The sequence below is a fragment of the Rhizobium sp. TH135 genome, from assembly GCF_002855515.1.
In the GTDB taxonomy this organism is placed as follows: Bacteria; Pseudomonadota; Alphaproteobacteria; order Rhizobiales; family Rhizobiaceae; genus Allorhizobium.
In genome coordinates this window covers 392,136-491,916 of sequence record NZ_PKRP01000004.1, presented here as the reverse complement: position 1 = coordinate 491,916, position 99,781 = coordinate 392,136, and the positions used below count along the sequence as shown (strand labels likewise).

Genomic DNA, 99,781 nt, shown 5'->3' with positions numbered 1-99,781 from the left:
TTGCCGAGACCGCCGTAAAGACGGTCGTTGCCTGCTCCACCGTCCAACGTGTCTGCGCCGGTACCGCCCGTCATCATATTGGCATCGGCACTGCCGATCCCCTTGAAGGCACCCGTCCCGACATATTCAAGATTGTCGACAAAGGCAGACAGCGTGAAGCTCGACGCCGTCACCCGCACCAGGTCGACACCGCCGTTCACCGCTTCCGTGATCACATCCTTCGCCGAGTCGACAAAATAGGTATCGTCCCCCGCGCCGCCGCTCATCTGGTCGTTGCCCGTGCCACCGTCCAGGATGTCGCTCAAAGCACCCCCGATCAGACGGTCGTCGCCCGCCTCGCCGTAGAGCGCGTTCTCGCCGCCACCGCCCTGGATCGTGTTTGCGAGTGCATTACCCGTTGCGGTCCAGGACACTGCGCCGGTCTGTATGAGACCCTCGATCCAGGCGCCCAGCGTGTAGCTGGCAAGTGTGGTGCGGATCGTATCGATGCCTACTGCGGAGGTCTCGACAACCACATCGCCGATATCGTCGACCACGTAGGAATCGTTGCCGGCACCGCCCGACATTTCGTCCGCACCTTCACCGCCGTTGAGCGTGTCATCGCCATTGCCGCCGAGGAGTACGTCGTTGCCGGCAAGGCCATTGATCACATCGTTGCCGGAACCGGCCTCCAGCCGGTTCGCCAGTTCGTTCCCGCTGATCCGATCGTTCCCGGCGCCAGTGATCGCGTTTTCGATCCAAGCCCCGCGCGCGATCGAAATGTTCAGCGTCATGCTATTGCCGGAGGAGAAAGTTCCCGGAGCGAGATTGACGGTGCTGGCGGCACTCCAGCCGGACAGGTTCAGCGTGTCATTGCCATCAGCATCCCAGATGCACAGGATCGGATTGAGGTTCTTGCTGAAATTGTAGATCGACGCAGCGGCTCCGATGACGTTGGAGCCGAAGCCGTAAACCGTATCACCGGTGCGCGTCGTCGTATCGGCGCCGTATATGCTTTGGATCGCCATGATGTCGTTCATCATGGGTGTTTGAGGACTGTAGAGCTTGCCATCGGCGCCGACCCAGTCGGCCCAGGCGACCAATCCTTTACCGTTGTTCATGGACGGGCCGAAATAGGACATGATGGAATAGACCATCGAATCCTCATATGAGGACGGCGTTGGCTCGGTATTATCCGATGCGTCGTAGTTGCCCATGTGCTCAAGCCCGAGCGCGTGGCCGATTTCATGGATAAACGTGGCAAAGCCGTGGGCGCCTATCTTGGGCGTGACAAGGTCATCGGCGCCGTAGCGCGAATTATATGTGCTGTTGAACCAGACCGTCCCGACATCGGGATAATATGCATGAGCATACTCGACGCCAAACGTCGCATTGCCGAACTCGATATCACTGTCGTACCAGTAGTCGGCCGCATCCAGTTGCACAAAGTCAGGACTGATCAGTTCATCCCAAAGGGTTAGTGCAACAATCGCTTTCGCCTGCTGGCTTGCGTTCAACGACAGCGAGGGGCCATCTTCGACTTCCCAGTAGACTCCGTCCCATGTCGTTGGGAACGCGTAGGTAATGGTCGAACTTGTCCAACGGAACCCGGAGTTCAGCTGATTGAGAATCTGTTCATCGGTCCAGGAAGCAAGGGCCATAAAGGGATTGTTCCAAAATCAACTGAGATCAACGACTTCTCGCGCCGCAGCAAAGCTCAGGCGACCGCCAACAATCTCTTCAGGAACACAAAAATGCAACCCTGACGACACTAGGGATGGAAATAAGTCATTATGCTGAGGAAGAAATGGCGCACCCGAAGAGATTCGAACTCCTGACCCCCAGATTCGTAGTCTGGTGCTCTATCCAGCTGAGCTACGGGTGCGTGCCAACCGACTGTCCGTCGGCGTTGGCGATCCTCTAAAGCGGGATGATCCGGAATGCAAGCACCCTTTTCGAAAAAAGAGTCATTTTCCTGTCATGTCGCCGCCGGCCGGCGGTTAGGCGCGGGCGCGCCAATCGTCGAGAGCCACTGGCCTGTCGGGGATCTCGACGCGGAACATCGTGCCGGGACCGGGTTTTTCCACAAGCGCAATCGTGCCGCCATGGGCGATCACGAGTTCGCGGGCAATCGCGAGACCAAGACCCGTGCCGCCTGATCGGGCCGAGCCGCGGAAGGCGGTAAAGAGATTCTCGCGGGCCTTGCGCGGCATGCCGGGCCCCGTATCGTCGATGATGATCGCCACGACAGAGCCAGTGCGCTGCGCCGAGACCGTGATGCGCCGCGTGTGATCCGGCTCCTCCGGCGTGAAGCCGGACAGCGCCTGGACGGCATTGCGGCAGATGTTGTGTACCACGCGGAAGAGCTGCTCGCTGTCGGCATCCACCTCGATGTCCGTGCCGACACTGTCGACGAATTCGATCCCGGTTTCCGGGCTCAGATGCAGGAGGTCGCGGACCTCCTGGCAGAGCTCCGACAACAGGAACCGGCGACGGCGCGGTTCGGCCTCCGAGGTCTGGCCATATGAAAGGACTTCGCTCGTGTAACCGACTGCACGGTCGATGGTGCGCAATAGCTTCGGCGCAAAGCTCTTTACCAGGGGGTCATCGACATCCACCAGGCGGTCGGACATCAGCTGCGCGGAAGCCAGGATGTTGCGCATGTCGTGATTGATCTTCGACACCGCGAGCCCGAGATCGGCCAGCGTCTTCTGCTGGCGCAGGGTCTTTTGCAATTGCTCCTGCATGCGCGACAGATGGCGACCTGCCACGGCAATCTCGTCATTACCGTCCGTTGCCGGAAGCACGCGCGTCCGATCCTCCGGATTTTCGGCGAAAGACTGCATGCTGCGGGCAAGCCGCCGGACCGGCATGATCATCACGCGGTTGATCGCCAGGAACATCAGGAAGGCGGTGATGACGGAGATGATCAGGGAGACCACGAGGATGTTGCGGGCATAACCCAGCATCGCCTTGCGCAGCGGCGCCTCATCGATGACGATCTCGACGGTTACGTCGCTCGCTTCGGCAATCGGGCCATAGACCCGAAGCAGCCGGTCGCCGCCGAAGAAGAGCGTATACAAAGCGTCGCGGATCGAGCCGAATTCGGAATACTCCGCCAGGTCGAAGGCTGCGTCGACCTCGTTCGGCATTTCGGTGACGGCGAGGAGCTGCGAGGTGCCGTCCTTGCGCAGGACGATGGCCTTGGTCCCGGTTGTTGCGAGCGCACTGTCCTGCACGCCGCGCGGCAGCTCCAGCGGCTGCAGCCCGTCGATCACGACGCTTGCGGCGGCTGCCGTGTTCAATCGGTCCTGCAGCCAGCGTTGGCGCATGGTCGCGACGGAGGGTGCGAAGATGAGGATTTCGGCCAGCATCACGAAAGCGATGGTCAGCCAGAGCAGTTTGCCAGACAGGCCGCGGATGCGGGACGGCATGGCGTAACCTCCGGAGAGGTCGGACTGCAGATCGCTGTCCTGCCGGTCAAGCATCAAGTCGAGTTCCTGTCTTCCCAAGGGTAGATTTCGGGTGTGGCAGCGTCTCCAGTCTAGTGGAGCGTTGATGCCATGACCACCTGCAAGATTGCCGCAAACATTAATCTTTCGTCATGAAATCAAAACGGCCGCGACACTGCATATCGCGACCGTTTGCCGAAATGTCCAGATTGAAACCTGGCGGAGATCAGAACTCTTCCCAGTTGTCGCCCTTGGGTGCTGCTGCTGCCGCCGTTGCGCGACCGGAGCCGCCGAAGGCGCGGGCCACGCTTCCGGCCAGCTGCCTTGCCGGCGAAGCCACCGGGGCATGCTGGGCCGCGGCTGCGGGCGCCACCCGGCTGCGGCTCTGCTCGCCGAGCTTGAACTGCGCGACGATCTGGGCCAGTCCGCCCGCCTCCGAAGAGAGTTTGGCGGTGGATGCCGAGGTTTCCTCGACCATGGCCGCGTTCTGCTGGGTCACCTGATCCATCTGGTTGATGGCGCTGTTAACCTCGGCAAGACCCGTCGACTGCTCCTTGGCGGCGGCTGCGATCGAGTGGATGTGATCGTTGATCTTCAAGACGCGGCTTTCGATCTCCGACAGAGCCTCACCGGTGCGCTGCACCAGCTTCACGCCGCCCGAGACTTCCTCTCCGGACTTGGTGATAAGCGACTTGATATCCTTGGCGGCATTCGCAGAGCGTTGCGCCAATTCGCGCACTTCCTGGGCGACGACGGCAAAGCCCTTACCGGCTTCGCCCGCACGGGCTGCTTCCACGCCGGCATTCAGCGCCAGCAGATTGGTCTGGAAGGCGATCTCGTCGATGACGTTGATGATCTGCGAAATCTCGCGGGAGGCCTGCTCGATGCGACCCATGGCGTTGACCGCCTCGCCGACGACGGTCGCCGACTGGGCAGCACTGTGCTTGGCCTCGGTCACCATGTGGCTTGCCTCCTGGGCACGCTCACTGGACTGGCGAACCACGACGGTGATTTCGTCCAGAGCCGCAGAGGTCTCTTCGAGGGCTGCGGCCTGCTGTTCGGTGCGCTTGGACAGATCGTTGGTAGCCGATGTCAGCTGGTAGGTATTGTCGTTGATCAGGTCGGTGCGGCCGCGAATGTCCGACATGGTCTGGCGCAGGCTCTGCAGCGACTTGTTGACATTCGACTGGAGCTCGGCGAACACACCGCGGAACTGGCCATTCATCTCCTGCGAAAGATCATTGGCTGCGAGGCTACCGATGACCCGGTTGGTCTCCGATACGCCCGTTTCGACCGAAGCGAGGAGCGCGTTGATGTTTGAGGAGAAGCGGTTGAGGTTGGCGTCCTGATAGTCTTTGTCGATGCGGCGGGAGAAATCACCTTCTGCCGCAGAGGCGACAACGGCCGCCATGCTGGACTGCAGGTCGTCGCTCTTGGCACGCATCGCGCCTTCCTGGGCGTTCAGGCGCTGAACGGACAGACCGTTCTCCTTGAAGACCTCGACGGCTGCGGCCATTTCACCGATTTCATCCGGACGGCCGCTATAAGGGATTTCGGTGGCAAAGTTGCCGCCGGCAATGTCATTCATCGCGTGGGTCACGCGGCGGATCGGCCGGCTCAGATGGTTGACGCCGATATGGATGCCGAGGCCGGCGCCAACGGCGACCGCAAGCAGGGTCACGCCGGAGATCAGCATCAGCATGGTGCTCTGGAACGATGCCAGACTGTTGGTCATCAATTCGAGTTCGGCACGGTCGGCCTCGACGACGGCGTCGATATCGGCCTGGAAAGCCTTGCGGTTGGCACGGTTCGCGTCGGTATTGCCCTGCGCATTGGCGTCCTTCGGACCGACTTCGACACCGATGCGCGCCGTTTCGGCGCGGAACGTGCGGAACTCGGCCGATTTGGCCGCCATCGCATCGAAGGCCGCCTTCTGGGCCTCCGGCACCATAGGCTTCCACTTGGCAAACGCGGCATCCATCTTGTCGAGGCTCTTCAGGATGCCTTCGGCGAAGGGTTGCGCCTTCTCTGTGTTGGCCGCCGCGTAAATGCCACGGGCTTCCATGACAACTGCCGTCACCATGCGGTTCACCTGCTCACCGAGATAGGCACGCTGGGAGATCTGCAGCAGGGCTGCCGTCTTGGCGCCGTACTGGACCGTCACGAAGACGCCCATGGCGCCGATCACGATCGCCGCCGCCCCCAGAATGCCGACCAATGAATAAACCTTGCCGCTGACCTTCACGTCACTCACCCTAATGCCGTGCGCACCTTGCGCACTTTCCCTAATATTCGGATGTTAGGATCCAGAGTTTAATGGCTCGTTTCACCCTAAATTTAGGGGGGGGCAGCATGCTTGCCGATGCGTGCAGATCTGAGCGCAGAGCCTGCATGAACCTTGCTTTGCTATTCCGTCTGGCTGCGATTGACTCTTGGGACCCGCGACCGTATAAGCCGCGCACGTTCGGAAAGGTGCCCCGACGGGGCTTATCCGTGCGATAAAACCAACGCTTTTGCAGCAATGCAAATCCCAAGAAGGGCCGCACACCGCGGTATTAAATAAATGTCGAAGCGTACTTTCCAACCTTCCAAGCTTGTTCGCAAGCGCCGCCACGGATTCCGTGCGCGTATGGCCACCAAGGGCGGCCGCCTTGTCTTGAACGCACGCCGCGGTCGCGGTCGCGCCAAGCTCTCGGCCTAAGGGCCGGACGAGCCCGACGAGATGACGGGCCCATGACGTCCACGGACTCCAAGAAATCTGTTGGCCGGCTCAAGAGCCGGCCTCAGTTCCTCGCCGTCAGGCACGGCGAAGCGCGCAAGGGTCGTACCTTCCTTCTGGAGGTGCTTGACCACAAGAATGATGCGCCGCCCCGCGTGGGGTTTACGGTCACCAAGAAACACGGCAATGCAGTGGAGCGGAACCGCATGCGGCGCCGGCTGAAAGAAGCTGTGCGACTGAATGCGGCGTTTGCAATGCAGCCGGGACACGACTATGTCATTGTCGCCCGGCGCGAGGTGCTGGACATCCCGTTTGATCAATTGTCCCGGCAGTTGATCCACCGCATCGAAAACCGCCAGACGAACAACACCCGGTCTCACAAGACCGCTCCCAGGAAAGAGTGATGCAGAACAACCGCAACTATTTCATCGCGATTGCCTTATCGGTGGTGATCGTCCTCGCCTGGCAGTTCTTCTACATGAACCCGCGCATCGAGGCCCAGCGCCAGGCGCAGGAAGCCCAGATCGCCCAGCAGCAGGCCGAGGCCGAGCAGCAGGCAGCGACCCCGGCCGCGACCGTCGATGGCAGCCTGCCGGCCAGTGCAGCCGCCAATCCGGAAGCCAGCCGCGAAGCCGCTGTCGCGAAGACCGCCCGCGTTGCCATCGAAACCCAGGATCTGGCCGGTTCGATCAATCTGACCGGCGGCCGCCTCGACGACCTCAAGCTCCGCGCCTATCGCGAAACCGTCGATCCGACGAGCCCGATCGTTACGCTCTTCAACCCGGCTGAAACCCGGGACGCCTATTTTGCCGAACTCGGTTTCATCGCTGGCGAAAATGCCGGCTCCGTTCCGGGCCCGAACACTGTCTGGACAGCAACCGCAGGCGCAAAGCTCACAGAGAAGACGCCGGTTACGCTGACCTTCACCAATGAAGCCGGCCTCACCTTTACCCGCACGATCGCCGTTGACGAACATTACATGTTCACCATCGAAGACCAGATCGTGAATAACGGCATGGCTACCGCGAGCCTTGCGCCCTACGGCCGCATCACCCGCTACAACAAGCCCTCGACACCGTCGATCTTCGTTCTGCACGAAGGCTTCCTCGGCGTTCTCGGCGCCGAAGGCAGCCTGGTTGAGCACGACTATACGGATGTCGAGGAAGAGGCGATCGCCAATGCGAAGGCAACCGGCGGCTGGCTCGGGATCACCGACAAGTACTGGGCCGCATCGCTGATCCCACAGCAGACCCTGCCCTATGAATCGCGCTTCTCGCACTTCACCGACGGCCAGGCCCGCTTCCAGGCTGACTACAAGAACGATGCGGTCAGCATCCCGGCCGGTCAGAGTACCACGGTCAAGACCCTGCTGTTTGCCGGTGCCAAGCAGGTTCCGGTCATCGACAGCTATCAGGAAAGCCTCGGCATTCCGAAGTTCGACCTGATGATCGACTGGGGCTGGTTCTACTTCATCACCAAGCCGATGTTCCACCTGATGGACTACTTCTTCCATCTCGTCGGCAATTTCGGTGTCGCCATCCTGCTCACCACCATCGTCGTCAAGCTGCTCTTCTTCCCGCTTGCCAACAAGCAGTATGCCTCCATGGCCAACATGAAGCGCGTGCAGCCGAAGCTTGAAGAGCTGAAGACCAAGTATGCCGACGACCGCATGGGCCTGCAGCAGGCGATGATGGCGCTCTACAAGGAAGAGAAGATCAATCCGGTGGCCGGCTGCTGGCCGGTGCTGCTGCAGATCCCGGTCTTCTTCGCTCTCTACAAGGTCATCTACGTCACCATCGAAATGCGCCATGCGCCGTTCTTCGGCTGGATCCAGGACCTTTCCGCGCCGGATCCGACGACCTTCATCAACCTGTTCGGCCTTCTGCCGTTCGAAGCACCCACCTTCCTGCATCTCGGCGTCTGGCCGATCATCATGGGTGTCACCATGTGGCTCCAGATGCGCATGAACCCGACCCCGCCGGACCCGACCCAGGCGATGCTGTTCAACTGGATGCCTGTCATCTTCACCTTCATGCTGGGCACCTTCCCCGCCGGTCTCGTCATCTACTGGGCTTGGAACAACACGCTGTCGATCCTGCAGCAGGCCCTGATCATGAAGCGCCACGGCGTCGAGATCGAACTGTTCAAGAATATCGGCAATATGTTCAGGCGAAAGCCGACCGCCACCAAGTGACGATCAAAAGCCCCGGTCCAGCCGGGGCTTTCTCTTTTTGACGAGATCCGCCGATGACAGACTCTTCCGTAAATCCTCCCCGCTCCTGGCTCGGGATCGCGCTTGTCGGCGGCTCTGCGCTTGCCTGGAGCTATGGCGGCGCCATCCAGCGCTTCATCGGTGTGGAGGACGGCTGGACGATCGTGTTCTGGCGCTGTCTGTTCGCCGGTCTTTTCCTCCTCACCTTCATGCTTGTCCGTGACCGCATCGACGGCACGATCCGTCTTTTCCGTGCCATGGGCTGGCCAGGCTTCTTCATCGCCGTCGGTTTTGCGCTCGTCTCGACCTTCTTCGTGCTGGCCGTCACGATGACGCCGGTTGCCAATGTCGTGCTGTTCATGGCCTCGATCCCGCTGTTTGCGGCCCTTCTCGCGCGCGTCGTGCTCGGCGAGCCGATCACGCCGGTGACCTGGGGCGCGATCGTCGCTGTCATCCTCGGTGTCGGCATCATGGTCTCGGCTTCGATCGGCGAAGGCGGCTCGATCCTCGGCCTGACGCTGGCGGCTGCCATCCCCGCCATCTTCGCCTGCATGACGGTGCTGACCCGCCGTTATCCCGGCATCAGGATGACACCGGCCGCCTGTGGCGGCTCCTTCATCGCGTCCGCGATCGCCGCCAGCCAGGCCGGAGCCTTTGCCGTCGGCGGGCACGACCTAGTGCTTCTCTTCTGCTTCGGGGCGCTCAATCTGGGGCTCGGCATGGCGCTCTATGTCACCGGCGCCCGCATGATACCCTCGGCGCTCGCCGCCCTGATCGGGACTGCCGAGATGATCCTCGCACCGGTCTGGATGGTGATCTTCCACAACGAGGTACCCTCGGGTCGGACGATCCTTGGCGGCGCGCTCGTGATGGCCGCCCTCTTCACCTATCTCATCAGCCACGCGCGGCAGGCCTCGCGGCCCGTTCCGACCTCTGCTGCTTGACTTTCCGGGCCAAAACCCGGATCTGTCCGCCTGACGAAAGGCCTACTCTATGACCGAAACACACGACAAGCCCGATCAGCCGCTCTTTGGCCGCCCCTGGATCTTCATCCGCGGTGTGCCATCGATGGAATTCCTGCCGCCGGAAGGACCGCTCGAAGTGGCCTTTGCCGGTCGCTCGAATGTCGGCAAGTCGTCGCTGATCAATGCGCTGGTTGGCCAGAAGGGTCTCGCCCGCACGTCCAACACACCCGGACGCACCCAGGAACTGAACTACTTCGTGCCCGACGGCTTTTCCGGCCAGGCAGGCGACCTGCCGCCAATGGCGCTCGTCGACATGCCTGGCTACGGCTATGCTCAGGCCCCGAAGGAGCATGTGGATGCCTGGACGAAGCTGGTTTTCGATTATCTTCGGGGTCGCGCGACGCTGAAGCGCGTGTACGTCCTGATCGACAGCCGTCATGGCATCAAGAAGAACGACGACGAAGTGCTCTCGCTGCTCGACAAGGCCGCCGTTTCCTACCAGATCGTGCTAACCAAGACCGACAAGATCAAGGCGCCAGCCGTGCCGAAGCTGATTGCGGAGACGCAGGAAAAGATCAAGAAGCGGCCTGCCGCCTTCCCTGGCGTTCTCTCGACATCCTCTGAAAAAGGTGATGGCCTCGACCAATTGCGCGGGGCAATCAGCGAGGCCATCGGTCGGAGCATTTGACGCTCAGGCTCCGATCAGGTCGGCCCTAGCCGGCGGAGACCGGGCCGAACCGTCGTTCCTTACATTTTCGGCAGGATGACCGCGTCGACGACGTGGATCACACCGTTCGACTGCTTGACGTCTGCGATGGTGACGGTCGATACGCCGCCATTCTCGTCGGTCAGCGTGACCTTGCCGTCGGCGGCCTTCGCCTTCAGCACACAACCGCCAACGGTGGTGACGTCATGTTCGCCGCCATCATCGGAGATCATCTTGACGAGGGCTTCGGCCATCACGTCGGCTGCCACCACGTGGCAGGTCAGCACCTTGGTGAGCTGCGCCTTGTTTTCCGGCTTCAGCAGAGTGTCGACCGTGCCGGCCGGCAGCTTGGCGAAGGCGTCGTTGGTCGGAGCGAAGACGGTGAACGGACCGGCGCCCGACAGGGTTTCAACGAGACCGGCTGCCTGGACGGCGGCAACGAGCGTCGTGTGATCCTTCGAGTTGACGGCGTTTTCGACGATGTTCTTGGTTTCGAGCATTTCACCACCGCCGACCATCGGATTGGCGGCATAGGCTGCGGCAGCGCCTGCCAGGATGGCTGCGGAGAATGCGAGCGGGCGAAGAGCGGTCTTGAACATTACGGTTTCCTCTTATCCTTGGTGTTCTCGATCGTGTCCCTGCGGGTTCGGGCGGGACATCGGGGGCGTTCCTCAGCAGGAACATGACCAAAGACGGTGGGTCGTCCGAACAAGTTTCAGGCGGCTCGAGAAAATCGGCCGCCTGAAAAGACTTCATTGATTTTATGAGAGAATTTCTTCGTCAGGGACGAACTTCGCCGAGCGCCACGACAGGTCCGGTGGCTTTTCCGGTCGGCGATCCGCCGAAAGGCTCGAGGCTGACGGCCAGCACGACACCTTCCGTCAGGCGGGCACGCAGATCCTCAGGCACATCAAGCTCCCCCTGCCCGGTCTGCGGCAGCACGCCGAGCGAGATCGGCGCCTGTTCACCCTCGACGAGCCAGAGCTCAAGCGACTTCTCATCTGCACCGCCGCTTGCGACGGGGGTGACGGCGAGGCGGCCGGAGTTGCCGTCATAGCGCGCATGCAATGCGATCGCCTGGTTCTCGCCGGCCAAGTCCGCCGTCAGCGCGACTTGAGATTTCGGACGCATACGTTCGGCATAGTCGAACCCTACGATGAGGCCGAGCGCGGCAATCGATGCAAAACTCAGGCCGCGCCAGAGCACCAGCGAATTCCACAGGCTGCCCTTCACCGCGGCCACCGTGCCGGGCGATGCAAAAAGTCGATCCTCGATCTTCGAAAACAGCTGATCCGGCGCTGAGGCCTCGGCGTAATCGTCGTTGAACTGGGTGAGGTTCTCTTCCCAGCGCTTGACCATGGCGGCGAACTGTCGGTCGTGGCGCAGGCGCGCGTCTACCTTCTGGCGCTCAGTTCCGCTCAGGACACCGAGGACATATTCGCCCGCGAGAACTTCGTCTCGCGACCGGTCTCCCTTGCTTTGGTCAGGCGTGCTCATCCATGCACTCTCTCAGTTTCAAAAGGCTGCGCCGCAGCCATGTACGCATCGTGTTCAGCGGAACGGCGAAATGATCCGCCAGCTCCTGATAGGACAGTCCTTCCACATAAGCCTGGCGAACGGCGAGCGCCCTGTCAGGATCCAATGCCTCCAGGCATGTGTCAATGCGGCCACCTTCGGATCGGAGCATCGCATGCTGCTCCGGATCGGGTGCGAGATCCGCCAGATCGATCGCTGCCTCGATGTCCTCTCCCTGCGGTCGACGCGCTCTCAAGCGATCGATGCAGTGATAGCGGACGATGGCGCAGAGCCATGGATAGGCATTGTCGCCGTCGCCCGTATAGCTCCCGGCCTTATGCCAAATCTTGACGAACACATCCTGTAGCGCCTCTTCGGCCTCTCCCCTGTCTTTGAGCATACGGATGCAGATGGCGAAAAGTTTCGCCGAAATACGACCATAGAGCAAGGAAAAGGCGCTTCGGTCCCGCAGGGCCACCCGGGCCAGCAATCCGCCGATGTCGTCGCGTTCCATAGAGCCCCCTCACCCAGTGGCCTTGATATAGCACGGCATATTCCGTGGACAATGCGACGATAAGAAGAAGCATGTCACCTGCCGCTTATATTGCGGCGCCATTATTCCATCACGGCGACACATGCGCTAAAAGGCCGCGATCCACAGCGAGGTTTTCCATGTCAGCTTCCGAAAGCGAAATCCAGGCCCGCCTTCTTGTCCAGGCACTGCCCTTCATGCAGCGGTACGAGAACAAGACGATCGTGGTCAAATATGGCGGCCATGCCATGGGCAATCCCGAGCTCGGCAAGGCGTTTGCCGCCGATATCGCGCTTCTGAAGCAGTCCGGCGTCAACCCGATCGTCGTGCATGGCGGCGGTCCGCAGATCGGCGCGATGCTTGCCCGTATGGGCATCGAATCACGTTTCGAAAACGGCCTTCGCGTCACCGACCAGAAGACGGTCGAGATCGTCGAGATGGTGCTCGCCGGCTCGATCAACAAGGAAATCGTCGCGCTCATCAACCAGACCGGCGAATGGGCGATCGGTCTATGCGGCAAGGACGGCAACATGGTCTTTGCCGAAAAGGCGCAGAAGAAGGTCCGCGATCCCGACAGCAATATCGAGCGCGTGCTCGATCTCGGCTTCGTCGGTGATGTCGTCGAAGTGGACCGAACGCTTCTCGATCTGCTCGCTCGCTCCGAGATGATCCCGGTCATCGCCCCCGTGGCGCCTGGCCGCGATGGTGCTACCTACAACATCAACGCCGATACCTTTGCCGGTGCGATTGCGGGTGCCCTCAATGCCTCGCGCCTGCTCTTCCTCACCGACGTGCCCGGCGTGCTCGACAAGGACGGCAAGCTGATCAAGGAATTGTCGGTCGCCGAAGCCCATGCGCTGATCAAGGACGGCACGATCTCGGGCGGCATGATCCCGAAGGTCGAGACCTGCATCGAGGCGATCCAGGCGGGCGTGCAGGGTGTCGTCATCCTCAACGGCAAGACCGCCCATTCCGTGCTGCTCGAACTCTTCACCGAGACGGGTGCCGGCACGCTGCTCGTCCCTTAAGCCGATGATCTCGTCCGCTGCAGGTCACTCGATCGGCAGCGGACGCTCCAGCTTCTCGCTTCCCGGCGTCACGGTGCGCATGGACAGGACCGCGATCAGGACGATCGCATAGGCGACGAAGTTGTAGATGAGGCCAAGGCTCAGACCCTCGGCATAGACGGCCTTGCCGTTCAGGCCTTCTGCCGCATTGCGCGCCAGATCCGAAAAGAAGATCTCGCTAACGATGGCAATTCCGAGTGCACTTCCAACCTGCTGGATCGCCTGAAGCGCACCAGATCCACCGCCCGCATCCTGCGGTGGCACACCCGCCAGCACGAGCTGGAACATCGGCGCGATCGCGATCCCCATGCCAAGGCCGCTCAGCAGGAACCAGGGCAGAAGCGCCATACGGTCGATGCTTTCACCGACGGTCTGGATCTCCATGCGCAACAGGCCCATGCCGAAGATGACCATGACTACCCCGACCACGACGCGGACGCGCGGAGCAATACTGCCCAGACGGCCGGAGATGAGCGAGGCGATGAAGATCCCGACCGAAAACGGCACTGTGGTCAAACCCGACTGAAGCGGGGTGAGGCCGTAACCCTGCTGCAGGAACATCGCAAAGATCAGGAAGAAGCCTGGCAGGGTCGAGAAGAACGTCGCCGTCATGAGCGAGCCGATGACATAGTTGCGGTTCTTCATCAGCGCGACGGGCAGGAGTTCGGGCGCCTTGATCCGGTGTTGTCGACGCTCCCAGAGGCCGAAGGCGACCCCGAAGGGAATGGCCATGGCGAGCATGACGAAGCACCAGACGGGCCAGCCGAAGCCACGGCCCTCGATGAGCGGGAAGATGACGCAGAAGATCGTGACCGCCGCCAGCGCGATGCCGCCGAAATCGTTCTTGAGGCCGGGCTTGGGCGCCAGTGCCGGGATCAGCCGCCAGCCGAGCAGGATGGTCATGATGCCGACCGGAATATTGATGAGGAAGATTGGTCGCCAGCCAAGACCCAGCACATCGAGGCTAATCAGCCAGCCGCCGAGGATGGGGCCGGATACCGAAGCAAGCCCGGCGCTCAAACCAAATAGCGAAAAGGCCGCCGCGCGTTCCTTCGGCGGAAACATCATCTGGGCAATCGCCAGCACCTGCGGGGTCATGACCGCGGCCCCCGCCCCCTGCAGGAGACGTGCGGCCACCAACCAGCCGATATCGGGTGCCAGCCCGCACAGAAGCGAGGCAAAGGTGAAGGCCGCCACTCCGACCAGAAACACCTGCTTTTTGCCCCTGACGTCGCCGAGCCGTCCGAAGGGCAGGAGCCCGAGCGCAAAGACCAGCACGTAACCGGCCACGACCCATTCGATCTGGCTGGAGGTCGCGCCCAGCTCGGATTGCAGGCTCGGCAGCGCAACATTGACGATGGTGACATCGAGCAAATTCATGAAGTTTGCCAGCATCATCACGGCAAGCGCCGTCCAGCGCTTCGGGTATGGATGCGCGACGTCGGTGCTGATCGTTTGTGTCGCGGGTGTCTTGGTGTGCACTTTTGTCTCCCCGCCCTCGGCGCGCTTGTGCCGTCCGGTGTATCGCGCAGCGGGATGGGTCGCAACGGGGCAAAGGGTGAGCGCTGTGCCGAGGCGTGCGGGGTCCGATCTCCCCCGTGGTGGGGGAGAAAGCGATTTCGATGAATTAGGCCAGCGCAAGCGGCCTAAACATCAGAAATCGCAAGTAAGGGGGGCCGTGATGTCGTGGCAATAGAACCGTTCCCCTCACCAACAAAATCTGAGGTTTAGCCCTGATCGGGCTAAGCCCTCGATTTTGCAACCTCTCCCACAAGGGGAGAGGGGTGTCGCCCCCTTACACCAGAACTAGCAACAGCACTCCGAGCACGATCAACACGCAGCCGGCAATCTCCAGCCTGTTGATGCTTTCCTTGAAGAAAATCACCGACGACGCGAAGGTGAAGAGCATCTCAACCTGGGCCAATGCTTTCACCACTGCCACCTGCTGCAGCGTCATCGCGGTAAACCAGCCGAAGGAGGCCGTAGCGCCGACGAAGCCGACGAGGGCGCTGACCTTCCAGGCGGCCCGCACGCGGGTGAGCTCGGCCCGGTCGCGCCAGGCCATCCAGCAAAGCATCGACAGCGTCTGGATGGTGATGACGACACAGAGCGTGTAGCCCGCCTGCACCATTGCATCCGGTGTCGGCAGGCTCGGCGCCAGCGACAGCGAGGCGGTGCGGTAGGCGGTCGCGGAGATGCCGAAGAAGAAGCCGGAGGCAAGCCCGATCAGCGCGGTGCGACTGGTGACCGAGGTGACGAGGCTCAAGGGTGTGAAGGTCGTGCGGGCCACCGAGATCAGCATGACGCCGAGGATGGAGACGAGGATCGCCGCTGCGGTGCCAAGACCGATCGTCTCGCCGAAGAGGATCAGCGCCAGCAGTGCGGCCTGGGCCGGTTCAGTGCGCGAATAGGCCGTGCCGACGGCGAAGTTGCGAAAGGAGAAAAGGTGGACCAGGAGGAAGGTCGCCGTGATCTGGGCAAGCGCGCCGATGACCGCCCAGATAGCGAAGGTCGCTCCCGGCACCGGCAGCGGACGGCCGAGACCGAGATGCAGGATGGCGAGATAGAGGAAGGCGAAGGGCAGGCCGAAGCCGAAGCGGACAAAGGTCGCCCCCATCGTGCCCATACGGCCTTTGAGGTGTTTCTGTAGTGTTGAGCGCAGATTTTGCAGGAAGGCGCTGCCGACCGTGATTAGGGCCCAGAGTTCCATGGGAGAGTGTCCAGAATGGCCGCAGCGCGGGGATGTCGGCTTGCGGCAGAGATAAAAAAGAGTGGTGGATTTGGCCAGAGCACTTTGGGCTCGAGGCCGCGTGGATCACGCGGCGCGCTTACGGATGGTGCCTGAGCTCACCGGATGGAAGCGCGCAGGCAGGCGCTTGCGGTCCTGCAGGACCACGACCCGTTCCATCGCCGAAATCGCCATCTTCTTTCCCATCTTTCCGAGATAGCACTTCCCGAAGCGGCGACCAATGCTAATTAGAGGCAACGCGCCTGGTGCCATCAGGCCATTCGCACTGCCCCAAGAGGACCCGATGAACAGCCCAGCCAAGATCCCCTCGCCCGCCGATTTCGCTCACGTGCGCGACTGGGTCTTCGACCTCGACAACACGCTTTATCCGCATCACATCAATCTCTTCGCGCAGATCGACACGAACATGACCGCCTTCGTGGCAGAGATCCTGCAGATGGAGCCGGCCGAGGCGAAGCTTCTGCAGAAGCAGTACTACCATGAACACGGCACGACACTTGCCGGGCTGATGCTGCATCACAAGGTCGATCCGAACGCCTTTCTCGAGAGGGCGCATGCTATCGACTATTCGGCGCTGATCCCGGATGAGGCTCTTGGCTCGGCGATCAAGCGGCTGCCGGGGCGGAAGTTCATCTTCACCAATGGCACGGTGGCGCATGCGGAGGCTGCCGCGCGGGCGCTCGGCATTCTCGACCATTTCGACGACATCTTCGACATCGTCGCGGCCGATTACGTGCCGAAGCCGGCAGGCGCCACCTATGACAAGTTCGCGAGCCTCAACCGCATCGACACGAAACATGCCGCGATGTTCGAGGATCTGCCGCGCAATCTGATGGTGCCGAAGGCGCTCGGCATGAAGACGGTGCTGCTCGTGCCGCGCAATCTGGGCACCGCAATTCTGGAGACCTGGGAGCGGGTTGAGCATGTGGATGCCGAGACCGTCGATTATCTCACCGACGATCTCACCAGCTTCCTGCAGGCGCTGCTCGCGGATGAGGCGTGAGCGGAATCTTACGAAAGTTTCATGCAGCTTACAGAGAGTTAAGTAGGGCCTGAGCCTTGCCGCGGCTACGGTTATCCCATCGAAGCAGACACTCGAAAGGATATCCCAATGAACGGCAAGACCCTGACGCTGGCCGCCGTGGCAGCCTCCCTCCTCATCGGCACCACCGCCGGCGGCGCCTTTGCGCAGGACCGCGGCGAGCGCCGTGGCGGCCCCGGCCGTGGCGGTCCGGAAGTGATGTTCGTGCAGATGCTGCAGCAGCATGACACCAACAAGGACGGCAAGATCAGCAAGGAAGAAGCGACGGCTGCGGGCACTGCGATGTTCACCGCCATCGATGCCAACAAGGACGGCGTGCTGACTCCTGGCGAGATGCGCCAGCACCGCGAAGCCATGCGCGAAGAGAACAAGGCAGCCCGTGAAGCTATGCGGGCCGAACGCCAGGCGGAGCGCGAAGCAGCCAAGGCCGATGCACCAACCCCGCCCCCGGGTGATGCACCCCAGGAACAGGCCATGAATGACGATGGTCCGCGTGGTGAGGGCAAGGGCCCGCACGGCAAACGCCACGGCTGGCACAATGAACGTGCCGAGCGCGGCGAGGATCGCGGTGGTCGGGACGGTATGCGTAGCCAGGGCCGGATGATGCGGGTCGCTGATACCGATGAGAACGGTCAGATCAGCCCGGCGGAAGCAACTGCCATGGCCGACAAGATGTTCACCCGGATGGACCGCAACAAGGATGGCGTCATCAGCGCCGACGACATGCCGAAGCGGCCGGTCATGTTCCGCTGATCGGACGATCAGCACACCACTGGAAGACGCGGGCGGCCCCTCACGGGGCCGTTTCGTCGTTCAGGTCGTAGAAGTCGGCGATGATCTTCCAGGCTTCTTCGGCAGTCTCCGCAAACTGGAAGAGATCGAGGTCCTCGGGCGCGATGGTGCCAAAGGCGGCCAGCGCCTCGAAATTGATAATGTCCTCCCAGAAGGCGCGCGAGAACAGGATCAGCGGGATCGGCGCCATGCGCTTGGTCTGGATCAGCGTCACGGTCTCGAAGAGTTCGTCCAGCGTGCCGAAACCACCGGGGAAGATGGTGATCGCCTTGGCGCGCATCAGAAAATGCATCTTGCGGATGGCGAAGTAGTGGAAGTTGAAGCTAAGCTCCGGCGTGACATAGGGGTTCGGCGCCTGCTCGTGCGGCAGGACGATGTTGAGGCCAACCGAGGGGGCGCCGACCTCTGACGCACCGCGATTGCCCGCTTCCATCACACCCGGCCCACCGCCGGTCACCACGACATATTCGTGGTAATCCATCTTCTTGGCCTGAGCCGAGCAGAGCTGCGCGAACTTGCGGGCCTCTTCATAATAGATCGAGGCGTTTTCGAGGTTCTTCTTCTGGATATCGTTCTTCGCCGCCCAGGCCGCCTCGCCGGGGGGCGGGATGCGGGCACCGCCGAACATGACCACTGTCGACTTGATGCTGCGCTCGGTGAGGATCATCTCCGTTTTCAGGAGTTCGAGCTGCAGACGGACGGGTCGAAGCTCCTCGCGGCAGAGGAATTCATCGTCAACATAGGCGAGCGTATAGGACGAAGACGCAGACTGCGGGGTGCGCGGAATGACCTGCGCCGTCTGCTTGTCGGTCGAGCTATCCTTCAGCGGATCCCAGGATCCGTCCTTGCGCCTGTGCTTGCCGTTCTTCCACCGTGCCATGCCTCTTCCTTTCCAAAACGCAGAGCTACTGCGGCTGTTTTCTTCCAGCCCTTTATGCGCTAGAGCTTTGCGCGAATTTTCGATCAGATCCTGATCTTTCCATCCCCACGGTAGACAACGAAGTTTAAGGAATTCAGATGAGCGCCTCCGATCTCACCCAGCTCGAACACGTTATCGAAGCGGCATTCGACAACCGCGATACGGTTTCGACCACCACCACGGGCGAGATCCGCGATGCCGTCGAGACGGCGCTCAACTTCCTGGACAGCGGCAAGGTGCGCGTCGCAGCGCGCGGCGAAGACGGCACCTGGACCGTGCATCAGTGGCTGAAGAAGGCCGTGCTCCTCTCCTTCCGCCTGAACGACATGGAAGTCGTCAAGGGTGGCCCGGGCGCTTCGACCTGGTGGGACAAGGTTCCGTCGAAGTTCGAAGGTTGGGGCGAAAACCAGTTCCGCTCGGCCGGCTTCCGCGCCGTGCCCAATGCCGTTGTCCGCCGCTCGGCCTACATCTCCAAGGGCGTCGTTCTGATGCCGTCCTTCGTCAATCTCGGCGCCTATGTCGGTGAAAACTCCATGGTCGACACCTGGGCGACCGTCGGCTCCTGCGCCCAGATCGGCGCAAACGTGCACCTCTCCGGCGGTGTCGGCATCGGCGGCGTTCTGGAGCCGCTGCAGGCCGGCCCGACGATCATCGAAGACAACTGCTTCATCGGCGCGCGTTCGGAAGTCGTCGAGGGCTGCATCATCCGTGAAGGCTCGGTGCTCGGCATGGGCGTTTACATTGGCAAGTCGACCAAGATCGTCGACCGCGCCACCGGCGAAGTGATGTATGGCGAAGTGCCGCCCTATTCCGTCGTCGTTGCCGGCTCGATGCCCTCGGGCAATGCCGTTATGGCAAACGGTCTCCCGGCACCGCATCTCTACTGCGCCGTCATCGTCAAGCGCGTCGACGAAAAGACCCGCTCGAAGACGGGCATCAACGAACTGCTGCGCGACTAAGCCCTCATGGCCTTGCCGGGGCGGGAGACATCGGTCGGCTGGGCGCTCTTCCAATGGGACGGGCGCATCGGCAGGCGTGTCTTCATCCTCGGCACGCTGTTCTGGATGATGGCGAACGCGGCCGTGATCGCGTTCGTGACGGGATCGGACGACATTTCGCCCGGCTCGTTTTCGCTTTTCCTGACGACTGCGAGCCTGTCGCTCGTCTCGCTGCTGATGCTCGGCACGAAGCGGCTGCATGATATCGGCATGCCAGGCATGGCGTCCGTTCTCTTGCTACTGCCTGCCTTTTCGCTGATCCTTTTCTTCGTGCTCTGCGTCTGGCCACCGGTCCAGGACGACAACCGTTACGGGCCGGGATCGGACATGCGTTCGTCCTGAGCGGTGGGTGACAGGTTCGGGCGGATCAGCTAAGTCTGGCTCATCTTCTCAAGGCACCGACGGCCGGGCTGAACCGGACTTCGGTCAATCCCGTAAAAGTGTTCATGACCGCTACCAATCCCGTCGATGTTCTCCAGGCCCTCATTCGCTGCCCTTCCGTCACGCCTGCCGAAGGCGGTGCGCTTGGTGTGCTCGAAAACCTGCTCTCGCCTCTCGGTTTCCGCGTCGATCGCATGATCGCGAAGGACGAAGGCACGCCCGATATCGAAAACCTCTATGCGCGCGCCGGAACGGATGGCCCGCATCTGATGTTTGCCGGCCATAGCGATGTCGTGCCCGTGGGTGCCGAGACCGACTGGAGCGCTGGCCCGTTCTCCGGCGATATCAGAGACGGCATGCTTTATGGCCGTGGCGCGGTCGACATGAAGGGCGGGATCGCCTGCTTCATCGCCGCCTATGCGCGACTGGTCGAAGCCAGCAAGGTGCCGAAGGGTTCGGTCTCGCTGCTGATTACCGGCGATGAAGAAGGCCCTGCGGTAAACGGCACGGTGAAGCTGCTCGAATGGGCGGTGGAACGCGGCGAGCGCTGGGATGCCTGCCTGGTCGGCGAGCCGACCAATCCCGATAGCCTCGGCGACATGATCAAGATCGGCCGGCGCGGCTCGGTTTCGGGCACAGTGACGGTCAAGGGCGTGCAAGGTCACGCCGCCTATCCGCATCTTGCCGACAATCCGGTGCGCGGCGCGCTGTCCTTGGCAAAAAGCCTGATGTTCCCGGCCTTCGACACCGGCACGGAGAACTTCCAGCCGTCGAACCTCGAAGTCACCACCATCGATGTCGGCAATGCGGCGACGAATGTCATTCCGGCTTCGGCGCGCTTCAAGTTCAACATCCGCTTCAACGATGTCTGGACCGCCGATAGCGTCAAGGCCGAGATCATTCGCCGTCTCGATGCGGCCGCTGTTGATCCCGAGCTTCGGCCGGATCGTGCAGCGATCGGCTACGACATCACCTGGTCGGAACGGCCAAGCCATGTTTTCCTGACGCGCAACAATGCGCTGATCGCCTCGCTGTCGGGGGCAATCGAGACGGTGACCGGCAAGACGCCGAAGCTCTCGACAACAGGCGGCACGTCGGATGCGCGCTTCATCAAGGATTACTGCCCGGTGGTCGAATTCGGCCTCGTGGGGCAGACCATGCACATGGTCGACGAGCGGGTCGCTGTCTCGGATCTGGAAATGCTCACGGTCATCTACCAGACCTTCATCGAGCAGTGGTTCGCCCATGCCGACGCTTAAGGAGGTCGAGTTCTATCTCAAAGGCCTCTGGCTGCTGTTCAAGCAGGATCCCTCAGGCTTTGCCTATCTCGACCTGACCGACCGGGGCGCGATGCGCTCCTTCTGGGCGATCCTCTGGGCGCTGCCCGCGATCCTGATCTCTTTTGCCTGGTGGCGCCTGCTCTATCTCCAGGGCCTGCCGGAGGGTACTGAGACGGGCGGCCTGTTCTTCTTCCGCCTGGCGCTGGTCGAGGCGTCCAACTGGCTCTTCCCGCTGATATTGCTCGGCATTCTCTGCTGGATGGTCGGGATCGGCGAGAAATACGCATCGATGGTCGTGGCGATCAACTGGCTCGCCGTGCCGGTATCCTATTCCTACGGCCTGCTCGTGCTGTTGATGATGTTCTTGCCGGCGCTTGCCGGCGTCGTGGCGTTCCTGTGGCTCTTGCTGATGATCACGCTGATCGCTGCTCTTTTCCGCATCGTCAGGATGATTGTGGGCGACCAGTTGCTGATGGTCTCGACCATCATCATGGTGCTGCTCGTGCCGTCGATGATCATCGCGGAAGTGCTGGAACGCTATCTCGGCGTTTATCCGGGCTGAAAAAACACCTCAGCCGGTGAACGGCTCATCGCCGGGATAATCCACCCTCATGAAGAACAGCCCCTCGGGCGGCGCCACCGGTCCGCAGGCCGCACGGTCGCGGGCCTCGAGTGCTGCGCGGACATCTGAAGGTGTCATCTTGCCCTCGCCCGCGAGCTTCAGCGTACCGGCAAAGGAGCGGATCTGATTGTGCAGAAAACTCTGGGCCGTGGCGCGGATTTCGATCAGTTCACTGGTGCGCGTAACATCCAGGCGATCGAGCGTCCGCACCGGGCTCTTCGCCTGACAATGGGCGGAGCGGAAGGTGGTGAAGTCGTGGTGACCGACGAGCTGCTGGGCAGCTTCGTGCATGGCCTCGGGATCGAGCGGCTTCGGCACCCACCAGGCACGTTTGTCCTCGAGCGCGAGACGCGCCGGACGGGTGATGATGCGGTAGAGATAATGGCGGCGGAGCGCCGAGAAGCGGGCGTCGAATTCATCCGGCACAGCCTGCACATCGAGCACGGCGACCTGTTCGGACGCCATCGCCAGATGGGCGTTCAGCGCATTGCGCAGCTTATGTGGCACCCAGGCGCGGGAGAGATCGGCATGGATCACCTGGCCCATGGCGTGGACGCCGGAATCGGTGCGGCCGGCACCTCGGATGACGACGGTCTCGCTGGTGAGTGACAGGATCGCCTGTTCGAGGGCCGCCTGGATCGAATGGCCGTTTTCCTGGCGCTGCCAGCCGACATAGGCCGAGCCATCATATTCGACGGTCATCCGAAAGCGGGGCATCAGGCGATCACCGTGCCCTTGGAAAGTGGCGTGCCGCGCAGGAAATCCTCGGCGTTCAATGCCTTGCCGCCCGCCTTCTGCAGACGGACAAGGCTCACGGCGCCCGTGCCGCAGGCGATCGTCAGGTGATCGTCGAGGGCTGTGCCGGGGGCCGCGATTGCGCCCTGCCCTTCCGCGAGGCTTGAGGCGAGGAGCTTGACGCGCTCAGGCTTGCCGTTGACGTCCATCTCGGTCCAAGCACCGGGGAAAGGCGCAAGGCCGCGGATGTGATTGTGCACCTCGGTCGCCGGGCGAGTGAAGTCGACGCGGGTTTCGGCCTTGTCGATCTTGGCCGCATAAAGCACGCCCTCGTCGGCCTGTGTGACCGTTTCGAGCGTCCCGGCTTCGAGCTTCGCCATCGCCTCGACCATGGCTTCGGCGCCGACGAGGCTCAGGGCATCGTGCAGTTCGCCGGCGGTCATATCGAGGCCGATCGTCACCTTGCGGGTGAGTGCGACGGGGCCGGTGTCGAGGCCCTTGTCCATCTTCATCACCATCATGCCGGTTTCGGCATCGCCGGCCATGATGGCGCGCTGGATGGGGGCAGCCCCCCGCCAGCGCGGCAGGAGCGAGGCATGGCCGTTATAGGCGCCAAGACGTGTGCCGTTCAGGATCGCTTCGGGCAGCAGCAGGCCATAGGCGACGACGACGGCGACATCGGCCTGGAGTGCGACGAAGGCTTCCCGATCGGTGGGATCACGGAAGTTCAGGGGATGGCGGACCTCGATGCCGAGGTCTTCGGCCGCCAGATGGACCGGGGATTTCTGCAGGTCGAGGCCACGGCGACCACCGGGACGGGGCGGCTGCGAATAGGTCATGACAATCTGGTGGCCCGCCGTATGCAGCGCTTTCAGGGTCGCGACCGAAAAATCCGGCGTACCCATGAAGATGATGCGAAGTGCCATTCTGTCAGCCTTCAAGCGCGGGGTTGATCACGCCCTTGATCAGATCTTCTGACGGGCGGCCTTTGTGAACCTCTTGATCACCATCTCGCGCTTCAGGCGGGAGATATGATCGATGAAAAGCACGCCGTTCAAATGGTCGATCTCGTGCTGGAGGCAAGTGGCAAGCAGGCCGTCGGCCTCCGTCACTGTCTCCTTGCCGTCGCGGCCGATCGACTTGACCGTGATCGAGGCAGGGCGTTCAACCTCAGCGTAATAGTCCGGGATCGAGAGGCAGCCTTCTTCATAGACCGAGCGCTCGTCAGAGCTCGTCAGGATCTCCGGATTGATGAAGACCAGCGGCGCGGGCTCCTCGCCTTCCTTGGCAAGGTCAATCACCAGAAGACGGCGCGGCACGCCGACCTGGATCGCGGCCAGCCCGATGCCGGGGGCCTCGTACATGGTTTCGAGCATGTCATCGATGAACTGCTCGAGCTCGGCATCGACGCGCTCGATGGGCGCGGATACCTGACGCAGCAGGGGATCGGGCAGGATGATGAGAGGCTTGATGGTCATGGCCTCCCCTTAGCGCAACTTCCCGGCGGAGGAAACGGAAAAAACGCTTCCGTTTCTCCGATTCTGAGCCGGATCAGGCGACCCGACGTTCCATGATGCGGCGCGTTTGCGGGGCGGCGTCGGCACGGGTGCGGATCTGCGACAGCTGCTCGACGAGACCGGCGACCTCTGCCCTGAGACGGCGCGTCTCGTCCGAGGTGCGCTCAACCATGTCGCTGTTCTCATGGGTCAGCAGATCCATGTTACGGGTGGACTGGTTGACCTCGTTCAGGCCGATCGCCTGATCTTTGGCGGCGGCTGCGATATCCGAGACGAAGGTGTCGATGGCGTCGATGCGGGTGATGATGTCATTCAGCGCCTCGCCGGTGCCGGTGACGAGGCTGACGCCTTCCTTGACCTGGGTCGAGCTCTGGGAAATCAGCTGCTTGATTTCCTTGGCGGCATCGGCTGAGCGCTGGGCAAGCTGGCGGACCTCTTGCGCGACAACGGCAAAGCCCTTGCCGGCATCGCCAGCACGCGCGGCCTCGACGCCTGCATTGAGGGCCAGAAGGTTCGTCTGGAAGGCGATCTCGTCGATGACGCCGATGATCTTGGAGATCTCGGTAGAGGATTTTTCGATCGCGCCCATGGCGGAGACAGCCTGGGAGACGACGGTGCCCGAGGTCTTTGCCTGAAGCTGCGTGTCGCGCACCTCCTGAGAGGCGCGCTCGGCATTGGCGGCCGTCTGGCTGACACTGACGGAAAGCTGCTGAAGGGCGGTCGAGCTCTCCTGCACGCCGCTTGCCTGGCGCGTGGTGCGGCTGGCGAGTTCACCGGAGGCATGGGCGATCGCGTCCGTGCCGGTCAGGATGCCTTCCGAAGCGCGGCGGATCGCGGCAAAGGAGGTGTTCAGACGATCGACCGTTTCGTTGTAGTGGCCGGCCATTTCCTTGAAATTGTCAGGCAGGTCCGTCGTCATGCGGGCTTCGAAATCGCCCTGAGCCAGCGCTTCCAGACCGCGACGCAGATGCTCCATGGCAATCGCCTGGTCGGCGGCAAAGCGGGCGCGCTCTTCTTCGAGGGCCTGGCGCTTGCTTTCCAGCTCTTCGAGATAGACGGAAATCGAATAGTCCATATCGAGCATGGCAGCCTTCACGACTGCCCGAAGTTTCTCGCCCAGCGAAATCGCATGCTGCTTGCCAAAGGGGAAAGGCCAATGCTTGACGAGGACGCCAGAGAGGAGCTCGCCGACCAGCATCGAATAACCGCCGATATACCAGCGCGGCTCGAGACCGATGCGGGCATGGGCCTTGCCGACGGCGGTGACGCCCTTGACGTAGTTCTCGTCGAAATTGCCACCTGCGACCTTGTCCCAATGACCAATCTGGGCACTCTTTGCACCGTTCATATGGGCGCCGTCGCGGAAATGGCCGGCGATCTTTCCGGTCTTCGTCACCTTGGCGTAGAACTTATCGAGCGCACCACCCAGAACCTCCTTGATCGACGGGCGAAGCTCGGCCAGCGTGCTGCGCGTCTTCTGATCGATCTCGAGGAACTCCAGGCGTTCGGACAGGTCGTTCTGGGCTTTGATGCTCATGATGCGATGCGGACTCTCGGGTTGATTGGTATCAAGTAGAACTGTCACGGTTTGTTGAACAGATCCTAAACGCATGGCGACAAATCATGCCGCCATGCGTGGCCATGATCGGGTATCAACCCGCCATGCGGTAGGCGTTCTGGCTCGTACTTTGCGACCTGCTGCCAGAGGTCTTGAAGCCCTGCAGGGCGTGGACCAGGCGACCGGCTTCTTCGCGAAGAGTCGCCGTCTGGGCCGAACTTTCCTCGACCATGGCGGCATTGCGCTGGGTGATCTGATCCATCGAGGCCACCGAAGTGTTGACCTCCCGCAGGCCGCCGGACTGGTCGGCTGCGGCAAGCGCGATCTTGCCGACGATATCGTTGATCTCGCCGATGCGGACGATGATCTTGCCGAGCGCGTCGCCGGCATTGTTGACAAGGCCGACCCCGGCCTCGACCTGGGTGGAGCTCTGGGAGATCAGGTTCTTGATCTCGCGGGCAGCATTGGCGCAGCGCTGGGCGAGTTCGCGGACCTCCTGGGCGACGACAGCAAAACCACGGCCGGCTTCACCCGCACGGGCTGCCTCGACCCCGGCGTTGAGTGCCAGGAGGTTGGTCTGGAAGGCGATCTCGTCGATCACGCCGATGATCTTGGAAATCTCGTCGGACGACTTCTCGATCGCGCCCATGGCATCGACGGCGCGGGAGACGACTTCTTCGGAAACGCGCGCCTCGGTGAGGGCGACGCCGACGACCACCGAGGCTTCCTTTGCACCATCGGCCGTCAGCGTGACGTTCTGGGTGAGCTCATGCAGGGCTGCCGTGCTTTCCTCCAGACCCGCAGCCTGCTGTTCGGTGCGTTGGGCCAGATCGTCGGTGGCATCGGAGATGGCGGCCGTCGACTTGAAGATCTCGTCAGCCGAGTGACGCACGGTGACAATGGTCGCGCGGAGCGCTTCGACAGAGGCGTTGTAGTCGCTTGCCATCTGCACGAAATTGGCGGGCAAATCATCCGGCAGACGGGCATCGAGATCGCCGGCGGAAAGCTTGGCGAGCACTGCACGGAGAGCCGCAAGCGCAGTTGCCTGCTCCTGTTCGGCCTTGATCCGGGCATCCTCTGCCGCCTGGCGCTGTTCCGCGAGGATCGCGAGATAGACCGAGATGGAATAGTCCATATCGAGCAGGGCAGCCTTGACCACGACCGAGATTTCCTCGGCCAGGCGTTCCGACTTCTGCCGGCCAAATCGGCTTGGCCAGCGCTCGCGGGTGACGGCATGCACCAGCTGCTCCAGCACGAGCGCGTAGCCGCCGATATACCAGCGCGGCTCGAGACCGATGCGGGCATGAGCCTTGCCGACCTTGGTTACACCTTCGACGTAGCTTTCATTGTATTCGGCCGTTCCGACGATGCCCCAATGCTCTTCCTGGCGCTTCTTGGCGCTTTTCATGTGATCATCGTTGCGGAAGAAGGCAGCCGTCTCGGGGACCTTGCGGATCTTGTCGTAGAAGATTGCGAGCGCATCGCCGATGTTGTTGTGGATCAGAGGCCCCAGACGACGCAGGATTTCTCGGCCTCGGTCATCAAGCCCCAGAAAGCGCAGACGGTTTTTCAGATCGGAGTTCTCGTTTTGCGACACCATGACCGGCACTCACTTTCCTGGACTAAAAACATCAGCGAATGCTGATAAATATGATTGAGGAAATTCTAAAATGGTAAAAGTTGTGTTGCCTGCCGAGAGCACCTTTTAGCGTCCTGAGACGGGGGCCAGGCCGCGCGGACGAAAATCATTACTGTTTCCGGCATCGCTTTTGACGTTTGTCATCTTGCGATGCGGCGAAAGAAATATGACGGCTCAACCTGAGGGGGCCGCAGGCGGACGGCGTTCACTCTTTGATCTGTTCTCGGTGTCCGAATCAGCTATCATCGATCCATGACAATTCTGGACATTCCGGCGGTGACCATCGGCTCAGTCACTCTTTCACCCGCGTTCCTGCTTGGGCTTGCGGCAGCGGTTCTGCTGCTCCCGATCCTCACCGTCGTGATCGTGGCGCTGAGGGCGGCACGCGCGCGCGCCGAGATGCGGGAAGACGCTCTGCGGCGCGACGAGGCGGCGGAAGCAAGGCTCGCGGAACTCCTCAAGGCTCAGGCCGAGATGCAGGGACGGCTCGCTACCATGGCCGAAGTCTTCGGCAGCCGGCAGGCGGAGCTCAACCAGTCGATCAGCCAGAGGCTCGACGGCATGACTCACCGGCTGGGGACCACAATCACCGAGCAGACTAAGTCGACGCATGACAACCTGCGCACGCTGCAGGAACGGCTGGCGGTGATCGATGCGGCACAGAACAACATCCAGTCCCTGGCGAAGGATGTCGTCGGCCTTCAGGCGATCCTGTCCAACAAGCAGACGCGCGGCGCCTTCGGGCAATCGCGAATGGAAACGATCGTCGCCGACGGGTTGCCGATGGGCGCCTATGCGTTCCAGACGACGCTGTCGAATGGGTCGCGTCCCGACTGCACCATCCGGATGCCGAACAATTCGCCGCCGCTGGTGGTGGATGCAAAGTTCCCGCTCGAAGCCTGGAACGTGATCCGCGAGACGGAAAACCCCGAGCAGAAGAAGATGGCCTCCCAGCAGTTCAAGAGGGACATGGAGGTTCATATCCGCGACATCTCGGAGAAATACCTGATCGCAGGCGAGACCCAGGATATGGCCTTCCTGTTCGTGCCGTCGGAATCGATCTTCGCCGAGATCCATGAGAACTTTGAGGGCGTCGTGCAAAAGGCGCATCGGCAGAAGGTGGTGATCGTCTCGCCTTCGCTTCTGATGCTCTCCATCCAGGTGATCCAGGCCGTCCTGAAAGATCAGCGCATGCGCGAGCAGGCGCATCTGATCCAGGGCGAGGTGATCCGGCTGATGGAGGACTTGAGCCGCCTCGACGACCGCACGCGCAAACTGCAGAGCCATTTCATCGCGGCGCAGAAGGATGTCGAGATGATCATCACCTCCTCGGACAAGCTTGCCAAGCGCGGCGCCAAGATCGAAGCCATGGAGTTTGAGACGCCGGGCGGGCGCGAGGATGGCGAGGAGATCCCGTCGCGCGCGGTGGAGAGCCGGACCGGCATGCTCAAGCTCAGGGTTGTTGACGAGGACTAAGGCGCTGGTCCAAAAGAGCGAAGAACCCAGGGAGGCCTCTCGCTCATGATCACCGTCTTCGGCTCCATCAACATGGACCTCGTTGCCACCACGCCGCGCCTTCCGAAGCCAGGTGAGACGGTTCCGGGAACAGGCTTTGCGACGGCAGCCGGTGGCAAGGGCGCAAACCAGGCGCTGGCTGCGCGGCGCGCCGGTGCATCCGTACGCATGGTGGGCGCTGTGGGACGCGACGAGTTCGCCGCCCCTGCCCTCGACCTTCTCGACAAGGCGGGTACCGATCTTTCCAGCGTCGCGCGCGTGGATGGACCGACCGGGACGGCGCTCATTCTGGTGGGCGGCGACGGGGAAAACATGATCGCCGTTGTGCCGGGCGCCAATGGGACCATCAGCCCCGACCAAGCGGCTGAGGCGGTTTCGAGCAGCCAGCCGGGCGACATCCTGATGCTGCAGCTCGAAGTCCCGGCCGCATCCGTGAAGGCTGCACTGCAGGCAGCCAAGGCGCAGGGCGTGCGCACCGTGCTCAACACGGCGCCGCTGACTGCCGAGGCGGCCGAGCTCGCGACGCTCGCCGACATCGTCATCGCGAACGAGACGGAATTTGAACTGTTGGTGGGGCGCGAGGCGCTGACATCCGAAGAGCGCGAAGAGATGCTTCTTGAGATGCACAAGGACACCGAGCAGATCCTGATCATCACGCTCGGGGCCGGAGGTGTCGTGGCGGCTGAAGGCGGGAGCTTGCACCGGACCAAGGGGCTGAAGATCGAACCCGTCGATACCGTGGGTGCGGGCGACACGTTCTGCGGCTATCTGGCCGCGAGCCTCGACGCGGGACTTGAGCTTGGTGAAGCCCTTCGCCGCGCCGCCGTTGCCGGATCGCTGGCCTGCCTCAAGGCCGGCGCTCAGCCGTCGATCCCTGACGCTGGCGAGGTTGCCGCCGCTCTTTGACGCAAACCCGGGCACAAGTCTGATTTATTGCCCGTTAAGCAATGGAACATAGCATCTGGTGTGATTGGGGTGCGCGAAAGCGCGCCCGGCCACGCCATGAGGGTGTGGAACGAATGTCCCTGCGTCCTGATCCTCAGTATTCGAGGCTCCTATGTTCGCTTTTTTTACCCGTTCGATCGCAGCCAAGCTCCTCGTCGTGACCGGCATCGCCATCGGTCTGGTGCTCTTCCTTTCGAATCTGGTCCTGATTTCGCAGACCCGTGATCGGGTTCATTCCCTCACCATGGAACAGGCCGACGCCGAGGCAAAATCCATCGCCCGTGAAATCGCAGGCGATATCGGCGAACTGGCGAGTGCCGCACGCACCATGTCCGGCGTCATCGGCCGCGGCCACGAAGGCAAGTCCTTCGACCGGCAAGGCATCACCAACGTCCTCAAGGCCAATCTCGAACAGAACCCGTTTGCCTTCGGCAGCTGGATGGCGGAAGAACCGCGTGCGATCGACGGCCAGAAGGACGAGATCAAGGGTAAACTCGAACTTTCAGCCAATGACGATGGCGATTTCACGCCCTACTGGTCGAAGAACAAGAACGGCGAGATCCAGTTCTCCACCTTCCGCGCCGACTATGCGGCCGAATGGTATGCGCTGGCAGCCAAGAGCGGCAAGGGCGCCATTACCGCCCCCTATCTCGCCGAGGGCACCGACGTTCCGACGACGATGAGCTCGATCGCCTATCCGGTTGTCTCCGGCGGGAAGATGATCGGCGTCACCGGTGTCGACATCTCGCTTTTGTCTCTGTCTGAGAAGCTGAAGGCACTGAAGCCGTTCGAGACGGGCCGTGTTCTGCTCGTTGCACAGGGTGCTCAGTGGTTGGTAGCCCCGAAGGACGACCTGCTGATGAAGCCTTACGAGGTGGAAGGCACCGATGCCCTGAAGACCGCGCTTTCGAGCGGCAAGGGCAGCGTCGTGACCGATCTGTCCAACGAGGTTGGCGAAGGCTTCGACCGGCTGCTCTATCCCTTTGCCGTCCCCGGCGTGAACGCCACCTGGGCCGTTATCATCGATATCCCGCATGCGGCGATCAATGCGCCGGTCGAGGCGCAGACGATGATGATGATCGTCGGTGGCCTGATCGTGCTTGCCGCCGTGATGCTGGCACTGTTCCTTGCAGTGCGCTCCCTGGCACAGCGCCCACTCCATGGTCTCGTCGGAGACGTCGAGCGCATGACGAAGGGCGACTATGCAAGCGACGTCTCGAACCAGCATCGTGAGGACGAAATCGGCCTCGTCGCCAAGGCGCTTGACGGTTTCCGGCACAAACTGGCCGAGAGCCACACGCTGGCGGCAGAGGCCGACGCCCAGCGCAAATCGGCCGAAGGTGAACGCCGTCGCAACGAGGAAGAGCGCAATGCCTCAGCCTCCGTGCAGCAGCATGTGGTAACGGCGCTCGGTAGCGGACTTTCGCAGCTGTCGCAGGGCAATCTCACCTATCGCATCGCGGATGATTTCCCGGGCGAATACGGCGCGCTGAAGCGCGACTTCAATGATGCCGTGGCAAGCCTCGAACAGGCGATCGCCTCGGTGAACGGAAGCGTCGTCAACATCGCCGCCGGCACCAGCGAAATCTCGGAAAGTGCAGCCGATCTTTCCAAGCGCACCGAGCAGCAGGCAGCAAGCCTGGAGGAAACGGCGGCGGCACTCAACGAACTGACCGAGCAGGTCAATTCGAGCGCCGACAATGCCGGAACCGCTGCCAATACCGTTTCGGTTGCCGTGAAGGATGCCGAGAAGTCGGGAGAGGTCGTGCAAAAGGCGGTCGCCTCGATGCATGGCATCGAGCAGTCGTCGCAGGAGATCTCACGCATCATCGGGGTCATCGACGAGATCGCTTTCCAGACCAACCTTCTTGCCCTCAATGCCGGCGTAGAAGCGGCCCGCGCCGGGGAAGCCGGCAAGGGCTTTGCCGTCGTTGCACAGGAAGTGCGTGAGCTTGCCCAGCGTTCCGCCACGGCTGCGAAGGAGATCAAGGCGCTGATCAACGCCTCGGCAGCCCAGGTCAAGGACGGGGTGGAACTCGTCGGCGAAGCAGGGCAGACGCTGGAGAAGATCTCCCAGCAGGTCATGCAGATCAACGGTCTGATCCGGCAGATCTCGGCATCAGCCAGCGAGCAGGCATCCGGCCTCAAGGAGGTCAATGCAGCCGTCAACCAGATGGACCAGGTAACGCAGCAGAACGCAGCGATGGTGGAAGAGACGACGGCAGCCAGCATGGCGCTGCGCAGCGAATCCGACACGCTACGTGGGCTCGTCGCCAAGTTCCAGGTGAACGGTGCCTCCGCGCCAGGATCGGCACTGCGGGCGGCCGCAGCAACCATGCGGACGGCTGCGGCCCAACCGAGCGCAAGCCTCAAGGCGCCTTCCTACAGCCCGGCACCACGCAAGGTGGCGGCAGCAGGCGGCGCGTCCGCCAGCGCTGACAATTGGGAAGAGTTCTAAGCTTGTGAAGCTTGAAAAAAGAAAAGGGGCGCTGCCTATGCAGCGCCCTTTTTTCGTTCCGCTCAGATCCGGGCGAAACGCTCGATCAGGAGATCGAAGAAGCCGTCGGCATCGACGTTGCGCATGACGGTGGCGTTCGGCGTGCGACCGGAGACGCCCCACCAATCGACGACGGTCATGCCGACCGTCAGCTCCGACTGCAGTTCGATCTCGACATTGCAATGACGACCGCTGAACAGCTCCGGCTTCAGGAGATAGGCGACAACTGTCGGATCATGCAGCGGACCGCCGTCGGAGCCGTATTTCTCTTCATCGAAGCGCTCGAAGAATTCGAGCCATTCCACCATGGTTTTCGCGGGCTTCGTGCCGATAGCGGCCATGCGGGCGACGCGGGCCTTGGTGGTCATCAACTGATGCGTGACATCGAGCGGCATCATGGTGACCGGGATGCCCGATGCGAAGACGGCTGCGGCAGCATGGGGATCGACATAGATGTTGAATTCGGCAGCCGGGGTGATGTTTCCACCCTCGAAGAAGCCGCCGCCCATCATCACCAGTTCCTTGACGCGCGGAGCAATATCGGGGGCCTTTTGCAGGGCAAGGCCGATATTGGTGAGCGGGCCGAGGGTGCAGAGCGTCACGGTGCCGGCGGGCTCGTTGCGCAGGGTCTCGATGATGAAATCAACCGCGTGCTGGCCCTCGACCTTCATTGTCGGTTCGGGAAGGACAGCGCCGTCTAGGCCGGTCTTGCCGTGCACGTGTTCGGCCGTCACCAGCGGGCGCACCATGGGGCGATCCGCGCCCTCGAAGATGCGCCGACCGGTTTCGCCGCAGAGTTCGCAGACGATGCGCGCGTTGCGGCTCGTGTAGGAGAGAGGCACATTGCCGGCCACTGTCGTGATGCCGAGAAGGTAAAGTTCATCGGGGCTTGCAAAGGCGAGCATAAGGGCGGCGGCATCGTCCTGACCGGGGTCGGTGTCAATGATGATCTTGCGGGGTTCTGTCATGGGGCATCCTAAAGTCTGAGGCCATGAGGCTTGGAACGCGAGTTCACGTTTGTCAAGCAAGAGAGCGCTTGTCGGGTGCCGTGGGATTTCCCATATTCCTGATGACTGAGGGACAGCCCATGGCGGGCCGCACAAGGGACTGCAATGACGCGCACCAGACTACCGACCGAAGCCTTTCTCATCACATTCGATACCGGAGACGGCAGTGCGCTCAGGCGGCCTCGGGGCAGCGATGGCTATCCGCCCTATGATATCGAACGCCTGCCCCCGCAGAAGGGGGTGGAACGGCTGCGCGTGACGCTGGCCGTCGCGGGTTTCGATGAAAACGAGCTGGATGTCAGCGTCGAGGCAAACCAGTTGGTCATCCGCGGCAAGCAAGCCGAACGGGAAGAGGCAAACTATCTGTTTCGCGGCATTGCCTCGCGCCAGTTCCAACGGGTCTTTGCAATCGAGGACGGCATGGAAGTGATGGGGGCCTCGCTCAGAAACGGGCTGCTCGCAATCGAGATCATCCGGCACGATCCCGTGCATCTGGTAAGGAAAATTAACATCTCCACCGCAGAATGAGACTTGCGGCAATGTTCGGCCGCCTCTCCCTCATTCGCGGAGGATCGGAATGTTACTGAAAGAAGCCTCGTCCCGCCTGACCAAATCAGAGCTTGCGCATCTCGGTGCCGGCGAAGTGGGCTATATCCGGAAAATGAAGTCGGACGAAGTGTCCCGCTGCTTCCCGGAAGCACCGGAAATAGATCCGACGCTGGACCTCTGGGCACTGTTTGCCGCCGATGGCACACCGATTCTCCTTACGGACAATCGCTCCAGCACCTTCTTCAAGGCAGCGGAAGACGACCTGAAGACCGTATCGCTGCACTGAATAGTGCAGCAGACCCCTCGCCGCCGAAGACGGTGGCGAATCAGCGCTTGCGGAATGTCAGATAGGCCGAGGAGCGGCCTTCACGACGGGCCTTGGCCTCGTAGCGCGTACCCGGCCAGCCGTCATAGGGCGTGAGCCAGTCGGCCGCATTGCGGGCCGTCCATTCGAAACCACCATGATCGCGGCAGTGCTGCAGCGTCCAGTTGACATAGGTGTCGATGTCGGAGGCGAAGCAGAAGATGCCTTCCGGCTTCAGGACCTTGTGGAAGCGGTCGAGATTGACCTGCGAGACAAAGCGGCGCTTCCAGTGGCGCTTTTTCGGCCAGGGATCGGCATAGAGAAGATCGATCTGGTCAATCTGGCCTTCCGGCAACCAATCAAGCAATTGCGTCGCGTCGTCATCATAGACGCGAATGTTCTGCAATCCCTCGGCCTCGACGACCGCGAGCAGCTTTGCCATAGAATTGATGAAGGGTTCGACGCCGATGAAGCCGGTGGTCGGATTGGTGCGGGCGCGGTGAACGAGATGCTCCCCGCCCCCAAAGCCGATTTCGAGACGGATCTTGTCGACAGGCAGAGGAAACAGCGACTTGAGGTCGGCCGGCACCGGTGATGCCAGGTCGACCTTCAGCTCCGGCAGGATGGTTTCCATCCGCCCGACCTGCTGGTCGCGCAATGGCTTTCCCTTGCGTCGACCGAAGAAGGCTTCGGTCGACCTCGTCCTGCGTTCCTGTTCCGTCATTCAGATCAAGCCTTGATCGCATCCTTGAGCGGCTTGACCAGGTCCAGCTTCTCCCAGGAGAAGGAACCGTCGCGGCCAGCCTTGCGGCCGAAATGGCCGTAGGCCGACGTCTTAGCATAGATCGGCTTGTTCAGGTCAAGATGGCGGCGGATGCCCGATGGGGACAAGTCCATGACCTTGCGGATGCCGGCTTCGACCTCGTCCTCGGTCACCTTGCCGGTGCCATGCAGGTCGACATAGATCGACAGCGGCTGGGCAATGCCAATGGCGTAGGAGATCTGGATCGTGCAACGGTCTGCGAGACCGGCGGCAACGACGTTCTTGGCGAGGTAACGGGCTGCATAGGCTGCCGAACGGTCGACCTTGGTCGTGTCCTTGCCAGAGAAGGCGCCGCCGCCGTGGGGTGCTGCACCGCCATAGGTGTCGACGATGATCTTGCGGCCGGTAAGGCCGGCGTCACCATCCGGACCGCCGATGACGAACTTGCCGGTCGGGTTGATGTACCAGGCGCAATCGTCGGCGATCTTCAGTTCGCCCAGGGCTTCGCGGATATAGGGCTCGACGACCTGGCGAACCTTCTTGGAATCCCAGGTCTCGTCGAGATGCTGGGTGGACAGAACGATCGAGGTGGCTTCAGCCGGCTTGCCGTCGACGTAACGGACTGTGACTTGGCTCTTGGCGTCCGGGCCAAGCTTGCCGACGTCGCCTTCCCCCTTCTTGCGGGCGGTCGACAGCGTCTGCAGGATCTTGTGCGAATAGTAGATCGGTGCCGGCATGAGGTCCGGCGTTTCTTTGCAGGCGTAACCGAACATGATGCCCTGGTCGCCAGCGCCTTCGCTGTTGGTGCTATCAGCAGCCTTGTCGACGCCCTGAGCAATGTGGGCGGACTGGAAGTGCAGGAGCACGTCGATTTTGGCCGTCTTCCAGTGGAAGCCGTCCTGCTCGTAGCCGATGTCACGGATCGCCTTGCGGGCTGCGGACTTGAACTTGGCCGGGTTGATGACCTCGTTGCCGTTCTTGTCGGTCTTCATCAGGCTCGGCGGAAGACGAACTTCACCGGCGATGACAACGCGGTTGGTTGTGGCGAGGGTTTCGCAGGCGATGCGCACGGTCCAGGGATCCACCCCGGTCTTGGCCGCTTCACGATAAACGAGATCGACGATTTCGTCGGAAATTCGGTCACAAACCTTGTCCGGGTGACCTTCGGAAACGGATTCGCTGGTGAAGAGGTAGTTTGCGCGCATCGGGATTCCCCTCAAAGTATGGATTTCGGCATCGTTACCCAGTTCAAGCGACGATGACAAGGACACAACCACATAAATATATCTTTATGTGAGTAAACATTTCCTTCCATGCGCATAAAAAAAGCGGCCCTGCGGCCGCTCTCTTTGTCAGGGATAATTCAGCTCACTCGCTGTCGGCTTCGGCCGCCAATGCCTTGACGAGATCGACGATCTTGCGGCGAACCTTGGCGTCGCCAATCTTGACGAAAGCGCGATTGAGCTGGAGCCCTTCCGAGGAGGACAGGAAGTCGACCACGTAGTTGGAGCTCGATGCTTCTGCCATGCCGGTCGCGTTGGACGGCTGGTCGCCAGGCGCATCCTCGAAGAAGAAGGAAACCGGTACAGTCAGAATGTTGGAGATGTTCTGAAGGCGGCTCGCGCCGACGCGGTTGGTACCCTTTTCGTATTTCTGGATCTGCTGGAAGGTGATCCCGAGGCTTTCACCAAGCTTTTCCTGGCTCATGCCAAGCATCGTACGACGAAGGCGAATCCGGCTCCCGACGTGGATGTCAATCGGGTTCGGCTTCTTCTTGTTCTCGATCATTAATGTCGTCCTGACAAATTGTTGGCGTTGCGACCCTAACCCGATGCCCGCCTAACGATAACGAGACGTTGTGCTCGCCGTAGATGATCTTTCAGCATACTTGCAGATTACCGGTCTAAGCCACTATGCAATTTTAGGGGTTTTTGGTCAATTCGTGCGCCTAATAAAACCCAGACTAGAAAAGGCGGCTATCAAAGTCATCGCGCCGACGACCAACCAAAGGTTTAAAGCGTGATTATAGCCGGCTCGAATTGGAACAGAATTGACACTGAGAGTTGCATCAACAGCTCCAACGGTGTTCAAAGAAAGTCCCTGAACGATACGCCCGAGCGGATCGATAACTGCCGAAATACCGTTGTTCGCCACCCGAATCAGCGGCACGCCTGATTCAACGGCCCTGAGCCGGGACTGCAGGAAGTGCTGGTAAGGGCCAGGCGTCGCCCCGAACCAGGCGTCGTTCGTGACGTTCAAAATGGCACTCGCACCGGCGAGATCCGATGCAACCTCACCCGGAAAAATCGCCTCATAGCAGATCAGCGGATAGAACCCGATGCCGGAGGGAAGCTTCAAGGGCGTGCGGCTCGAGGCTGCGGTGAAGCCACCCGGAAGGCTGATCAGTTCCTCGATGCCAAACTGTCGGAGCAGGTCTTCGAAGGGGACATATTCGCCGAACGGCGTCAGGTGAACCTTGTCGCTCGCGCCAAGGATCTGCCCCTTGTCATCGATCATGTAGACCGAATTGTAATAGAGCGGCGGCTGACCTGCACCTCGCTCCTCGGCACGGACCGCTCCCGTGAGCAGGATCTGGCCATCCTGCAGAACATCGCCGATGCGCACCAGAGCATCCGGGTTCTCGGTCAGGATGAAGGGCACGGAGGTTTCCGGCCAGACGATCACGTCCGGCCGCTTGCTGCCCTCTTCCGGCGCTGCGGCAGTCAGCGCCAGATGTTTCTCGAAGATGCCGATGCGATCGGTGTTTTCCATCTTCTGCGACTGGTCGATCGACGGCTGGACAAGACGGACAGTGACGGTCGTGTCCCCTTCCTTGGGCGGGTCGACGTAGAGGCGGAAAGCGCCGTAGCCGAGATGAGCGAATAGAAGCGTGCCGGCCAGCAGCAGACCGGGCCAGGCACCCCGGCGCGTGCCAAGCAGCGCCGGGCTTGCGAAGACAAACACAGCCAGCGGCGTGATGGCGAGAATGCCAAGCACATGGCTCGACTGCATCATCAAAGGCACGGGCATTGCGGCATAACCGATGGCATTCCAGGGAAAGCCGGTTGCAACAAAGCTGCGAAGCCATTCCAGCAGGCCGAACGCTGCGGCAAGTGCTGCAATCCGCCCCATGCCGTCGGACCAAACAAGGCGGGCGAGCAAGGTCGCAAAGCCGTAGAAGATGGCAAGGACCGCCGGCAGACCGAGAACCGCGAGCGGGATCGCCCAGGCGAATTCCTCTGCCTCCAAGAGAAGGGCATTGCCGAGCCACCAGAGGCCGCAGACAAAATAGCCCAGGCCGAAGAGCCAGCCGATCCAGAAGGAAGACGAGAACCCTGCGCGCCCGGTCTCCGCATTGCCTGTCGCGCCGTCGAGGAGCCAAACAAGCAGCGTGAACGACACGAACATCGCCGCGAAGATGTTGAATGGCGGAAGCGCCAGCGCCCCGATTGCTCCTGCGAGAATGGCGAGGCCTGCTCGCCTCACGCCCCACAACAGCAGGATCCTCGCTGCCAAAGCCTGCATATCCACCCCTTATGACCGCGAATCAACCGCGGGCAGTCTCCCAAAAAACGGGAGCCGTGTCGCGGTCTTCGCTTGGGTGGAGCCCGACCGTCAGATTGACGGTCGGTCGGTGCTTTCCAGCGGGGTCTCGACGCTCTCGGCGACCGGTTCTTTCGATGGCTCTGAGGACTTCACCCCTGCCTTGGTGGCACGAGGCTTAGCCGGTGCCTTGGCCCGGGCCTTGGGTGCGGTCTCTCCCTGCGCGGGAGCGTCCACCTTGGTCGCCTTCGCATCGACGTCGCCGTCGGCGCGGGTATCGACTTCACCCTTTGTCGTCGAGCGGCGACGCGCGCCGGCGCGTTTGCGGGCAACCCGAACGCGCTTGATGCGGCGAGGATCGGCATCGAGGATGTGGAACTCGAAGCCTGCAAGCGCCTGGACAACTTCGCCACGGGCCGGGATGCGGCCGAGCGCGGAGAAGATCAGGCCGCCCAGCGTGTCGACGTCTTCAAGGCGATCCTTGATATCAAAATCCGGGCCAATCGCTTCGGCAATCTCTTCGAGCTCGACGCGAGCGTCAGCGACGATCACGTCGTCGGAGACGCGGCTGAACATGACTTCTTCATCGTCGTGTTCATCATCGATATCGCCGATGACCATTTCGACGATGTCCTCGTGGCTGACGAGACCATCGGTACCGCCATACTCGTCGATGACCAGAGCCATCTGCGTACGGGCGGCCTGCATGCGGGTCATCAGGTCAGAGGCGAGCATCGAAGGGGGCACGAAAAGGATGGACCTGATAATGCCGGCTTCGGCAACCGTCTTGCTGAGGTCGATCCGGGCGAGATCGAAGTCCATCTTGGGCTTCGCCGGCGACTTCTCGACCTTTTCCGTCTTCTCGGCACCATTTGGGGCTGCCGTGGACTTTGCGACCCGCTTACGGCTGCGGGCCTGCTTGGTGACGTAAGACAGGAGGTCGCGGATGTGGACCATGCCGCGCGGGTCATCCAGCGTCTCGGCATATACCGGCATACGCGAGCGGCCGGAGACATCGAAGATGGTCATGAGTTCACCAATGGTGACGCTCTGGTCGACCGCCTCGATATCGACGCGCGGGACCATGATGTCCTCGACGCGTACTTCCCGGAAGCGCAGGATGTTGTGAAGCATCGCCCGCTCTTCGGGCGTGAAGGCCTCGCCCAAGCTCGCATCAGCTTTCAGCGCGACGGTTAAGTCCTCGCGCAGGCTGGTGGAGGAGGAAGGCTTCAGAATACGGCCCAGGCGGGCCCAGAAGGAAGGGTGTTGTCGGGCCGAGCTTTCCGCTCGGGAAGGACTACTGCCCTCTTCGGAAGACGCTCCCTCGTTACCCTCTTTGGCCTCGGGGGCCGTTCTCGTCGCAAAATCGGTCATTGTTCCAAACTATCAGATCGGGTCTTGTCCCGCATAGGGGTCAGATAGGCCAAGTTCCGCCAGAATGCGAGTCTCCAGCGATTCCATTTTCTCTGCATCGTCAATTTCGATGTGATCATAGCCGAAGAGATGCAGGAATCCGTGGACCATCAAATGCGTCAGATGATCCTCGAAACTCTTGTCGAGTTCGACTGCCTCGCGCTCGACGGTCTCTCGCGCGATGATGATATCACCCAGCATCGGACCGGGCATCTTGCCCGGCGTCACCGGGAAGGCGGGGAAGGACAGGACATTGGTCGGCTTGTCCTTGTTGCGCCATTCGGCATTGATCTCGCGGATCATGTCGTCATCACCGAAGACGAGCGAGACCTCCGTCGGCTGCTTCGGGAAGGGCTGGCTTTCCTTGGCCGCCATATAGGTTTCGGCCGTGCCGAGCACGCGAAGGGCCAAAGCCTCCAGCGCGGTCTCGTCTGCCCAACCGTCTGCCTCGACGGCGATCTGTATGTCCAACTGGCTCATCGTTTGATCGCAGTGCGGGCTTAGTGCTCGCTCTGCTCGCTCTCGTCCTGTACCTTGTACTTGGCGTCATAGGCCTGCACGATGCGGCCAACAAGCGGGTGGCGCACCACATCCGTATCCTTGAAGCGCACGACCGACACGCCTTCCACGCCCTTAAGCACCTGCAAGGCCTCGACGAGGCCGGAGGTTACACCGCGCGGCAAGTCGACCTGGCTTGGGTCGCCGGTGATGATCATGCGGCCGTTTTCGCCAAGACGGGTGAGGAACATTTTCATCTGCATCGATGTGGTGTTCTGTGCCTCATCGAGGATGATGGCGGCATTCGCGAGCGTGCGACCGCGCATGAAGGCGAGCGGTGCGATTTCGATGACGCCGGCGGTGATCGCACGTTCGACCTTGTCGCCGGGGATCATGTCGTAGAGCGCGTCATAGAGCGGGCGGAGATACGGATCGACCTTTTCCTTCATGTCGCCGGGCAGGAAGCCCAGGCGCTCACCGGCTTCAACGGCCGGACGGGTCAGGACGATGCGGTCGACAATACCGCGTTCCAGCAACTGTGCCGCATGGGCAACAGCGAGATAGGTCTTGCCGGTACCGGCCGGGCCGACACCGAACACCATTTCCGACCGTTCCAGCGCGCGGATATAGGCGTCCTGAGTGGGCGTGCGGGCAGCGATCGTCTTCTTGCGGGTGGAGATCTGCGCCATCGAGAGCTTGGCCTTGCGTTCCAGCGTCGGCAGCGTGAGCTGGTCGTCGGCGGCAACTGCCATGCGGATTGCACCTTCGACATCGGAGGCTTCGACCGAGCCACCGCTCTGCAGACGGGCATAGAGGAAATCGAGCGCACGGCGGGCCTGGTTGGTGGCCTGGAGTTCGCCTGTGATGGCAACGGAATTGCCGCGGGCACGGGCCTCGATCTGAAGGCGTTGCTCAAGCAATTTCAGATGCTGGTCGAACTGGCCGAAAAGCTCGCTCGCAAGCCTGTTATTCTCGAACGTCAAGATGAAGTGATTGGCGTCGGTCGCAGGGTTGCGGACATTGCGCGAGGGTGAAGAAACCACTTCTGTTGCGTTCAAGCGATCAGGCTCCTGTTGCGATCAGGTTCAGGCCCTCACTCTAACCCTCTGCCACCTCGGCAAACAAGCTGTTTGGGCCGGCTGCGGTGATTCGTACCTGTATAATGTCACCGATTTGCGATGACATTGCATCAACATTCACAGACTGCAGCCAAGGCGAGCGTCCAATCAGCTGTCCCGGCATGCGGCCCGGCTTCTCCAGGAGCAGATCCATGGTCTTGCCAACCATCGACTGCATGAAGGCCTGCTGCTGTTCCAGCAACAGCGCCTGGAGCCGTGCCAGGCGTTCGGTCTTCACATCCTCGGCCACGTGATCGGGCAGATCGGCACCGGGTGTTCCGGGACGTGTCGAATACTTAAACGAATAAGCCTGCGCGTAGTTCACTTCGCGCACGAGGGCCATCGTGTCTTCGAAATCCTGATCCGTCTCGCCGGGGAACCCGACAATGAAATCGCCTGAAAGAGCGATATCGGGACGGACGGAGCGAATGCGCTCGATGAGGGCGACATATTCGGACGCCTTGTGGCGGCGGTTCATCGCCTTGAGTATCCGGTCGGAGCCAGCCTGCACCGGCAAATGCAGATAGGGCATCAGCATCCGCAGGTCGCGATGGGCCTCGATCAGGCGATCGTCCATGTCGCGCGGGTGGCTGGTGGTGTAGCGCAGGCGCGCGAGGCCCGGGATTTCCGCGAGCTTGTAGAGGAGGTCGCCGAGGCCGATCGCCCTGCCCTTCTCGTCTTCGCCATGCCAGGCATTGACGTTTTGGCCGAGCAGGGTGAGTTCGCGCACGCCAGAATCCACAAGACGGCGGGCTTCCGTTAGCAACCGTGTGAGCGGGCGGGAGACCTCGGAGCCACGGGTGTAAGGCACCACGCAGAAGGTGCAAAACTTGTCGCAGCCTTCCTGAACGGTGAGGAAGGCGGTGACCGAGCGCGGCTTGCCGATGACCTTTGTCGGATCCGGCAGGTGTTCGAACTTGTCTTCGAGCGCGTATTCGGTATCGACCACGCGCTCACCGGTGCGGGCCTTGTGGAGGGCCTGCGGCAAGCGATGATAGGTCTGCGGACCGATGACGACGTCGACGGCAGGCTCGCGGCGGGAGATCTCCTCGCCTTCGGCCTGGGCGACGCAACCGGCGACGCCGATCATGAATTCCTTGCCTTCAGCGGCGCGGGCCTTCTTATGCTCGCGCAGACGGCCCAGCGCCGAATAGACCTTTTCGGCAGCCTTTTCGCGGATGTGACAGGTGTTGAGCAGGACGAGATCGGCCTCTTCCATGACCTCGGTCGGGGCATAACCATCTGCCGCCAGGGCATCGGCCATGCGGCCGCTGTCATAGACGTTCATCTGGCAGCCATAGGTCTTGATGAAGACCTTGCGCGTGTTAGCGCCCGGCGCCGGGGTATCTGAGAGGCTCGCGGTTTCCTGGGTCATGGCGCGCTATTTAGTGGTTTTCGGCCCGCGATTAAACTGAAAAATTGCCGGAGCCTTCTAGCGTCGATGGCGCCCGCGCAGATGGGCGAGCAGCATGGCGCGCAACTGTTCCTCTGTGCGGGTGGCGAGCGCCTTGCGGCTGTCGCCCTTTTTGAACTCCACCGTCTCGCCGAAGGTGACATCGACATCAAGCGCGCCGGCGCGCAACACGCCGATCAGGTGCTCCACGAGGCCGACATCGCCGGGCCAGCCAGCGATCGGGCGGTGGTAGCGGCCCATGGGCATACCCTGGACGCGGGTATAGGCGATGGCGACCGGCTGGACATGCACGACACCATCCTCCTCGTTCGGCAAGGCAGCGGCAGCGGCGCCGAACAGCGAAGACTTGATGCCGAGAATGCGGTTGCCGTCTGATGTCGTGCCTTCCGGGAAGAGCACAACGATTTCGCCATCGGCCATGCGGGCGGCAATCTCGTTGACCTGCTCGCCAGTGCGGCGTTTTTCTTCGCGCACCACGAAGATCGTCTTCTGCAGCTTGGCAAGGAAACCGAAGACCGGCCAGGAGGCGACTTCGGTCTTGGCAATGAAGGCGACGTCGGCCAGCGAGCCGAGGACGAGGATGTCCTTCCACGAGGCGTGGTTGGCGGCAATCATCAGGGGGCGGTTCGTTTCGAGCGCGCCGTGGACATGGACGCGGATGCCGAGAAACCAGAGCGCCATGCGATGCCAGTAGCGCGGCAGGCGGCGACGGAGTGGCCAATCGAACCTCAGGGCCAGTAGCTGAACGGGAATCATCAGGCCGGAGACGACCAGTAGCACCAGGAGGAAAAAGCCGACCCTCAGCCAGTTGATCACGCGGGCCTCACAGGCGTGGCGGACATTGGCTCACTTCTCGTCTTTCGACAGCGGGATGCCATAGAGCTCAAGGCGATGGCCGACGAGGCGGAAGCCGTGTTCGCGGGCGATGCGCTCCTGGAGCGCTTCGATTTCCGGCGAATGGAATTCGACCACGGTGCCGGTCTTCAGGTCGATCAGGTGATCGTGGTGCTCTTCCGGGACGGTCTCGTAGCGCGAGCGTCCGTCGCGGAAATCGTGACGCTCGATGATGCCAGCATCTTCGAAGAGCTTGACGGTGCGGTAGACGGTCGAGATCGAGATCTTGGCGTCGATCTTGGAGGAACGACGATAGAGCTCCTCGACATCGGGATGATCGTCAGAGTCTTCGAGGATGCGAGCGATGACGCGCCGCTGCTCGGTCATGCGCATGCCCCGTTCGGCGCACAGCGTTTCCAGCGATTTCAGGGCGTCATTCATAGGCTCATATCCGCAGATGGTCGGTTCGTCCAACGGACCGGTTAGCGAAGATCGCGACGCATGACAAGCGCGGAGGACCGGCGGCCATTTTCATCGGTGTAATAGGCCGGACGCTCGCCGGCCTTTTCGAAGCCGAGCTTGCGGTAGAGGCCAAGGGCTGCGTGGTTGCCATCATCGACCTCAAGAAACATGGATTCGCCACCCCTGCCCTTTGCCTCGCGCAGGGCCGCCTGCATGAGGCGCCAGCCGAGACCGAAGCGGGCGACCTTCTCACCGACAGCAATCGTCAGGATCTCGGCCTCGCCGGCCACTTCGCGGGACAGCACGAAACCCGCAAGCGGTGCCTTGAAGATCAGCGTGTTGGTCTGCCAAGCGGCAAAGCCGAAGCTGTTGGGCTGGAGCAGAAGGCTGAGGAACTCACCATCGCCCCAGGCGCGCGGGAAGCGCTGGCCATGCAGTTCGGCGACTGCACGGCAATGCTCCGAGGTCATGGGGACGATTTCGAATTCGGGCTGGCGGTAGAACAGGCTGTCGCGCATGTCAGGCTCTCGATACGGCAAACCCGGTCTGCGGTTTCGCATCCGGTCCGCGCAGATAAAGCGGCTTCGGCTTGCCCTGAGCTTTCGCTGTTGCTGAAATGCGGGCGACGATCTCGATGGGATAGTGATCGGGACCGGTTTCGGCATTCCGGTCTGCGGCGAGGGCCGAGGCGGAGCCAACGAGCACGGTGCCCGGGACAGCGGCGCGGGCAAGATAGTCGTCCAGATCGAGCAGCAGCGGCTCACCAACGGGAACGCCAGCCTCGAAGCCCTGGGCATAGACTTCGTCGCGATGGGCGTTGATGCCGGCGAGAACCGTTTTCTCGGATTCGCATGCAGTCTGCGCCAACACTTCCAGTGTCGAAACGCCAACGCATTCCACGCCGAGTGCAAGAGCCAGGCCACGGGCCGCGGCGACGCCGACGCGGATGCCGGTGAAAGAGCCGGGGCCGACGGTTACGCCGATGCGGCCGATATCTGTGAGCGAGAGGTTGGCCTCGACCAGCGCCTCGTCAATCATCGCCATCAGGCGTTCGGCATGGCCGCGACCGATGGTTTCGCTGACGCGGCCAAGCAGTTTGCCACTGTCGGAATCAAAAACGGCGGCTGCGCAGTCCACACCCGCCGTGTCGATCGCAAGAACGATCATGTCGTCTCCAGTCCGGTCCAATCAGACCGCTTCGACTTCCTGCACTTCCGGAACGAAGTGGCGCAGCAGGTTCTGGACGCCATGCTTCAGGGTTGCCGTCGAGGACGGGCAGCCGGCGCAGGAGCCCTTCATGTTGAGGAACACCTTGCCGTCCTTGAAGCCGCGGAAGGTGATGTCGCCGCCATCCTGGGCAACGGCCGGGCGCACGCGGGTTTCGAGCAGTTCCTTGATGGTGGCCACGATCGTTTCGTCGCCGGCCTCGAAGAATTCTTCGTCACCATCGACCTGCGCCGAGGTAGAGGCCGAGCCCATGACCGGGGCACCGCTCATGAAGTGTTCCATGATCGTGCCGAGGATAGCCGGCTTCAGATGCTGCCATTCCGGGCCGTCCTTGGAGACGGTGACGAAATCGTAGCCGAAGAAGACGCCGGTGACGCCTGGGATCGCAAAGATGCGGGCGGCAAGCGGCGAAGCGCTGGCGCTTGCTTCGTCGCGGAATTCGGCGGTGCCGGTTTCCATGACCACCTTGCCGGGGAGGAACTTCAGGGTCGCCGGGTTCGGCGTGGCTTCGGTCTGGATGAACATTTAGGCCTCCGGGCGGCGAAGACGCCGCTAAAGATTAGAATGTTTCAAAAATAGACCCTGCGGGTCGCATCTTCAAGACACGATCGACAGGATGTTGAAATTAGCAGAGCGCGTCGATTTCCTCGTTGGTCAACGTGTCCGGCAGGACTGTGACCGGGATCGGGAAAGCGGCACCACGGCCGGCGATCATCGAAACGAGCGGTCCCGGCCCTTCCTTGGTGGAGCCAGCGGCCAGAACCAGGATGGCGATGTCGCGGTCTTCGTCGATCAGGCCGTTGATCTCAGCGAAGGAACTTCCCTCGCGAATGACGATCTCGGGCTCGATGCCGATCGTGTCACGCACCGTCTGGGCGGCCTTGGCCATGATGGCTTCCGCCTCTTCGCGTGCCTCGGCGCGCATGATCTCCTCGACGCCCAGCCATTGCTGGAAGTCGCCTTCCGGGATCACGTAGATCAGCACCAGTCCGCCGTTGGAATTCTTGGCGCGACGACCGGCATAGTGGACCGCGCGCGAGCATTCCGGGGTGTTGTCGATCACCGCCATGAACTTGCGGCGGTGACCTTCAAGACGTGACAGACGCGTTGAAACCATTGAGAACCCCGCCGCCGGACAGATATCATGTGGCGAAAGCGGGCTCCGGGCGGACCCGCCTGCCTGCCGACCTTATCGCACGAATCCGATGATGTCGCGGACTTCGTTCATGGTCTTTTCGGCGCGGGTGCGGGCACGCTCGCCGCCGTCCCGAAGGACCGCATCGATGTGACCGGGGTCTTCCATGAGGCGGCGCATCTCGGCATTGATCGGGGCCAGAACCTCGACCGCGAGATCGATCAGCGCCGGCTTGAAGACCGAGAACTGCTGGCCGCCAAACTCGGAAAGCACATCGGCCTTCGACTTGTCGGCAAGGGCTGCAAAGATGCCGACGAGGTTGTCGGCTTCCGGGCGGCCCTTGAGGCCATCGACTTCGCTCGGCAAGGCATCCGGGTCGGTCTTCGCCTTGCGGATCTTCTTCGAGATCGCGTCCTGGTCGTCCATCAGGTTGATGCGCGACAGATCCGACGGATCCGACTTCGACATCTTCTTGGTACCGTCCTTGAGACTCATGACGCGCGGGGCCGGACCATCGATCAACGGCTCGACCATCGGGAAATAGGCATGCACCGGCTCTTCGCCGACCTTGATGTCGATACCGAGGCCCGTCGGGCGGATCTTGTCGTTGAAGTCCATGTTGAACTTCATGGCGATGTCGCGGGCAAGCTCAAGATGCTGCTTCTGGTCTTCGCCAACCGGCACATGGGTGGCGCGGTAGACGAGGATGTCGGCGGCCATAAGGCTCGGATAGGCGTAGAGACCGAGCGAGGCCTGCTCGCGATCCTTGCCGGCCTTGTCCTTGAACTGGGTCATCCGGTTCATCCAGCCGATGCGGGCCACGCAGTTGAAGATCCAGGCGAGTTCCGCATGCTGCGGGACCTGGGACTGGTTGAAGACGATGTGCTTCTTCGGGTCGATGCCGGCGGCGAGGAAGGCGGCCGTGATCGAGCGGATCTGGGTCGCCATGTCCTCGTGGACAAGCTGAGCCGTCAGCGCGTGCAAGTCGACGACGCAGTAGATGCAATCGTTGTTTTCCTGGAGTGCGACGAACTTTCTGATCGCACCGAGATAATTGCCGAGATGGAGGTTGCCGGTGGGCTGAACGCCGGAGAATACCAGCGGCTTGAACTCAGTCATTTTTGTCCTCAACAGGCTGGTGGAGGGCCCGATCATCTGATCGCGTCGGTCAGGGCTTATGCACGGCGGGAGGGGCGCAATCAAGCGCTCACTTTTGCGTCCGAGGCTTCGCCCGCTCGATCAGATCCCAAAGGTTTCCGTAGAGATCGGCAAAGACGGCGACAGTGCCATAGGGCTCGTAGCGTGGCTCCTCCTGGAAGATGACGCCGGCTTCCGTGAAACGGCGGTGGTCGCGGGCGAAATCATCGGTTTCGAGGAAGAAGCCGACGCGACCGCCGGTCTGGTTGCCGATGGCCGCGCGCTGGGTCTCGTCCGAGGCCTCGGCGAGCAGAAGCGATGCGCCTTCGCCACCCCTCGGGCGGACCACCAGCCAGCGCTTGCCATCAGGCATTGCGGTGTCTTCCACGCACTCGAAGCCGAGGCCATCGCAATAGAAGCCCTTCGCCCGATCATAGGTGTCGACCACCAGGCTGACAAGAAAGAGACTGTTTCGGCTCATGAAATCGCACTTTCGGTTCGATGTGTGACGAAGTCGTTCCCGATGTCACGCATAGGGAAATTTCCTCCCAGAATCGAGGGGTTTAGGGAATGAATTCGCGACGCACCGGAGCAGTGATTCGCGATCTTGCGACACCTCAAAAAGCAGAAATGAGCAAAGCGCACCAAATTTGACACATTTGCGGGAATAAAAAACCGCCACAAGCGATCTGGATCGCTCAAAACAACAATCCCATTCCAGAAGGTCACTCATGCGCACTTTGTTTCGCGTCGCGCTCGGCTGCGTTCTTTCGGTCTGTCTCCTCTCCCCCGTGGAGGCCGTCGAGAAGAAGAAGCAACACTTTTTCATGAAGCACGACACAGCTGTCGCCTACACGCTGCAGCGCGTCAGCGTCAAAGCCAACTGCTTTCCCGACGAACTCAAGGGCATCCTTGCCCATATCGCCAAGAAGACCGGCAAGAAGCCGGTCGTGACCTCCGGCCATCGCCCGCGTTCGGGCCGTTCCCAGCATAGCCACTGTTTTGCAGCCGATATTCGCGTCCCCGGCGTATCCGAAAAGAAGATTGTCGCAGCGGCTCGCACAGCGCCGGGTATTGGCGGCATCGGCCGCTATTGCAACGGCATCGTGCATGTCGACATCGGACCGAAGCGGACCTGGACCTACTGCTGATCTGGATCGGTTGAGGTCGTCGCGGCCTCGTCGGCTGTCTTCTTCCTGCGCTTCAGGCTGCGGCGGATGATGCCAATATCGGCGCCACCGATCAGGAAAGCGATGCCGAAATAGACCGGCATGGCGATCACGACCAGACCGCCGAGCGCCAGCACCTGGTCGAAGAGCGGGCTTGAAGGCGCAAGCCAGGCGGACCAGCGGTCGGAGAGATAAACGAGCAGGCTGGCCATGATCGCAGACGCGATCATCAGGCGAGCCGTGCGGGTCACGAGCGACCATTCGAATACGAGATGGCCGCGCCAGAGCAGGACTGAGAATAGAAGAATTGTGTTGGTCCAGCCGGCAGCAGCTTCGGCGATCGCGATGCCACTTTCCTCGAACATCGGGAAAAGCGTGATGGCCAGACCCGTGTTGAGTGCGACCGAGACCATGGTGAAGCGCATGGGGGTCTTGGTGTCTTCGCGGGCATAGTAACCCGGCTGCAGGGCCTTGATCAGCACGAAGCCGGGCAGACCGATGCCGTAGATGGCGAGGATCGAGGCGACGACGGCGGTGTTCTGCTCGGAAAAGGCGCCGCGCTCGTAGAGCACGCGAATAATCTCGTCTGAGAGTACCCAGATGGCGGCAGCGGCAGGCAGCGTGAGGAACAGGACGAACTCGATCGACCGGTTCTGCAGCGTGCCAGCCTCCTTCATGTGCCCGCCCTTCAGGGCTCGGGCCAGTTCCGGCAGGAGCACGACGCCGACCGCGACACCGACCACGCCGAGGGGCAGCTGATAGATGCGATCGGCATATTGAAGAGCCGCAATCGCGCCTTCCTTGGTCGAGGCGATGGCCTGGCCGATCAGCTGGTTGATCTGGGTGATACCGCCGGTGACGGCAGCGGGGACAGCAAGCACCAGCAGACGCTTCACATTGGGCGTGAAGCGCGGCCGCTTGAAGCCGATGCGGATGCCGGCAAGGCGCACACCGATGTAGACGACGGCCATCTGCAAGAGGCCTGCCCCCAGCACGGACCAGGACAAGGCCCAGGCGGTGGCAGCGGGATCAGCCCCGGTCCATAGCGCCCAGCCGAGGGCACCGATCATCAGCACATTGAGGAAGACGGGGGCAATGGCGGCTGCGAAGAAGTGGTGCAGCGAATTCAGCATGCCGCTCAGCATGGCCGTCAGCGACATGCACATGAGATAGGGGAACATGACGATCGCCAGGCGGACCGTCAGGTTGAACTTTTCCGGGTCGTCGGCAAAGCCCGGCGCAATGATCCACTGCACCAGCAGCGGCATGGAAAGCTGCATGCCGATGGTCAGGATCAACAGGACCGAGAAGAGGACCCCGAAGACTTCCTCGGAAAACCGCTTTGCCCCATCGATGCCGTTTGCCTCGATCTCCTTGGCAAAGAGCGGCACAAAGGCCGCGTTGAAGGCGCCTTCGGCAAAGAGACGCCGGAAGAGGTTGGGAAATCGGAAGGCGGCGTAGAAGACGTCTGCGACCGGGCCGGTGCCCAGCGCTGCGGCCATCAGGGTTTCGCGTGCGAAGCCGAAGATGCGGCTGCCGAGCGTCGCCCCACCGACGGTCATGAATTTCTTGACGAGGCTCATTCCTCAGGCCCGTGCCTTTTTCGGCGCTGGTGCTGCGCGGTGTGGCTGGGCGATGATGCCCGAGGGCATATTGTCCTTCAGCTCATCCGGCTGCTCGGTCATCACGGGCTTCAGGCGATTTGCTATATTCGCCTGGCGGTTCTCGTTGGTGACCTTCTGGCCGACGAGATCGGTAACGTAGAAGGTGTCGATGACCTTTTCGCCGAAGGTGGTGATACGAGCCGAGTGGATGTCGAGCGAGAGGTCGGACAGGACCGCCGTGATTTCGGCAAGAAGGCCGATGCGGTCGAGGCATTCGACCTCGATGACGGTGAACTTGTTGGAGAGCGCGTTGGAGATGCGCACATCCGGCTGGACCGGGAAGGTCTTGTTCTTCTTCTTGCCCTTGGAGCGCGTGGCGATCACTTCGGGCAGTCGCTTACGGCCTGAGAGCACGTCCTCGATCATCTTACCTATCGTGGCAGCACGGCGCGTCTCGTCCTCGTCAATCGGGAATTCACGGTTGATCAGGATCGTATCGAGCGCGCGGCCATCCGAGGTCGTGAAGATCTGCGCGTCGGCGATGTTGGCGCCGGCAGCTGCACAAGCGCCGGCGATGATCGACAGCAGGCGCGGATGGTCGGGCGAAAGGACGGTGATCTCGGTAATCGCATGGAACTGGTGGGTGCGCACCATCGTCGCGAGCGCCTGGCCCGATTTGTCCGTCTGGCGAATGAAATGGGCGTGGCGCACCTGATCTTCGAGATCAACGGAGAGCAGATAGGGCTCGTAATGCAGCTTGGTATAGGTGCGCTGGTCCTTCTGGCTCCAGCCTTCGAGCGCCTTGGTAAGCTGCTCGGCGGCATGCTTGGCACGCTCTTTGCGGGAGACCTGGGAAAAGCCGCCTGACAGCAGCAGTTCGGTCTCGTAGTAGAGCGTGCGCAGGAGCTGGCCCTTCCAGCCATTCCACACACCCGGGCCGACGGCGCGGATATCGCAGACCGTCAACACCAGCAGCATCTTGAGGCGATCGAGCGACTGCACCTTTTCGGCGAAGTCGGTGATGGTCTTTCGGTCGTGCAGATCGCGGGTCTGGGCGACCATGGACATCAGCAGATGCTGGTCGATGAGCCAGGCCACCATTTCGGTCTGTTTGGGCGAGAGGCCGAGACGCGGGCAGAGCTTGCGGGCGACCTTGGCGCCGGCGATGGAGTGGTCCTCCTGGCGGCCCTTGGCGATGTCGTGCAGGAGGATCGCGACGTAGAGTGCCTGACGATCCTCGATCTCCGGCATGATCTTGTTGGCGAGCGGGTGGACTTCCTCCGCCTTGCCATTGTCGATTTCCGACAGAACCTCGACGGTGCGGATGAGATGCTCGTCGACGGTGTAGTGATGATACATGTTGAACTGCATCATCGAGACGATCTTGCCGAATTCCGGGATGAAGCGGCCGAGCACGCCGGCCTCGTTCATGCGGCGCAGGATGAAGCCCGGATCCTTGCGGGAGGTGAGGATCGACAGGAAGAGGCGGTTCGCCTCCTCGCTTTCACGGAAATTATTGTCGATCAGCGACAGCGAGCGGGTGACGGCTTTCAGCGCGTCCGGATGGAATTCGAGCCCGTTTAGATCCGCCACATGGAAAAGGCGCATGATCGACATCGGGTCTTTCTTGAAGACACCGGGATCGGCAAGCGCGATGCGACCGCGATCATCGATGAATTCGCTGGCGCCGGGGATCTTGCGGGGGCGGTTGGCGAAACGGCCGAGCATGCCACCGATGCCGGGCGCTGCCTTGGCCTGCTGGTCTTCAAGGGCTGCGGCGAAGATGCGGGTGAGGTCACCGACGTCCTTGGCGACCAGGAAGTAGTGCTTCATGAAGCGCTCCACGGCGGATAGACCCGGGCGGGCCTGATAACCGAGGCTTTTTGCGATCTCCGGCTGGATGTCGAAATAGAGGCGCTCTTCCGGCTTATTGGTCAGGTAGTGCATGTGGCAGCGGACGGCCCAGAGGAAGTCATCCGCTTTCTGGAAGAGGCGCCACTCGTGGCGCGAGAGCACGCCGAGGCGCACCAGTTCGTCGGTATCGCGGACGTGGTAATTGTATTTGGCAATCCAGAAGAGGGTCTGCAGGTCGCGCAGGCCACCCTTGCCTTCCTTGACGTTCGGCTCGACCAGATAACGGCTGTCACCCGCCTTGCGATGGCGCTCGTCGCGTTCAGCAAGCTTCGCGGCGATGAATTCGGGCGCGGTGCCGGTCGTGACTTCCTGGTCGAAACGGTGCTGCAGCTCCGTGATCAGGGCCTCGTCGCCGCAGATGTGGCGGGTTTCGAGGATTGCGGTCCGGATCGTCATGTCCGACTTCGACAGGCGGATGCACTCCTCGACCGTGCGGGTGGCATGGCCGACCTTGAAGCCGACATCCCAGAGGAGATAGAGCACGAACTCGACTGCCTTGTGCATCGCGGGGCCGGCCTTGGCTGGCAGCAGGAAGAGCAGATCGATATCCGAGCCGGGTGCGAGCGTGCCGCGACCATAGCCGCCGACGGCGGCGACCGAGAGACCGTCGGTGTCCTTCGGATAAACATGGATCCGGGCGAAATCGAAGATCACCGAGATCAGCTGGTCCTGGATCCAGGAGATGCGGTTGGCGCAGTTCATGCCGCTGCCATCTTCAAAGAGCTTCAGGCGCGCCTGTTCGCGGGCATCGGCCGAGGCCTTTTTCAGGATCGGCAAGAGCTTCGAGCGGGTCTCCAGCATGTTGCCGCATCCGGCCTCCGCGACCGTCTTGCAGGACGCACGAAGCGCGTCGATATCGAGGAGATCGTCGAAGGCGAGGTCTGCTTTGGCCATGGGGGCGGCATCATCTCTTGGGACCCGGGAATCAGCCGGGATTGGTGGCGCTATAGCGCTTTTCGGGCGCGATTGACAGGCACTCTACCGGTCAAGGCTTGCCAAGTTGTTTCTTGAGATCATAGAGCGCATCGAGCGCCTGGCGAGGCGTGAGGTCGTCAAGATCGAGTGAGCGCAAGGCCTCCTCGACCTTCGACGGGCCGGATTTCTGGATCTCCTCGCGACGGACGGCGACCTGGAAAAGCGGTAAATCATCGATCAACTGGGCGGCCGGGTTCTTGCGGTCGCTGTCTTCCAGGCGGGTCAGAACCTCGCGGGCACGGGCGACGACGGCAGCCGGCAAACCGGCAAGCCGGGCAACCTGGATGCCATAGGAGCGATCGGCAGCTCCCGGGCCGACCTCATGCAGGAAGATCACGTCGCCATCCCATTCCTTGACGCGCATCGTCACGTTCGACATGCGGGCGAGCTTTTCCGAGAGCGCCGTCAGCTCGTGGAAATGGGTGGCGAAGAGCGAGCGGCAGCGGTTTGCCTCGTGAAGGTGCTCGACGGCCGCCCAGGCGATGGAAAGGCCGTCGAAGGTCGCCGTGCCACGGCCGATCTCGTCTAGTATGACCAGCGAGCGATCCGTGGCCTGATTGAGGATGGCGGCGGTTTCGACCATCTCGACCATGAAGGTGGAGCGGCCGCGCGCCAGATCGTCGGAGGCGCCAACGCGGGAGAAGAGGCGATCGACGATCCCGATATGGGCGGCACCGGCGGGCACAAAAGAGCCCATTTGGGCGAGTATGGCGATCAGCGCATTCTGGCGCAGAAAGGTCGATTTACCGCCCATATTGGGACCGGTCAGCAGCCAGATGGCGCCGGGGCCCTTGGTGTCATTGGGCGAGAGATCGCAATCATTGGCGATAAAGGGGCTGGCTGCCTGGCGGCGCAGCGCCTGCTCGACGACCGGATGGCGACCGGCGGTGATGGCAAACATTCTGGAATCATCGACCAGCGGGCGGCAATAGCCCTGCTCTTCGGCAAGCGCTGCAAGTCCAGCGGCGACATCGATCACCGCAAGTGCACGGGCAGCAGCCTTGATGGGTTCCGCGGCTGAGACGACCTGGCTTACCATCTGGTCGAAGGCGGCGAGCTCCAGCGACAGAGCTTGGCCTGCGGCATTGGCGATCCGGCTTTCGAGATCGGCGAGCTCGGTGGTGGTGAAGCGCATGGCATTGGCCATGGTTTGGCGATGGATGAAGCGGGACTTCGCCTCGTCCGTGTCGGTCATCGGGCCAGCATTGCCGGCGGTGACCTCGATGAAATAGCCGAGCACGTTGTTGTGCTTGATCTTCAGGGACTTGATGCCGGTTTCCTCGGCATATTGCAGCTGCAGGCCGGCGATGACGCGACGCGACTGGTCGCGTAGTGCCCTGAGTTCGTCGAGTTCGGGAATTGCACCATCGCGTAGAAAACCGCCGTCGCGCTTCAGGAGCGGCAATTCATCGCCAAGCATCGCGGCCAGGCTGGAGCCAAGATCTGCGGGCAAGGCTGCGAGGTCGGCAAGAGCCTCGGACAGTTCCGTCGGCAGGTTGGACGGATCGAGCAGTCGGCCAACTTCGGCAGAGGCGGCAAGGCCCGCGACGATTGCACCGAGGTCACGCGGGCCACCACGATCGAGCGCCAGACGGGAAAGCGCGCGCGGCATATCGGGCACGCGCTTCAGGGCGTCGCGCAGGCGGTCAACGAGCAGGCCGTCGGCCAGCAGATGGACAATCGAATCCTGGCGGTCGGCAATCGCTTCCGGATCGGTCAGCGGCGACATCAGGCGCTCCGCCAGCAGGCGCGCGCCGCCGCCGGTGACGGTGCGGTCGATGGCCTTCAGCAGCGAGCCGTTGCGGTCGCCGGACAGCGTTTTCACCAGTTCCAAGTTGGCGCGTGTGGCAGGGTCGATGAAGAGGGTGGAGGCCGCATTCTGGCGTTCGGGCAGGCCGAGCGGCGGGCGCTCGGAGATTTGGGTCTTCTCGACATAGGCAACGGCCGCGGCAGCCGCCGCGATCTCGGCGCGGGAGAAGGCGCCGAAGCCATCCAGCGTTCCGACGCCGAAGTAACGGGCGATGCGGCCTTCAGCGCTGGCGCTGTCGAAGAGCACGCCCGGCTGGGGCACGACCACGCGGCCGAGCACGTCGAAAGCGGGCTTCAGCTCTTCGTCGTGGAAGATCGTATCGGGTACGATCAGCTCGCGCGGCTCGATGCGCAGGATGTCGGCGAGCAGGCGCGTTTCGGTGGTTTCGGCGAGGCGGAAGATGCCGGTGGAGATATCGATCCAGGCGAGCGCCAGCTGCGGGGCGGATCCGCCCCGGATGCGCGCGAGCGCCATCAGGTAATTGGATTCGAACGGCGAGAGGAGCTTGTCTTCTGTGATGGTACCCGGCGTGACGAGGCGCACAACGTCGCGCTTTACGACCGATTTCGAGCCGCGCTTCTTGGCCTCTGCCGGATCCTCGATCTGTTCGCAGACCGCAACGCGGAAGCCGAGCGAAATCAGCTTCTGCAGGTAATCGTCGGCCGCATGAACGGGCACGCCGCACATGGGGATGTCCTGGCCAAGATGCTGGCCACGCCGGGTCAGCGTGATGCCGAGCGCACGGGAGGCGTCAACCGCGTCCTCGAAGAAGAGCTCGTAGAAATCGCCCATGCGATAGAAAAGCAGGCTGCCGGGATTGGCGGCCTTGATCTCGATGAATTGCTCCATCATCGGAGTGGCCGTTGCGCGGCTCTCTTCCGAGGTCAGCTCGGCGACGTTCAGGACATCACTTTGGGTGGCTTGATATAGCGTCACGGGCTCAATGTTTTCTTGAAAAGGAAGTCGTGCAACACTAACGACTTAAGGCGAGGAAAAACAACCAGGATGGGCCGGCGATCGCCCGCTGCCCACAACAAGGTGAGGGGAAGCATGGCAAACGAGAAGACGACCGGCCGGACGAAAGTCTCGGTGACGGAACAGGAAGCGCTGGACTTTCACTCCCAAGGCCGCCCAGGCAAGCTGGAGATCACGCCGACAAAGGCGATGGCGACCCAGCGCGATCTGTCGCTCGCCTATTCCCCGGGCGTTGCCGTTCCCGTGAAGGCGATCGCCGCTGATCCGGCGACGGCCTATGATTATACGACCCGTGGCAACATGGTCGCCGTCATCTCGAACGGCACCGCCATCCTGGGCTTGGGCAATCTTGGGGCGCTGGCCTCCAAGCCCGTCATGGAAGGCAAGTCCGTTCTCTTCAAGCGCTTCGCCGATGTCGATTCGATCGATCTCGAGGTCGACACGGAGAATGTCGACGAGTTTATCAACTGCGTGCGTTATCTCGGCCCCTCCTTCGGCGGCATCAATCTTGAAGACATCAAGGCGCCCGACTGTTTCATCATTGAAAGCCGCTTGCGCGAGCTGATGGATATTCCGGTCTTCCACGACGACCAGCATGGGACCGCGATCATCGCGGCTGCCGGCCTGATCAATGCGCTGGAGCTGACAGGGCGCGACTTCAAGACGACCAAGCTCGTGTGCAACGGTGCGGGGGCTGCGGCCATCGCCTGTATCGAGCTGATCAAGGCCATGGGCTTCAACGGCGAGAACATCATTCTCTGCGACACAAAGGGCGTCATCTATCAGGGCCGCACCGAGGGCATGAACCAGTGGAAGTCGGCCCATGCGGTGAAGACCGACCGTCGGTCTTTGAAGGAAGCGATGGTCGGCGCCGACGTGGTGTTCGGGCTGTCGCAGAAGGGTGCGCTGTCTTCCGAGATGGTGGCCTCGATGGCGCCGAACCCGATCATATTCGCCATGGCCAATCCGGACCCGGAAATCACGCCTGAGGAAGTGGCTGCGATCCGCGACGATGCGATCATGGCCACCGGACGTTCGGACTATCCGAACCAGGTGAACAATGTTCTGGGCTTTCCCTACATCTTCCGGGGTGCGCTCGATGTGCGCGCCAGCCAGATCAATGACGCGATGAAGATCGCCGCCGTCCGGGCGCTCGCGGATCTGGCGCGCGAGGATGTGCCTGATGATGTAGCGGCCGCCTATCAGGGCGAGCGTCCCCGCTTCGGGCCGCAATACATCATTCCCGTGCCCTTCGATCCCCGGCTGATCTCGGCGATCCCGGTTGCCGTCGCGAAGGCTGCGATGGAAAGCGGCGTGGCGCGCAAGGAAATCGAGGATCTCGGCGCCTATGCGCATGAACTTTCCGCCCGGCGCGACCCGATCGCTGCCGCCACACAGCGGATCTACGAACACGTGCGCAGCCACCCCAAACGCGTCGTCTTTGCCGAAGGCGAAGAGGAGCAGGTGATGCGTGCGGCCATCTCCTTCGTCAACCAGGGGCTCGGCACTGCCATCCTGCTTGGCCGCGACGAGCCGTTGAAGGCGACCGCCGAGCGGGCCGGGATCGATCTCGACCGCCCTGGCATCGAGGTGGTCAATGCGCGCATGTCGACCCGCGTCGATGCCTACACCGAATATCTCTATGCCCGCCTGCAGCGGAAGGGCTACCTGCATCGCGATGCGCAGCGGCTGATCAACACCGACCGCAACCACTTCGCCGCCTGCATGGTGGCTCTTGGTGATGCCGATGCGATGGTGACCGGCACGACGCGCAATTATTCGACGGCGCTTGAGGACGTGCGCCGCTGCATCGACACGGCACCCGGCCACCGCGTGATCGGGGTGTCGCTGGCGCTGGCCCGTGGGCGCACGATTGTCGTCGCAGATACCGCCGTGCACGACATGCCGACCGCCGAGGAACTGGCCGATATCGCAGAAGAAGCGGCTGGCGTCGCCCATCGATTGGGGCTTGAACCACGGGTGGCACTGCTTGCCTACTCGACCTTTGGCCATCCAACCGGCGAACGCTCCGAACGCGTTCGGGAAGCCGTGAAGATCCTCGACCGGCGCGGCGTGTCCTTCGAATATGATGGCGAGATGGGCGCCGACATTGCGCTCAACCAGCACCGGATGGAGCAGTATCCCTTCTGCCGCCTGTCGGGCACAGCCAATGTGCTGGTCATGCCGGCGATCCATTCGGCGGCAATCTCGACCAAGATGCTGCAGGAACTGGGCGGGCTGACCGTGATGGGTCCGCTCCTGATCGGCCTAGAAAAGTCGGTGCAGATCGCACAGATGGGCGCCAAGGACAGCGACATCGTCAATATGGCAGCGATCGCGGCCTACAACGCCGCGGGTTAAGCGAAGACCGGAGCGGCTTTTGCCAGCCGCTCCATGTCCTCCTCGATCTCACGCTTCAGCCAGCGCTTGAACTTCTCCACCTTGTCGGAGCGCCTCGCATTCTCTGCGGTCACGAAGTAGTGGCCGAAGCCTGTTTTGACTGCAGGACCAAAGGGCGCGACAAGCTGGCCGTGCTGCAGTTGATGCGACGCGATCGTCTGCCAGGCAAGCATCACCCCCTGCCCCGCGATGGTCGCGTCGAGGCAGAGCGAAGCCTCGCTGAAGGTGTGGCGCGCCTTGATCTCGGCGCCTTCAACACCGACCTCCGATAGCCAGACATCCCAGGTGAACATGGCCCTGCCATCGATGACCTTCGGCAGATCGAGGATGTCGGCGGGTTCGCGCAGCTTTTCGGCCATGGCGGGGGTGCAGAGCGGGGCGACCCGTTGCTCCAGGATGAGTTCGGCCTTGAAACCCGGCCAGTGGCCACGTCCGACACGGATCCTCAGATCGACGTCGGTCTGGCTGGCATCGGTCAGGCGGTCGTTCGCGTCGATGCGCAGTCCGATTTCCGGGAAGCGCTCGGAAAAGGCGGGAATGCGGTGGACGAGCCAGCGGGCGGCGAAGACCGGGGCGACGGAGATTGTTAGCACGCTCTCGTCGCTGCGTCTGGCAAGGGCCACGCCGCCCGAGAGGTGGCGGAAGCCATCGGACAAACGTGCCAGCACATCGATCGCCGATTCGACCGGGACCATGCCACGGCTAGTGCGCTCGAAGAGCGGGCGGCCGAGCTGCTGTTCGGTCTTGATCACCTGCTGGCTGACGGCGCCGATGGAGACGCCAAGCTCTTCCGCGGCCGCCTGGAGTGAGCCAAGGCGGGCAGCGGCTTCGACGGCACGCAAACCGTTGAGGTGCACCTGATTGAGGTTCTTCATATAGGAAAACTATAGTCAACAGGGGCAAAACTCAATTGAATTTTGCCACCTGAAGGCCGATGCTGAAGCCTGTTCCGAAGGTTCACGCCTTCCTTCCAGTTTATCGAGGCGAGGCCATGTTCAAGTTTTTCTGGAGACAACGACAACCCGTGACACCGGTGGTGCGGGACTGGCGGCATGATCCCATGGGGCATCCTGCTTTGCGGGAAATGAGCCTTCGGGAGCTTGCGGACATGCCGATGGTAGCGGAAGTGCCGATGCGGGTGGTAAGGGTGGAGGCCACGGAAGATTGCCAGCGGCGTGTCAGCCGGGTGCAATCAGGCGGGTGTGCCGTTTCGCAATGATCGGCAAGCACTGACGACTTTGTGGTTCGGCTTCGCCGCCCCCTCATCTCCCTGCCGGGATCTTCTCCCCGCCGGGGAGAAGAGACGATCGTCAGCTGGCGCTGGCGAAGCGGCCGGCGTCGGCGCCGTAATAGTTGACGTAGCGGCCGGAAATGCTGGCGATGGGCAGGATGATCAGGACATCCGTCGTGTTGAAGGCCTGGTCGACCACCGCGCCATTGCCGACCATGGCACCAAGGCGGAGATAGCCCTTTATCAGCGGCGGCATCGCGAAGAGTGCGCGGCGGGCATTCACGGCTTCGGACGGCATCAGGTCCATCTCGCGGTAGAGATGGGGCAGTGCGTCGACCGCCCATTCGCCCTTGGCGACTGCATTCTGGTGCAGGAAGGAGAGCGCCAGCGCATGCTCCTCCGGCTGTACGCCGGGGAAGGAACCGCAGCCGAACATGGCATCGATGCGGTTATGCAAGGCATAGGCCCAGCAACCCTGCCAGAGCAGTTCGACCGTGCGCTTGGTGCGATACTGCGGCAGCACGCAGGAGCGGCCGAGCTCCATGAAACGCTTTTCCGGATGGCGGGCGACGAGTGCGTCGACGCCGAATTCGGAGCCGGAATAGAAGCCGCCATGCGCGATCGCCACTTCATGGCGCAGCAGGCGGTAGGTACCGACAATCTGGTCTTCGGCGTCACCATCGATCGAGCGGTCGAGAACCAGGAGATGATCGCAGAGGCTATCCCAGCTGTCGACTTCCCGGCCGCGGCGGGCATCTTCAACGCAGACTTGCGCCTTCATCTCCTCGACGAAGACGCGGTAGCGCACGGCCTGGGCCGCGTCGATCTCGCGTTCGGTGCGGGCAATGCGCGTTTCCAGGCTACCAATTCGGCCCAGGATATCGCGCGAAGCGGGAAGCCCCAGCGGCATAACGGCCGGGTTTTCCAGAAGAAGGTCTCGTTCGATCAGTTCCACGCTCATCGGATCTGTCCAGCGTTGAAGTCACGGGCCTTTAAACACGAGACTGCTACAGGAAAGTGACAAAACTTCGGAGGCTTCCGCCTCCGTCAAGCCTCCGGCGGCTCCGGCTTACGGTGCTGGATGATCTCGTCGATGACGATGAAGATCGCGCCGATGGTGATGAAACTATCCGCCAGGTTGAAGACGGCGAAGGACCATGTCTGGGTGTAGAAGAGGATATAGTCGACCACATAGCCATAGGTGAGGCGGTCGATGATGTTGCCAAGCGCGCCTGCGATGATCATCGCAAAGCCGAGATGGGCGAAATGCTGCTCAGGGCTGGTCTTCCGCCAGAGCCACAGGACAAAAGCCACGATCACGAGGCGCAGTCCGACGATGAACCAGCTGTCGAGATGCGACAGCATGGAGAAGGCGACGCCGAGATTATGGGTCCGGTAGAGCGCCCAGAAAGGCATGACCGGGATCAGTTCATGCATCGGCAGATAGATCTCCACCGCATATTTGATCGCCTGATCAAGGATCAGGGCGATGGCGATGAAGATCAGGACCGGACCGGGCCGGTTGAAGGCGGCAAGCATGGTCACTTGGCTCCATCGAGGGCGAGCAGGTGGCGGCGGACCTCGAACAGCATGACGCCGGTGGCGACTGCGAGGTTCAGGCTATCGGCCATGCCGACCTGGGGAATTCGGGCGAGCTTGTCTGCTGCCTGAGCCAGCTCATCCGGCAGGCCCGACTGCTCGTTGCCCATCATCAGGATGACCGGCTTGGAGCGGTAGTCGATGGTGCGGTAATCGACGGCGCCGGCCAGATGCGTGGCGACGAGGCGAGTATCCACGGACTTCTTCCATTTCAGGAAATCGGCCGGTGTGGTCTTCACCAGCGGCAGGGCGAACATCGAGCCCATAGTGGCGCGCACGGTTTCCATGGAAAAGGGATCGGTGCAATCACCTACGAGAATGACACCGGACGCGCCTACGGCGTCGGCCGTGCGGATAATGGTGCCGAGATTGCCCGGATCGCGGACGCGGTCGAGCGCGATCCAGGTTTCCGAGCCCTTCGGCTGGATGTCATTGAGCGGCGTCCAGCGCTGTTCAAAGACGGCGGCGACCATTTGCGGGTTGTCGCGCCGCGTGATCGAGGACATAACCTTTTCGCTGACTTCCAGCACCAGGCCGCCTGCTGCAACGGTGCGGGCGGCGACTTTTTCGACCAGGGGCTTGCCCTTGCCGGCCTTGGCATAGACGAGGGTGCGGATGGTCCAGCCGCGATCGAGCGCATCGATAACAAGCTTCAAGCCTTCTGCAAGGAAGGTGCGGCTTTCGTCGCGGCTCTTCTTCTGGGAAAGAGCCTTGATGTCCTTGATGATGGGGTTGGCGAGGCTGGTGACTTCCTTCACCTGACCGACGCGGCGCGGGCCTTCGTTTCGATAGTCGTCGGTCATTTCGGCACCCAGCGGCTGAAGAGAGAGGTGGAGAGCGCACGCCCCGGCGTCTTGCCGTCGAGACCGGCCTCGCGGATGACGAGTTCGCCGGACTCGACCAGGCCGCCCTTGCCGCGCATGGTCTCGCGCATCAGTTCGTGGATGGAATAGAAACTGGCACGGATCGAATAGGCTGTGAGCACGAGGCCGACGGCCTTCGGCGCCAGAAGCTCGCGGCAGATATCGAGCATCAACGGCAGGTGATCGAAGAGCTGCCAGACTTCACCGTTCGGGCCACGGCCGAATTTCGGCGGGTCGGTGAGGATGATGTCGTAGCGGTGGCCGCGACGTTCCTCGCGCAGGATGAACTTCATCGCATCTTCGCAGATCCAGCGGATCGGCGCCTTGTCGAGGCGGCTCAGCGACTGGTTCTCCCGCGCCCAACCGATAGCCTTCTTGGAAGCATCGACATGGGTGACCTCGGCGCCAGCAGCGGCGGCCACGAGCGAGGCGACACCGGTATAACCAAAGAGGTTCAGGACCTTGAGCGGCCGGTCGGCAGCCTCGATCTTCTGCTTCATCCAGCTCCAATGGGCGATCTGTTCCGGGAAAACACCGACATGGCGGAAGGCGGTGAAGCGGCCGTGAAAATCAACGCCGAGCAGGGACAGCGGCCAGGTTTCGCCAAGCGCCTCGCGCTGGAAGCGCCAGCGGCCCATGCCGTCTTCGTCCGTGTCGCCGGTGAACACGGCGTCGGCCTTGTCCCAGACATGGGTGGGCAGCGCCTTCGGCCACAGGGCCTGGGCTTCCGGGCGCACGATGCGATAGGGACCGTATTGCTCGAGCTTTAGGCCATCGCCGCTGTCGATCAGGTGGAAATCGCCGGCACCCGAGGATTCGAGGATCAGCGGCACGCGCTCTGTCGGGCGATCACCGTTGCGGACCGTCAGAGCACGGGTGGGTTCAGCCGTCGTATCGGGCGATTGCGGCTGGGGCTTCGGCTTTGGTGCCTCGGCATCACGGCGCGGCGCGCGGGCCTGGCGCTCGTCCCTGCCCTTCGATGCGTAAGGCTTTGCCGTTGCCGGCCGTGTCTCGCCACTGCCTTTGGCCTTCGCTCCCGGGAATGGCTTGGCGCCGGGGCGACGTTCCTTGTTCTTCACGTCAATGATCCGTGGGTCGTGTTCGTCTCGGCCAGCCCTTAGCATTGCCGGCCCGGCGCGGAAAGGAAATTTGCCGAGAGCGACCGTCGCTCAGGTTTGCCGGGGCCTAGCGGGCACCGAGTTGGGGAAGGGTCGAGCCGGCAATCTCTTCGGCCCGCGTCTTCTGCCGATCGGCTTCGGCCTGCCACTGCTGGGCCATGCGGGACTGGTTGCGCGCCTTCTTGCGGTGCTTGCCTTGAGTGAACCAGGTCACCGTGGCGCCGAGAAGGACGCCGAGCATGACGGCCACTATCAGAAAGACAAAGAGGGGTGCGGAGACGGACAGCGCCTGATCAGCCGGATTGAACGGGTTGAGGGCCAGATTGACCGAGGCACGGTTGGCAACGGCCAGAACGACCAGCAGCACACCGAGCGGAAGGAATACCACGAGGCTCACGATTTTCCGGACCATCTCGACAACTCCCTCATCTCTTCCGGCCCCCTGCCGGGACCTCTCAGAGGTTCAAGTTAAGGACAGAGGCGGAATTTTCAACGCGAAAAGCGCTTATTCGTCGTCTTCGTCGCCCATGCCGGGGTTCAGACGCTCGCGCAGTTCCTTGCCGGTCTTGAAGAAGGGCACCCACTTCTCCTCGACGAAGACTGTCTCGCCGGTGCGCGGGTTGCGTCCAGAGCGGGAGGGGCGATTCTTGACCGAAAAAGCGCCGAAGCCACGCAGCTCAACACGATTGCCGGCTGCCAGCGCGTCGGTGATCTCGTCAAGAACTGCATTTACGATATTTTCGACATCCCGGTGATAGAGATGCGGATTACGGGCCGCGACGATCTGCACCAATTCCGACTTTATCACGCGGACCCCCTGAATTTTCTAATGTGACGTGAGTGCTGACAAAGGTGCCAAAGCAAAAAAGCTCAGTCAAGGAACAACTTAACCATAAAGTGCCGGCTTTGCGAGTGCTATGACGCCCATCACATGCGGATTCGTGAACGACACTGCCTCACTTTCTCCGCGGGACCGCTGCATCGTCGATCTGGCATGCTTCTTGTAATGGGCCTGCCACAATCCATATTGGCAACATCCCATAGACATGCGAAACGACGAGAATGGGCGAGCGGGCTTCGGCTGGCCGCCATGAAAACGGGTTCCTGTTAATGCTGCAATCAACACATGATGGCGCGCCGGCCACTGGACACGGCTCCGGTGCCGACACCTATCGCAGGGCGATGAGCCATTCGCGGCGGGTGCGGCGTCTGCGCATTCTCCTGCCGGTCGTGGCACTTGGGATCACGCTTGCCTTCGTCGCGGTGTCCCTCGTGCGCGGCCTCATGCCGGACGAGTTGCAGATCGAATCCGCCAAGATCGAAGACGGCAAGGTCGTCATGGAGAAGCCTGCGATCGCGGGCCGCAATTCCGAAGGCGTTCGCTATTCACTGCGGGCCGAACGCGCCCTGCAGGATATCAAGAATCCCAACATGATCACGCTCGAGTCGATCGCCGCAGCCGTGCCTGTCAATGACAAGGTCCTGGCCCGCGTAGTGGCGACGAGCGGCATCTTCGATCGGGGCGCCAACCTCCTCAATCTCGACAAACCGTTCACGCTGAATTTGAGCAGCGGCATCGATGCCCAGTTCGGCTCTGCCAATCTGGACATCGGGGGCGGCACCATGAAGACCGATGACCCGGTGGCTATCCAGACCAAAGGCGCGTCGATTGTTGCGAACTCGCTCGAGATGAAGGATAAGGGGCGAACCATGATATTTACGGGCGCCGTCAAGTTGAACATCGAGCCGTCCGCCCTTCGCAGCAATCGGTCAATGGAAGCCGCCCAGCCATGATTCACCGCTCCTTCGCCAAGATTTCCGTCGCTGGCTTCCTCCTGCTTTCCGCAAGCGGTTTCACCGCGCTTGTCTCGGCTCAGACAACCAGCAGCCAGATGGACGGGCTCAAGCTTTCCAACGACCAGCCGATCCAGATCGAAAGCGATGCGCTCGAGATCCGCGAGGCGGAAAAGAAGGCTTTCTTCACCGGCAATGTGAAGGTGGTTCAGGGCACGACCACCCTGCAGGCCGGCTCCATGACGGTTCTCTATCGCGGCGAGGGCACAACGGTTACGCAGGGCAATGCCGACATCGAAAAGATCGATGTGATGGACAAGGTCTTCCTGCAGTCGGAGACGCAGCAGGCGACGGCCGACAAGGGCTATTTCGACATGACCAAGCAGGTCTTCGTGCTCGAAGGCGAGCGGGTCGTTTTGTCCGAGGGGCAGAATGTCTTCGTCGGCTGCAAGCTCACCGTCCAGATGAATTCTGGCCAGGCCAAGCTCGACAGCTGTGGCCGGCGCGTCCAGATTCAGCTCGACCCCAAATCCCAGAAGAGCAACTGACGGGTCAGCGTGAACGTGCACATTCCCTTCCTTACCAAGTCCAAGCAGGCCAAGAAGCCGGCTGCCCCGGCAATCCTGCCGGGCGACAAGTCGCGCTATGAAGGCACGCTAATCGCCCACGGGCTGACCAAGACCTATAATTCCCGTCGTGTGGTGAATGGCGCCTCGCTCGTGGTTCGCCGTGGTGAGGCCGTCGGCCTGCTCGGGCCGAACGGTGCCGGCAAGACGACCTGTTTTTACATGATTACCGGCCTCGTGCCGGTGGATGCCGGAACGATCTCGATCAACGGCAACGATGTGACCTCAATGCCGATGTATCGCCGCGCCCGCCTTGGTGTCGGCTACCTGCCGCAGGAAGCGTCGATCTTTCGCGGCCTGACCGTGGAAGAGAACATTCGCGCGGTGCTTGAGGTGCATGTTACCGACAAGCGTCAGCGCGAAGCCAAGCTCGACGAACTTCTCGCCGAATTCCATATCGAGAAGCTGCGCAAATCCCCGGCAGTCGCACTGTCCGGTGGTGAACGCCGTCGACTTGAAATCGCCCGCGCGCTCGCGACGGATCCGACCTTCATGCTGCTCGACGAACCGTTTGCCGGCGTCGATCCGATCTCGGTTTCCGATATCCAGAACCTGGTGCGGCACCTCACGGCGCGCGGCATCGGCGTTCTCATCACCGACCACAATGTGCGCGAGACGCTTGGCCTGATCGACCGGGCCTATATCATTCATGCCGGCGAAGTCCTGACCCACGGCCGCGCAAACGACATCGTCAACAATGCCGATGTCCGCCGCCTCTATCTCGGCGAGCAGTTCAGCCTCTAAGGGCTGGACGAAGAAAACGCCACTTCAGCCCCTCCTGCGACTTGACCAAAGTAAAATAAAAAGCAATTTTTGGGCCAAGTGGATCTTCCCGCCATAAATAGCGGGATTGCGGGGAAATGTAGGGGAGTCGAACGTCCGCCATGGCCTTATCCGCCAACCTATTCCTGCGACAAAGCCAGTCTCTGGTGATGACTCCGCAGCTGATGCAATCCATTCAGCTGTTGCAGATGACTCACCTGGAACTGATGCAGTTCATCGCGCAGGAAGTGGAGCGCAATCCGCTGCTCGAAATGGCAGCAGATGACGGAGATTTGGGCGGCGAACTTCCCGACAATGCCGATCGCCACAGCGCAAGCACGCAGCAGGACAGCCAGACCGCAGTCGATGAGTTCGCGGCACCTCCCTCGCTCGACAGCGACTGGTATGAGAACGACGCCAGCGATCGGCTGAACGATCGCCTCGACACAAATTATGATACCGCCTTTGCCGACGAGGGTTCTGCCCAGCGGCCCGACGCGCCCGAGCTGTTGGGACAATGGAAGTCGATGCCGGGGCAATCCGGCGATGGCAGCGAGAGCTTCGATCTCGATGATTTCGTCGCGGGTCAGGTGAGCCTGCGCGACCATCTGAACCAGCAAATCCCTTTCGCGCTGGGCGCCGCCCCAGACCAGTTGCTGGCCTCCGTGCTTGTCGACCATCTGGACGAAGCCGGCTATCTGCGGGCTGATCTCCAGGATATCGCGGAGAGGCTCGGGCTTTCGCTCGCGGCGGTCGAGGGCGTGCTAACCACGCTGCAGACGCTGGAACCTGCCGGTGTCTTTGCGCGATCGCTCAGCGAATGCCTGGCGATCCAGCTGCGCCAGCGGGATCGGTATGATCCGGCGATGGCCGTCCTTGTCGACAATCTCGAGCTTCTGGCGAAGCGCGACTTCGCGACGCTGAAAAAGATCTGTGGTGTCGACGAGGAAGACCTGATCGACATGCTGTCGGAGATCCGCAAACTCAATCCGAAGCCAGGCAGCTGCTTCGAACATGAGGCGAGCGAATCCGTCACGCCAGATATCGTCGTGCGTGCCGACGGGATTGGCGGATGGCGGGTGGAACTGAACCCGGATGCCCTGCCACGGGTTCTGGTCAACCACAGTTATATGGCAGCGGTTCGTCCGGGCACGGCGAAGGATGCGCCGGACCAGGCCTTCATGTCGGAATGCCTGCAGAATGCCAACTGGCTGACCCGCAGCCTCGACCAGCGTGCGAAGACGATTACCAAGGTCGCGGCCGAGATCGTACGCCAGCAGTCGGCTTTTCTCGATCACGGGGTCGATCACCTGCGTCCGCTCAATCTCAAGACGATCGCAGACGCCATCAAGATGCACGAATCGACGGTGAGCCGCGTCACCACCAACAAATACATGATGACGCCGCGTGGGCTGTTCGAGCTCAAATATTTCTTCAGCGTTTCGATCGCATCTGCCGAGGGCGGCGACAGCCATTCGGCAGAATCTGTCCGGCATCGCATCCGTGCCCTGATTGCCCAGGAAAGCCCGGATGCCGTGCTCTCCGACGACGATATCGTCGATCAGTTGAAGTCCGGTGGTGTCGATCTCGCACGCCGCACGGTCGCCAAATATCGGGAGGCGATGAACATCCCCTCCTCCGTCCAGAGGCGCCGGGAAAAGCGGGCCATGGCCAAGGTTTCGGCCGTCTGACGGACACCTTCCGGACGCAAAGATTAACAGGACATTGACTCTTCCTCAGATGGCGGCTAGAAGCGCGCCGCAATCGACAGCGCACACTGTTGCCCGAGGGGACAAACCCTCGACTACGCCCGACAAACGAAGGCACAGACTGACCGAACCGCTCGAAAAGCTTGGACGCGGGCGTCGCTTGGCGTAAAATGGAGACGCAACCAATCATAAGAAGGGAAACTCCATGAGTGTGCGTGTATCCGGCAAGCAGATGGAAATCGGTGAAACGTTCCGGCAGCGGATCGAAGATCGGATCCAGGATGCGGTTACCAAATACTTCGACGGAGGGTATTCCGGGCAAGTGGTCGTCACGAAGTCGCAGTCGCGCTTCGCGGCCGATTGCCTGGTGCATCTCGATACCGGCGCAAACCTGCATGCCGCAGGCGAGGCTAATGATCCGCAAGTGGCCTTCGACACCGCCTTCGAGCGCGTCGAGAAGCGCCTGCGCCGTTACAAGCGCAAGCTGAAGGATCATCACGCGGGCGAGGCTCAGAACGCGTCGGTCGAGGTGGCCTACACGGTCATGGATTCTGTGGACGACGATCACGAGGAACTGCCGGACGACTACGCGCCGACAATCGTGGCCGAAAGCACCAAAAAGCTTCGGACCATGTCCGTTGCCTCGGCGGTTATGGCTCTCGACATGACGGATGACCCGGTTCTTCTGTTCAGAAACCCGGGAAGTGAACAATTGAATATCGTTTATCGTCGTAATGACGGTAATATCGGGTGGATCGATTCCGCCAACATCAAAGGCTGAAGATCGGCTTGGGCGACTGCGCACTGCAGTCGCCCGCTCCTCGATCCGAGGCATGAAGGACATTGATATGGCATTGGCAGATTTGCTGCAGCAGGATGCTGTCGTACCGGCCCTCCGGGTGAACTCCAAGAAGCAGCTGCTTCAGGAACTTGCGGCCAAAGCCTCAAAGCTTACCGACATTCCGGAACGGGAAATTTTCGACGTGATCCTGCAGCGCGAGCGTCTTGGCTCGACCGGCGTGGGTAATGGCATCGCTATCCCACATGGCAAACTCAACAAGATCAGCAAGATCACCGGCATTTTCGCCCGTCTGGAAACGCCCGTGGACTTCGAGGCCCTGGACGACCAGCCGGTTGATCTCGTCTTCCTGCTGCTGGCGCCGGAAGGTGCAGGTGCGGACCATCTGAAGGCTCTGTCGCGGATAGCACGCGTGCTGCGCGACCACGATCTCGTGGCAAAGCTGCGCGCGACCGAATCGGCATCAGCGATCTACACCTTCCTCAATGAGGAACAGGCTTCGAACGCCGCCTGAAGGCCTTGGCGCCTCCCAATCATCCCAAGAAAAAAGCGCCTCAAGAGGCGCTTTTTTTTATTCAACCATGATCACGGCCGATCACGCCTTGGCGGCATCCTCTGAGGCGGCATCCGTCTTCGGGCCACCCTTGGCGACGCCGACCATGGCCGGACGCAGAACTCGGTCGCCGATGGCGTAGCCTGCCTGGACGACCTGGACGACCGTGTTGTTGGCGACATTCGGGTTCGGAACCTCGAACATGGCCTGATGGAAGTTGGGGTCGAACTTCTGACCTTCGGCCTCAATCTTGCGCACACCATGGCGCTCGAGCGTGGCCAACATACCGCGCTCGGTCATTTCCACGCCCTCGATCAATGCCGTCATCGTGGCATCGGCAGAGGCGCGGGCGTCTTCCGGCAGAGTTTCGATGGCGCGGCGCAGATTGTCGGAAACCGACAGCATGTCGCGGGCAAAGCCGGTCACGGCATAGGACTTGGCATCCTTGACTTCGCGATCCGTGCGGCGGCGCAGATTGTCCATCTCAGCTGCCAGGCGCAGGAAGCGATCGCGCAGGTCGGCATTCTCGGCCTTCAAGGCTTCGACGGGATCGACCTGTCGTTCCGACGCGCCCTCTTCCTCGCCTGCAGCCTGCTGCTCAGCCGCTTCGGTTGCGTGCGCCTCATGGGCGGCCGCGTCAGGTCCGTTCTTGTTGGTTTCTTCGGTCATGACGTTCTCCGAATGGTTTTAGGTGTTCGAACTCTCGGTGTCGAATTCGTGCCCGATATCAGGGTTTGGTATGAAAAAATCAAGGGTTGGCGGCAAATCCGCCTACCGACTGCCGCGCGAGAGCCTGGCCATGAGCTGTGCGGTGTAGTCGACCATGGGCACGATGCGCGAATAGTTGAGCCGAGTGGGGCCGATGACGCCGACTGCGCCGACGATCCGGTCTTCGCCGTCTCTATAAGGTGCGACGATCAGGGACGAGCCGGAGAGCGAGAAGAGCTTGTTTTCCGAGCCGATGAAGATGCGTACACCGGGTCCGCTTTCGGCAAGGTCGAGGATCTCGATCAGACTTTCCTTGCGTTCCAGGTCGTCGAAGAGCAGGCGAAGACGGTCGATGTCATCGGAACCTGCCAGGCCTTCGAGGAGATTGGCGCGGCCGCGAACGATCAGGCGGGCCGGCTGCTTTTCCGCCACTTCGCCCGACCAGACCGCGAGCCCGCGCTCGACGAGATCCTGCGACAGGGTATCGAGTTCGCTCGCGACCTGTGTCTTGAGCTTCTCGATCTGGCTGCGCAATTCCCGCATCGTCTGACCGGCGAGATTGGCGTTCAGGAAATTGGCCGCTTCCGTCAGCTGGGAGGCGGTGACACCGGCCGGCAGATCAATGATGCGGTTTTCGATCTGATTGTGTTCGCCGACCAAAACGGCGAGCGCCTTGGTCGGCTCCAGCCGAATGAATTCGACATGCTTTAGGATCGGATCGTTCTTCGATGAAATGACGAGGCCGGCACCGCGCGACAGGCCGGAGAGCATGCGGCTCGCTTCCGTCAGCATGGCTTCCATTGGCTGATCGGCGCTGGTCGGACGGATCTTGCGCTCGATCTCGTCGCGCTCACCATCCGAGAGGTCACCGATCTGCATGAAGGCATCGACGAAGAAGCGCAGGCCAGCTTGCGTCGGTAGCCGTCCGGCACTGACATGCGGGGCGTAGATGAGGCCGAGGTCTTCGAGGTCGCTCATCACGTTGCGCACGGAGGCGGGTGATAGCGACATCGGGAGGAGGCGCGACAGATTGCGCGAGCCAAGGGGATCCCCGGAGTCGAGATAAGTCTCGACGATACGGCGAAACACCTCTCTGGAGCGATCGTCCAGGGACGCGGAAACGTCTGCGACGGTTGTCTTTAGTGATGCCATTGGCGCAGCGGACAGGATCTCAGATGTTTCATGCAGGAAATATAGTCACTGCGCGATGGATGACCAAGTGGTAATTCCGGGTCTTCGCGCCTCTCGGCGCTGCGGGATGGTTTTTCTTTGCAAATGGCAGCCTGCCTCCTTAGAAGGCAACAGACAACCCAGGAGATTACGATGCGGCCATCCGGCAGAAAAACCGACCAAATGCGCAAGGTCTCGTTCGAGCGCAATTTTTCCAAGCATGCGGAAGGCTCCTGCCTGGTGAAGTTCGGCGATACGCATGTGCTGTGCACCGCGAGCCTTGAAGAAAAGACGCCACCATGGCTGCGCAATTCCGGCAAGGGCTGGGTGACGGCGGAATACGGGATGCTGCCGCGCGCCACCGGCGAGCGCATGCGCCGCGAGGCGTCGTCCGGCAAGCAGAGCGGACGCACGCAGGAAATCCAGCGACTGATCGGCCGCTCGCTGCGCGCCATCGTCGACCTGGAAGCGCTCGGCGAGCGGCAGATCTCGATCGACTGCGACGTCATCCAGGCGGACGGCGGCACGCGGACTGCGGCGATCACGGGTGCCTTCATTGCCCTGCATGATTGCCTGAAGTGGATGGAAACCCGCAGCATGATCAAGGTTGAGAAGGTCCTGAAGGACCATATCGCCGCCGTCTCCTGCGGGATCTTCGCCAGCCAGCCGGTGATCGACCTCGATTACCTCGAAGACTCGGCAGCAGAGACCGATGCCAACTTCGTCATGACCGGTTCCGGCGGCATCGTCGAAATCCAGGGCACGGCCGAAGGCAAGCCGTTCAGCCAGGACGAATTCCTGACCCTGCTCGGCCTTGCACGAAACGGCATCGACGAACTGGTCGCGCTGCAGAAGCAGGCGATCGGCTGAGACGAAAGTCCGGAGAGGCATCCATGCGTAAACTCGATACCCGCACGATCGTCGTTGCCAGCCACAATGCTGGCAAGATTGCTGAGATCGCCGACCTGATCGGCCCCTTCGGCTTTTCGGCGAAGTCGGCCAAGGACCTCAACTTCGTCGAGCCCGATGAAACCGGCACGACCTTCGAAGAGAATGCCGCGATCAAGGCGTTGGCTTCGGCCAAGGCGTCGGGCCTGCCCGCTCTCTCTGATGATAGCGGCCTTGTCATCGACGCGCTCGATGGTGCGCCTGGCGTCTACACGGCGAACTGGGCGGAGCGCGAGGATGGCAGCCGCGACTTCGCCATGGCGATGGAGAAGGTCGAGAAGGCGCTTGCAGAGCGCGGCGCGACCGAGTCTGCACAGCGCACCTGCCGCTTCGTCAGCGTGCTCTGTCTCGCCTGGCCTGACGGTCATACAGAATTCTTCCGGGGCGAGGTCGAGGGCACCGCTGCCTGGCCGCCGCGTGGGTCCGCCGGTTTCGGCTACGACCCGATCTTCCAGCCGGAGGGCCATGAGCGCACCTTTGGCGAGATGACGGCGGACGAGAAACATGGCTGGAAGCCCGGCGATGCGGCGGCTCTTTCGCATCGTGCACGGGCCTTCAAGCTCTTCGTCGAAACCTGCCTGGAGGCCTGAGGCTTTGACCGATCGGTCCTTCACGCTCCTGCCCGACACGGGAGAACCCGGCTTCGGCGTTTATGTGCATTGGCCCTTCTGCGCGGCCAAGTGCCCTTACTGTGACTTCAACAGCCATGTTCGCCACCAGCCGGTGGATCAGGCGCGTTTCGTTGCGGCCTTCCTCGCCGAGCTCAAGGCGGTGCGCGCGCTGTCGGGCCCGAAGACGGTCACCAGCGTCTTCATGGGCGGTGGCACGCCCTCGCTGATGGACCCATCAACGGTCGGGGCGATCCTCGACGGGATCGCCGCCAACTGGCACATGCCGGATGGTATCGAGATCACGATGGAGGCGAACCCATCCAGCGTCGAGGCGACCCGCTTCCACGGCTACCGGGCGGCAGGCGTTAACCGCGTTTCGCTCGGTGTGCAGGCGCTGAACGATCCTGACCTGCGCTTCCTTGGACGCCTGCATGACGTCGCGGATGCATTGAAAGCCATCAAGCTGGCGCGCGAGATCTTTCCGCGCATGTCCTTCGACCTGATCTACGCCCGTCCGAACCAGACGGTGGAGGCCTGGGAGCGTGAGCTGAAGGAAGCCATGTCCTACGCGGTCGATCATCTGTCATTGTACCAACTGACGATCGAGGAAGGCACGGCCTTCTACGGCCTGCACAAGGCGGGCAAGCTGATCGTGCCTGACGATGAGCATGCGGCGACGCTTTACGAGGCGACGCAGGAGATTACGGCCCGCGAAGGGCTTCCGGCCTATGAGGTTTCCAACCACGCCCGCCCGGGTGCGGAGAGCCGGCACAACCTGACCTATTGGCGATACGGCGATTATGCCGGTATCGGCCCCGGCGCACATGGACGGCTGACGCAAGGGCGGTCGAAGATCGCCACCGTCGCCGAACGGCATCCGGAGACCTGGCTTTCCGCCGTCGAGCAGAATGGCCATGGCATCATCGAGCGCGAAGAGCTCGATCATGAGGCCCAGGCCGACGAGCTTCTGCTGATGGGTCTTCGGCTGCGCGAAGGGGTCGATCTCGCCCGCTGGCAACAGCTTTCCGGCCGCGATCCCGATCCGGACAAGGAGCAGTTTCTGCTCGAACAGGGCTTCATCGAGCGGCTCGGCAATTCGCGGCTGCGCTGCACGCCGCCCGGCATGCTGATCCTCGACGCCGTCGTCGCCGATCTCGCCTGCTAAGGGAGTGAGAGACGATGCCGGTCGATCCAGCCTTTGCTCGTTTCGACATGGCCCGCCTCTATGACGCCTTCAACCATCATGGTGAAGACGGCGATTTCTACGAGAATTTCATCAAGACTCCCTGCCGCGTGCTCGACATCGGATGCGGCACGGGATCGGTGACGCTGCGTCTGGCAAACCGCGGCCACACAGTCACCGGCGTCGATCCGGCACACGGCATGTTGCAAGTCGCGCGGGCGAAGGACAGGGAAAGCAAGGTCGAGTGGGTTCAGGCACCCGCTGCCGAGTTTACGCTTCCCGATCGTTTCGACCTCGCCATCATGACGGGTCATGTCTTCCAGGTCTTTCTCGACGATGCCGAAACCCTGGCTGCCTTGCGCAACATTCACCGGCACATGGTGCCGGGCGGCAGGCTGATCCTTGAAAGCCGCAATCCGCAAGACAAAGCCTCGCAAGACTGGACGCGGGAGAAGACACGCGAACAGCAGGTCATCGACGGCATCGGGACGGTCGACGTCTATTACCAGATCAAGGATGTCGAGGGTGAGCACGTGACCTTCGATGCGGTCTTCACGATCGAAGCCACCAGCGAGACCCTGGTCAGCGAGAGCCGGCTGAGGTTTGCGCCGGTGGAAACCATCCGGGGCCTGCTCTCCGCTGCGGGATTCGGCGAGGTTGAGCTTCTCGGCTGGTGGGATGGTACGCCCTATTCGGCAACCAGCCCCGAGATCATCGCGATCGCCCGCGCCTGACCCCATATCCGGATACGAAAAGGCCACCGCGAGCCCATATTCAGGGATCGCGGTGGCCTATATCTCTGCGACTGGTCGCTTACTCGTTGATCAGGCGGCGCAGCAGCTCGATTTCCTGCGACAGCTTCTGGTCGGCCGAGATCAGTTCTTCGATCTTGCGCACGGCATGCAGTACGGTCGTGTGGTCGCGTCCGCCGAAGCGACGGCCGATCTCCGGGAAGGAGCGCGGGGTCAGCGTCTTCGACAGATACATGGCGATCTGGCGCGGCTTGACGATAACGCGGGTGCGGCGGTTCGACACCAGTTCCTGACGCGACACGTTGTAATGACGGGCCACGACGCGCTGGATGTCTTCAATGCGCACGCGCTTCTGGTCACCGGCACCGACAAGGTGAGCGAGCAGTTCGTCGACGCGTTCGATCGACAGGTTCGGCTCGAATGAGCGACGGAAGAGGAGCTGGTTGAAGGCGCCTTCCAGATCACGGCCGCTGCTGGTGATGTTGCGCGCAACGTGTTCCAGGATGTCAGCAGGGATATCGATCGACGGATCGTCCTTGCGGACAACGTCCAGGCGCGATTTCATCATGTCGAGGCGCATGTCGTAGTCGGGCGCTTCCATCTCGATGGCAACGCCACCCTGGAGACGCGAACGAACGCGCGGATCGAGCGATTCCAGCTCCCAGGGCGCGCGGTCGGCGGCAACGACGACCTGCTTGGCGCTGTCGAGAAGCATGTTGAGCAGATGGCAGAATTCGTGCTGGATCATCTTACCCTGCAGGAACTGCATGTCGTCGATGATCAGGAGGTCGATGTTGCGTAGCGAGTCCTTCAGCGTCAGGGCATCATTGTCGCGGATCGCGGTTGCGAAACGCCACATGAAGTATTCGGCGGTCAGGTAGACAACGCGCGGCTGGCGCGGGCTGTGAACCGCAGCATTGGCGATCGCCTGCAGCAGGTGCGTCTTGCCGAGACCAACCGAGGAATGGATGAAGAGCGGGTTGAAGCGCACGGCGCCAGCGCCGGCTTCCGCGATCGTCTTGGCGGCTGCGAGCGCCACGCGGTTGGACGCGCCTTCGACGAAGCCGTCAAAGGTGTAGCGGCTGTCCAGCGGCGAACCGAAGAGCGGACCGCTCTGGCTGCGCGCGGTGGTGCCGGAGGAGGAGACCTGCGGGGTTGCGATCTGGCCGATCGACTGTGGGCCGGACTTGCGGACGGCTGCGGGCTGTGCCGCCTCGGTGCCGGCGGGACGATCTTCGGCCTGCGGACCACGGGTGCTGCGGCTTGCGCTGCGCACCATGATCTCGACCTTGAGGATCGACGGATCCTCGGCCTGGAAGATCGATGTGATGAGATCGAGGTAACGGTTGTTGATCCACGACTTCAGAAAAGTGGTGGGTACCGTCAGGCGCACCACGCTCTTCGATGCGGAATGGAGCTTCAAGCGTCCAAACCAGCTCTGGTAGACGTCGACCCCGACCTGGGCCTTCAGTCGCTTGCTGAAGCGGTCAAAGAGATCGTTATGCTTCATATCGGCGTTCTCTCCTGCTCCTTCGGAGCACGTGGCGCCGAGCGCCGAATGTGCATTGTCCCCGTTCGCCAATGCACCGGCCGTCATAGAGTTCATATGCATGTTGCCGCCTTCCAAATTCATTCCAGGCGCCGGGCGTTTCTATCGCCGTCCGACAGCCGCTTCATCTCAAGTCGATCCGAACGGATCGACGGTCCCCGAACGCGTCACGTCAGCGCTTCAGCCAAAAGCGCCTGCATGACTTGCCCCTCGCCTCCCTCACGGCGCTGGTCGCTCCATATGCACAAACCACATCCTCGACATGCGGCTCGACATTTACCGGCCCGGTCTGCAACACTGCAGACAAGACACAAATCGTCATCGCGCGGAAACGGCTACGTCTCCGATGCAACGCCGATTACTTTATGAGAAAACGGAATGGAAACACTCCGCTCCGGCAAAGGCGACTTGTCTTGTGGGCATTGCTGCCGTTCAGACCGTCGTTTCGGGCTAGTCCCTCGCCCTTTGCTGAGACACATTAAGGCAGGATCAAATGTGAAGATCAACACCGATTTTTAGGCTATCGGGCGCTTCGACCATTGACTCTTCGTACTTCATTTTTGCGTCACATTCGGCCGAAAAAGAATCGCTTTTGAATCAAGGAGATTCCCAAACGGGCACAAAATGGGCCTCTCGCAAAGCGAAAAAATAAAATTTCTCTTGACTCACAAGGGGGCCAACTTCCCCCAGGGTGAAGTGGCGATGGAACAAGGCACCTCCCTGAACCTATTGAATTATAATGATTTTTTATGTCACCGGACTGACAAGATGCAGTGCAGCAGAAAGCACTAAAACATCAATTTCCGGTAAGATGCAGCGGAAACGACAAAAAGCCCGGCTCAACGCCAGGCTCTTCAGAATTTGTCGAAAAGGTGTCTTAAATTAGACAGCCAGGGCCTTCACACGAGCGGCCAGACGCGAGATCTTGCGCGATGCCGTGTTGGCGTGAACCACGCCCTTGGTGGCGGCGCGCTGGATCTCCGGCTGAGCAGCCTGGAGGGCGTCCTTGGCAACCGCTGCGTCGCCGGAAGCGATGGCTTCCTCGACCTTGCGGATGAAACCACGGACCCGCGAACGACGAGCCTTGTTGACTGCAGTACGGGCAGCGATCTTGCGGGTCGCCTTCTTCGCCGAAGCTGTATTGGCCATAGATGCCTCTCTCGAATTCAAACCAAAGCCCACCATCGCCGCGTCGGGTCGTTGCGACCTGCCATACCAGCACATGGGGAGCTGTTTCATGGGAAAAGCGCATCGGCTTTCCCAACCGTGGGCGGGCATATAGCGGGAAAGCGGGAATGCGTCAACGCGGATTCTGCAGATAACGCGCCGTCCCTGTACCAAAGTCACGGATTGGAAGCGATGCGAACAGATCCGTGACTTTGGTATCACGCCTACCTGTTCTTGAAGGCGGGTTTCCGCTTCTCGACAAAGGCCGCCATGCCCTCCTTCTGGTCTTCGGTGGCGAAGAGCGAATGGAAAAGCCTGCGCTCGGAACGCAGCCCTTCGGCCAAGGTCTGCTCGAAGGCGCGATTGACCGCCTCCTTGGCCATCATGACTGACGGCAGGGAGAAAGACGCGATCTTGGCGGCCGCTTCCAGCGCCTCATCGAGAAGACGCTCTGGCTCGACCACGCGGGCGACGAGGCCGGCGCTCTCGGCTTCGGTCGCATCCATCATGCGACCCGTGAGGCAGAGATCCATGGCCTTGGCCTTGCCGACCGCATGCGTGAGCCGCTGCGAGCCACCCATGCCGGGGATGATGCCGAGTGTGATCTCTGGCTGGCCGAACTTTGCGGTTTTGGAGGCGATGATGAAATCGCACATCATGGCGAGCTCGCAGCCCCCGCCCAGCGCAAAGCCGGACACAGCGGCAATCAGCGGCTTGCGGAAGCCGGCGATCTCGTCCCAGCCGCCAATGAAGCCGCCGGTATAGGCGTCGACGAACTCAAGCGACTGCATTTCCTTGATATCAGCGCCAGCGGCAAAGGCCTTTTCCGACCCGGTGATCACGACAGCACCCACGCTTGCATCTGCCTGCAGCTCGGCCAGGAGCTGGCGAAGCTCGCGCATCACGGTCGAGTTCAGGGCGTTCAACGCCTGGGGCCGGTTCAGCGTGACAAGCGCCACACGGTCACGGCGTTCCATCAGCAGGGTTTCAAATGACATGGCGTCCTCCCTTGTGTGGCCTCAGAGGCCTTATTTCTGGCAGCGGCTACAATAGAATGTCGAGCGGCCGGATTGAACTATCCTTTCGACGGTACCCCCACAACCATCGGTCAGGCAGGGCTCGCCCTCGCGGTCATAGGCGCGGAAGGAATGCTGGAAGTAACCGAGCGTGCCATCCGCCTGGATGTGGTCGCGCAGCGACGAGCCGCCCGCCTGGATCGCATCGACGATGACGTCGCGGATAGACTGGGTCAGCAGCGCCAGCTCCGCCTTAGGCTTGCCCTTTGCCGTCACCAGGGTCGCTACCTTGCGGGTTGGCGACAGATGCGAGCGCCAGAGCGCTTCGCAAACATAGATATTGCCGAGACCGGCGATCACTTTCTGGTCGAGCAGAGCGCCCTTCAACGGCTGGCTGCGGCCGGCAAACCGCGTGGCGAGATATTCGGCGGACAGCATATTGCCGACAGGCTCGGGACCTAAATCGCGGAAGGCGGGATAGGTGTCGAGTTCGGATCGGGCCATCAGCTCCATGAAGCCGAAACGGCGCGGGTCATTATAGATGACACGGACCGGGCCATCGGCCCCGTCCAGATGGAAGACGACGTGGTCGTGCTTTTCGTCCTTGCTACGCTCGTGGTGGAAGACGCCGGGCGCCTCCACCACGGCTCCTGCCTCGATACGAAACGAGCCGGACATGCCGAGATGGGCGATCACGGTCAGGTCATCCTCAAGGTCGATGAGCAGATATTTCGCACGGCGCGACAGGGCCTCGATCCGGCGCCCCTCGACCCTTGCGGCAAAATCGCGCGGCAGAGGGAAGCGCAGATCAGGGCGGCGCAGCTCCAGGCGCCTGAGCCGCGCGCCTTCCATTGTCGGCGCCAAGCCGCGACGTACCGTCTCTACCTCTGGCAATTCCGGCATTTCAGCCCATCTTTCTGTTTGAACCGCTTCTTTAAAGGTCTATAGACCAGCCAGCCTTCGGCTTCTTCTGCGCAGATAGCGCGTCGGAAGCCTTTTCGCTATGGTCTGCCGACCGTTCCGTTACGTGGAGTGAACCGATGACTGCAAGCCGCATTTCCGCCGAAGGCGGCATGGAAACCTCCTACGGGTTCCGCCAGGTCGACGAGCAGGAAAAGCAGGGCCTGGTCAATGATGTCTTCCACAAGGTGGCCAAGCGCTATGACATCATGAACGATGTCATGTCAGCCGGCCTGCACCGCGTCTGGAAGGATGCGCTGGTCGCTTCGCTCAATCCCCGCAAGGATGCCAATTACAAGGTACTCGATGTTGCCGGCGGCACGGGCGACATCGCGTTCCGCATTGTGGAAGCCTCCAATCGGCTGGCCCATGCGACCGTGCTCGACATCAACGGCTCGATGCTTGGGGTCGGTGCTGAACGCGCAGAGAAGAAGGGGCTCTCGCCCAATCTCACCTTCGTCGAGGCCAATGCCGAAAGCCTGCCCTTCGAGGACAACAGCTTCGACGCCTATACGATCGCCTTCGGCATCCGCAACGTGCCGCATATCGATGTGGCGCTGTCGGAAGCCTTCCGGGTCCTGAAGCGGGGCGGACGGCTTCTGGTGCTGGAATTCTCCGAAGTGGAGCTGCCGCTGCTCGACAAGGTCTATGATGCCTGGTCGTTCAATGCGATTCCGCGCTTCGGCAAGATGATCACCGGTGACGCCGAGCCCTACCAGTATCTGGTGGAATCGATCCGCAAATTCCCCAATCAGCCCGACTTTGCGCGGATGATCGAGCGCGCGGGCTTCTCCAATGTCCGCTTCACCAACTATACCGGTGGCATCGCGGCACTGCATTCCGGCTGGAAGATCTAAGCCGCATGAGCACGATCGGGGCATATTTCCGCCTGGCGCGGGTCGGCTGGGTGCTGGTGCGGGAAGGTGTTGTCGCGGCGCTGCCCTCCGAGGGTCTGCCGCCGCTCGTCGGCATCGCCAAGGCCGCTGTTGCACCGCTTGCGCGCAGCCGGGCGAAGTCGGCGGAGCGTTCTGACAGGCTTGCGAATGCGGTGGCACGGCTCGGCCCCTCCTATGTGAAGATCGGCCAGTTTCTGGCGACGCGCCCCGATGTCGTCGGTGCGGATTTCGCAGAGGATCTCGCAGGCCTTCAGGATCGGATGGCCTTTTTCCCCACCGAGGCGTCCAGGTCAACGATCCAGGAATCACTCGGTCGTCCCGTCACCGAACTCTATACGCATTTCGGCGAACCGATCGCTGCAGCCTCAATCGCGCAGGTGCATCCGGCCGAGGTCGCCACACCTGACGGCCCTCGTAAGGTTGCGGTGAAAGTCATCCGCCCGGGCGTGCGCAAGCGTTTCGCCGCCGATCTTGAGGCCATGTATCTCGTCTCCCGTCTGCAGGAGCGCTTCATTCCCAATTCGCGGCGCCTGCGCCCGGTCGAGGTGACGAAGACGCTCGAGCAGACCACCAAGGTCGAGATGGATCTTCGGCTTGAGGCGGCAGCGCTGTCCGAGATCGCCGAGAACACCAAGGCCGATCCGGGCTTCCGCGTGCCGCAGGTCGACTGGGAGCGCACCGGGCGTGACGTGGTCACGATGGAATGGATCGACGGCGTCAAGATGTCGGATGTCGAGGGCCTGAGGGCCGCCGGCCACGACCTTAATGCACTCGCCGATACACTGATCCAGTCCTTCCTGCGCCATACGCTGCGGGACGGCTTCTTCCATGCCGACATGCATCCCGGCAATCTGTTCGTCGATCCCACCGGCATGATCGTTGCGGTCGACATGGGCATTGCGGGGCGGCTGGGGAAGAAGGAAAGGCGCTTCCTCGCCGAGATCCTCTACGGCTTCATCACGCGCGACTACATGCGCGTGGCCGAGGTGCATTTCGAGGCGGGCTATGTGCCGTCGCACCACAATGTCGCGAGCTTTGCTCAGGCGATCCGGGCGATTGGCGAGCCGATCCATGGGCAGCCGGCAGAAACCATCTCGATGGGCAAGCTGCTGACGCTCCTGTTCGAGGTCACCGAAATCTTCGACATGGAAACGCGTCCCGAACTGGTGATGCTGCAGAAGACAATGGTCGTTGTCGAAGGCGTTTCGCGCATCCTCAATCCCCGCTTCAACATGTGGAAGGCCGCCGAGCCAGTCGTTTCGCACTGGATCCGCGACAATCTCGGCCCCAAGCGCATCGCAACCGACCTGAAGGACGGCGCCAAGGCGGCACTCAGGCTTGCCGAAGCACTGCCGGAGATCGCCGCCAAGACCGAGAAGCTGCATGGCGAAATCGTGCGGATGAGCGAAGAAGGCCTGCGTTTTGATGCCGATACGGCAGAGCGGATCGGCCGGGCCGAGGCGCGGCATACCAGGCTCGGGCGTGTGGCACTCTGGGTCATCGCCGTGGCTGCGGTCGTCATTGCGGTGCAGGTGTCCTGAGCCACCTAACCGGCAGCAGGTAAACCAAATTTTCTTGATCTTTCGATGGAACAAAGTCGTAAATGCCGCGTTGGAACGGCGTTACGCTTTTCTTGTTCCTTCAGGAGTTCCATGTCCGCCACCCAAACCGGTTTCGTCCGGTCCACGCTGCTCTTCCTCCTGATCGGCACCGGAATTCTCATCGGGATCATCGTCGCGACCTTGGGTCTCGTCGAGCGTACACGCTCGACCTTCGACTACATTCTGCAAGAACGTAACATCCGCCGCATGGCGGCCAATCTGATGCAAAAGCTGACCGATGCCGAGACAGGGCAGCGCGGCTTTGTCATCACCAGCGACGAATTGTTCCTGCAACCCTATGAAGGCGCTGCAAGCGAAATTCGCGACGACGTGGAAGCACTGGCGCTCGCCGTGAAAGATCGCCCGATCAAGGCGCAGCAGATGGACGCCCTGCGCGACAAGGTCCGGGGCAAGCTCGCGGAGATGGGGCAGGCGATCAATCTCGTGCGCAGCGGCGAGCAGGACCAGGCGATCGAACTGGTCCAGAGCGATGTCGGCCGCGAACTGATGAACGACATCCGCGAGATGCTGGATGATTTCAAGGAACTCTCCGACGCCAATGTCGACAGCGGGACGGAAGCCCAGCTGTCGGCGACGCAGCAATTGCAGTGGATCACGATCGGCGGGGGCATCGCGATCATTGCCGTGATGGGCGGGGCAATTCTGGTGGTAGCGCAGCATGTGCGCGCATTGGCGTCTTCGAGACGCGAAGTCGAACTGCTCAACCAGGGCCTCGAAGCACGCGTCGCCGAGCGCACCGAAGACCTCATGCAGGCCAACCAGGAAATCCAGCGTTTTGCCTACATCGTCACGCATGACCTGCGGGCGCCGCTCGTCAACATCATGGGTTTCACTGCCGAACTGGACGCTTCGCTGAAAGCCCTGCAGACTTATGTGCTGAACGATGGCAAGCCGGTGTCGGAAGACCAGATCCGGGAAGCGCGACTGGCGGCCTCTGAGGATCTGCCGGAAGCCATCGGTTTCATTCGTTCGTCGACCAAGAAGATGGACGGCTTGATCAATGCCATTCTGAAGATTTCACGCGACGGGCGACGCCAGCTCAAGCCCGAAATCGTGGAACTGCAGCCATTGCTGGAAACAATCACCAACAGCGTGTATCACCAGATCAGCGAGAGCGACGGCAAGATCGACCTCGACATCAAGGCCCCTCGCCTCAATACCGACCGGCTCTCGGTCGAACAAATTCTCGGTAACCTTTTCGACAATGCTATCAAGTACAAGCATCCGGATCGGCCCTTGACCCTCGCCGTCCGAACCGCCCCCGAAGGGCGTCACATGGTTCGGATCGAAGTGGAGGACAACGGCCGTGGCATTGCAGAACAGGACCACGAACGCATCTTCGAACTCTTCCGCCGTTCCGGTCAGCAAGACCAGTCCGGCGAAGGAATAGGTCTTGCCCATGTCCGCTCGCTCGCGCGGAATCTCGGGGGAGAAATCACCGTTCGCTCCCAGTTCGGAGAGGGCTCGACGTTCGTCCTGCGACTGCCATCTGACCTGTCACGCTTGGTACGGAGTTGAATATGAAAGCCGTGGGTAAAGAAGTCACCATTATCATGGTCGAGGACGACGAGGGTCATGCCCGTCTCATCGAAAAGAACGTACGTCGCGCCGGCGTGCACAACGACATCATCCCGTTCACCAACGGGACCGAGGCGCTCGACTATGTTCTCGGCAAGGATCGCAGCGGCAAGGTGTCGGAAGATCGCTATTTGCTGATCCTTCTCGATCTCAATCTCCCCGACATGTCGGGCACCGATATTCTCGAAAAAATCAAATCCAATCCGCATACGCGACGGCTCCCGGTCGTCATCCTCACGACGACGGATGACGAGCGCGAAATACAGCGGTGCTACGATCTTGGGGCCAATGTCTATATCACCAAGCCTGTCGATTACGACAATTTCGCCAATGCCATTCGCCAGCTCGGATTGTTCTTCTCCGTCATGCAAATTCCCTGACGGCGGCCCGGCGATGCGCTTCAGCGTCCTATACATTGACGACGACGCAGCCATCGCCCGGCTGGTGCAGAAGCATATGGGCCGCCTCGGACACGAGGTGGCGCATGCCGAGAACCCTGACGAGGCCCTCCACCTCCTGCAGACCGACGTCTTCGACGTCGTCGTGCTTGACCACTATCTGCGCCAGACGACCGGTCATGATGTGCTGGCCCGCATGCGGGAGGCCGAGATCGATGTGCCCGTGGTCTATGTCACCGGCTCCAACGAGGCGCAGGTTGCGATCGAAGCGATCAAGGCGGGTGCCGCCGACTATGTGATCAAGACCGTCAGCGACGACTTTCTCTCGCTGCTGTCCAGCGCCATCGAGCAGACGGTGGCGAATGCACAGCTGCGGGCAGCAAAGGTCCGAGCCGACGAAGAGATCCGTCTGGGCAAGGAGCGGGCAGAAGCCCTTCTCGCCGAGGTGAACCACCGGGTCGCCAATTCGCTGGCGCTGGTCGCAAGCCTTCTTCGGCTGCAGATCTCCAGTGCCCGGAGCGAAGAGGTGAAGGCGGAGCTTGCGGAAACGCAGGCGCGGATTACAGCCATCGCCGGCATGCATCGCAGCCTCTACACCTCCGACGACGTCAGCCGGGTCGAACTCGACCGGTATCTCAGCCGCCTCACCGCCGAGCTCTACAGCTCGCTGCACAGCGCGGAAAAGCCTATCCGCCTGCTGCTCGACGCCGATCAGATCTCGATGAGCGCGGACAAGGCGGTTTCGGTCGGCATGATCGTGACCGAACTCGTCACCAATGCCTTCAAATATGCCTATGCCCCCGGGCAGCCCGGGGATATCCGCGTGCATCTGAAGATGCTTCCCGACGGCGCGGCCATGCTGCGCGTCGAAGACGACGGCATCGGCATCGATCCTGACAGTGCGCCCAAGGGCACCGGTCTCGGCAGCCGTATCGTCAAATCCATGGCGGCGACGCTGGGGGACGGGCTGCATTATCTCGAAGGCACGAATGGCACCGTGGCCGAGGTACCCCTAAAGCTCGACGGCACGGGCTGAGGCACGTTTACCACTCTGGCGTCCGGTGATTTGCCAGCGACCCGATTTGCGTTAGGGTCGCGCCGCACAGATTAAGGGTTCTTCTTCATGAGCTTGGCCGGAAAGCGCGTTTTGCTTGTTATCGCGGGTGGTATCGCCGCCTACAAGAGCCTCGACCTCATCAGGAGGCTCCGGGAGCGCGGTGCAAGCGTGCGCCCGATCATGACGCGCGGCGCCCAAGAATTCGTCACACCGCTCGCCGTCGGGGCTCTCTCGGCCTCCCATGTCTATACCGAACTCTTCTCCCGCGAGGATGAGCAGGATGTCGGCCATATCCGGCTGGCGCGCGAATGTGACCTTGTGCTCGTTGCACCCGCCACTGCCGACCTGATGGCGAAGATGGCGAACGGGCTTGCCGATGACCTTGCCTCCACCGTGCTGCTCGCGACCGATCGCCCTGTGCTCATCGCACCGGCGATGAACCCGAAGATGTGGGCACATCCGGCCACGCAGAGAAACTTTGCGGCGCTCCAACGCGATGGTATCCAGGCTGTTGGACCGATGGAAGGCGAGATGGCCGAAAGCGGCGAGCGCGGGCGCGGACGGATGGCCGAGCCGCTGGAGATCGTTGCCCGGGTTGAAGATCTGCTCTCAGGTCCGAAGCCACTGAGCGGTATGAAGGCTATCGTCACGTCCGGGCCTACCCATGAGCCGATCGATCCGGTGCGCTATATCGCCAACCGCTCCTCTGGCAAGCAAGGGCATGCGATTGCCGCAGCCCTTGCACGTCTTGGCGCAGAGGTGACGCTGGTTTCCGGGCCGGTCACGATCGCCGATCCCTTGGGCGTGAAGACCCTTCATGTTGAGCGCGCCGACGAGATGCGCGATGCCGTTCTTTCGGCACTGCCAGCCGATATCGCCGTCATGGTTGCCGCCGTCGCCGATTGGCGGGTGGCAACATCTGCGGAACAGAAGATCAAGAAGCAGCCGGGCGAGGCTCCGGCGCCGCTCGAGCTGACGGAAAACCCTGATATTCTCAAGACTGTGGGGCATCATGGCATGCGTCCGCGCCTCGTCGTCGGCTTTGCCGCGGAGACCGAGAATGTCGAGGAGAACGGCAAGGGCAAGCTCGAGCGCAAGGGCGCCGACCTGATCGTCGCCAACGATGTGTCCCCGGAAACCGGGATCATGGGCGGAGACCGCAACCGGGTGAAACTGATCACCCGCGACGGCGTGGAAGGCTGGCCGGATCTCTCCAAGGACGAGGTCGCCGAACGGCTGGCGCTTTGGATCGCGACCCAGATCGGGGGAACCGGCGCATGAGCCTGTTTACCCGCCCTGATTTCGATGCCTTTACCGAAGGCTTTGCCGGAACCACTCTCATCGACCAGTGGGACAGCCGTATCGCCAAGGTCGGCGACAAGGTCTTTGCACTGCTGACAGACGCCGAACGGCGCATCTGCTTCAAGGTCAGCGAGGAAAGCTTCGAGATCCTGACCTCGCTTCAGGGCGTTTCGCAGGCCCCCTATTTCGCCAAGCGCAAGTGGGTGACGGTGAACCCGGATACGGAACTCAGCGAAGCGGACGTTCGGGAATATCTGACGCGCTCCTATCGCACGGTCAGCGCTTCGCTGACGCGAAAGCTGCGCGCGGAACTCGGCATCGTCGAGTAAAGCCCCGGCCTCAGCCTGCGGCCATGGCCGGCTGACGGATTTGATCCACCCGTGTGCGCTCGACTTCCGGCTTGAACTCGGCGGCATCGAGGCCGTTTTCGCTCAGGATCACGGCACTGCCGGCGGGAATTTCCACCCAGGTATCCGTCTCGTCATTCAGAGGCTCCGACACGAGACAGAAGCTGCCCTTTGGCCCCATGGGTGCTGCAAACAGCGTCGGCGCATATTCATCCGTTGAATAGCGCACGGCATAGAGCGTCTTGCCATCAGAGAAGGCTGCCGTCATGCGGATGCGGGCCGTGCCCGTCAGATGCAGGCTGATCTGCTCGACGAAGCCAACGGCCTCGCTCATCGCAGCGATGGGACGCTCTCGAAGTCCAAACTGAAGGGCCAGCAGGAAAAGCAGCTCGCTGTCGGTCGTGCCGACGCGTGCGTGGAAATGCTCGTCATCCAGCATGCCTTCCATCGGCCGACGGATGCGATCGAAATTGTCGATCTGGCCGTTATGCATGAAGGACCAGTTTCCCTGGACGAAGGGATGGCAGTTGTCGCGGCGGGTGGCACCATGGGTCGCGGCGCGGACATGGGCGAGAAAGAGCGGCGAGCGGATCTGGCTTGCGAGGCTCTTCAGATTGCAGTCGGACCAAGCGGGAAGCACATCCCGGAAGCGGCCGGGCTCAGGGCGGTCACCATACCAGGCAAGGCCGAAGCCATCGCCATTGGTGGCAGTTTTCGCGCGTGTCGCGCAATGGGATTGCTCGATGAGGGAATGCGCAGGCGAGGTCACCAACTCCTCGAGGAAGATCGGAACACCGCGGTAAGCTGCCCAACGACACATATGAATTCTGCCCCAGGTCCATCGACCGACTGCGAATCCTTGGTAGTCTTCGCCCGATAGACTAATGATTTGCAAACATGCCCGTATTCATGACAAACTTTTGCCGTGCAGCGCAACATTCTTCCTAACGTCGACTGGCACAAAAGTGAACACTGCGTTCTGCCCGGCGGGCCTGCGTGCCATGGTTCTCTCGCCTATATTGCTTCCCAAGCAACGAGCCCGTTTCCCGAGGAGGTCCCCGAATGTCCATCCGCCCCGTCAAGCATGAGAGCCGCGCCACGCCGACCATGGAAGGCGCCGGCGTCAAGCTGCACCGCGTCTTCGGCTTCGGCGATCCCTCGATGACCGACCCCTTCCTGATGATGGACGATTTCCGCAATGACGAGCCGATGGATTACGTTCGCGGGTTCCCCTGGCATCCACATCGCGGCATCGAGACGATCACCTATGTGCTGGCCGGAACCGTCGAGCATGGCGATAGCCTGGGCAACCAGGGCATGCTGGGCGCCGGCGACCTGCAATGGATGACCGCAGGCAGCGGCATCCTGCATCAGGAAATGCCGAAGGGCGATTTCGCCGGCCGCATGCACGGCTTCCAGCTCTGGGCCAATCTGCCGTCTTCGCTGAAGATGACGAAGCCGCGCTACCAGGACATCAAGTCGCCCGAGATCCCCGTTGTCATCGATGATGATGGCACGTCGGTGCGGGTCATCTGTGGCGACTTCTGGGGCAAGAGCGGCCCCGTCGACGGCATCGCTGCCGAGCCCGTCTATCTCGACATCTCGGTGCCACCCGGCAAGCGCAAGACCTTCCCGGTCGATACTTATCGCTCGGCCTTCGCCTATATCTTCGCCGGCTCCGGCTCGTTCCGGGATGCCTCCAAGCCCTTCGGCGTCAAGGTCGAGAAGGAATATATGGGCGAGGAGTTGAATATCCGCGACCTCTCCGGCAACCGCACGCTCGTCGTTTTCGACACCGGCGACGAGATCACCGTGCAGGCCGGCGAACAGGGCATCCGCTTCCTGCTGGTGACCGGTAAGCCGATCAAGGAGCCGGTCGCCTGGCACGGGCCGATCGTGATGAACACCCGCGAGGAACTGATGCAGGCGATGAAAGAGTTGCAGAACGGAACCTTTATCAAGGCCGATCATTAACCCCACGCAGTCAAGTTCACTTCAACCCGGCGTCTCCAGCGCCGGGTTTTCTTTTGTCTGCACTTGCCGCGCGTGAGTTCACGTGGGCGCAGACACAGGCCACAAGTCATGGAAATGGTGGACCGGACCATGGCCGGAGCCAACAGACAGGGTGTGCGATGTCCGAACGGCCTCCTTGAGCCAGGCCTTCGCGACGCGCACGGCCTCTTCCACACTTTTCCCCATCGCCAGTTCAGCCGCCAGCGCGCTCGACAGAGAGCAGCCCGTGCCATGAGTATTGCGGGTCTCGATACGGTCCGCCTCGAACCAGGTCACCTGGCCATCCGCCACCAGCACGTCAGGGCTTTCGCCACCGGCAAGATGGCCCCCCTTGATCAAGACGCTGCGGGGGCCGAGCGTCGTCATCCTAATCGCCTGGGATTCCATGATGCGCCGGTCGCAGGCGTCGGGGTCGCCGAGCAGGGCCGCCGCCTCCGGCAGGTTTGGCGTGAGCAAGGTTGCAAGCGGCAGGAGTTCGCTCTTGAGCGCTTCGACGGCATCCGGATCGAGCAGGCTTGCGCCACCCTTGGCGATCATCACGGGGTCGAGCACGATGGGGATGCCGCGATGGGGCCTCAGCGCCTCGGCGACGGCCCTTGCGATCCCGGCATTGGCGATCATCCCGATCTTCACGGCATCGACGTGCACATCGGCAAAGACCATACGGATCTGCTCGGCCACGAATTCTGGATCGAGCGGCATTACAGCGGAGACGCCTTGCGTGTTTTGCGCCGTGAGCGCGGTGATGGCTGCCATGCCGTAGCAGCCGCGGGCGGAGAAGGCCTTGAGATCAGCCTGGATGCCAGCGCCACCGGAAGGGTCGGAGCCGGCAATGGAAAGCACGTTGCGAATGGGGGCGGATGTCATGGCTGCATCTCCTCACGACGGCGAAGAAGCAACGGGCAGGACGCGAAGAGCCCACGGCACCCGAGCGACTCCCTCCGCCAGCATGATCTGGTTCAGGTTCAAAGGGTGCTTCTCAGCCCGGCTTGCGCCAGACGCCCCTGTCTCTCGCGTTCAAGACTAGGGCAGAGAGAGGGCCCTGTCACCTGTCATCCCGGCCTATCCCGATTAAGTGTTTGCAGGCCCGGTTGAGAGCCGGTACGGGAGCCTTATTACGCGTTCGACCAAAGGATCCAGGCCTTGCATCATTCCCCCGACCCGCTTTTCGACCGCTTCTATGACGCCTTCCTCTTCGATATGGACGGCACGCTGCTCAACTCCATCGCTGTGGCCGAGCGCGTGTGGAGCCGCTGGGCGCTCAAGCATGGGCTTGATCTCCAAACCTTCCTGCCGAGCATGCATGGCAAGCGCGGGATCGACACGATCAGCGCGCTGAACCTGCCCGGCATCGATGTGGTGCAGGAGGCGCTTGAAGTGGAGCGCGGCGAGATCGAGGATCTCGAGGGCATCGTTCCAATCCCGGGCGCCATCGCCTTCCTTCAGAGCCTGCCGGCCGAACGCTGGGCGATCGTGACCTCGGCACCATCGGCCCTCGCCCGCGCCCGCATCGGCGCTGCCGGCCTGCCGCAGCCGCTGCAGATCGTGACAGCAGAGGACGTGAAGATCGGCAAACCCGATCCCGCTGGCTATCGGCTTGGGGCAGAGCGGCTCGGTTTCGATCCTTCCCGCTGCCTGGTGTTCGAGGATGTGCTGGCCGGCGTCAGGGCCGGAGAGGCTGCGGGCGCCGACGTTGCCGTCATTACGGCCACCCATGCCCATCCGCTCGAAACCTCCCTTCCGACCATCGCCAGCTACGAGCATCTGCGCGTCGATTTCCACGCTGCCCAGGGGCTGCGGATCGGGCCTGCGCGCTGAGGGGCAACGCGGCGCGCTCAGCCGCCCCGCACTGGTCGCACTCTCGTCAGAACTGCTTCTGGAAGCTCAGTTTGACGGATTGCGCATTGCCACGGTTGCTGTAGCTGCCGTCGAAATCGAGGCCGATCGTCGTCATCGGGGCGATGGGCATGTCGATGCCGGCTTGCAGGACGAGGCTGTTTTCGGCGACCGTCTTGCTGGAGGTGACGAAATCGCTGCCACCGGAAAAGGACAGGGTCGAGGCCGTTTCCGTATCTCCGAAAGCATGCTGCCATCCGGCAGCCCCCCGGACCGTTGCATTCACGCCGGCCAACGCCACCTCGGTCGCGGCCCGGAGACCGACATTGGTGAAGGTCAGGTTCATGTCATTCGCCTCACGCGACAGGGAGGCGGCACCACCTTCTTCGGTGAAAGCGGGCGTGTGCATATGGACCTGGGCGAGGTTCACGAAGGGCTCCAGGCGCACGTCCTGGACCTTGATCTCATAGCCCAGTTCCGCGAAGGCCTGTGCGGTATTGGTCCCGTAGTCCGCCGAGAGCTGGTCTGTGAAGCCGCCAAAATCGACCGTGCGTTCGGTCGAGACCTGCTGGTGCTTGTAGAGTGCACCAAAGCGAAAAGCGAGCGGACCCCACTGGTTGCCGCCATAGATCCCGATATCGAAATCATCGCTATTGCCGCTCGACAGACCGTCGCTCAGCTCGAAGGATGCCGCGCCATAACCGCCGAGAATGCCGAGGCGCCAGGTGGTGTCGGCCAGCACTGTGTCTATGCCGAAGGCGATGCCGCCGATCGAGTTTGAGAGATCGGCATCGCCATTCTCGCCGAAGCTCTTGCCCCAGCCGCCATAAGCTTCGGCCCAGGCAACGGGGCCGGCCTTTTCCGGCGTCACCAGGATCGACTCCGCCGCCAGTTCTGCCGGGGTCTTCGCCTTTTCTTCGCCGTAGGCCAGCGCAGCGGTATTGCCGCCCGTGGTGCTGCCGAGGGAGACAACATTGGTTTGGCCGGCACCAGCGGAGCCGAAGGCGGAGCGCATGCGATTGCCGCCGAGACTACGGATAAGGCCGCTGTTCTCGAGGCTCGCGCTCGCGCCCTGGCCGTGGACTTCGCCGGAGAGCTGCTGAAAGGCCGTCGCCGCCGCCTCATCGTCCAGGACAACAACCGCGTCGTAGATTGCATTGCCCGAGCCCAGACTTTCGATTGCGCCTGCCGTCGCAGACTGGTTCGTCGATTGCGCGATATCGGCGAAGTCGGTCGCATTGCGGGTCAGTGTCAGCGTCACATCATTCGCATCGTAGCCGAGCGCGGCATCAAGGAAGCTGTAATCCGTATCGACCGTGTCGAAGGTTCCGGTCAGGCCGCCATCGGCCGAGAGGATGACATAGGACTGGTTTGCCGCATAACCGCTGGAGGGCCCGACATGGAGGACGGAGCCTCCGGTGAGGTTTGCCTCGCCTGTGGCATGCAAGAGGTCGCTGGCGCCGGTCGAGGTGTTGACGTCGACCTCATAGGTCGCGCCCGCGGCGAAAACCAGATCGCCGTCGACCGTCAGGGTTCCGACGCCGGAGCCCCCAGGGGTCACCGTGGCACCGCTGGAGACCGTGGTCTCCCCCACCGTGCCCGTCCCGCTCAGCGTTCCCCAGCCGGAGACGGAGAGTGTGCCGCCAAGCGTGGCGTTGACGAGGTTTAGCGTGCCGCCGGTGATATTCGTATCGCCGGTGAAAGCGCTGCCATTGCCTGCGTAGATGACCGTGCCATTGGCCACAGCGATCTCGCCGGTTCCTTCGATGCGCGCGTCGAAGGAAACATCATCACCGCCGAAATTGAAAACGAGCTTGCCCGTACCGTCGCCAAAATCGATTTCATTGACATCGAAACTGGCGCTGCCGCCCGCTGTCTGTCCGAGGGCGGCGCCGATGATGAAAGTGCCGGTCGAACCTGCCTGGTTGGCAATCTTGATCTCGTCTGCAGACACGAAGCCGCCGCCCGTGACAATCAGCGTGCCAGTGCCCGCGTTGCCGATCAAGAGGTCCCCGGTGGTGTCCCAGGTCGAGCCATTGCCGGAAACCGTGGCTGTGCCTATCGATCCGGCTTCATTGCCGATAAGACTGCGGGCTGCCGTAACGTCGCCGCCCAGGGCGATGGTCATCACACCATCTCCGAAACGGCCAACATTCAGGTCGCTGGAAACGTCCCAGAGAGAGCCGTCGCCGGTGACGAGCATCTCGCCATAGGATCCGGCGAGGTCGCCAAGGATGCCTTGACGGTTTTCAATGAGGCCACCTGCCGAGATCGTAACCTCGCCTCTTGCATCGTCGTTGTGGCCGACCAGAAAGTCACCGCTCATGATCCAGCTCGAGCCGGTTCCGTTGACAGTGGCTTCGCTTTCGGAGCCATTCTCCGTGCCGACATAACCGTCTGTGCTGGTCAGGTCACCGCCGGTCAGAAGCTCGAGCGTGCCATCGCCGACATTGCCGACGTAGAAGACACCGGTGTTTTCCCAGAGGCTGCCGTCGCCGGAAATCGTGACGAGGCCCGATCCGGACGCCTCGTGGCCGATGAGGCCACCGGTCGAGGTGATCTTGCCGCCATTGGTGATGTTGATCGTGCCTTCACCCAGACCACCGACACTGATGCGGCCGGAGAGGTCCCAGAGCGAACCCGTTCCGTCGACATTGACCGTGCCTTGCGACCCTGTGCTGTCGCCCAGGACCGCAGAGGTGCCGTTCACGGTCGCGCCGGCCAGGATATCCAGGGTTCCGTTGCCTGCGACCGAACTGGACGTGTCGGAGCGATCGCCACCAACAAGCAGCGCACCGGTTGTCCAGCTGGAGTCCGTGCCGCTGATGGTGACCGAAGAGGTTGAGTGGCGACCGATGACAGCACTGCCATTCGACACCGTGGCGCCAGCGAGAATGTCCAGTGTCGCGTCACCCAAGGAGCCGACGAAGAGCTCGCCGGTGTTGACCCAGGTGGTCCCTGCACCCGTGACCGTGACGCTGCTGCCGTCAGCATCTGCCCCATTGCCGATATAGGCCGCCGTGCCGGATACATCGGCGCCTTCCTTGATCAGCAAGGTGCCCACACCACCGCCACCAATCGTCAGAGCATTTGATAGCGTCCATTGCGACAGGGTCGCCACCGTGGCGCTTCCCGAGGAACCAATGCCGTCAGCGATGACTGTGCGCCCCGTCGTTGCCGTCGCGTCCTGCTCCAGCGTGAAAGTGCCGTCTCCAGCATAGCCGATATAGAAGCTCGTCGCTTCGAAACGGCTCTGGTTCGAGACGTTAAGAGCGCCCTCTCCTGTGGAGCCTGCGCCGAGATAGACGACGCCGCCGAGAAATTCGCCCTGGGTCAGCACGTTGACGGTGCCGGTCCCGTTGTTGCCGATATAGGTGGACCCCGTATTGGTCCATTCCCCGAGGTTGCCGCTGACCGTGATCGTGCCAGACGAGCCGCTGTTGTAGCCGAGGGTCGTGTTGGTGGTGTTGAGCCCGTTCTGAACGGTGAGGCCACCGGCAGACACAATGCCGACGAAAAGGTTTTCTGCCGCCGCATCCTGACCATTGATCACGACACCCATCTGGCCGATGCGCGCATCGTCGCCGGCCACCGGTGCGCCGGTGCCCCATTCCCAGTTGCTGCCCGTGAACCAGTCAGTCGAGGTTGCACCGGTCCAGCTGACCGAGCCGGCCTGTGCTGCACCTGTCAGGAAAGGCAGGATGCTTGCGGATGTCAAAAGCGCCCGCAGGCGGGCCTTACGAGAAAATGTCTTGAACAAAACGCCCCGGTCGCAACGACCGCCCACACAAGATTTGAAGTTGTATGAACAGTATCACGCCGGAGCGAACAGCAAAGGTCAGTATTCGGCCAAAATCCGCAGGGATTCGGACCACTTCTGGGCAGATTACGGCTTGGTCACGCCGCCTTGGCGACGTGATATTCCTTGATGGCGACCATCTTGATTGCGGGATAGCGCTCGGACTCGTAGCGCAGCGAGAACTGGTCCTGCGCCATGAAGACCGGGTCGCCGTCGAGATCCCGGCAGATGTCACCGCGACGCTGGGTCATGAACTTTTCCAGATCGTCCTTGTTCTCGGCCGAAATCCAGCGGCAGACGGAGAAGCGCGACATTTCGAAGGAGACCGGCAGGCCGTATTCGCCCTGAAGGCGCTCCTTCAACACGTCGAGCTGCAGCGCGCCGACGACGCCGACGATTGCCGGCGAGCCGTCTTCCGGCGAGAAGAGCTGTACGACGCCTTCTTCGGCCATCTGCTGCAGAGCTTCCTTCAGCTTCTTGGCCTTCATCGCATCTTCCAGCCGCACGCGGCGGAGGATTTCCGGCGAGAAGTTCGGCACGCCCTGGAAGACGAGGTTCTCGCCTTCGGTCAGCGTGTCGCCGATGCGCAGCGTCCCGTGGTTCGGAATACCGACGACATCGCCGGCAAAGGCGGTGTCGGCAAGCTGGCGCTGGGAGGCAAAGAAGAACTGCGGTGCCGTCAGGCCCATCTGCTTGCCGGTCCGGGCAAGGCGGGCCTTCATGCCGCGCTCCAGTTTCCCTGAGCAGATGCGGGCAAAGGCGATGCGGTCGCGGTGGTTCGGATCCATGTTGGCCTGGATCTTGAAGACGAAGGCCGTCATCTTGTCTTCCGCCGCATGGACGGTGCGCGTATCAGCCACCTGGTCGCGCGGCGGGGGCGCATAGGCACCCAGCGCATTGATCAGATCGCGGACGCCGAAATTGCGCAAGGCGGAACCGAAGAAGACCGGTGTCATGTGGCCCTCGAGGAAAGCTTTGTGATCGAAGGGCCGGCAGGCTTCCTGCGCCAGCTCCAGCTCGTCGATGAAGGTGGCGCGCTCGTTTTCCGGCAAGTTTTCGGCGACGTTCTTCGGGCTGTTGACGGCGAGCGCCTCGACCTGCTTGTCGGAGCCGCGGAAGGTGTTTTCGACCAGATTGTAGGAGCCGCAGAAGCTCTTCGAGCGGCCGACCGGCCAGGTAATCGGGGCCGTATCGAGCGCAAGCTTCTCTTCGACCTCGTCAAGGATCTCGAAGATATCCCGGCTTTCGCGGTCCATCTTGTTGACGAAAGTGATGATCGGGATATCGCGCATGCGGCAGACTTCGAACAGCTTCAGCGTACGCGGCTCGATACCCTTGGCGGCGTCGATGACCATGACAGCTGCGTCGACCGCCGTCAGCGTGCGATAGGTATCGTCGGCGAAGTCTTCGTGACCGGGCGTGTCGAGGATGTTGAAGACATTGCCTTCGTATTCGAAGGTCATGACCGAGGTGACAACCGAGATGCCGCGTTCGCGCTCGATCTTCATCCAGTCCGAACGGGTCTGGATGCGATCCTTCTTGGCTTTCACTTCACCGGCAAGCTGGATAGCGCCGCCGAACAGCAGTAGCTTTTCGGTCAGCGTCGTCTTACCCGCGTCCGGGTGCGCGATAATAGCAAAGGTGCGGCGGCGGGAGACCGCCTCGGCGAGCGTTTCAGCCATATCTCAGGAATTCCTTGTGGTCGGGCGGTTATCTAGCGTTTCGAGGGCCAATATGCAATTGAGCGCGGGCAACAAAGGAATCTTGCCATGTCCTCCATCAGCCCCGAAAACCTCGGCCCCGTCCTGAACCTGAAGCGCCTGCCGCATGGCGCGGGCCTCGACGTGCCGGCTTACGAGACGGCGGGGGCAGCCGGCATGGATCTGCGCGCAGCTGTCGGAGACGATGAGCCAATGACGCTTGCACCGGGTGCGCGGGCGCTGGTGCCGACGGGCTTTGTCATGGAAATCCCCCAAGGTCTCGAGGCGCAGATCCGGCCGCGCTCCGGCCTTGCCTTCAAGAACGGCGTGACCTGTCTCAACACACCCGGCACCATCGACAGCGACTATCGCGGCGAGGTGAAGGTGCTTCTGGTCAATCTAGGCCAGGAGGATTTCGTGATTACCCGCGGCATGCGCATCGCGCAGATGGTGATTGCTCCGGTGACCCAGGTCAGGGTGGCCGAGGTGACGGAGACATCCGACACGGCGCGGGGTGCCGGCGGTTTTGGCTCGACGGGGGTGTGAGGGCGCCCATGCCGGAAACGCTCACGCTACGGGAAGGTTACTTCGGAGATCCCGCGGCGTTTCAGGCGCTCGCGGATCTGCTGCAGGACATCTTCGGCATCGACATCTCCCACCAGATGAACCTGGGCGGACCTGATCCCACATCGATGCCGTTTGGCTATTTCGATCCGTCAGGACGGTGCGTCGCCAATTTCTCCGCCTTCTCCATACCGCTCGTCGTCAATGGACGGGTGGTTCGGGCCGCGGGCTACCAGTCAGGCGCCGTGCGGCCGGATTACCGCGGACAAGGGCTATACCGGGCCTTGATGAAGCGGGCCTTCGACTGGTCGGAACGCGAAGGCTTCGAAGCCGGGATCCTGCTGACGGACAAGCCGGGGCTTTATGAGACCTATGGCTTCCGGACCGTGCCGCAGTTCAAATTTCATGGTGCCGTTCCACATGCTGACTTGGCCGTGCCCAGGGCGCGAGACCTCGACTTGAAGCAAGAGGCGGATCTCCACATCGTTCAGATAGCGCTTGGGGGTCGGCAACCCGTCTCCGAGATCTTCTCCGTCGTGCGGCAAAAGGAGATGTTCCTGCTCAATGCCCACTTCGATCAGGATATCCGGCTGAGCCTGCTGGAAGAAGACGATGCGGTTATCGCCTGGAAGCCCCAAGGTGATACTTCACTGCAAATCCTGGATATCGCGGCACGCCAGATCCCACCGCTCGGCCATATCGTGGCGAGCCTCGGGGCGCATTTTGAGCGGGCAGAGGTATTCTTCCCCGTAGATCGGCTCGGTTGGGACGGTGTGGCAACACCGCATCAAGGCGACTGTGTGCTCATGGTAAAGGGCCTGGACCTCACGTCCCTGGCTCAGCCCTTCATGCTCTCGCCGCTGGCGGATTTCTAAAGAGCGGACTGTTCCGGATGTTCAGCGCTGCGCTTCCGTCACCATGCGGATCGCGAGAGCCGCGAGCACCGTGCCCATCAACCAGCGTTGCACCACCATCCAGAACGGGCGGCCGGCGAGGAAGAGCGCGATGGTGCCGGCTGAGAGGGCAATCAGGCCGTTGCCCGTCACGCCGATGATAATCTGCGTAAAGCCCAAAGCCAGCGACTGGAGCAGCACACTGCCCCGCGCTGGATCGATGAACTGCGGCAGAAGCGACATGTAGAGTATCGCGACTTTGGGGTTCAGCAGGTTGGTGACAAGCCCCATGACAAAGAGTTTGCGGGGACTGTCGGCAGGCAGATCACGCACCTGAAAGGGCGAGCGGCCACCAGGCCTCAGCGCCTGCCAGGCGAGCCAGCCGAGATAGAGCGCGCCACAGAATTTCAGAACCTCGAAGGCGAAGGGAACGGCGAGCAGCAGGACGGTGATGCGGAAGGCTGTGAGAAGCATGTAGACGACAAAGCCGAGAGCCACGCCGCCCAGCGAAATGAGGCCTGCCATGGGGCCCTGGCAGATAGACCGCGACACCAGATAGATCATGTTCGGCCCGGGCGTTAGGACCATACCAAGGCAGATCAGGGCGAAGGCAAGGAATGCTGGGAGGCTTGGCACAAGATCGTTTCCTCGCGGGTATTGATGCCTCCTAGCGGCAACCGACTGAGAGCCGCAATCGCGATCGTGTCACCGTTGCAAGTCTTTCCGCTCGAGATTAGGAATGGGCAAGGAGGAGCCCCCATGACACTGACGACCATCATCGCCTATTGCGGCGCCCTCTTCATTGCGGCTGCCATTCCAGGCCCCGGCATGACGGCGATCGTGGCGCGTGCGCTGGGCTCCGGTTTCCGGCCGACCTTCTTCATGGGGCTCGGGCTGATCCTCGGCGATCTCGTCTATCTGACCGCCGTCATCCTCGGGCTCTCGGTGCTGGCCAAGACATTCGTCACGCCCTTCATCATCCTCAAGTTCCTCGGCGCGGCCTATCTCGTCTATGTCGCATGGAAGCTGTGGACTGCGGGCCTCGTTCCCCAGGACATCAAGGCGCAGAAGGCGATGCGCCCGGCGCTTTCCTTCCTGTCCGGCCTGCTGGTGACGCTCGGCAATCCGAAGACCATGCTTTTCTATGTCGCGCTGGTGCCGACACTCATTCCGCTGGAAGCCATCGGGCTTGCCGATTACATCCTGCTCGTCGGGCTGACCTTCATCGTGCTGATGGCGGTGCTCCTGCCCTATATCCTGCTCGCGGCCCAGGCGCGCGGACTGCTCAAGCGCCCTGAGGCGCTGAAGGTTCTGAACCGGAGCGCAGCGGGCATTCTGGCCGGCACGGCGGCCTATATCGCGGCGCGCGCCGCCTGAGTTTTCAAGGCATGCAACAAACCGGCCGCGGGCGCTTTTCTCCTGAGGGATCATAACGAGCCGGCGACGGAGCAGATTTTTCCAAGGATGCCGCTCGCCGCGGCATGGCTATGCTGGAATGCAAGGGGCACCGGGCGTAAGCTCGCGCCAACCAAATCATCAGGGAGAGACACATGACTGAGCAGAAGAAACCCGGTCGCGGACGCGTCTATGGCTCGATCACCGAGACGATCGGCGACACCCCGATCGTGCGCCTCGACAAGCTGGCCAAGGAAAAAGGCGTGAAGGCGCATCTGCTGGCGAAGCTCGAATTCTTCAATCCGATTGCCTCGGTCAAGGACCGCATCGGCGTGGCGATGATCGAAAGCCTGGAAGCCCAAGGCAAGATCGCGCCCGGCAAGACCGTGCTGATCGAGCCCACGTCCGGCAACACCGGCATTGCGCTTGCCTTCGCCGCCGCCGCCAAGGGCTATCGCCTGATCCTCACCATGCCCGAAACCATGTCGATCGAGCGCCGCAAGATGCTGGCGCTGCTTGGCGCGGAACTGGTTCTGACCGAAGGCGCCAAGGGCATGAAGGGCGCGATTGCCAAGGCCCAGGAGCTGGCCGAAACGACGCCGGATGCTGTTATCCCGCAGCAGTTCGAGAACCCGGCCAATCCGGAAATTCACAGGAAGACCACGGCCGAGGAAAT

General features: G+C 61.8%; 94 protein-coding genes, 1 tRNA gene and 1 riboswitch (1 of these 96 running past the window's edge). Of the genes, 42 read left to right on the top strand and 53 right to left on the bottom strand.

All coding sequences use genetic code 11. The annotated features are described in order from the left end of the window. From C0V73_RS15180 to C0V73_RS15165, 4 genes are all read right to left on the bottom strand, one after another. Positions 1-1,640: M10 family metallopeptidase (locus tag C0V73_RS15180; protein ID WP_172450184.1), on the bottom strand; the 1,640-nt coding region annotated here is incomplete at its 3' end. Positions 1,641-1,787: 147 nt separating this feature from the next. Further along, a tRNA-Arg gene (locus tag C0V73_RS15175) sits at positions 1,788-1,864 on the bottom strand. A gap of 115 nt (positions 1,865-1,979) precedes the next feature. Then, positions 1,980-3,413 (bottom strand): HAMP domain-containing sensor histidine kinase, encoded by a 1,434-nt coding sequence (locus tag C0V73_RS15170; RefSeq protein ID WP_245407993.1) that lies wholly within the window; start codon positions 3,411-3,413, stop codon positions 1,980-1,982. Between the two features lie 244 nt (positions 3,414-3,657). Beyond that, a complete protein-coding gene (locus tag C0V73_RS15165) occupies positions 3,658-5,676 on the bottom strand; it encodes a HAMP domain-containing methyl-accepting chemotaxis protein (protein ID WP_102020858.1) in 2,019 nt (672 codons plus the stop codon). A gap of 318 nt (positions 5,677-5,994) precedes the next feature. Here C0V73_RS15165 and rpmH point away from each other — a divergent pair, with 318 nt between their 5' ends. From rpmH to yihA, 5 genes are read left to right on the top strand one after another with little or no spacing between them, the layout of a single operon-like run. Beyond that, entirely contained in the window at positions 5,995-6,132 is a 138-nt protein-coding gene (rpmH, locus tag C0V73_RS15160; protein WP_102020813.1) for a 50S ribosomal protein L34, read from the top strand. A gap of 32 nt (positions 6,133-6,164) precedes the next feature. Then, positions 6,165-6,554, top strand: coding sequence for a ribonuclease P protein component (rnpA, locus tag C0V73_RS15155; RefSeq protein WP_102020812.1), 390 nt, complete (start codon positions 6,165-6,167; stop codon positions 6,552-6,554). Continuing rightward, positions 6,554-8,344 carry a membrane protein insertase YidC gene (gene yidC / locus C0V73_RS15150; protein ID WP_102020811.1) on the top strand — a complete coding sequence of 597 codons (1,791 nt, stop codon included), beginning with the start codon at positions 6,554-6,556 and terminating at the stop codon, positions 8,342-8,344. Before rnpA ends, yidC begins: the two co-directional genes overlap by 1 nt. 53 nt (positions 8,345-8,397) lie before the next feature. Next, positions 8,398-9,306 carry a DMT family transporter gene (locus C0V73_RS15145; RefSeq protein WP_102020810.1) on the top strand — a complete coding sequence of 303 codons (909 nt, stop codon included), beginning with the start codon at positions 8,398-8,400 and terminating at the stop codon, positions 9,304-9,306. A 49-nt stretch (positions 9,307-9,355) separates the two neighbouring features. Next, entirely contained in the window at positions 9,356-10,015 is a 660-nt protein-coding gene (yihA, locus tag C0V73_RS15140) for a ribosome biogenesis GTP-binding protein YihA/YsxC (RefSeq protein ID WP_102020809.1), read from the top strand. A 59-nt stretch (positions 10,016-10,074) separates the two neighbouring features. On the opposite strand, the gene C0V73_RS15135 is transcribed toward yihA, so the two are convergent. The 3 genes from C0V73_RS15135 to C0V73_RS15125 form a co-directional block, all read right to left on the bottom strand. Then, positions 10,075-10,632 (bottom strand): fasciclin domain-containing protein, encoded by a 558-nt coding sequence (locus C0V73_RS15135; RefSeq protein ID WP_102020808.1) that lies wholly within the window; start codon positions 10,630-10,632, stop codon positions 10,075-10,077. A 181-nt stretch (positions 10,633-10,813) separates the two neighbouring features. After that, positions 10,814-11,530 (bottom strand): anti-sigma factor, encoded by a 717-nt coding sequence (locus C0V73_RS15130; protein WP_102020807.1) that lies wholly within the window; start codon positions 11,528-11,530, stop codon positions 10,814-10,816. Then, the gene (locus tag C0V73_RS15125) at positions 11,517-12,062 is read right to left on the bottom strand and encodes a sigma-70 family RNA polymerase sigma factor (protein ID WP_054149111.1); all 546 of its coding nucleotides are present in this window, start codon (positions 12,060-12,062) and stop codon (positions 11,517-11,519) included. The genes C0V73_RS15130 and C0V73_RS15125 overlap by 14 nt, the downstream gene beginning before the upstream one ends. A 158-nt stretch (positions 12,063-12,220) precedes the next feature. Here C0V73_RS15125 and argB point away from each other — a divergent pair, with 158 nt between their 5' ends. Then, positions 12,221-13,108, top strand: coding sequence for an acetylglutamate kinase (gene argB / locus C0V73_RS15120; protein ID WP_102020806.1), 888 nt, complete (start codon positions 12,221-12,223; stop codon positions 13,106-13,108). A gap of 24 nt (positions 13,109-13,132) precedes the next feature. On the opposite strand, the gene C0V73_RS15115 is transcribed toward argB, so the two are convergent. Together C0V73_RS15115 and C0V73_RS15110 are read right to left on the bottom strand one after the other, a co-directional pair. Next, the gene (locus tag C0V73_RS15115) at positions 13,133-14,629 is read right to left on the bottom strand and encodes an MFS transporter (protein WP_102020805.1); all 1,497 of its coding nucleotides are present in this window, start codon (positions 14,627-14,629) and stop codon (positions 13,133-13,135) included. 313 nt (positions 14,630-14,942) lie between these two features. After that, positions 14,943-15,857, bottom strand: a complete 915-nt coding sequence (locus C0V73_RS15110) for an EamA family transporter (RefSeq protein WP_102020804.1) — start codon at positions 15,855-15,857, stop codon at positions 14,943-14,945. A 322-nt stretch (positions 15,858-16,179) separates the two neighbouring features. On the opposite strand from C0V73_RS15110, the gene C0V73_RS15105 reads away from it, so the two are divergent. Both C0V73_RS15105 and C0V73_RS15100 read left to right on the top strand, forming a co-directional pair. After that, on the top strand, positions 16,180-16,899 hold the full coding sequence (locus C0V73_RS15105) for a pyrimidine 5'-nucleotidase (RefSeq protein ID WP_102020803.1): 720 nt from the start codon (positions 16,180-16,182) through the stop codon (positions 16,897-16,899). Positions 16,900-17,007: 108 nt separating this feature from the next. After that, on the top strand, positions 17,008-17,691 hold the full coding sequence (locus tag C0V73_RS15100; RefSeq protein WP_102020802.1) for a calcium-binding protein: 684 nt from the start codon (positions 17,008-17,010) through the stop codon (positions 17,689-17,691). A 40-nt stretch (positions 17,692-17,731) separates the two neighbouring features. On the opposite strand, the gene C0V73_RS15095 is transcribed toward C0V73_RS15100, so the two are convergent. Then, positions 17,732-18,610 (bottom strand): LOG family protein, encoded by an 879-nt coding sequence (locus C0V73_RS15095; protein ID WP_102020801.1) that lies wholly within the window; start codon positions 18,608-18,610, stop codon positions 17,732-17,734. Between the two features lie 137 nt (positions 18,611-18,747). On the opposite strand from C0V73_RS15095, the gene dapD reads away from it, so the two are divergent. From dapD to C0V73_RS15075, 4 genes are all read left to right on the top strand, one after another. Beyond that, positions 18,748-19,608 carry a 2,3,4,5-tetrahydropyridine-2,6-dicarboxylate N-succinyltransferase gene (gene dapD, locus C0V73_RS15090; protein ID WP_102020800.1) on the top strand — a complete coding sequence of 287 codons (861 nt, stop codon included), beginning with the start codon at positions 18,748-18,750 and terminating at the stop codon, positions 19,606-19,608. A 6-nt stretch (positions 19,609-19,614) separates the two neighbouring features. After that, positions 19,615-19,989: a DUF805 domain-containing protein gene (locus C0V73_RS15085; RefSeq protein WP_102020799.1), complete on the top strand. Its 375-nt coding sequence runs from the start codon at positions 19,615-19,617 to the stop codon at positions 19,987-19,989. 104 nt (positions 19,990-20,093) lie between these two features. Further along, positions 20,094-21,287: a succinyl-diaminopimelate desuccinylase gene (gene dapE, locus C0V73_RS15080; protein WP_102020798.1), complete on the top strand. Its 1,194-nt coding sequence runs from the start codon at positions 20,094-20,096 to the stop codon at positions 21,285-21,287. Beyond that, entirely contained in the window at positions 21,274-21,870 is a 597-nt protein-coding gene (locus C0V73_RS15075) for a hypothetical protein (RefSeq protein WP_102020797.1), read from the top strand. Before dapE ends, C0V73_RS15075 begins: the two co-directional genes overlap by 14 nt. A 9-nt stretch (positions 21,871-21,879) precedes the next feature. Here C0V73_RS15075 and truA read toward each other — a convergent pair whose 3' ends face one another. From truA to C0V73_RS15050, 5 genes are all read right to left on the bottom strand, one after another. Further along, complete coding sequence (truA, locus tag C0V73_RS15070; RefSeq protein WP_102020796.1) at positions 21,880-22,647, bottom strand: tRNA pseudouridine(38-40) synthase TruA; 768 nt, start codon at positions 22,645-22,647, stop codon at positions 21,880-21,882. Continuing rightward, positions 22,647-23,591, bottom strand: coding sequence for a methionyl-tRNA formyltransferase (gene fmt / locus C0V73_RS15065; RefSeq protein ID WP_102020795.1), 945 nt, complete (start codon positions 23,589-23,591; stop codon positions 22,647-22,649). Before fmt ends, truA begins: the two co-directional genes overlap by 1 nt. A 39-nt stretch (positions 23,592-23,630) precedes the next feature. Beyond that, positions 23,631-24,143 (bottom strand): peptide deformylase, encoded by a 513-nt coding sequence (gene def, locus C0V73_RS15060; RefSeq protein WP_102020794.1) that lies wholly within the window; start codon positions 24,141-24,143, stop codon positions 23,631-23,633. Between the two features lie 73 nt (positions 24,144-24,216). Continuing rightward, on the bottom strand, positions 24,217-25,719 hold the full coding sequence (locus C0V73_RS15055) for a globin-coupled sensor protein (RefSeq protein ID WP_172450183.1): 1,503 nt from the start codon (positions 25,717-25,719) through the stop codon (positions 24,217-24,219). A 115-nt stretch (positions 25,720-25,834) separates the two neighbouring features. Continuing rightward, a complete protein-coding gene (locus C0V73_RS15050; protein WP_102020793.1) occupies positions 25,835-27,340 on the bottom strand; it encodes a globin-coupled sensor protein in 1,506 nt (501 codons plus the stop codon). 291 nt (positions 27,341-27,631) lie between these two features. Between C0V73_RS15050 and C0V73_RS15045 the strand changes: the two genes are divergently transcribed. The 3 genes from C0V73_RS15045 to C0V73_RS15035 all read left to right on the top strand — a co-directional run bounded on the left by C0V73_RS15045 (position 27,632) and on the right by C0V73_RS15035 (position 32,297). After that, on the top strand, positions 27,632-28,855 hold the full coding sequence (locus tag C0V73_RS15045; RefSeq protein WP_102020792.1) for a DNA recombination protein RmuC: 1,224 nt from the start codon (positions 27,632-27,634) through the stop codon (positions 28,853-28,855). Positions 28,856-28,900: 45 nt separating this feature from the next. Then, complete coding sequence (locus C0V73_RS15040) at positions 28,901-29,800, top strand: ribokinase (RefSeq protein ID WP_102020791.1); 900 nt, start codon at positions 28,901-28,903, stop codon at positions 29,798-29,800. A 151-nt stretch (positions 29,801-29,951) separates the two neighbouring features. Further along, positions 29,952-32,297: a methyl-accepting chemotaxis protein gene (locus C0V73_RS15035; RefSeq protein WP_102020790.1), complete on the top strand. Its 2,346-nt coding sequence runs from the start codon at positions 29,952-29,954 to the stop codon at positions 32,295-32,297. 62 nt (positions 32,298-32,359) lie between these two features. Here the strand turns inward: C0V73_RS15035 and C0V73_RS15030 are convergent, their stop codons facing one another. Then, on the bottom strand, positions 32,360-33,304 hold the full coding sequence (locus tag C0V73_RS15030) for a nucleoside hydrolase (protein WP_102020789.1): 945 nt from the start codon (positions 33,302-33,304) through the stop codon (positions 32,360-32,362). 144 nt (positions 33,305-33,448) lie between these two features. Between C0V73_RS15030 and C0V73_RS15025 the strand changes: the two genes are divergently transcribed. Next, the gene (locus C0V73_RS15025) at positions 33,449-33,871 is read left to right on the top strand and encodes an Hsp20 family protein (protein ID WP_102020788.1); all 423 of its coding nucleotides are present in this window, start codon (positions 33,449-33,451) and stop codon (positions 33,869-33,871) included. Positions 33,872-33,920: 49 nt separating this feature from the next. After that, the gene (locus tag C0V73_RS15020) at positions 33,921-34,178 is read left to right on the top strand and encodes a DUF1150 family protein (RefSeq protein WP_102020787.1); all 258 of its coding nucleotides are present in this window, start codon (positions 33,921-33,923) and stop codon (positions 34,176-34,178) included. Positions 34,179-34,218: 40 nt separating this feature from the next. Here the strand turns inward: C0V73_RS15020 and trmB are convergent, their stop codons facing one another. The 16 genes from trmB to C0V73_RS14940 all read right to left on the bottom strand — a co-directional run bounded on the left by trmB (position 34,219) and on the right by C0V73_RS14940 (position 48,221). Beyond that, the gene (gene trmB / locus C0V73_RS15015) at positions 34,219-34,920 is read right to left on the bottom strand and encodes a tRNA (guanosine(46)-N7)-methyltransferase TrmB (protein ID WP_102020786.1); all 702 of its coding nucleotides are present in this window, start codon (positions 34,918-34,920) and stop codon (positions 34,219-34,221) included. Between the two features lie 5 nt (positions 34,921-34,925). After that, a complete protein-coding gene (gene metK, locus C0V73_RS15010) occupies positions 34,926-36,164 on the bottom strand; it encodes a methionine adenosyltransferase (protein ID WP_102020785.1) in 1,239 nt (412 codons plus the stop codon). A gap of 163 nt (positions 36,165-36,327) precedes the next feature. Further along, positions 36,328-36,747 (bottom strand): helix-turn-helix domain-containing protein, encoded by a 420-nt coding sequence (locus C0V73_RS15005; protein WP_102020784.1) that lies wholly within the window; start codon positions 36,745-36,747, stop codon positions 36,328-36,330. Positions 36,748-36,894: 147 nt separating this feature from the next. Further along, the gene (gene lnt / locus C0V73_RS15000) at positions 36,895-38,484 is read right to left on the bottom strand and encodes an apolipoprotein N-acyltransferase (RefSeq protein ID WP_102020783.1); all 1,590 of its coding nucleotides are present in this window, start codon (positions 38,482-38,484) and stop codon (positions 36,895-36,897) included. Between the two features lie 90 nt (positions 38,485-38,574). Further along, positions 38,575-39,876, bottom strand: coding sequence for a hemolysin family protein (locus tag C0V73_RS14995; protein ID WP_245407978.1), 1,302 nt, complete (start codon positions 39,874-39,876; stop codon positions 38,575-38,577). A 12-nt stretch (positions 39,877-39,888) separates the two neighbouring features. Then, entirely contained in the window at positions 39,889-40,395 is a 507-nt protein-coding gene (gene ybeY, locus C0V73_RS14990; protein ID WP_102020782.1) for an rRNA maturation RNase YbeY, read from the bottom strand. Positions 40,396-40,415: 20 nt separating this feature from the next. Then, positions 40,416-41,471 (bottom strand): PhoH family protein, encoded by a 1,056-nt coding sequence (locus tag C0V73_RS14985; RefSeq protein ID WP_102020781.1) that lies wholly within the window; start codon positions 41,469-41,471, stop codon positions 40,416-40,418. A gap of 40 nt (positions 41,472-41,511) precedes the next feature. Continuing rightward, the gene (gene miaB / locus C0V73_RS14980; RefSeq protein ID WP_102020780.1) at positions 41,512-42,906 is read right to left on the bottom strand and encodes a tRNA (N6-isopentenyl adenosine(37)-C2)-methylthiotransferase MiaB; all 1,395 of its coding nucleotides are present in this window, start codon (positions 42,904-42,906) and stop codon (positions 41,512-41,514) included. 57 nt (positions 42,907-42,963) lie between these two features. Further along, positions 42,964-43,758, bottom strand: coding sequence for a lysophospholipid acyltransferase family protein (locus tag C0V73_RS14975; RefSeq protein WP_172450190.1), 795 nt, complete (start codon positions 43,756-43,758; stop codon positions 42,964-42,966). Between the two features lie 33 nt (positions 43,759-43,791). Then, on the bottom strand, positions 43,792-44,220 hold the full coding sequence (locus tag C0V73_RS14970; RefSeq protein ID WP_102020778.1) for a Fur family transcriptional regulator: 429 nt from the start codon (positions 44,218-44,220) through the stop codon (positions 43,792-43,794). A 41-nt stretch (positions 44,221-44,261) separates the two neighbouring features. Next, a complete protein-coding gene (locus C0V73_RS14965) occupies positions 44,262-44,759 on the bottom strand; it encodes an N-acetyltransferase (protein WP_102020777.1) in 498 nt (165 codons plus the stop codon). A gap of 1 nt (position 44,760) precedes the next feature. Continuing rightward, positions 44,761-45,408, bottom strand: a complete 648-nt coding sequence (gene tsaB / locus C0V73_RS14960; protein ID WP_102020776.1) for a tRNA (adenosine(37)-N6)-threonylcarbamoyltransferase complex dimerization subunit type 1 TsaB — start codon at positions 45,406-45,408, stop codon at positions 44,761-44,763. 21 nt (positions 45,409-45,429) lie between these two features. After that, positions 45,430-45,993 carry a NifU family protein gene (locus tag C0V73_RS14955; protein WP_102020775.1) on the bottom strand — a complete coding sequence of 188 codons (564 nt, stop codon included), beginning with the start codon at positions 45,991-45,993 and terminating at the stop codon, positions 45,430-45,432. A gap of 100 nt (positions 45,994-46,093) precedes the next feature. Then, on the bottom strand, positions 46,094-46,585 hold the full coding sequence (locus C0V73_RS14950) for a universal stress protein (protein WP_102020774.1): 492 nt from the start codon (positions 46,583-46,585) through the stop codon (positions 46,094-46,096). Positions 46,586-46,657: 72 nt separating this feature from the next. Continuing rightward, entirely contained in the window at positions 46,658-47,722 is a 1,065-nt protein-coding gene (trpS, locus tag C0V73_RS14945) for a tryptophan--tRNA ligase (protein ID WP_102020773.1), read from the bottom strand. 88 nt (positions 47,723-47,810) lie between these two features. Then, entirely contained in the window at positions 47,811-48,221 is a 411-nt protein-coding gene (locus C0V73_RS14940) for a VOC family protein (protein WP_102020772.1), read from the bottom strand. Positions 48,222-48,471: 250 nt separating this feature from the next. Here C0V73_RS14940 and C0V73_RS14935 point away from each other — a divergent pair, with 250 nt between their 5' ends. Next, positions 48,472-48,891 carry a DUF882 domain-containing protein gene (locus tag C0V73_RS14935; protein ID WP_102020771.1) on the top strand — a complete coding sequence of 140 codons (420 nt, stop codon included), beginning with the start codon at positions 48,472-48,474 and terminating at the stop codon, positions 48,889-48,891. Here C0V73_RS14935 and murJ read toward each other — a convergent pair. The 3 genes from murJ to mutS form a co-directional block, all read right to left on the bottom strand. After that, positions 48,882-50,492, bottom strand: a complete 1,611-nt coding sequence (murJ, locus tag C0V73_RS14930; RefSeq protein ID WP_102020770.1) for a murein biosynthesis integral membrane protein MurJ — start codon at positions 50,490-50,492, stop codon at positions 48,882-48,884. The two genes, C0V73_RS14935 and murJ, sit on opposite strands and share 10 nt — an antisense overlap. A gap of 3 nt (positions 50,493-50,495) precedes the next feature. Beyond that, positions 50,496-53,321 carry a [protein-PII] uridylyltransferase gene (locus tag C0V73_RS14925; protein ID WP_102020769.1) on the bottom strand — a complete coding sequence of 942 codons (2,826 nt, stop codon included), beginning with the start codon at positions 53,319-53,321 and terminating at the stop codon, positions 50,496-50,498. 91 nt (positions 53,322-53,412) lie between these two features. Beyond that, positions 53,413-56,064, bottom strand: a complete 2,652-nt coding sequence (mutS, locus tag C0V73_RS14920) for a DNA mismatch repair protein MutS (protein ID WP_245407992.1) — start codon at positions 56,062-56,064, stop codon at positions 53,413-53,415. 198 nt (positions 56,065-56,262) lie between these two features. Between mutS and C0V73_RS14915 the strand changes: the two genes are divergently transcribed. Next, the gene (locus tag C0V73_RS14915) at positions 56,263-58,548 is read left to right on the top strand and encodes an NADP-dependent malic enzyme (protein ID WP_102020767.1); all 2,286 of its coding nucleotides are present in this window, start codon (positions 56,263-56,265) and stop codon (positions 58,546-58,548) included. Here the strand turns inward: C0V73_RS14915 and C0V73_RS14910 are convergent. The 7 genes from C0V73_RS14910 to C0V73_RS14875 form a co-directional block, all read right to left on the bottom strand. Beyond that, positions 58,545-59,462 (bottom strand): LysR substrate-binding domain-containing protein, encoded by a 918-nt coding sequence (locus C0V73_RS14910; protein ID WP_102020766.1) that lies wholly within the window; start codon positions 59,460-59,462, stop codon positions 58,545-58,547. The two genes, C0V73_RS14915 and C0V73_RS14910, sit on opposite strands and share 4 nt — an antisense overlap. 435 nt (positions 59,463-59,897) lie before the next feature. Next, complete coding sequence (locus C0V73_RS14900; RefSeq protein ID WP_245407991.1) at positions 59,898-60,728, bottom strand: GNAT family N-acetyltransferase; 831 nt, start codon at positions 60,726-60,728, stop codon at positions 59,898-59,900. 137 nt (positions 60,729-60,865) lie between these two features. Next, on the bottom strand, positions 60,866-61,357 hold the full coding sequence (gene lspA, locus C0V73_RS14895; RefSeq protein WP_102020763.1) for a signal peptidase II: 492 nt from the start codon (positions 61,355-61,357) through the stop codon (positions 60,866-60,868). Positions 61,358-61,359: 2 nt separating this feature from the next. Beyond that, positions 61,360-62,220, bottom strand: a complete 861-nt coding sequence (locus C0V73_RS14890; protein WP_102020762.1) for an RNA methyltransferase — start codon at positions 62,218-62,220, stop codon at positions 61,360-61,362. Further along, on the bottom strand, positions 62,217-63,359 hold the full coding sequence (locus C0V73_RS14885; protein WP_102020761.1) for a class I SAM-dependent methyltransferase: 1,143 nt from the start codon (positions 63,357-63,359) through the stop codon (positions 62,217-62,219). The genes C0V73_RS14890 and C0V73_RS14885 overlap by 4 nt, the downstream gene beginning before the upstream one ends. A gap of 106 nt (positions 63,360-63,465) precedes the next feature. Next, entirely contained in the window at positions 63,466-63,810 is a 345-nt protein-coding gene (locus tag C0V73_RS14880) for a LapA family protein (RefSeq protein ID WP_102020760.1), read from the bottom strand. 93 nt (positions 63,811-63,903) lie between these two features. Continuing rightward, complete coding sequence (locus C0V73_RS14875) at positions 63,904-64,206, bottom strand: integration host factor subunit beta (RefSeq protein ID WP_054149157.1); 303 nt, start codon at positions 64,204-64,206, stop codon at positions 63,904-63,906. 302 nt (positions 64,207-64,508) lie between these two features. Between C0V73_RS14875 and lptC the strand changes: the two genes are divergently transcribed. The 6 genes from lptC (at position 64,509) to ptsN (ending at position 69,602) form a co-directional block, all read left to right on the top strand. Continuing rightward, entirely contained in the window at positions 64,509-65,192 is a 684-nt protein-coding gene (gene lptC, locus C0V73_RS14870) for an LPS export ABC transporter periplasmic protein LptC (RefSeq protein WP_102020759.1), read from the top strand. After that, positions 65,189-65,740, top strand: a complete 552-nt coding sequence (locus C0V73_RS14865) for an LptA/OstA family protein (protein WP_102020758.1) — start codon at positions 65,189-65,191, stop codon at positions 65,738-65,740. The genes lptC and C0V73_RS14865 overlap by 4 nt, the downstream gene beginning before the upstream one ends. 72 nt (positions 65,741-65,812) lie before the next feature. Next, the gene (gene lptB / locus C0V73_RS14860; protein ID WP_245407990.1) at positions 65,813-66,562 is read left to right on the top strand and encodes an LPS export ABC transporter ATP-binding protein; all 750 of its coding nucleotides are present in this window, start codon (positions 65,813-65,815) and stop codon (positions 66,560-66,562) included. Between the two features lie 140 nt (positions 66,563-66,702). Next, positions 66,703-68,271: an RNA polymerase factor sigma-54 gene (rpoN, locus tag C0V73_RS14855; protein WP_102020756.1), complete on the top strand. Its 1,569-nt coding sequence runs from the start codon at positions 66,703-66,705 to the stop codon at positions 68,269-68,271. A gap of 223 nt (positions 68,272-68,494) precedes the next feature. Beyond that, on the top strand, positions 68,495-69,070 hold the full coding sequence (gene raiA, locus C0V73_RS14850) for a ribosome-associated translation inhibitor RaiA (protein ID WP_102020755.1): 576 nt from the start codon (positions 68,495-68,497) through the stop codon (positions 69,068-69,070). 67 nt (positions 69,071-69,137) lie between these two features. Then, entirely contained in the window at positions 69,138-69,602 is a 465-nt protein-coding gene (ptsN, locus tag C0V73_RS14845) for a PTS IIA-like nitrogen regulatory protein PtsN (RefSeq protein ID WP_102020754.1), read from the top strand. 81 nt (positions 69,603-69,683) lie between these two features. Here the strand turns inward: ptsN and grpE are convergent, their stop codons facing one another. Both grpE and hrcA read right to left on the bottom strand, forming a co-directional pair. Continuing rightward, a complete protein-coding gene (gene grpE, locus C0V73_RS14840) occupies positions 69,684-70,310 on the bottom strand; it encodes a nucleotide exchange factor GrpE (protein WP_102020753.1) in 627 nt (208 codons plus the stop codon). A gap of 102 nt (positions 70,311-70,412) precedes the next feature. Continuing rightward, positions 70,413-71,501 carry a heat-inducible transcriptional repressor HrcA gene (hrcA, locus tag C0V73_RS14835; RefSeq protein ID WP_102020752.1) on the bottom strand — a complete coding sequence of 363 codons (1,089 nt, stop codon included), beginning with the start codon at positions 71,499-71,501 and terminating at the stop codon, positions 70,413-70,415. Between the two features lie 171 nt (positions 71,502-71,672). Here hrcA and rph point away from each other — a divergent pair, with 171 nt between their 5' ends. Genes rph through C0V73_RS14815 form a run of 4 tightly spaced genes read left to right on the top strand, consistent with a single transcriptional unit; the run spans position 71,673 to position 74,995 of the window. Continuing rightward, complete coding sequence (gene rph, locus C0V73_RS14830; RefSeq protein WP_102020751.1) at positions 71,673-72,389, top strand: ribonuclease PH; 717 nt, start codon at positions 71,673-71,675, stop codon at positions 72,387-72,389. A 23-nt stretch (positions 72,390-72,412) separates the two neighbouring features. After that, complete coding sequence (gene rdgB / locus C0V73_RS14825) at positions 72,413-73,057, top strand: RdgB/HAM1 family non-canonical purine NTP pyrophosphatase (RefSeq protein WP_102020750.1); 645 nt, start codon at positions 72,413-72,415, stop codon at positions 73,055-73,057. A 4-nt stretch (positions 73,058-73,061) separates the two neighbouring features. Next, positions 73,062-74,243, top strand: a complete 1,182-nt coding sequence (gene hemW, locus C0V73_RS14820) for a radical SAM family heme chaperone HemW (protein ID WP_102020749.1) — start codon at positions 73,062-73,064, stop codon at positions 74,241-74,243. Between the two features lie 14 nt (positions 74,244-74,257). After that, on the top strand, positions 74,258-74,995 hold the full coding sequence (locus tag C0V73_RS14815) for a class I SAM-dependent methyltransferase (RefSeq protein WP_102020748.1): 738 nt from the start codon (positions 74,258-74,260) through the stop codon (positions 74,993-74,995). A gap of 79 nt (positions 74,996-75,074) precedes the next feature. Here the strand turns inward: C0V73_RS14815 and dnaA are convergent, their stop codons facing one another. The 4 genes from dnaA to mutM all read right to left on the bottom strand — a co-directional run bounded on the left by dnaA (position 75,075) and on the right by mutM (position 79,648). Continuing rightward, a complete protein-coding gene (gene dnaA, locus C0V73_RS14810; RefSeq protein WP_102020855.1) occupies positions 75,075-76,625 on the bottom strand; it encodes a chromosomal replication initiator protein DnaA in 1,551 nt (516 codons plus the stop codon). 819 nt (positions 76,626-77,444) lie between these two features. Further along, positions 77,445-77,711, bottom strand: a complete 267-nt coding sequence (gene rpsT, locus C0V73_RS14805) for a 30S ribosomal protein S20 (protein ID WP_102020747.1) — start codon at positions 77,709-77,711, stop codon at positions 77,445-77,447. A 242-nt stretch (positions 77,712-77,953) separates the two neighbouring features. Next, the gene (locus C0V73_RS14800; protein WP_102020746.1) at positions 77,954-78,727 is read right to left on the bottom strand and encodes an enoyl-CoA hydratase; all 774 of its coding nucleotides are present in this window, start codon (positions 78,725-78,727) and stop codon (positions 77,954-77,956) included. A gap of 30 nt (positions 78,728-78,757) precedes the next feature. Then, complete coding sequence (mutM, locus tag C0V73_RS14795; protein ID WP_102020745.1) at positions 78,758-79,648, bottom strand: bifunctional DNA-formamidopyrimidine glycosylase/DNA-(apurinic or apyrimidinic site) lyase; 891 nt, start codon at positions 79,646-79,648, stop codon at positions 78,758-78,760. A gap of 137 nt (positions 79,649-79,785) precedes the next feature. On the opposite strand from mutM, the gene ubiE reads away from it, so the two are divergent. The 7 genes from ubiE (at position 79,786) to C0V73_RS14760 (ending at position 86,887) form a co-directional block, all read left to right on the top strand. Beyond that, positions 79,786-80,562 (top strand): bifunctional demethylmenaquinone methyltransferase/2-methoxy-6-polyprenyl-1,4-benzoquinol methylase UbiE, encoded by a 777-nt coding sequence (gene ubiE / locus C0V73_RS14790; RefSeq protein WP_102020744.1) that lies wholly within the window; start codon positions 79,786-79,788, stop codon positions 80,560-80,562. Positions 80,563-80,567: 5 nt separating this feature from the next. After that, on the top strand, positions 80,568-82,142 hold the full coding sequence (ubiB, locus tag C0V73_RS14785) for a 2-polyprenylphenol 6-hydroxylase (protein WP_102020743.1): 1,575 nt from the start codon (positions 80,568-80,570) through the stop codon (positions 82,140-82,142). Between the two features lie 111 nt (positions 82,143-82,253). After that, on the top strand, positions 82,254-83,741 hold the full coding sequence (locus C0V73_RS14780) for a CHASE3 domain-containing protein (protein WP_102020742.1): 1,488 nt from the start codon (positions 82,254-82,256) through the stop codon (positions 83,739-83,741). Positions 83,742-83,743: 2 nt separating this feature from the next. Continuing rightward, positions 83,744-84,181, top strand: a complete 438-nt coding sequence (locus C0V73_RS14775) for a response regulator (RefSeq protein ID WP_102020741.1) — start codon at positions 83,744-83,746, stop codon at positions 84,179-84,181. A 13-nt stretch (positions 84,182-84,194) separates the two neighbouring features. Then, a complete protein-coding gene (locus C0V73_RS14770) occupies positions 84,195-85,235 on the top strand; it encodes a histidine kinase dimerization/phosphoacceptor domain -containing protein (RefSeq protein ID WP_102020740.1) in 1,041 nt (346 codons plus the stop codon). Between the two features lie 87 nt (positions 85,236-85,322). After that, on the top strand, positions 85,323-86,537 hold the full coding sequence (coaBC, locus tag C0V73_RS14765; protein ID WP_102020739.1) for a bifunctional phosphopantothenoylcysteine decarboxylase/phosphopantothenate--cysteine ligase CoaBC: 1,215 nt from the start codon (positions 85,323-85,325) through the stop codon (positions 86,535-86,537). Next, positions 86,534-86,887 (top strand): MmcQ/YjbR family DNA-binding protein, encoded by a 354-nt coding sequence (locus C0V73_RS14760; RefSeq protein ID WP_102020738.1) that lies wholly within the window; start codon positions 86,534-86,536, stop codon positions 86,885-86,887. Before coaBC ends, C0V73_RS14760 begins: the two co-directional genes overlap by 4 nt. A 10-nt stretch (positions 86,888-86,897) precedes the next feature. Here C0V73_RS14760 and C0V73_RS14755 read toward each other — a convergent pair whose 3' ends face one another. Beyond that, positions 86,898-87,725 carry a class II glutamine amidotransferase gene (locus C0V73_RS14755; RefSeq protein ID WP_102020737.1) on the bottom strand — a complete coding sequence of 276 codons (828 nt, stop codon included), beginning with the start codon at positions 87,723-87,725 and terminating at the stop codon, positions 86,898-86,900. A gap of 242 nt (positions 87,726-87,967) precedes the next feature. Here C0V73_RS14755 and C0V73_RS14750 point away from each other — a divergent pair, with 242 nt between their 5' ends. Then, positions 87,968-88,879 (top strand): pirin family protein, encoded by a 912-nt coding sequence (locus C0V73_RS14750; protein ID WP_006724991.1) that lies wholly within the window; start codon positions 87,968-87,970, stop codon positions 88,877-88,879. A 78-nt stretch (positions 88,880-88,957) separates the two neighbouring features. On the opposite strand, the gene thiD is transcribed toward C0V73_RS14750, so the two are convergent. Further along, positions 88,958-89,785, bottom strand: a complete 828-nt coding sequence (thiD, locus tag C0V73_RS14745; RefSeq protein WP_102020736.1) for a bifunctional hydroxymethylpyrimidine kinase/phosphomethylpyrimidine kinase — start codon at positions 89,783-89,785, stop codon at positions 88,958-88,960. 52 nt (positions 89,786-89,837) lie between these two features. Further along, positions 89,838-89,934, bottom strand: a riboswitch (TPP riboswitch). Positions 89,935-90,061: 127 nt separating this feature from the next. Between thiD and C0V73_RS14740 the strand changes: the two genes are divergently transcribed. Continuing rightward, positions 90,062-90,736: an HAD-IA family hydrolase gene (locus tag C0V73_RS14740; RefSeq protein ID WP_245407977.1), complete on the top strand. Its 675-nt coding sequence runs from the start codon at positions 90,062-90,064 to the stop codon at positions 90,734-90,736. Positions 90,737-90,782: 46 nt separating this feature from the next. Here the strand turns inward: C0V73_RS14740 and C0V73_RS14735 are convergent, their stop codons facing one another. Together C0V73_RS14735 and C0V73_RS14730 are read right to left on the bottom strand one after the other, a co-directional pair. Beyond that, a complete protein-coding gene (locus C0V73_RS14735) occupies positions 90,783-94,472 on the bottom strand; it encodes an autotransporter domain-containing protein (RefSeq protein WP_143708345.1) in 3,690 nt (1,229 codons plus the stop codon). Positions 94,473-94,651: 179 nt separating this feature from the next. Beyond that, positions 94,652-96,235 (bottom strand): peptide chain release factor 3, encoded by a 1,584-nt coding sequence (locus tag C0V73_RS14730; protein ID WP_102020734.1) that lies wholly within the window; start codon positions 96,233-96,235, stop codon positions 94,652-94,654. Positions 96,236-96,322: 87 nt separating this feature from the next. Between C0V73_RS14730 and dut the strand changes: the two genes are divergently transcribed. Continuing rightward, entirely contained in the window at positions 96,323-96,799 is a 477-nt protein-coding gene (gene dut, locus C0V73_RS14725; RefSeq protein ID WP_102020733.1) for a dUTP diphosphatase, read from the top strand. An 8-nt stretch (positions 96,800-96,807) separates the two neighbouring features. Continuing rightward, the gene (locus C0V73_RS14720) at positions 96,808-97,692 is read left to right on the top strand and encodes a GNAT family N-acetyltransferase (protein ID WP_102020732.1); all 885 of its coding nucleotides are present in this window, start codon (positions 96,808-96,810) and stop codon (positions 97,690-97,692) included. Positions 97,693-97,713: 21 nt separating this feature from the next. Here C0V73_RS14720 and C0V73_RS14715 read toward each other — a convergent pair whose 3' ends face one another. Further along, complete coding sequence (locus C0V73_RS14715) at positions 97,714-98,298, bottom strand: LysE family translocator (RefSeq protein WP_102020853.1); 585 nt, start codon at positions 98,296-98,298, stop codon at positions 97,714-97,716. A gap of 171 nt (positions 98,299-98,469) precedes the next feature. Between C0V73_RS14715 and C0V73_RS14710 the strand changes: the two genes are divergently transcribed. Then, a complete protein-coding gene (locus C0V73_RS14710) occupies positions 98,470-99,087 on the top strand; it encodes a LysE family translocator (protein WP_102020731.1) in 618 nt (205 codons plus the stop codon). Positions 99,088-99,260: 173 nt separating this feature from the next. After that, positions 99,261-99,781, top strand: partial view of a cysteine synthase A gene (gene cysK / locus C0V73_RS14705; protein ID WP_102020730.1) — the 5' portion only. 448 nt of this gene lie beyond the right edge of the window; only the first 521 of its 969 coding nucleotides appear in the window; its start codon is at positions 99,261-99,263; its stop codon lies off the right edge, out of view.

What these genes read in the sequence shown, in the direction of transcription:
- rpmH (WP_102020813.1), top strand. Translation starts at nt 5,995, where the DNA reads ATGTCGAAGCGTACTTTCCAACCTTCCAAGCTTGTTCGCAAGCGCCGC.
- C0V73_RS14730 (WP_102020734.1), bottom strand. Translation starts at nt 96,235, where the DNA reads ATGGCTGAAACGCTCGCCGAGGCGGTCTCCCGCCGCCGCACCTTTGCT.
- mutM (WP_102020745.1), bottom strand. Translation starts at nt 79,648, where the DNA reads ATGCCGGAATTGCCAGAGGTAGAGACGGTACGTCGCGGCTTGGCGCCG.
- ybeY (WP_102020782.1), bottom strand. Translation starts at nt 40,395, where the DNA reads ATGAGCCAGTTGGACATACAGATCGCCGTCGAGGCAGACGGTTGGGCA.
- C0V73_RS15005 (WP_102020784.1), bottom strand. Translation starts at nt 36,747, where the DNA reads ATGATCGAGAACAAGAAGAAGCCGAACCCGATTGACATCCACGTCGGG.
- raiA (WP_102020755.1), top strand. Translation starts at nt 68,495, where the DNA reads ATGAGTGTGCGTGTATCCGGCAAGCAGATGGAAATCGGTGAAACGTTC.
- C0V73_RS14715 (WP_102020853.1), bottom strand. Translation starts at nt 98,298, where the DNA reads ATGGTCCTAACGCCCGGGCCGAACATGATCTATCTGGTGTCGCGGTCT.
- miaB (WP_102020780.1), bottom strand. Translation starts at nt 42,906, where the DNA reads ATGACCCAGGAAACCGCGAGCCTCTCAGATACCCCGGCGCCGGGCGCT.
- yihA (WP_102020809.1), top strand. Translation starts at nt 9,356, where the DNA reads ATGACCGAAACACACGACAAGCCCGATCAGCCGCTCTTTGGCCGCCCC.
- C0V73_RS15125 (WP_054149111.1), bottom strand. Translation starts at nt 12,062, where the DNA reads ATGGAACGCGACGACATCGGCGGATTGCTGGCCCGGGTGGCCCTGCGG.
- C0V73_RS15045 (WP_102020792.1), top strand. Translation starts at nt 27,632, where the DNA reads ATGACAATTCTGGACATTCCGGCGGTGACCATCGGCTCAGTCACTCTT.
- lptC (WP_102020759.1), top strand. Translation starts at nt 64,509, where the DNA reads ATGCTGCAATCAACACATGATGGCGCGCCGGCCACTGGACACGGCTCC.
- C0V73_RS14995 (WP_245407978.1), bottom strand. Translation starts at nt 39,876, where the DNA reads ATGACCGATTTTGCGACGAGAACGGCCCCCGAGGCCAAAGAGGGTAAC.
- rpsT (WP_102020747.1), bottom strand. Translation starts at nt 77,711, where the DNA reads ATGGCCAATACAGCTTCGGCGAAGAAGGCGACCCGCAAGATCGCTGCC.
- lnt (WP_102020783.1), bottom strand. Translation starts at nt 38,484, where the DNA reads ATGCAGGCTTTGGCAGCGAGGATCCTGCTGTTGTGGGGCGTGAGGCGA.
- C0V73_RS15040 (WP_102020791.1), top strand. Translation starts at nt 28,901, where the DNA reads ATGATCACCGTCTTCGGCTCCATCAACATGGACCTCGTTGCCACCACG.
- C0V73_RS14720 (WP_102020732.1), top strand. Translation starts at nt 96,808, where the DNA reads ATGCCGGAAACGCTCACGCTACGGGAAGGTTACTTCGGAGATCCCGCG.
- C0V73_RS15035 (WP_102020790.1), top strand. Translation starts at nt 29,952, where the DNA reads ATGTTCGCTTTTTTTACCCGTTCGATCGCAGCCAAGCTCCTCGTCGTG.
- C0V73_RS14890 (WP_102020762.1), bottom strand. Translation starts at nt 62,220, where the DNA reads ATGACCGACGACTATCGAAACGAAGGCCCGCGCCGCGTCGGTCAGGTG.
- C0V73_RS15025 (WP_102020788.1), top strand. Translation starts at nt 33,449, where the DNA reads ATGACGCGCACCAGACTACCGACCGAAGCCTTTCTCATCACATTCGAT.
- C0V73_RS14935 (WP_102020771.1), top strand. Translation starts at nt 48,472, where the DNA reads ATGCGCACTTTGTTTCGCGTCGCGCTCGGCTGCGTTCTTTCGGTCTGT.
- thiD (WP_102020736.1), bottom strand. Translation starts at nt 89,785, where the DNA reads ATGACATCCGCCCCCATTCGCAACGTGCTTTCCATTGCCGGCTCCGAC.
- C0V73_RS14950 (WP_102020774.1), bottom strand. Translation starts at nt 46,585, where the DNA reads ATGGTTTCAACGCGTCTGTCACGTCTTGAAGGTCACCGCCGCAAGTTC.
- mutS (WP_245407992.1), bottom strand. Translation starts at nt 56,064, where the DNA reads ATGATGGAGCAATTCATCGAGATCAAGGCCGCCAATCCCGGCAGCCTG.
- C0V73_RS14760 (WP_102020738.1), top strand. Translation starts at nt 86,534, where the DNA reads ATGAGCCTGTTTACCCGCCCTGATTTCGATGCCTTTACCGAAGGCTTT.
- coaBC (WP_102020739.1), top strand. Translation starts at nt 85,323, where the DNA reads ATGAGCTTGGCCGGAAAGCGCGTTTTGCTTGTTATCGCGGGTGGTATC.
- C0V73_RS14925 (WP_102020769.1), bottom strand. Translation starts at nt 53,321, where the DNA reads ATGGCCAAAGCAGACCTCGCCTTCGACGATCTCCTCGATATCGACGCG.
- dut (WP_102020733.1), top strand. Translation starts at nt 96,323, where the DNA reads ATGTCCTCCATCAGCCCCGAAAACCTCGGCCCCGTCCTGAACCTGAAG.
- rnpA (WP_102020812.1), top strand. Translation starts at nt 6,165, where the DNA reads ATGACGTCCACGGACTCCAAGAAATCTGTTGGCCGGCTCAAGAGCCGG.
- ptsN (WP_102020754.1), top strand. Translation starts at nt 69,138, where the DNA reads ATGGCATTGGCAGATTTGCTGCAGCAGGATGCTGTCGTACCGGCCCTC.
- rph (WP_102020751.1), top strand. Translation starts at nt 71,673, where the DNA reads ATGCGGCCATCCGGCAGAAAAACCGACCAAATGCGCAAGGTCTCGTTC.
- C0V73_RS14915 (WP_102020767.1), top strand. Translation starts at nt 56,263, where the DNA reads ATGGCAAACGAGAAGACGACCGGCCGGACGAAAGTCTCGGTGACGGAA.
- tsaB (WP_102020776.1), bottom strand. Translation starts at nt 45,408, where the DNA reads ATGATCGTTCTTGCGATCGACACGGCGGGTGTGGACTGCGCAGCCGCC.
- trpS (WP_102020773.1), bottom strand. Translation starts at nt 47,722, where the DNA reads ATGACTGAGTTCAAGCCGCTGGTATTCTCCGGCGTTCAGCCCACCGGC.
- C0V73_RS14815 (WP_102020748.1), top strand. Translation starts at nt 74,258, where the DNA reads ATGCCGGTCGATCCAGCCTTTGCTCGTTTCGACATGGCCCGCCTCTAT.
- C0V73_RS15030 (WP_102020789.1), bottom strand. Translation starts at nt 33,304, where the DNA reads ATGACAGAACCCCGCAAGATCATCATTGACACCGACCCCGGTCAGGAC.
- C0V73_RS14800 (WP_102020746.1), bottom strand. Translation starts at nt 78,727, where the DNA reads ATGTCATTTGAAACCCTGCTGATGGAACGCCGTGACCGTGTGGCGCTT.
- C0V73_RS15085 (WP_102020799.1), top strand. Translation starts at nt 19,615, where the DNA reads ATGGCCTTGCCGGGGCGGGAGACATCGGTCGGCTGGGCGCTCTTCCAA.
- metK (WP_102020785.1), bottom strand. Translation starts at nt 36,164, where the DNA reads ATGCGCGCAAACTACCTCTTCACCAGCGAATCCGTTTCCGAAGGTCAC.
- C0V73_RS14710 (WP_102020731.1), top strand. Translation starts at nt 98,470, where the DNA reads ATGACACTGACGACCATCATCGCCTATTGCGGCGCCCTCTTCATTGCG.
- C0V73_RS14900 (WP_245407991.1), bottom strand. Translation starts at nt 60,728, where the DNA reads ATGCCGCTGGGGCTTCCCGCTTCGCGCGATATCCTGGGCCGAATTGGT.
- dapE (WP_102020798.1), top strand. Translation starts at nt 20,094, where the DNA reads ATGACCGCTACCAATCCCGTCGATGTTCTCCAGGCCCTCATTCGCTGC.
- C0V73_RS15055 (WP_172450183.1), bottom strand. Translation starts at nt 25,719, where the DNA reads ATGAGCATCAAAGCCCAGAACGACCTGTCCGAACGCCTGGAGTTCCTC.
- C0V73_RS15100 (WP_102020802.1), top strand. Translation starts at nt 17,008, where the DNA reads ATGAACGGCAAGACCCTGACGCTGGCCGCCGTGGCAGCCTCCCTCCTC.
- dapD (WP_102020800.1), top strand. Translation starts at nt 18,748, where the DNA reads ATGAGCGCCTCCGATCTCACCCAGCTCGAACACGTTATCGAAGCGGCA.
- C0V73_RS14910 (WP_102020766.1), bottom strand. Translation starts at nt 59,462, where the DNA reads ATGAAGAACCTCAATCAGGTGCACCTCAACGGTTTGCGTGCCGTCGAA.
- C0V73_RS14750 (WP_006724991.1), top strand. Translation starts at nt 87,968, where the DNA reads ATGTCCATCCGCCCCGTCAAGCATGAGAGCCGCGCCACGCCGACCATG.
- C0V73_RS14965 (WP_102020777.1), bottom strand. Translation starts at nt 44,759, where the DNA reads ATGCGCGACAGCCTGTTCTACCGCCAGCCCGAATTCGAAATCGTCCCC.
- C0V73_RS14970 (WP_102020778.1), bottom strand. Translation starts at nt 44,220, where the DNA reads ATGAATGACGCCCTGAAATCGCTGGAAACGCTGTGCGCCGAACGGGGC.
- rdgB (WP_102020750.1), top strand. Translation starts at nt 72,413, where the DNA reads ATGCGTAAACTCGATACCCGCACGATCGTCGTTGCCAGCCACAATGCT.
- C0V73_RS14775 (WP_102020741.1), top strand. Translation starts at nt 83,744, where the DNA reads ATGAAAGCCGTGGGTAAAGAAGTCACCATTATCATGGTCGAGGACGAC.
- truA (WP_102020796.1), bottom strand. Translation starts at nt 22,647, where the DNA reads ATGCCCCGCTTTCGGATGACCGTCGAATATGATGGCTCGGCCTATGTC.
- C0V73_RS15130 (WP_102020807.1), bottom strand. Translation starts at nt 11,530, where the DNA reads ATGAGCACGCCTGACCAAAGCAAGGGAGACCGGTCGCGAGACGAAGTT.
- C0V73_RS15075 (WP_102020797.1), top strand. Translation starts at nt 21,274, where the DNA reads ATGCCGACGCTTAAGGAGGTCGAGTTCTATCTCAAAGGCCTCTGGCTG.
- C0V73_RS15110 (WP_102020804.1), bottom strand. Translation starts at nt 15,857, where the DNA reads ATGGAACTCTGGGCCCTAATCACGGTCGGCAGCGCCTTCCTGCAAAAT.
- trmB (WP_102020786.1), bottom strand. Translation starts at nt 34,920, where the DNA reads ATGACGGAACAGGAACGCAGGACGAGGTCGACCGAAGCCTTCTTCGGT.
- C0V73_RS15050 (WP_102020793.1), bottom strand. Translation starts at nt 27,340, where the DNA reads ATGGTGTCGCAAAACGAGAACTCCGATCTGAAAAACCGTCTGCGCTTT.
- C0V73_RS15105 (WP_102020803.1), top strand. Translation starts at nt 16,180, where the DNA reads ATGAACAGCCCAGCCAAGATCCCCTCGCCCGCCGATTTCGCTCACGTG.
- C0V73_RS15020 (WP_102020787.1), top strand. Translation starts at nt 33,921, where the DNA reads ATGTTACTGAAAGAAGCCTCGTCCCGCCTGACCAAATCAGAGCTTGCG.
- hrcA (WP_102020752.1), bottom strand. Translation starts at nt 71,501, where the DNA reads ATGGCATCACTAAAGACAACCGTCGCAGACGTTTCCGCGTCCCTGGAC.
- def (WP_102020794.1), bottom strand. Translation starts at nt 24,143, where the DNA reads ATGACCATCAAGCCTCTCATCATCCTGCCCGATCCCCTGCTGCGTCAG.
- yidC (WP_102020811.1), top strand. Translation starts at nt 6,554, where the DNA reads ATGCAGAACAACCGCAACTATTTCATCGCGATTGCCTTATCGGTGGTG.
- argB (WP_102020806.1), top strand. Translation starts at nt 12,221, where the DNA reads ATGTCAGCTTCCGAAAGCGAAATCCAGGCCCGCCTTCTTGTCCAGGCA.
- C0V73_RS14865 (WP_102020758.1), top strand. Translation starts at nt 65,189, where the DNA reads ATGATTCACCGCTCCTTCGCCAAGATTTCCGTCGCTGGCTTCCTCCTG.
- C0V73_RS15170 (WP_245407993.1), bottom strand. Translation starts at nt 3,413, where the DNA reads ATGCCGTCCCGCATCCGCGGCCTGTCTGGCAAACTGCTCTGGCTGACC.
- C0V73_RS15095 (WP_102020801.1), bottom strand. Translation starts at nt 18,610, where the DNA reads ATGGCACGGTGGAAGAACGGCAAGCACAGGCGCAAGGACGGATCCTGG.
- rpoN (WP_102020756.1), top strand. Translation starts at nt 66,703, where the DNA reads ATGGCCTTATCCGCCAACCTATTCCTGCGACAAAGCCAGTCTCTGGTG.
- C0V73_RS15145 (WP_102020810.1), top strand. Translation starts at nt 8,398, where the DNA reads ATGACAGACTCTTCCGTAAATCCTCCCCGCTCCTGGCTCGGGATCGCG.
- murJ (WP_102020770.1), bottom strand. Translation starts at nt 50,492, where the DNA reads ATGAGCCTCGTCAAGAAATTCATGACCGTCGGTGGGGCGACGCTCGGC.
- C0V73_RS14940 (WP_102020772.1), bottom strand. Translation starts at nt 48,221, where the DNA reads ATGAGCCGAAACAGTCTCTTTCTTGTCAGCCTGGTGGTCGACACCTAT.
- C0V73_RS14770 (WP_102020740.1), top strand. Translation starts at nt 84,195, where the DNA reads ATGCGCTTCAGCGTCCTATACATTGACGACGACGCAGCCATCGCCCGG.
- ubiB (WP_102020743.1), top strand. Translation starts at nt 80,568, where the DNA reads ATGAGCACGATCGGGGCATATTTCCGCCTGGCGCGGGTCGGCTGGGTG.
- C0V73_RS14780 (WP_102020742.1), top strand. Translation starts at nt 82,254, where the DNA reads ATGTCCGCCACCCAAACCGGTTTCGTCCGGTCCACGCTGCTCTTCCTC.
- lspA (WP_102020763.1), bottom strand. Translation starts at nt 61,357, where the DNA reads ATGCTTGCCGCCTTCAACCGGCCCGGTCCGGTCCTGATCTTCATCGCC.
- dnaA (WP_102020855.1), bottom strand. Translation starts at nt 76,625, where the DNA reads ATGCATATGAACTCTATGACGGCCGGTGCATTGGCGAACGGGGACAAT.
- grpE (WP_102020753.1), bottom strand. Translation starts at nt 70,310, where the DNA reads ATGACCGAAGAAACCAACAAGAACGGACCTGACGCGGCCGCCCATGAG.
- C0V73_RS15135 (WP_102020808.1), bottom strand. Translation starts at nt 10,632, where the DNA reads ATGTTCAAGACCGCTCTTCGCCCGCTCGCATTCTCCGCAGCCATCCTG.
- fmt (WP_102020795.1), bottom strand. Translation starts at nt 23,591, where the DNA reads ATGGCACTTCGCATCATCTTCATGGGTACGCCGGATTTTTCGGTCGCG.
- C0V73_RS14755 (WP_102020737.1), bottom strand. Translation starts at nt 87,725, where the DNA reads ATGTGTCGTTGGGCAGCTTACCGCGGTGTTCCGATCTTCCTCGAGGAG.
- ubiE (WP_102020744.1), top strand. Translation starts at nt 79,786, where the DNA reads ATGACTGCAAGCCGCATTTCCGCCGAAGGCGGCATGGAAACCTCCTAC.
- C0V73_RS14880 (WP_102020760.1), bottom strand. Translation starts at nt 63,810, where the DNA reads ATGGTCCGGAAAATCGTGAGCCTCGTGGTATTCCTTCCGCTCGGTGTG.
- C0V73_RS14955 (WP_102020775.1), bottom strand. Translation starts at nt 45,993, where the DNA reads ATGTTCATCCAGACCGAAGCCACGCCGAACCCGGCGACCCTGAAGTTC.